The organism is Ornithinibacillus xuwenensis (genome assembly GCF_039614845.1).
GTDB classification, from domain to species: domain Bacteria; phylum Bacillota; class Bacilli; order Bacillales; family Amphibacillaceae; genus Ornithinibacillus; species Ornithinibacillus xuwenensis.
Map to the genome: position 1 here is coordinate 1 of NZ_JBDIML010000008.1, position 105,864 is coordinate 105,864.

At 37.5% G+C, this 105,864-nt stretch carries 108 protein-coding genes, 8 tRNA genes, 2 rRNA genes, 3 pseudogenes, 2 riboswitches and 1 other annotated feature; of the genes and pseudogenes, 84 read left to right on the forward strand and 37 right to left on the reverse strand.

What is annotated here, in order from left to right; all coding sequences use genetic code 11:
• The 4 genes from ABC228_RS16935 to ABC228_RS16950 form a co-directional block, all read left to right on the forward strand.
• Positions 1 to 119 (forward strand): 23S ribosomal RNA (locus ABC228_RS16935); the annotation flags it as partial.
• Positions 120 to 222: 103 nt separating this feature from the next.
• Positions 223 to 338, forward strand: a 5S ribosomal RNA gene (gene rrf / locus ABC228_RS16940).
• Between the two features lie 117 nt (positions 339 to 455).
• Positions 456 to 530: transfer RNA gene (locus ABC228_RS16945), tRNA-Asn, on the forward strand.
• 22 nt (positions 531 to 552) lie between these two features.
• A tRNA-Thr gene (locus tag ABC228_RS16950) sits at positions 553 to 625 on the forward strand.
• 249 nt (positions 626 to 874) lie between these two features.
• On the opposite strand, the gene ABC228_RS16955 is transcribed toward ABC228_RS16950, so the two are convergent.
• From ABC228_RS16955 to fabI, 3 genes are all read right to left on the reverse strand, one after another.
• On the reverse strand, positions 875 to 1,435 hold the full coding sequence (locus tag ABC228_RS16955; RefSeq protein WP_345826368.1) for a hypothetical protein: 561 nt from the start codon (positions 1,433 to 1,435) through the stop codon (positions 875 to 877).
• A 307-nt stretch (positions 1,436 to 1,742) separates the two neighbouring features.
• Entirely contained in the window at positions 1,743 to 2,474 is a 732-nt protein-coding gene (locus ABC228_RS16960; RefSeq protein WP_345826369.1) for a YwaF family protein, read from the reverse strand.
• A gap of 84 nt (positions 2,475 to 2,558) precedes the next feature.
• Positions 2,559 to 3,335, reverse strand: a complete 777-nt coding sequence (gene fabI, locus ABC228_RS16965; RefSeq protein ID WP_345826370.1) for an enoyl-ACP reductase FabI — start codon at positions 3,333 to 3,335, stop codon at positions 2,559 to 2,561.
• A 245-nt stretch (positions 3,336 to 3,580) separates the two neighbouring features.
• Between fabI and ABC228_RS16970 the strand changes: the two genes are divergently transcribed.
• The 11 genes from ABC228_RS16970 to rocF all read left to right on the forward strand — a co-directional run bounded on the left by ABC228_RS16970 (position 3,581) and on the right by rocF (position 9,964).
• Positions 3,581 to 3,655 (forward strand) — tRNA-Glu (locus ABC228_RS16970).
• A gap of 3 nt (positions 3,656 to 3,658) precedes the next feature.
• A tRNA-Val gene (locus tag ABC228_RS16975) sits at positions 3,659 to 3,734 on the forward strand.
• Between the two features lie 7 nt (positions 3,735 to 3,741).
• Positions 3,742 to 3,817 (forward strand) — tRNA-Thr (locus tag ABC228_RS16980).
• A 41-nt stretch (positions 3,818 to 3,858) separates the two neighbouring features.
• A tRNA-Tyr gene (locus ABC228_RS16985) sits at positions 3,859 to 3,942 on the forward strand.
• Between the two features lie 10 nt (positions 3,943 to 3,952).
• Positions 3,953 to 4,024, forward strand: a tRNA-Gln gene (locus ABC228_RS16990).
• Between the two features lie 268 nt (positions 4,025 to 4,292).
• A tRNA-Lys gene (locus tag ABC228_RS16995) sits at positions 4,293 to 4,365 on the forward strand.
• A gap of 180 nt (positions 4,366 to 4,545) precedes the next feature.
• Positions 4,546 to 5,835 carry a hydroxymethylglutaryl-CoA reductase, degradative gene (locus ABC228_RS17000; RefSeq protein WP_345826371.1) on the forward strand — a complete coding sequence of 430 codons (1,290 nt, stop codon included), beginning with the start codon at positions 4,546 to 4,548 and terminating at the stop codon, positions 5,833 to 5,835.
• Entirely contained in the window at positions 5,832 to 6,812 is a 981-nt protein-coding gene (mvk, locus tag ABC228_RS17005; protein WP_345826372.1) for a mevalonate kinase, read from the forward strand. The genes ABC228_RS17000 and mvk overlap by 4 nt, the downstream gene beginning before the upstream one ends.
• Positions 6,813 to 6,840: 28 nt before the next feature.
• Positions 6,841 to 7,833: a diphosphomevalonate decarboxylase gene (gene mvaD, locus ABC228_RS17010; RefSeq protein ID WP_345826373.1), complete on the forward strand. Its 993-nt coding sequence runs from the start codon at positions 6,841 to 6,843 to the stop codon at positions 7,831 to 7,833.
• Positions 7,817 to 8,926 carry a phosphomevalonate kinase gene (locus ABC228_RS17015; protein ID WP_345826374.1) on the forward strand — a complete coding sequence of 370 codons (1,110 nt, stop codon included), beginning with the start codon at positions 7,817 to 7,819 and terminating at the stop codon, positions 8,924 to 8,926. The genes mvaD and ABC228_RS17015 overlap by 17 nt, the downstream gene beginning before the upstream one ends.
• 138 nt (positions 8,927 to 9,064) lie before the next feature.
• Positions 9,065 to 9,964 (forward strand): arginase, encoded by a 900-nt coding sequence (gene rocF, locus ABC228_RS17020; protein WP_345826375.1) that lies wholly within the window; start codon positions 9,065 to 9,067, stop codon positions 9,962 to 9,964.
• 48 nt (positions 9,965 to 10,012) lie between these two features.
• Here rocF and ABC228_RS17025 read toward each other — a convergent pair whose 3' ends face one another.
• Positions 10,013 to 10,168 carry an aspartyl-phosphate phosphatase Spo0E family protein gene (locus tag ABC228_RS17025; protein ID WP_345826376.1) on the reverse strand — a complete coding sequence of 52 codons (156 nt, stop codon included), beginning with the start codon at positions 10,166 to 10,168 and terminating at the stop codon, positions 10,013 to 10,015.
• Positions 10,169 to 10,400: 232 nt separating this feature from the next.
• Between ABC228_RS17025 and sigW the strand changes: the two genes are divergently transcribed.
• The 14 genes and pseudogenes from sigW to ABC228_RS17095 all read left to right on the forward strand — a co-directional run bounded on the left by sigW (position 10,401) and on the right by ABC228_RS17095 (position 27,903).
• Entirely contained in the window at positions 10,401 to 10,964 is a 564-nt protein-coding gene (sigW, locus tag ABC228_RS17030; protein WP_345826377.1) for an RNA polymerase sigma factor SigW, read from the forward strand.
• A 15-nt stretch (positions 10,965 to 10,979) separates the two neighbouring features.
• Positions 10,980 to 11,621 carry a zf-HC2 domain-containing protein gene (locus tag ABC228_RS17035; RefSeq protein WP_345826378.1) on the forward strand — a complete coding sequence of 214 codons (642 nt, stop codon included), beginning with the start codon at positions 10,980 to 10,982 and terminating at the stop codon, positions 11,619 to 11,621.
• Positions 11,622 to 11,800: 179 nt separating this feature from the next.
• Positions 11,801 to 12,622 (forward strand): diadenylate cyclase CdaA, encoded by an 822-nt coding sequence (gene cdaA / locus ABC228_RS17040; RefSeq protein ID WP_345826379.1) that lies wholly within the window; start codon positions 11,801 to 11,803, stop codon positions 12,620 to 12,622.
• Complete coding sequence (locus ABC228_RS17045) at positions 12,615 to 13,859, forward strand: CdaR family protein (RefSeq protein WP_345826380.1); 1,245 nt, start codon at positions 12,615 to 12,617, stop codon at positions 13,857 to 13,859. Before cdaA ends, ABC228_RS17045 begins: the two co-directional genes overlap by 8 nt.
• A gap of 69 nt (positions 13,860 to 13,928) precedes the next feature.
• On the forward strand, positions 13,929 to 15,275 hold the full coding sequence (gene glmM, locus ABC228_RS17050; protein WP_345826381.1) for a phosphoglucosamine mutase: 1,347 nt from the start codon (positions 13,929 to 13,931) through the stop codon (positions 15,273 to 15,275).
• Positions 15,276 to 15,536: 261 nt separating this feature from the next.
• The gene (locus ABC228_RS17055) at positions 15,537 to 17,327 is read left to right on the forward strand and encodes a S9 family peptidase (protein WP_345826382.1); all 1,791 of its coding nucleotides are present in this window, start codon (positions 15,537 to 15,539) and stop codon (positions 17,325 to 17,327) included.
• 629 nt (positions 17,328 to 17,956) lie between these two features.
• Complete coding sequence (glmS, locus tag ABC228_RS17060; RefSeq protein WP_345826383.1) at positions 17,957 to 19,759, forward strand: glutamine--fructose-6-phosphate transaminase (isomerizing); 1,803 nt, start codon at positions 17,957 to 17,959, stop codon at positions 19,757 to 19,759.
• Positions 19,760 to 20,170: 411 nt separating this feature from the next.
• On the forward strand, positions 20,171 to 20,818 hold the full coding sequence (gene catA, locus ABC228_RS17065; protein WP_345826384.1) for a type A chloramphenicol O-acetyltransferase: 648 nt from the start codon (positions 20,171 to 20,173) through the stop codon (positions 20,816 to 20,818).
• Between the two features lie 194 nt (positions 20,819 to 21,012).
• Positions 21,013 to 21,480 (forward strand): GNAT family N-acetyltransferase, encoded by a 468-nt coding sequence (locus ABC228_RS17070; protein ID WP_345826385.1) that lies wholly within the window; start codon positions 21,013 to 21,015, stop codon positions 21,478 to 21,480.
• A 141-nt stretch (positions 21,481 to 21,621) separates the two neighbouring features.
• A pseudogene (locus tag ABC228_RS17075) lies at positions 21,622 to 21,693 on the forward strand (helix-turn-helix domain-containing protein); the annotation flags it as partial.
• A 75-nt stretch (positions 21,694 to 21,768) separates the two neighbouring features.
• Positions 21,769 to 22,731, forward strand: coding sequence for a helix-turn-helix transcriptional regulator (locus ABC228_RS17080; RefSeq protein ID WP_345826386.1), 963 nt, complete (start codon positions 21,769 to 21,771; stop codon positions 22,729 to 22,731).
• A 75-nt stretch (positions 22,732 to 22,806) separates the two neighbouring features.
• Positions 22,807 to 23,439, forward strand: a complete 633-nt coding sequence (locus ABC228_RS17085) for a type 1 glutamine amidotransferase family protein (RefSeq protein WP_345826387.1) — start codon at positions 22,807 to 22,809, stop codon at positions 23,437 to 23,439.
• Positions 23,440 to 23,941: 502 nt separating this feature from the next.
• Positions 23,942 to 24,634 carry an ABC transporter ATP-binding protein gene (locus ABC228_RS17090; protein WP_345826388.1) on the forward strand — a complete coding sequence of 231 codons (693 nt, stop codon included), beginning with the start codon at positions 23,942 to 23,944 and terminating at the stop codon, positions 24,632 to 24,634.
• A complete protein-coding gene (locus ABC228_RS17095) occupies positions 24,631 to 27,903 on the forward strand; it encodes an ABC transporter permease (protein WP_345826389.1) in 3,273 nt (1,090 codons plus the stop codon). The genes ABC228_RS17090 and ABC228_RS17095 overlap by 4 nt, the downstream gene beginning before the upstream one ends.
• Positions 27,904 to 28,022: 119 nt before the next feature.
• Here ABC228_RS17095 and ABC228_RS17100 read toward each other — a convergent pair whose 3' ends face one another.
• A complete protein-coding gene (locus ABC228_RS17100; RefSeq protein WP_345826390.1) occupies positions 28,023 to 28,751 on the reverse strand; it encodes a D-Ala-D-Ala carboxypeptidase family metallohydrolase in 729 nt (242 codons plus the stop codon).
• Positions 28,752 to 29,462: 711 nt separating this feature from the next.
• On the opposite strand from ABC228_RS17100, the gene ABC228_RS17105 reads away from it, so the two are divergent.
• Positions 29,463 to 30,377 carry a phosphotransferase gene (locus ABC228_RS17105; RefSeq protein ID WP_345826471.1) on the forward strand — a complete coding sequence of 305 codons (915 nt, stop codon included), beginning with the start codon at positions 29,463 to 29,465 and terminating at the stop codon, positions 30,375 to 30,377.
• A gap of 85 nt (positions 30,378 to 30,462) precedes the next feature.
• Positions 30,463 to 30,678, forward strand: a binding site (T-box leader).
• A 78-nt stretch (positions 30,679 to 30,756) separates the two neighbouring features.
• Positions 30,757 to 33,834, forward strand: a complete 3,078-nt coding sequence (gene ileS / locus ABC228_RS17110) for an isoleucine--tRNA ligase (RefSeq protein WP_345826391.1) — start codon at positions 30,757 to 30,759, stop codon at positions 33,832 to 33,834.
• An 82-nt stretch (positions 33,835 to 33,916) separates the two neighbouring features.
• Here the strand turns inward: ileS and ABC228_RS17115 are convergent, their stop codons facing one another.
• The 3 genes from ABC228_RS17115 to ABC228_RS17125 form a co-directional block, all read right to left on the reverse strand.
• A complete protein-coding gene (locus ABC228_RS17115; RefSeq protein ID WP_345826392.1) occupies positions 33,917 to 34,942 on the reverse strand; it encodes a serine hydrolase domain-containing protein in 1,026 nt (341 codons plus the stop codon).
• Positions 34,943 to 34,978: 36 nt separating this feature from the next.
• Positions 34,979 to 35,806: a MerR family transcriptional regulator gene (locus tag ABC228_RS17120; RefSeq protein WP_345826393.1), complete on the reverse strand. Its 828-nt coding sequence runs from the start codon at positions 35,804 to 35,806 to the stop codon at positions 34,979 to 34,981.
• Between the two features lie 308 nt (positions 35,807 to 36,114).
• Complete coding sequence (locus ABC228_RS17125; RefSeq protein ID WP_345826394.1) at positions 36,115 to 37,020, reverse strand: DMT family transporter; 906 nt, start codon at positions 37,018 to 37,020, stop codon at positions 36,115 to 36,117.
• A gap of 118 nt (positions 37,021 to 37,138) precedes the next feature.
• Between ABC228_RS17125 and ABC228_RS17130 the strand changes: the two genes are divergently transcribed.
• The 3 genes from ABC228_RS17130 (at position 37,139) to ABC228_RS17140 (ending at position 40,629) form a co-directional block, all read left to right on the forward strand.
• Positions 37,139 to 38,134, forward strand: a complete 996-nt coding sequence (locus tag ABC228_RS17130) for an ABC transporter substrate-binding protein (protein WP_345826395.1) — start codon at positions 37,139 to 37,141, stop codon at positions 38,132 to 38,134.
• A gap of 186 nt (positions 38,135 to 38,320) precedes the next feature.
• Complete coding sequence (locus ABC228_RS17135; protein ID WP_345826396.1) at positions 38,321 to 38,908, forward strand: periplasmic substrate-binding domain-containing protein; 588 nt, start codon at positions 38,321 to 38,323, stop codon at positions 38,906 to 38,908.
• A gap of 120 nt (positions 38,909 to 39,028) precedes the next feature.
• Positions 39,029 to 39,175, forward strand: a riboswitch (cyclic di-AMP (ydaO/yuaA leader).
• Between the two features lie 125 nt (positions 39,176 to 39,300).
• The gene (locus ABC228_RS17140) at positions 39,301 to 40,629 is read left to right on the forward strand and encodes a TrkH family potassium uptake protein (protein WP_345826472.1); all 1,329 of its coding nucleotides are present in this window, start codon (positions 39,301 to 39,303) and stop codon (positions 40,627 to 40,629) included.
• Between the two features lie 122 nt (positions 40,630 to 40,751).
• Here ABC228_RS17140 and ABC228_RS17145 read toward each other — a convergent pair whose 3' ends face one another.
• The 3 genes from ABC228_RS17145 to ABC228_RS17155 all read right to left on the reverse strand — a co-directional run bounded on the left by ABC228_RS17145 (position 40,752) and on the right by ABC228_RS17155 (position 41,719).
• Positions 40,752 to 41,150 carry a type II toxin-antitoxin system death-on-curing family toxin gene (locus ABC228_RS17145; protein ID WP_345826397.1) on the reverse strand — a complete coding sequence of 133 codons (399 nt, stop codon included), beginning with the start codon at positions 41,148 to 41,150 and terminating at the stop codon, positions 40,752 to 40,754.
• A complete protein-coding gene (locus ABC228_RS17150) occupies positions 41,151 to 41,396 on the reverse strand; it encodes an AbrB/MazE/SpoVT family DNA-binding domain-containing protein (protein ID WP_345826398.1) in 246 nt (81 codons plus the stop codon).
• Positions 41,397 to 41,506: 110 nt separating this feature from the next.
• Positions 41,507 to 41,719, reverse strand: coding sequence for a hypothetical protein (locus tag ABC228_RS17155; protein WP_345826399.1), 213 nt, complete (start codon positions 41,717 to 41,719; stop codon positions 41,507 to 41,509).
• A 136-nt stretch (positions 41,720 to 41,855) separates the two neighbouring features.
• On the opposite strand from ABC228_RS17155, the gene ABC228_RS17160 reads away from it, so the two are divergent.
• Positions 41,856 to 42,926 carry a C45 family autoproteolytic acyltransferase/hydrolase gene (locus ABC228_RS17160; RefSeq protein WP_345826400.1) on the forward strand — a complete coding sequence of 357 codons (1,071 nt, stop codon included), beginning with the start codon at positions 41,856 to 41,858 and terminating at the stop codon, positions 42,924 to 42,926.
• 38 nt (positions 42,927 to 42,964) lie between these two features.
• Here the strand turns inward: ABC228_RS17160 and ABC228_RS17165 are convergent, their stop codons facing one another.
• Positions 42,965 to 43,399: a YugN family protein gene (locus ABC228_RS17165; protein WP_345826401.1), complete on the reverse strand. Its 435-nt coding sequence runs from the start codon at positions 43,397 to 43,399 to the stop codon at positions 42,965 to 42,967.
• A gap of 141 nt (positions 43,400 to 43,540) precedes the next feature.
• Here ABC228_RS17165 and ABC228_RS17170 point away from each other — a divergent pair, with 141 nt between their 5' ends.
• The 5 genes from ABC228_RS17170 to copZ all read left to right on the forward strand — a co-directional run bounded on the left by ABC228_RS17170 (position 43,541) and on the right by copZ (position 48,006).
• A complete protein-coding gene (locus tag ABC228_RS17170) occupies positions 43,541 to 44,158 on the forward strand; it encodes a class I SAM-dependent methyltransferase (protein ID WP_345826402.1) in 618 nt (205 codons plus the stop codon).
• Positions 44,159 to 44,276: 118 nt separating this feature from the next.
• Positions 44,277 to 44,909, forward strand: a complete 633-nt coding sequence (locus ABC228_RS17175; protein WP_345826403.1) for a nitrite reductase — start codon at positions 44,277 to 44,279, stop codon at positions 44,907 to 44,909.
• Positions 44,910 to 45,008: 99 nt separating this feature from the next.
• Positions 45,009 to 45,311 (forward strand): metal-sensing transcriptional repressor, encoded by a 303-nt coding sequence (locus tag ABC228_RS17180; RefSeq protein WP_345826404.1) that lies wholly within the window; start codon positions 45,009 to 45,011, stop codon positions 45,309 to 45,311.
• Between the two features lie 14 nt (positions 45,312 to 45,325).
• A complete protein-coding gene (locus ABC228_RS17185) occupies positions 45,326 to 47,710 on the forward strand; it encodes a heavy metal translocating P-type ATPase (protein WP_345826405.1) in 2,385 nt (794 codons plus the stop codon).
• An 89-nt stretch (positions 47,711 to 47,799) separates the two neighbouring features.
• Positions 47,800 to 48,006: a copper chaperone CopZ gene (copZ, locus tag ABC228_RS17190; RefSeq protein ID WP_345826406.1), complete on the forward strand. Its 207-nt coding sequence runs from the start codon at positions 47,800 to 47,802 to the stop codon at positions 48,004 to 48,006.
• 33 nt (positions 48,007 to 48,039) lie between these two features.
• Here copZ and ABC228_RS17195 read toward each other — a convergent pair whose 3' ends face one another.
• Both ABC228_RS17195 and ABC228_RS17200 read right to left on the reverse strand, forming a co-directional pair.
• Complete coding sequence (locus ABC228_RS17195; RefSeq protein WP_345826407.1) at positions 48,040 to 48,564, reverse strand: hypothetical protein; 525 nt, start codon at positions 48,562 to 48,564, stop codon at positions 48,040 to 48,042.
• A 65-nt stretch (positions 48,565 to 48,629) separates the two neighbouring features.
• The gene (locus ABC228_RS17200; RefSeq protein ID WP_345826408.1) at positions 48,630 to 49,793 is read right to left on the reverse strand and encodes an MFS transporter; all 1,164 of its coding nucleotides are present in this window, start codon (positions 49,791 to 49,793) and stop codon (positions 48,630 to 48,632) included.
• 140 nt (positions 49,794 to 49,933) lie between these two features.
• Between ABC228_RS17200 and ABC228_RS17205 the strand changes: the two genes are divergently transcribed.
• Together ABC228_RS17205 and ABC228_RS17210 are read left to right on the forward strand one after the other, a co-directional pair.
• Positions 49,934 to 50,539: a class I SAM-dependent methyltransferase gene (locus ABC228_RS17205; RefSeq protein WP_345826409.1), complete on the forward strand. Its 606-nt coding sequence runs from the start codon at positions 49,934 to 49,936 to the stop codon at positions 50,537 to 50,539.
• Between the two features lie 85 nt (positions 50,540 to 50,624).
• Positions 50,625 to 50,996, forward strand: a complete 372-nt coding sequence (locus ABC228_RS17210) for a VOC family protein (RefSeq protein ID WP_345826410.1) — start codon at positions 50,625 to 50,627, stop codon at positions 50,994 to 50,996.
• A gap of 109 nt (positions 50,997 to 51,105) precedes the next feature.
• Here the strand turns inward: ABC228_RS17210 and ABC228_RS17215 are convergent, their stop codons facing one another.
• Entirely contained in the window at positions 51,106 to 52,584 is a 1,479-nt protein-coding gene (locus tag ABC228_RS17215) for a UDP-N-acetylmuramoyl-L-alanyl-D-glutamate--2,6-diaminopimelate ligase (RefSeq protein WP_345826411.1), read from the reverse strand.
• Between the two features lie 278 nt (positions 52,585 to 52,862).
• Here ABC228_RS17215 and ABC228_RS17220 point away from each other — a divergent pair, with 278 nt between their 5' ends.
• Positions 52,863 to 53,327 carry a MarR family winged helix-turn-helix transcriptional regulator gene (locus ABC228_RS17220; protein ID WP_345826473.1) on the forward strand — a complete coding sequence of 155 codons (465 nt, stop codon included), beginning with the start codon at positions 52,863 to 52,865 and terminating at the stop codon, positions 53,325 to 53,327.
• 93 nt (positions 53,328 to 53,420) lie between these two features.
• On the opposite strand, the gene ABC228_RS17225 is transcribed toward ABC228_RS17220, so the two are convergent.
• The 4 genes from ABC228_RS17225 to ABC228_RS17240 form a co-directional block, all read right to left on the reverse strand.
• Positions 53,421 to 53,987, reverse strand: a complete 567-nt coding sequence (locus ABC228_RS17225; protein WP_345826412.1) for a 5' nucleotidase, NT5C type — start codon at positions 53,985 to 53,987, stop codon at positions 53,421 to 53,423.
• Between the two features lie 14 nt (positions 53,988 to 54,001).
• Positions 54,002 to 55,093, reverse strand: coding sequence for a bifunctional diaminohydroxyphosphoribosylaminopyrimidine deaminase/5-amino-6-(5-phosphoribosylamino)uracil reductase RibD (gene ribD, locus ABC228_RS17230; RefSeq protein ID WP_345826413.1), 1,092 nt, complete (start codon positions 55,091 to 55,093; stop codon positions 54,002 to 54,004).
• Positions 55,086 to 55,841, reverse strand: coding sequence for a GTP cyclohydrolase II (locus ABC228_RS17235; protein WP_345826414.1), 756 nt, complete (start codon positions 55,839 to 55,841; stop codon positions 55,086 to 55,088). Before ABC228_RS17235 ends, ribD begins: the two co-directional genes overlap by 8 nt.
• A gap of 170 nt (positions 55,842 to 56,011) precedes the next feature.
• Positions 56,012 to 56,578 (reverse strand): DUF6434 domain-containing protein, encoded by a 567-nt coding sequence (locus tag ABC228_RS17240; RefSeq protein ID WP_345826415.1) that lies wholly within the window; start codon positions 56,576 to 56,578, stop codon positions 56,012 to 56,014.
• A 149-nt stretch (positions 56,579 to 56,727) separates the two neighbouring features.
• Here ABC228_RS17240 and ABC228_RS17245 point away from each other — a divergent pair, with 149 nt between their 5' ends.
• The 5 genes from ABC228_RS17245 to ABC228_RS17265 all read left to right on the forward strand — a co-directional run bounded on the left by ABC228_RS17245 (position 56,728) and on the right by ABC228_RS17265 (position 59,430).
• On the forward strand, positions 56,728 to 57,063 hold the full coding sequence (locus ABC228_RS17245) for a PadR family transcriptional regulator (RefSeq protein ID WP_345826416.1): 336 nt from the start codon (positions 56,728 to 56,730) through the stop codon (positions 57,061 to 57,063).
• A gap of 1 nt (position 57,064) precedes the next feature.
• Entirely contained in the window at positions 57,065 to 57,577 is a 513-nt protein-coding gene (locus ABC228_RS17250) for a DUF2812 domain-containing protein (protein WP_345826417.1), read from the forward strand.
• Between the two features lie 177 nt (positions 57,578 to 57,754).
• Positions 57,755 to 58,078, forward strand: coding sequence for a PadR family transcriptional regulator (locus tag ABC228_RS17255; protein ID WP_345826418.1), 324 nt, complete (start codon positions 57,755 to 57,757; stop codon positions 58,076 to 58,078).
• Positions 58,071 to 58,631, forward strand: a complete 561-nt coding sequence (locus ABC228_RS17260; RefSeq protein WP_345826419.1) for a DUF1700 domain-containing protein — start codon at positions 58,071 to 58,073, stop codon at positions 58,629 to 58,631. Before ABC228_RS17255 ends, ABC228_RS17260 begins: the two co-directional genes overlap by 8 nt.
• Positions 58,624 to 59,430: a DUF4097 family beta strand repeat-containing protein gene (locus tag ABC228_RS17265; protein WP_345826420.1), complete on the forward strand. Its 807-nt coding sequence runs from the start codon at positions 58,624 to 58,626 to the stop codon at positions 59,428 to 59,430. Before ABC228_RS17260 ends, ABC228_RS17265 begins: the two co-directional genes overlap by 8 nt.
• Positions 59,431 to 59,483: 53 nt before the next feature.
• Here ABC228_RS17265 and ABC228_RS17270 read toward each other — a convergent pair whose 3' ends face one another.
• Positions 59,484 to 60,071, reverse strand: coding sequence for a TetR/AcrR family transcriptional regulator (locus tag ABC228_RS17270; protein WP_345826421.1), 588 nt, complete (start codon positions 60,069 to 60,071; stop codon positions 59,484 to 59,486).
• Positions 60,072 to 60,324: 253 nt separating this feature from the next.
• Here ABC228_RS17270 and ABC228_RS17275 point away from each other — a divergent pair, with 253 nt between their 5' ends.
• From ABC228_RS17275 to brnQ, 7 genes are all read left to right on the forward strand, one after another.
• Positions 60,325 to 60,957 carry a TetR/AcrR family transcriptional regulator gene (locus ABC228_RS17275; RefSeq protein WP_345826422.1) on the forward strand — a complete coding sequence of 211 codons (633 nt, stop codon included), beginning with the start codon at positions 60,325 to 60,327 and terminating at the stop codon, positions 60,955 to 60,957.
• A gap of 14 nt (positions 60,958 to 60,971) precedes the next feature.
• Complete coding sequence (locus ABC228_RS17280; RefSeq protein WP_345826423.1) at positions 60,972 to 61,886, forward strand: ABC transporter ATP-binding protein; 915 nt, start codon at positions 60,972 to 60,974, stop codon at positions 61,884 to 61,886.
• Complete coding sequence (locus tag ABC228_RS17285; RefSeq protein ID WP_345826424.1) at positions 61,886 to 63,487, forward strand: ABC transporter permease; 1,602 nt, start codon at positions 61,886 to 61,888, stop codon at positions 63,485 to 63,487. The genes ABC228_RS17280 and ABC228_RS17285 overlap by 1 nt, the downstream gene beginning before the upstream one ends.
• 187 nt (positions 63,488 to 63,674) lie before the next feature.
• Positions 63,675 to 64,799 (forward strand): radical SAM/CxCxxxxC motif protein YfkAB, encoded by a 1,125-nt coding sequence (gene yfkAB, locus ABC228_RS17290; RefSeq protein ID WP_345826474.1) that lies wholly within the window; start codon positions 63,675 to 63,677, stop codon positions 64,797 to 64,799.
• 69 nt (positions 64,800 to 64,868) lie between these two features.
• Positions 64,869 to 66,599 carry an ABC transporter ATP-binding protein gene (locus ABC228_RS17295; RefSeq protein ID WP_345826425.1) on the forward strand — a complete coding sequence of 577 codons (1,731 nt, stop codon included), beginning with the start codon at positions 64,869 to 64,871 and terminating at the stop codon, positions 66,597 to 66,599.
• Positions 66,600 to 66,636: 37 nt separating this feature from the next.
• The gene (locus ABC228_RS17300; protein ID WP_345826426.1) at positions 66,637 to 67,362 is read left to right on the forward strand and encodes an EcsC family protein; all 726 of its coding nucleotides are present in this window, start codon (positions 66,637 to 66,639) and stop codon (positions 67,360 to 67,362) included.
• Positions 67,363 to 67,623: 261 nt separating this feature from the next.
• The gene (gene brnQ, locus ABC228_RS17305) at positions 67,624 to 68,976 is read left to right on the forward strand and encodes a branched-chain amino acid transport system II carrier protein (protein ID WP_345826427.1); all 1,353 of its coding nucleotides are present in this window, start codon (positions 67,624 to 67,626) and stop codon (positions 68,974 to 68,976) included.
• 53 nt (positions 68,977 to 69,029) lie between these two features.
• On the opposite strand, the gene ABC228_RS17310 is transcribed toward brnQ, so the two are convergent.
• The gene (locus ABC228_RS17310) at positions 69,030 to 69,698 is read right to left on the reverse strand and encodes a GntR family transcriptional regulator (protein WP_345826428.1); all 669 of its coding nucleotides are present in this window, start codon (positions 69,696 to 69,698) and stop codon (positions 69,030 to 69,032) included.
• A 173-nt stretch (positions 69,699 to 69,871) separates the two neighbouring features.
• On the opposite strand from ABC228_RS17310, the gene ABC228_RS17315 reads away from it, so the two are divergent.
• On the forward strand, positions 69,872 to 70,168 hold the full coding sequence (locus ABC228_RS17315) for an iron-sulfur cluster assembly accessory protein (protein WP_345826429.1): 297 nt from the start codon (positions 69,872 to 69,874) through the stop codon (positions 70,166 to 70,168).
• Between the two features lie 76 nt (positions 70,169 to 70,244).
• On the opposite strand, the gene ABC228_RS17320 is transcribed toward ABC228_RS17315, so the two are convergent.
• Positions 70,245 to 71,867 carry a catalase gene (locus ABC228_RS17320; RefSeq protein ID WP_345826430.1) on the reverse strand — a complete coding sequence of 541 codons (1,623 nt, stop codon included), beginning with the start codon at positions 71,865 to 71,867 and terminating at the stop codon, positions 70,245 to 70,247.
• A gap of 146 nt (positions 71,868 to 72,013) precedes the next feature.
• On the opposite strand from ABC228_RS17320, the gene aac(6') reads away from it, so the two are divergent.
• The 3 genes from aac(6') to ABC228_RS17335 all read left to right on the forward strand — a co-directional run bounded on the left by aac(6') (position 72,014) and on the right by ABC228_RS17335 (position 74,350).
• Positions 72,014 to 72,460, forward strand: coding sequence for an aminoglycoside 6'-N-acetyltransferase (gene aac(6'), locus ABC228_RS17325; RefSeq protein WP_345826431.1), 447 nt, complete (start codon positions 72,014 to 72,016; stop codon positions 72,458 to 72,460).
• A 72-nt stretch (positions 72,461 to 72,532) separates the two neighbouring features.
• Entirely contained in the window at positions 72,533 to 73,645 is a 1,113-nt protein-coding gene (locus ABC228_RS17330; protein WP_345826432.1) for a mechanosensitive ion channel family protein, read from the forward strand.
• A 117-nt stretch (positions 73,646 to 73,762) separates the two neighbouring features.
• Positions 73,763 to 74,350 carry a lysophospholipid acyltransferase family protein gene (locus ABC228_RS17335; RefSeq protein WP_345826433.1) on the forward strand — a complete coding sequence of 196 codons (588 nt, stop codon included), beginning with the start codon at positions 73,763 to 73,765 and terminating at the stop codon, positions 74,348 to 74,350.
• 42 nt (positions 74,351 to 74,392) lie between these two features.
• On the opposite strand, the gene ABC228_RS17340 is transcribed toward ABC228_RS17335, so the two are convergent.
• On the reverse strand, positions 74,393 to 74,878 hold the full coding sequence (locus ABC228_RS17340) for a QueT transporter family protein (protein ID WP_345826434.1): 486 nt from the start codon (positions 74,876 to 74,878) through the stop codon (positions 74,393 to 74,395).
• A 6-nt stretch (positions 74,879 to 74,884) separates the two neighbouring features.
• Positions 74,885 to 74,929, reverse strand: a riboswitch (PreQ1 riboswitch).
• A gap of 337 nt (positions 74,930 to 75,266) precedes the next feature.
• Here ABC228_RS17340 and ABC228_RS17345 point away from each other — a divergent pair.
• On the forward strand, positions 75,267 to 76,130 hold the full coding sequence (locus ABC228_RS17345; protein ID WP_345826435.1) for a VOC family protein: 864 nt from the start codon (positions 75,267 to 75,269) through the stop codon (positions 76,128 to 76,130).
• Positions 76,131 to 76,225: 95 nt separating this feature from the next.
• On the opposite strand, the gene ABC228_RS17350 is transcribed toward ABC228_RS17345, so the two are convergent.
• The 7 genes from ABC228_RS17350 to ABC228_RS17380 all read right to left on the reverse strand — a co-directional run bounded on the left by ABC228_RS17350 (position 76,226) and on the right by ABC228_RS17380 (position 81,606).
• Positions 76,226 to 76,828, reverse strand: a complete 603-nt coding sequence (locus ABC228_RS17350; RefSeq protein WP_345826436.1) for an alpha/beta hydrolase — start codon at positions 76,826 to 76,828, stop codon at positions 76,226 to 76,228.
• Positions 76,829 to 76,873: 45 nt separating this feature from the next.
• The gene (locus ABC228_RS17355) at positions 76,874 to 77,305 is read right to left on the reverse strand and encodes a MarR family winged helix-turn-helix transcriptional regulator (RefSeq protein ID WP_345826437.1); all 432 of its coding nucleotides are present in this window, start codon (positions 77,303 to 77,305) and stop codon (positions 76,874 to 76,876) included.
• A 166-nt stretch (positions 77,306 to 77,471) separates the two neighbouring features.
• Entirely contained in the window at positions 77,472 to 78,410 is a 939-nt protein-coding gene (locus tag ABC228_RS17360) for an aldo/keto reductase (protein WP_345826438.1), read from the reverse strand.
• A 93-nt stretch (positions 78,411 to 78,503) separates the two neighbouring features.
• Positions 78,504 to 79,268, reverse strand: a complete 765-nt coding sequence (locus ABC228_RS17365; RefSeq protein WP_345826439.1) for an ABC transporter permease — start codon at positions 79,266 to 79,268, stop codon at positions 78,504 to 78,506.
• The gene (locus tag ABC228_RS17370) at positions 79,265 to 79,996 is read right to left on the reverse strand and encodes an ABC transporter ATP-binding protein (RefSeq protein WP_345826440.1); all 732 of its coding nucleotides are present in this window, start codon (positions 79,994 to 79,996) and stop codon (positions 79,265 to 79,267) included. The genes ABC228_RS17365 and ABC228_RS17370 overlap by 4 nt, the downstream gene beginning before the upstream one ends.
• A 150-nt stretch (positions 79,997 to 80,146) precedes the next feature.
• Entirely contained in the window at positions 80,147 to 81,085 is a 939-nt protein-coding gene (locus ABC228_RS17375) for an ATP-grasp domain-containing protein (protein WP_345826441.1), read from the reverse strand.
• Positions 81,086 to 81,189: 104 nt separating this feature from the next.
• On the reverse strand, positions 81,190 to 81,606 hold the full coding sequence (locus tag ABC228_RS17380; protein WP_345826442.1) for a universal stress protein: 417 nt from the start codon (positions 81,604 to 81,606) through the stop codon (positions 81,190 to 81,192).
• A gap of 269 nt (positions 81,607 to 81,875) precedes the next feature.
• Between ABC228_RS17380 and ABC228_RS17385 the strand changes: the two genes are divergently transcribed.
• The 8 genes and pseudogenes from ABC228_RS17385 to uppS all read left to right on the forward strand — a co-directional run.
• A complete protein-coding gene (locus tag ABC228_RS17385) occupies positions 81,876 to 83,354 on the forward strand; it encodes a SulP family inorganic anion transporter (RefSeq protein ID WP_345826443.1) in 1,479 nt (492 codons plus the stop codon).
• A 244-nt stretch (positions 83,355 to 83,598) separates the two neighbouring features.
• Positions 83,599 to 84,000: a VOC family protein gene (locus tag ABC228_RS17390; RefSeq protein WP_345826444.1), complete on the forward strand. Its 402-nt coding sequence runs from the start codon at positions 83,599 to 83,601 to the stop codon at positions 83,998 to 84,000.
• A gap of 18 nt (positions 84,001 to 84,018) precedes the next feature.
• Positions 84,019 to 84,864 carry a DUF2785 domain-containing protein gene (locus tag ABC228_RS17395; protein ID WP_345826445.1) on the forward strand — a complete coding sequence of 282 codons (846 nt, stop codon included), beginning with the start codon at positions 84,019 to 84,021 and terminating at the stop codon, positions 84,862 to 84,864.
• A gap of 16 nt (positions 84,865 to 84,880) precedes the next feature.
• Entirely contained in the window at positions 84,881 to 85,441 is a 561-nt protein-coding gene (locus ABC228_RS17400; protein WP_345826446.1) for a GNAT family N-acetyltransferase, read from the forward strand.
• 92 nt (positions 85,442 to 85,533) lie between these two features.
• The gene (locus ABC228_RS17405; protein WP_345826447.1) at positions 85,534 to 85,866 is read left to right on the forward strand and encodes a PadR family transcriptional regulator; all 333 of its coding nucleotides are present in this window, start codon (positions 85,534 to 85,536) and stop codon (positions 85,864 to 85,866) included.
• Positions 85,863 to 86,495 carry an HAAS signaling domain-containing protein gene (locus ABC228_RS17410; RefSeq protein WP_345826448.1) on the forward strand — a complete coding sequence of 211 codons (633 nt, stop codon included), beginning with the start codon at positions 85,863 to 85,865 and terminating at the stop codon, positions 86,493 to 86,495. Before ABC228_RS17405 ends, ABC228_RS17410 begins: the two co-directional genes overlap by 4 nt.
• Positions 86,496 to 86,596: 101 nt before the next feature.
• Positions 86,597 to 88,057 carry a DUF4153 domain-containing protein gene (locus tag ABC228_RS17415; protein ID WP_345826449.1) on the forward strand — a complete coding sequence of 487 codons (1,461 nt, stop codon included), beginning with the start codon at positions 86,597 to 86,599 and terminating at the stop codon, positions 88,055 to 88,057.
• An 11-nt stretch (positions 88,058 to 88,068) separates the two neighbouring features.
• Positions 88,069 to 88,788, forward strand: a pseudogene (gene uppS, locus ABC228_RS17420) (undecaprenyl pyrophosphate synthase); the annotation flags it as partial.
• Positions 88,789 to 88,874: 86 nt separating this feature from the next.
• Here the strand turns inward: uppS and ABC228_RS17425 are convergent.
• On the reverse strand, positions 88,875 to 89,213 hold the full coding sequence (locus ABC228_RS17425) for a DUF3889 domain-containing protein (RefSeq protein WP_345826451.1): 339 nt from the start codon (positions 89,211 to 89,213) through the stop codon (positions 88,875 to 88,877).
• Positions 89,214 to 89,279: 66 nt separating this feature from the next.
• On the opposite strand from ABC228_RS17425, the gene ABC228_RS17430 reads away from it, so the two are divergent.
• Complete coding sequence (locus ABC228_RS17430) at positions 89,280 to 89,669, forward strand: VOC family protein (RefSeq protein ID WP_345826452.1); 390 nt, start codon at positions 89,280 to 89,282, stop codon at positions 89,667 to 89,669.
• Positions 89,670 to 89,705: 36 nt separating this feature from the next.
• On the opposite strand, the gene ABC228_RS17435 is transcribed toward ABC228_RS17430, so the two are convergent.
• The 3 genes from ABC228_RS17435 to ABC228_RS17445 form a co-directional block, all read right to left on the reverse strand.
• Positions 89,706 to 90,836, reverse strand: coding sequence for a conserved virulence factor C family protein (locus ABC228_RS17435; RefSeq protein WP_345826453.1), 1,131 nt, complete (start codon positions 90,834 to 90,836; stop codon positions 89,706 to 89,708).
• A gap of 122 nt (positions 90,837 to 90,958) precedes the next feature.
• Positions 90,959 to 93,076, reverse strand: coding sequence for an MMPL family transporter (locus tag ABC228_RS17440; RefSeq protein WP_345826454.1), 2,118 nt, complete (start codon positions 93,074 to 93,076; stop codon positions 90,959 to 90,961).
• 114 nt (positions 93,077 to 93,190) lie between these two features.
• The gene (locus ABC228_RS17445; RefSeq protein ID WP_345826455.1) at positions 93,191 to 93,766 is read right to left on the reverse strand and encodes a TetR/AcrR family transcriptional regulator; all 576 of its coding nucleotides are present in this window, start codon (positions 93,764 to 93,766) and stop codon (positions 93,191 to 93,193) included.
• Between the two features lie 126 nt (positions 93,767 to 93,892).
• On the opposite strand from ABC228_RS17445, the gene cypC reads away from it, so the two are divergent.
• Positions 93,893 to 95,152 (forward strand): CYP152 family fatty-acid peroxygenase CypC, encoded by a 1,260-nt coding sequence (gene cypC / locus ABC228_RS17450; protein WP_345826456.1) that lies wholly within the window; start codon positions 93,893 to 93,895, stop codon positions 95,150 to 95,152.
• A gap of 72 nt (positions 95,153 to 95,224) precedes the next feature.
• Here the strand turns inward: cypC and ABC228_RS17455 are convergent, their stop codons facing one another.
• Together ABC228_RS17455 and ABC228_RS17460 are read right to left on the reverse strand one after the other, a co-directional pair.
• Positions 95,225 to 95,671, reverse strand: a complete 447-nt coding sequence (locus ABC228_RS17455; protein ID WP_345826457.1) for a YaiI/YqxD family protein — start codon at positions 95,669 to 95,671, stop codon at positions 95,225 to 95,227.
• Positions 95,672 to 95,758: 87 nt separating this feature from the next.
• Positions 95,759 to 96,277, reverse strand: a complete 519-nt coding sequence (locus tag ABC228_RS17460) for a hypothetical protein (protein ID WP_345826458.1) — start codon at positions 96,275 to 96,277, stop codon at positions 95,759 to 95,761.
• Positions 96,278 to 96,459: 182 nt separating this feature from the next.
• Here ABC228_RS17460 and ABC228_RS17465 point away from each other — a divergent pair, with 182 nt between their 5' ends.
• From ABC228_RS17465 to ABC228_RS17530, 14 genes and pseudogenes are all read left to right on the forward strand, one after another.
• The gene (locus ABC228_RS17465) at positions 96,460 to 96,819 is read left to right on the forward strand and encodes a PadR family transcriptional regulator (RefSeq protein ID WP_345826475.1); all 360 of its coding nucleotides are present in this window, start codon (positions 96,460 to 96,462) and stop codon (positions 96,817 to 96,819) included.
• Positions 96,806 to 97,810, forward strand: a complete 1,005-nt coding sequence (locus tag ABC228_RS17470) for an HAAS signaling domain-containing protein (RefSeq protein ID WP_345826459.1) — start codon at positions 96,806 to 96,808, stop codon at positions 97,808 to 97,810. Before ABC228_RS17465 ends, ABC228_RS17470 begins: the two co-directional genes overlap by 14 nt.
• A gap of 81 nt (positions 97,811 to 97,891) precedes the next feature.
• Entirely contained in the window at positions 97,892 to 98,398 is a 507-nt protein-coding gene (locus tag ABC228_RS17475; protein WP_345826460.1) for a GNAT family N-acetyltransferase, read from the forward strand.
• A gap of 10 nt (positions 98,399 to 98,408) precedes the next feature.
• A complete protein-coding gene (locus ABC228_RS17480) occupies positions 98,409 to 98,915 on the forward strand; it encodes a GNAT family N-acetyltransferase (protein ID WP_345826461.1) in 507 nt (168 codons plus the stop codon).
• 21 nt (positions 98,916 to 98,936) lie between these two features.
• Positions 98,937 to 99,743, forward strand: a complete 807-nt coding sequence (locus tag ABC228_RS17485; RefSeq protein WP_345826462.1) for a GNAT family N-acetyltransferase — start codon at positions 98,937 to 98,939, stop codon at positions 99,741 to 99,743.
• A gap of 163 nt (positions 99,744 to 99,906) precedes the next feature.
• A complete protein-coding gene (locus ABC228_RS17490; protein ID WP_345826463.1) occupies positions 99,907 to 100,287 on the forward strand; it encodes a GntR family transcriptional regulator in 381 nt (126 codons plus the stop codon).
• 2 nt (positions 100,288 to 100,289) lie between these two features.
• A complete protein-coding gene (locus ABC228_RS17495) occupies positions 100,290 to 101,189 on the forward strand; it encodes an ATP-binding cassette domain-containing protein (protein WP_345826464.1) in 900 nt (299 codons plus the stop codon).
• Complete coding sequence (locus ABC228_RS17500; RefSeq protein ID WP_345826465.1) at positions 101,161 to 101,907, forward strand: hypothetical protein; 747 nt, start codon at positions 101,161 to 101,163, stop codon at positions 101,905 to 101,907. Before ABC228_RS17495 ends, ABC228_RS17500 begins: the two co-directional genes overlap by 29 nt.
• Complete coding sequence (locus ABC228_RS17505; protein WP_345826466.1) at positions 101,907 to 102,611, forward strand: hypothetical protein; 705 nt, start codon at positions 101,907 to 101,909, stop codon at positions 102,609 to 102,611. The genes ABC228_RS17500 and ABC228_RS17505 overlap by 1 nt, the downstream gene beginning before the upstream one ends.
• Positions 102,612 to 102,710: 99 nt before the next feature.
• On the forward strand, positions 102,711 to 102,860 hold the full coding sequence (locus ABC228_RS17510; RefSeq protein WP_345826467.1) for a hypothetical protein: 150 nt from the start codon (positions 102,711 to 102,713) through the stop codon (positions 102,858 to 102,860).
• A gap of 553 nt (positions 102,861 to 103,413) precedes the next feature.
• The gene (locus ABC228_RS17515; protein ID WP_345826468.1) at positions 103,414 to 103,839 is read left to right on the forward strand and encodes a hypothetical protein; all 426 of its coding nucleotides are present in this window, start codon (positions 103,414 to 103,416) and stop codon (positions 103,837 to 103,839) included.
• Positions 103,840 to 104,148: 309 nt separating this feature from the next.
• A pseudogene (locus ABC228_RS17520) lies at positions 104,149 to 104,621 on the forward strand (DinB family protein).
• A gap of 250 nt (positions 104,622 to 104,871) precedes the next feature.
• Positions 104,872 to 105,210, forward strand: a complete 339-nt coding sequence (locus tag ABC228_RS17525) for an ArsR/SmtB family transcription factor (RefSeq protein WP_345826469.1) — start codon at positions 104,872 to 104,874, stop codon at positions 105,208 to 105,210.
• Positions 105,211 to 105,212: 2 nt separating this feature from the next.
• A complete protein-coding gene (locus ABC228_RS17530) occupies positions 105,213 to 105,677 on the forward strand; it encodes an SRPBCC family protein (protein ID WP_345826470.1) in 465 nt (154 codons plus the stop codon).
• 90 nt (positions 105,678 to 105,767) lie between these two features.
• On the opposite strand, the gene ABC228_RS19120 is transcribed toward ABC228_RS17530, so the two are convergent.
• Positions 105,768 to 105,860, reverse strand: a complete 93-nt coding sequence (locus tag ABC228_RS19120; RefSeq protein WP_427902220.1) for an IS3 family transposase — start codon at positions 105,858 to 105,860, stop codon at positions 105,768 to 105,770.
• Between the last annotated feature and the right edge of the window lie 4 nt (positions 105,861 to 105,864).

Consider the following 105,864-nt stretch of genomic DNA (forward strand, 5'->3'; position numbering starts at 1 on the left):
GACTTCCCATCACTTCGAGTGAGTAAGATCCCTCAGAGACGATGAGGTTGATAGGTCCGAGGTGGAAGCGTGGTGACACGTGGAGCTGACGGATACTAATCGATCGAGGACTTAACTAACACTTTTTTGAGTCGTTTGTGTTGCTTATTTAGTTTTCAGGGTATAAATCCAATTGAATATTGGAGGTTCTGTTCATTATTTGTTCAGAATAACATCCCTTTGTCTGGTGACGATGGCGAAGAGGCCACACCTGTTCCCATACCGAACACAGCAGTTAAGCTCTTCAGCGCCGATGGTAGTTGGGGCATTGCCCCTGCGAGAGTAGGACGTTGCCAGGCAAATTTTTTGTATAAAATTTCAATTACAACATAAACTAAAGTTGTAATTAGGAGTAACCCTAAAATATATGTAGTCTAGACAATGTAGGGTTCAGGTATATAAACAAATACTATTATTCCACAGTAGCTCAGTGGTAGAGCAATCGGCTGTTAACCGATCGGTCGTAGGTTCGAGTCCTACCTGTGGAGCCATTTTTGCGTTTTACTACAAAATGCTTCCATAGCTCAGTCGGTAGAGCACTACCATGGTAAGGTAGGGGTCAGCGGTTCAAGTCCGCTTGGAAGCTCTCTTTTAAAATTCGATATATAGGCTTTTACTCCTATTAGAGTGGAAGCCTATTTTTATGTTTCCTAATTTGCAGCGAACATTATTATTTTCGGAGTTTGACCAAGCTATCAAATGAGTGAATAGCTATTGTTATACCAAGAGTTTTTCTGAAACACTTCCATAATTTTTAACTACCTTCATTAGTTTAGTGTATTTTAGTATCATGTATAATACTAAGTTTAAAGCCCAGCTGTAGGAACAGTTGGGCTTATTTTGATACGCTCAGTTTTTTAATAAATTTAGTTAGCCAATAGGATAAAAATACAACCCCTAAATCGATGAGGAAAACGTATAATTCATTCATACCTCGATTAAAGTCAACTAATCCCATTATTAATTCAAGAGATGCAAATCCAAAGGAAAATAATGCACTAACAAGAATGGTGAACAGGTAAAAGTTTTTGTTGTGATTTAAACAATACTGGTATACAAGCATAAAGCCTACAGGAAGAACAGATGACGTTAAACTAAAAGCAAATGGCAACAAAGGAATTAAGAAATATGTATGTACGAATAATGTAGTTGAGCCTAATACCGTATCGATGTATGTCCACATCATATGAACAGAAAAACCAAAAAATAATATTTCGAAAACCCTAGTTCTATCGATAGTAACGTATAATATAATTAGTGGAACAATTAATAATGCCAATACAAACCAGAATTGCCATGAATCGATATTGGAGAATTCTTTCCAATAGGATATCAATGAAGCGTTTTGATCGATACTTTTTTCATAAATATCATTCAACATTAAGCTTCTATCCATTTATTTTCCTCCTATAGTTTTTTAGAATCAGTTCCTGTATAGTTTGTAACAAACTTAATACTCTATACTACTAGTGTGAATCTAATAATAATTTTTAGCTTGAAATGTAAGTTGTTTTTCCTCTTGGAATAGGTTAAAAAACTACATAAAAGCAAAAAAATCCCCACTCAGTAGAGTAGAGATTTGAATTTCTGCAAGGCGGCTTCACTTTTTCTTGATACTTGTTTTGTTAACAGAGTTAAATAGTACTAACAATAAGCATAAGAGTTACATACAAATGCAACTCAGCTTACGTGAAAAAAGTGATTTATTTAACTTTATGCCATATTCGGCTAAATAATCGAGTGATGCCGTATTGTAGTAAGAATACGAATAACCCAACTAGACATAGATTTACATAATACCATAGCCCATTACCCAGTAAGTTAAGTGGGGTATTTGCTGAAGGTGCTCTTGCTAAAAACAAGAAATTAGCATTTGCCAAAGGGTTCATGATAAAGCCTATGATACCGGCATAACATAATAAATAGAGATAAGATTCTAGAGTCTTTTTCAGTGTTAAGGCAAACGGATTTGCGATAACGAGATAAATGCTAGCCCAAGATAAGAGAACATGATGTAAAAAGAATTGCCAAAATCGAAAATGTGGATAACCGTGATGTAACTCCGGTGTAATGATTGCTAAGAAAGATGGTATGATTCCAATAAAAAAGATGATTTGAATTAATTTCTTGTTCCTTGTATAAAGTGTGAGTATGGCGATTATTCCAGCTATGCTACATAATTGAAAAGGCAGGAACTCAGCAGGGTTCCACGAACCATTCACAATTCCCCAAGTTTGGTAGCTTAGCTCAGAAAGAATGAGACTGCTAAATAATCCCCAGCGTAATATCGTGTTTAATAATGACTTATTTCTTAATTTAGTTGAATAGATTACTAGAAATAATAAACCAATTATGTAGATGAAGATAATAACAAGATGATACTTTCCGAACACGTTAAATGGTTCTACAATGTTACTTCCAAACCAATCATTCATGTGTATCCCCCCGCAGGAATTCAATAGAGTAAAAGGACGCTTACTATTACTAGCAAGCGCCTAAAATGACAATTATACTATTCATCAACCACCCATTATATGGTAGCCAGAATCAACATGTAAAACTTCTCCTGTTACACCTCTTGAAAGATCACTTAAAAAGAATAGTGTTGCATCTCCAACTTGATCTTGATCAACATTTCGACGTAATGGAGCTTTCTCTTCCACAATTCCCATTTTCTCATTAAAGCCAGATACACCTTTAGCCGCTAGCGTGCGAATAGGGCCTGCTGACACGGCATTTACGCGAATGCCATGCTTTCCTACATCTTCTGCTAAATACCTTACACTAGCTTCTAATGATGCTTTGGCAACACCCATTACATTGTAGTTTGGTATTACTCGTTCAGCTCCAAGATAAGTTTGGGTAACGATGCATCCGCCCTCCGTCATTAACGGTTTTGCGGCTTTCGTTACAGCAACTAGAGAAAATGCACTAATATTTTGCGCCAATAGAAAACCATCTCGGGATGTATCAGCAAACTCACCTTTTAGATCGTCACGATCTGCAAATGCAACAGCATGTACTAGTCCGTGAATTACACCGACTTTTTCTTTTATTTCATGAAAAGCTTTTGTAATACTTTCATCATCAGCAACATCGCAAGATACAATGAGTTTCGCTTCAATATTATTCTGATCTAATAATTTCACTAACTTGTTATAGGATCTTTCTTGTCTATTCGTAAAAATCATATTCGCGCCAGCATTGTGTAATGATTTTGTTATTCCCCAAGCAATACTTCGCTCATTTGCAACACCCATTACAACAATATTTTTATTTTTTAATAGTTCCGTCATTTTGAACCTCCATTTTATGATTAACTATTAGTACCTTATTCTAATTTATCATTTTTTAAACTAAAAACCAATTTTTTTCAATAAATTTATTAATCTTTGGGCATTGATAACCTTATGAGGACGGGATTTTATAGGCTGCAATAAAATTTTTAAAAAAAATATCGATTTTCTCTTTACAAAGGGTTTAAATCTGTATATAATAAAATTCGTTGACTGCAAGACAAGTTATTAATTCCTAGTTTATTGGCCCGTTGGTCAAGCGGTTAAGACACCGCCCTTTCACGGCGGTAACACGGGTTCGAATCCCGTACGGGTCACCATATGGAGGATTAGCTCAGCTGGGAGAGCACCTGCCTTACAAGCAGGGGGTCACAGGTTCGAGCCCTGTATCCTCCACCATTACCATGCCGGCCTAGCTCAATTGGTAGAGCAACTGACTTGTAATCAGTAGGTTGGGGGTTCAAGTCCTCTGGCCGGCACCATTTTTATGTATAAAATACAAGAAAATAACTACACTAAATACGGAGGGGTAGCGAAGTGGCTAAACGCGGCGGACTGTAAATCCGCTCCCTCGGGTTCGGCAGTTCGAATCTGCCCCCCTCCACCATTTAGATTATTGGGCTATAGCCAAGCGGTAAGGCAACGGGTTTTGGTCCCGTGATTCCCAGGTTCGAATCCTGGTAGCCCAGCTTTTTTTATTTTTACGAGATGTTTTATACATATTTTTTGAGCCATTAGCTCAGTCGGTAGAGCAAACCGCTAGCATCTTTGAATCTTCTACTATGTGCAGGTTTGCGAGGAGTGCTACTTCACTGAATGATCTTGCAACACGACGAGCATCTTTGGAGAATTACTTCTACCGAATACACCACGGGTAACCCCGAACCATTCAATTTTATGAATTTTCTGGAAGCTGCTGGTGTCATGTAAACAATATTGATTTTTGAATCATTTCACGAGCCATTAGCTCAGTCGGTAGAGCATCTGACTTTTAATCAGAGGGTCGAAGGTTCGAATCCTTCATGGCTCATCAATAAAATAGCGCAAATAAAAACAAGGTTGTTATGTGTAGCAACCTTGTTTTTATTTGCATTTTAAACGTTTTTTTAACATAATAGATAGAGTAATTCTTTTTATAATAGGAAGAATTTAGCGCTATAAATAATAATAACTTTTACTTATAAATAGATAATATAAAGGGATGGTTGGTATGAGATCTTCTAGGATTCCTGGTTTTTATAAGAAATCAGTTGAAGAAAGAAAAGCGTTATTAAGTCAGACACTTGATCTATCAGCAGAAGATATAAAAGCATTGGATTCAGATGGTGTATTACCAGTCGAAACCGCTGATAAAATGATTGAGAATGTTGTCGGGACTTTTCAACTTCCTTTAGGATTAGGATTGAACTTTTTAATTAACGGGAAAGAATATATCATACCTATGGCAATTGAAGAACCATCCGTTGTAGCTTCTGCTAGTCATATTGCAAAGATAGTACGTGATGCTGGGGGATTTACTACAGAAGCATCAGAAAGAATTATGATTGGCCAAATCCAAGTTGTCGGGTGTGCTGATTACGCAGTAGCTAAACAGGCATTATTAGAAGCGAAGCAGGATTTAATTGATGCAGCAAATGCAGCTTATCCAAGTATTGTGGCTAGAGGTGGCGGTTCACAGGACCTGGATGTTCGAATATTAAACGATTCCCCGAATTCTGATTACGGAAAGATGCTTGTATTACATTTATATATCGATACTTGTGATGCAATGGGGGCAAACATTGTTAATACAATGGTTGAATCCTTAGCACCAACGGTGGAAAAGTTGACCTCTGGAAAAGTTTACTTACGTATACTATCTAATCTCGCTGATCGTTGTGTCGCTCGGGCTAAATGTGTAATCCCCCCTAAATTATTGGTTACTGGCGAATATTCTGGTGAAGAGGTTAGAGATGGCGTGGTTCATGCCTTTGAATTCGCAGATTCTGATCCTTATCGTGCTGTTACCCATAATAAAGGAATCATGAATGGAATCGACCCTGTAGTAATTGCAACAGGAAATGATTGGCGAGCTGTGGAAGCTGGAGCACATGCATATGCAGCTCGTTATGGAAGCTATCGCTCCATGACAAAATGGTATGTAGATGCGGAAGGTAATCTCGTTGGAGAATTAGAGTTACCAATGTCAATTGGTACTGTAGGCGGAGCCATCCGAGTACATCCAGTTTCACAACTAGCGCATAAGATATTACATGTAGAATCAGCTTCAGAGCTTGCACAAGTAATTGTTTCTGTAGGTTTAGCACAAAACCTTGGTGCTTTAAAGGCACTCGTGACAGATGGCATTCAAAAAGGCCATATGGCATTGCATTCACGTTCTGTTGCTATAGCTGCAGGCGCAACTGGGGAGATGATTGATATTATAGCTGAACAATTAGTGAAAGAAAAAGAAATCCGTGTAGGTAAAGCTAAAGAATTGGTGGAACAATATACAAAATGAGTGCAGAAAAGGTAACCATAACAGATAATTATATAACGACTGAAAAAACCGGAATCGGAGTTGCGCATAGTAAACTAATATTGATTGGCGAGCATGCAGTTGTACACGGGCAACCTGCAATAGCAATTCCCTTTCCTTTGGTAGGTGTAGAATCGGTAATTGAGCATCGAACTGGACCTATTAAGTTTGATAGCACTTTTTACCAAGGTACGATGGATTCTGCCCCCTTGGCGTTAGAAGGAATCGTCAATAGTATTCATTCTACGCTAAGCTATCTAGGTCTTCCTAAAAGGGATATGATTATACGAGTTAAATCGTCCATACCTCCTGGAAAAGGACTGGGATCAAGTGCTTCGGTTGCGATTGCAATTATAAGGTCTCTCTTTGCATATGCAGAAGTGGAATATTCAGAGAAAGAATTATTAAAATTTGCCAATATAGCTGAAAAATTTGCTCATGGATCACCAAGTGGAATTGATACATTGACAATTACTTCCGAATCGCCAGTTTGGTTTGAGAAGGAACATCCAATAAGCTTTATAAGACCGAATGAAGACTTTCATTTCATTGTGGCTGATTCCGGTCGAATTGGTGATACTCGATCAGCGGTTGAATCTGTTGCTCATTTATTAAAGAAGGCTCCGAAAAAAATACAAGCAAAAATCGAAAGAATTGGTGAGCTTACACATCTTGTTAAACATGCATTGGAAAAAGCGGGAAAGAACTTATTGGGGCAAATGCTAAATGAGGCTCAAAAGGAATTAGCTGCTCTTGGTGTAAGTGATGACGGTTTAGATCGATTGATTAATTTTGCTCGAAAAGAAGGAGCACTCGGTGCGAAGTTAACAGGTGGCGGTAATGGTGGCTGTATTATTGCCTTAGCCAAAAATGAGATACACTCAAGACAACTCGCTGAGAAGTTAAAAGAGTTCGGTGCACATGCTGTTTGGCCATTTGTGCTAAGAAAGCAGGATTAATAAACAGTATGTGAAAAGGGGAACCATAATGAAAGCAATAGCAAAGGCACATACAAATATTGCATTAATAAAATATTGGGGAAAACGGAATGAAGCGTTGATTCTCCCAACCAATAACAGTCTATCGTTAACATTAGATGGATTTTACACCTCTACTCGAGTCGTGTTTAAAGAAGATTTACAAAAGGATACCTTCTTATTAAATGGCACGCGTATTGAAGGGGAACAATATAATCGAGTTACGCAATTTCTTGATTTAGTTCGTAATCTAGCACAGAAGAATATCTACGCAGAGGTTGAGTCTATCAATGCGGTCCCAACAGCTGCAGGATTTGCTTCCTCGGCCTCTGGTTTTGCTGCACTTGCTGCTGCTTCCAGCAAGGCAATTGGATTAGAGTTATCGGATTCAGAACTATCTCGCCTTACTCGCCAGGGCTCTGGGTCAGCATGTCGCTCGATATTCGGTGGGTTTGCAGAATGGCAGCAAGGGGAAAAAGCGGATGGTTCAGATTCATATGCTGTCCCGATTGCCCCGCAAAACCACTGGGATCTTCGCGTTGCTGCAGTTGTTCTCTCGGCAAAAATGAAAAAAGTATCCAGTAGGGCAGGGATGAAGAGAACGGTAGAGACTTCTCCCTTTTTTAAAGGCTGGATTGAAAGTATTCCTAGTGAGATTGACGCAATTAAACAAGGTATTTTAGATCGCGACTTTGAAAAGGTAGGAGAAATTGCCGAAGCAAACTGCCTAAAGATGCATGCAACAACCTTAGGTGCTAACCCTCCTTTTACGTATTGGTTAGATTCGACTATGTCGGTTATGCAATCTGTTCAGGCATTAAGAGCATCTGGTATTCCTGCCTACTTCACAATTGATGCTGGACCAAATGTGAAGGTTCTTTATCTTCCTGAACATGAAGAAGAAGTTCAACAAACACTTCGAAGTATACCGGGAGTGGATGATGTAAAATTGAGCTGTGCAGGGCAAGGTATAACCTATTTAGGGGATGACGAATTTGTCTAACTCTTCCTTAACGATACAAGTGCCTGGAAAATTAATGATGGCTGGTGAGTTTGCGGTCTTGGAACCGTATCAACAGCTAGCTGTTATGGCTGTTAATCGTTTTGTATATGTAGATATCCAAGAAAGTAAAACCAATCGTATATCATTAGAAAAATTTATGCTTCGTGATTTAAGCTGGGAATATCAACAAAATCAAGTTAGGATTGCAACAACAGATAGCAGGGTGAATTTTGTTGAAGAGGCGATGTCGGTCGCATGTATGTATTTGCAGGAAAATAAGTATCCTTTAAAACATCTTTCCCTCCGTATAAGAAGTGAATTAGATGATAAAGATTCAGGGAAAAAATATGGACTGGGCTCGAGTGCGGCAGTAGTTGTAGGTGTCATAACAGCAGTTTTACAAATGCATGTAAAAGAAAAACCGGATCCACAACTAGTGTTTAAGTTAGCGTCTATCTCGCATGTAAGAGCACAAGGAAATGGGTCTGGAGCAGATGTTGCTGCTTCAGCTTATGGTGGGATATTGCACTATTCCTCTTTTCAAGCTGAATGGCTAAGAGAACAGTATCATCATAATGAATTTATTTCCAATCTAGTCGATAGCAACTGGCAATTCCTTTCGGTTAGACCAATGAAACTTCCGAGTGATATTTATCTTTGCATCGGTTGGACAGGTAGTCCTGCATCAACAGGAAATCTTGTTAAACAAATAATAAGCTTGAAGGAAAGTAAGCCGTTAAAGTTCCAGGAATTTTTACATAGTAGTGAGGAAGCGGTTACGAACATTATGACTGGAATAGAAAATGAGAATAAATCCTTATTGTTTAAAGGTATTAAACAAAATAGAACGGCATTAGTAACAGTAGGAAAAGAGGCGCAAACGGAATTAGAAACCCCAATGATAAAAAAATTATGTGATTTAGCTGAACAACATGGAGGGGCAGCAAAGCAATCAGGAGCCGGAGGCGGTGACTGTGGAATCGCTTTTATGCCATCACCAGAAAGCGCTAAAGCGTTAGAGGAAGCTTGGCGTCAAGAAGGAATCATCCCGTTAGATCTTCTTCCGTACCCTAATGGAGCTAAGGCCATATAGAGTAGGTATCGTCTCGGATGACGGTGCCTATTTTAGATTTAACACAATCTGAATCGATGTATAAATATTCAAAAAGTTGTCGAGTTGAGTCGTTCAAATAAAGTAAGGTACAATAAATGTTGGAGGTGGCGGTAAATTATGAAAAATAAAATTTCTTTAATTGGTGTCCCAATGGATTTAGGTCAAAGTCGTCGTGGGGTAGATATGGGGCCAAGTGCACTCCGTTATGCTGGAGCAATTGAGAAGATAGAGAGCTTAGAATATGACATACATGATCTGGGGGACATAGCAATAAATCGTCCCGCAACTACTGTGGATAAAGAAAGTAATTTAAAAAACTTAGAGCAAGTTATAGAGGCAAATGAAACGCTAGCTAGAATGGTGGATGAAGAGATTCAAAAGGATCGATTTCCACTAATAGTAGGTGGGGATCATAGCATCGCAATCGGTAGCTTAGCTGGTATATCCAAGCATTATAAGAATCTTGGTGTCATCTGGTATGATGCGCATGGAGACTTGAATACGAGTGAAACATCACCATCTGGTAATATTCACGGAATGCCACTAGCGGTTAGTCTAGGTATAGGTGATGAGAGATTAACGAATCTATTTGGATATGCACCAAAGGTTAAACCAGAAAATATCGTAATTATTGGCGCTCGTTCATTAGATCCTGGTGAAAGAGAATTAATTCGAGAAAAAGGAATTAAGGTTTATACCATGCATGAGATTGACCGAATGGGAATGTCTGCAGTAATGGAAGAAGCGATTCATTATTTGAAGGAAAATACAGACGGAGTTCATCTCAGCCTTGATTTGGACGGGTTAGATCCTACAGAAGCTCCAGGTGTTGGAACACCGGTCTTAGGAGGCATGACATATCGCGAAAGTCATTTAGCGATGGAAATGTTATCTGACTCTGAACTAATTACGTCATTTGAAGTTGTAGAGGTAAATCCAATATTAGATGAAAAAAATAAAACAGCTACATTAGCTGTTGGATTAATGGGTTCTTTATTTGGCGAGAAGCTTAAATAAATCCAAAAAATAAAAAGGCATTAATGTTAAATTGATGTCTTTTTATTATTAATTATTCGTCATATTATTCATTCGATACTCATTTAATAGATGATCTAACTTTTTACTTTTTTCTACGATTACTTCCGAGTTTAATTTATGTGTATCACTAAGTGCAATCATCTCTTTGCGACATTGCTCTATCTTTTGCAAAAGCTTATCCATACGATATTCCCCCTATTACATTACATTAAACTATAATACCCGAATAAATTATTATTTTGCAACACTAAATTAAGAAAAATACATATTTTTTAGCTATAATGCGTTATAATGGAATGGAAAATGTTTACTATTTAATTTATTTATAAAAATTCGCCTAAATTTATAAAAAAAGTGAAACCTTTTTTGATGTAATTCGTAAGGTTTAATACCGCATTAAGCGGAGGTACAAGAGATGGAATTAATGATCAGAGAGAAAATCAAACAAGTAAAAAAAGGGAATCAAGCTGCATATGAAGATGTGGTGATGTTTTATCAAGATAAAATATATCAACATTGTCTAAGAATGCTCGGGAATACGCACGAAGCAGAGGATATTGCTCAGGAAGCCTTTATACGTGCGTATGTCAACATCCACTCCTACGATGATCGTAGAAAGTTTTCAACTTGGTTATATCGTATCGCGACGAATCTGACGATAGACCGGTTACGTAAACGAAAACCTGACTATTATCTTGATGCTGAAGTAAAAGGGACAGACGGCTTAGATATGTATTCGCAACTAGCTGCAGATGATAGACTTCCTGATGATGAACTAGAGGGAAGGGAACTTCAGTCATATATTCAAAAACAAATAGCAGAGCTTCCTCCTAAATACCGCGGTATCATTATGTTACGCTATTTAGAAGACTTTTCCCTTCAGGAGATTAGTGATATATTAGATATTCCAATAGGGACGGTTAAAACAAGAATTCATCGAGGTAGGGAAGCATTACGTAAAAAGCTTCGTCATGTTTAAAAGGAGTGAATCCAATTGGATTGTAATAAAGAAGCATTGAGTTTGATGCATAAACATTTAGATGGAGACATCACAAGAGAAGAAGAGTCCAGTCTAAAGACCCATCTTGAAGGGTGTTTGGAATGTCAAAAACATCTTCATGAATTAAAAAGAACCATCACATTAATTCAAAGTACAGAAAGTGTTAAGACACCTGATGATTTTACGCAGAAGGTAATGCAACAGTTACCAATCGAGAAAAAGCATGTGAAATATTTAAGATGGTTTAGAATGCATCCAGCCCTTACGGCGGCTGCGATATTTTTCATCTTTATGTTTACAGGACTGTTCTCGGCGTGGGAACAAGGTACAAAATTAACGGTTTCGAATCCAGATAATTTAATTATCAAAGGTGATACCGTTATTGTACCTGAGGGCGTAACAGTTAAAGGAGACTTAGTTGTTCACAATGGTAATTTGAAAATTGATGGTGTTGTTGATGGAAACGTAACATTAATTAATGGAACGTTAATTGATGAGGATGGCTTAGATAGTGATGGCTTAATGGCATCGGTCGGCGAGGTCAATGGTGAATTAAAGGAAGTAGATCGAATCTTTGAGTGGGTTTGGTACCATATTCAAAATCTGTTTAAAGGAATATTTTCTATCGGTGAGTAAAAAACCTGGTTTAGTGGCCAGGTTTTTGTTCATGTTAAATAATAAGTAAAATTTTAATCAATGAATGTTCGGTATAAATTCGGACGGGCTAAGTAACGAATAATCATGCAAATTATGATATAATAGATACGGTATTTTTTATTTGGAAGAGAAATTGATGTAAAGAAGGAAGTGCAGACATGCCGAATGGGGATTTTACTTTTGTGGACCTACTCAGAATAGGCGTTGATATAGGTCTCGTCTGGTATGTTTTATATAAATTAATCATGTTAATTCGAGGCACAAAGGCGATTCAGCTATTAAAAGGTATCGTCGTTGTTTTTGTGGTACGTCTATTAAGTATATTATTTGAACTGAAAACGTTAATGTGGGCGACTGATCAGATAATTAGATGGGGATTTCTTGTTATTTTCATCTTATTCCAACCAGAGCTCAGAAGAGCATTAGAGCAAATCGGTCGTGGAAACCTCTTCTCAAGAGGCTCCAGATCCGAAGAAGAAAAGTTTGAGAAAATGATTACAGACATTGTTCATTCCTGTAATTACATGGCGAAGCGTCGTATCGGTGCTTTGATTACAATCGAACGTGAAACAGGTATTGGAGAATACATAGAAACAGGGATACCTATTAACGGTAAACTAACACATCAGCTATTAACCAATATCTTTACACCGAATACGCCACTCCATGATGGTGCAGTTATTATTAAAGAAGATGAAATTGTTGCAGCTGCATGCTATCTACCTTTATCCGAAAGTCCTTTTATTTCCAAAGAACTTGGAACAAGACACCGAGCGGCAATGGGTATAAGTGAAGTAACTGATGCTTTAACCATTGTTGTTTCTGAGGAGACTGGTAGTGTCTCTGGAACCAAGAATGGTGAGCTCCGTAGGGATTTAAGTCAAGACGGATTACGAGACTTTTTGCTTGAAAACTTATCTCCAACTCATAGAACTTCCGAGAAAAAGACTTGGAAGCTAGGAGGGAAAAAGAATGGATAATTGGTTTAGAAGCAAATGGTTTATCCGGGGACTTTCTTTAGGGTTTGCAATTTTGTTATATGTATTTGTCTCCATTGAGGAAGCAGATACTGCCAATGACAGTTCCATACCTTTTTCTGTTTTGTTTGGTGGGTCCTCAGAGACAAAGGTAATTGAAGATGTTCCATTAGGAATTCGAATAGATAGTGAAAAATATGTCGTTAGTGGTGTGCCAGAAACAGTTAAAATCACCTTGGAAGGACCATCAAGTGAATTGACGCCAACGGTTGAACAGCAGAACTTTGAGATGTTTGTCGATTTACGAGATCTAAAAGAAGGCGAACACGAGGTGGAAATTCAGTATGAGGGTATTTCAGATAAGCTAGGTGTCTATGTAGAACCAAAAACGATTAATGTCATTATTGAAGAACGAGCTTCGAATGAATTTGATGTTAGTGTCGATTTCATTAATGAGGATAAACTTCCGGAAGGCTATGAGGTATCTGATTATGAGTTGAATACAGATACCGTCACGATTACCAGCTCGGAGGAAGTTATCGATCGAATTGCGATTGTAAAAGTATTTGTTGATTTAACAGGGGTAACCGAATCAATCAAGAATAGAGAGATTCCTGTCAATGTCTATGACAGTCAAGGTAATGAGCTAGGCGTAATCGTAGAACCAGCTACAATTGTTGTATCTGCTACCATTGATAATCCAAGTAAGAAGGTTCCGGTGAGTGTAGCCACAACGGGTGAGTTACCGGAAGGATATACGATTAAATCAATGGTACCATCTGTCGAGGAAGCTGAGGTATTTGCGATAACAGAGATTTTGGAGAGCTTAGAAGAGGTAAAAACAGAACCAATCGATCTGTCTGAGTTATCTGAATCAGGAACGATGAAAGTTGGCTTAGCTTTGCCAGAAAGAGTACAAGCCCCAGGTGTTGAGGAAATCGAAGTGGAAGTAGTACTGGAGCAAACAAAGTCTATTGATGATGTAACCATTGAGGTGGACAACCTAGGCAGTGGTCAATCCGTTAGTTTTATTGAACCGGATGACCCGCAAATAAGTATATCCGTCACGGGAAATGAACAAGATGTTAAGGAATTAAGTGCAGAGGACTTTCGGGTCTTTGTAGATGCTGACGGACTAGATACTGGTGAACATACCGTGCCGATAACAATTGAAGGTCCGGAAAATGTTACGTATAGCGCGAACATTAAGGAAGTAACGATTGAGATAGAAGAATCTTAATAGAACGAATATATGGTGAATCGTACTTAAATAACGTCCAGATACAGGATGTAAAGGAGAGGTACAAAAATGGGTAAATATTTTGGAACAGATGGTGTAAGAGGAGTAGCAAATAAGGAACTAACGCCTGAACTAGCATTTAAATTAGGGAGATTTGGCGGCTATGTTTTAACAAAGGAAACAACAAAACCTAGAGTGTTAATTGGCCGTGATACACGTATTTCCGGGAATATGCTAGAAGGAGCTTTAGTAGCCGGTCTCTTATCCATTGGTGCTGAAGTTATGCGACTTGGAGTTATTTCAACACCTGGTGTTGCTTATCTAACAAAAGCAACAAGTGCACAAGCTGGGGTTATGATTTCGGCATCTCACAATCCTGTTGCAGATAATGGAATTAAGTTTTTTGGACCAGATGGTTTTAAATTACTAGATGCCCAGGAAGAAGAAATAGAACGACTACTCGATCAAGAGGACAACCTACCAAGACCAGTAGGTGCTGACATCGGTGTAGTTGCAGATTATTTTGAAGCGGGTCATAAATACCTTTCTTTCCTAAAGGAATCAATCGATAATGATTTTGAAGGAATCAGTATTGCGCTTGATTGTGCACATGGAGCTACGTCTGGCCTAGCTACTCATTTGTTTGCAGATTTAGAAGCTGATTTATATACAATTGGTGCATCTCCAGATGGCCTCAATATTAATGATGGAGTAGGTTCTACTCATCCGGAAACACTACAGGCTTTCGTTGTGGAAAAGGGAGCAGACATTGGGCTAGCCTTTGATGGAGACGGCGATAGATTAATTGCTGTTGATGAAAAAGGAAACATTGTTGACGGCGATCAGATTATGTTTATATGTGCGAAATATATGAACGATAAAGGATTCCTACGTCATAACACGGTAGTTTCAACTGTAATGAGTAATATTGGATTCTATAAAGCGATAGAAGAAAATGGCATGCGTAGCGATAAAACAGCAGTTGGGGACCGGTATGTCATGGAAGAAATGCGAAGAGGTGGCTACAATCTAGGTGGGGAACAATCTGGTCATATTATCTTCTTAGATTATAGTACGACTGGAGATGGGATGCTCTCAGCTATTCAGTTAGTGAATGTCATGAAGGAGACTGGTAAACCTTTATCAGAGCTTGCTAGCGAAATGACAGTTTTTCCACAAGTGCTAAAGAACGTTCGCGTTACCGATAAAGAGAAAGCATTAAACGATCCTACCATTAACCAAGAAATTGAAAAGGTAGAAGAAGCTTTAGGAAGTAATGGACGTGTTCTAGTAAGACCATCTGGTACAGAACCACTTGTACGTGTAATGGTTGAAGCGCCATCAAAAGAAGAGTGCGTAAAGTACACCGATCAAATTGCAAATCTAATCGAAGATTTATTAGGTATAAAGGAATAAAGGAATAAAGGAACTGCTCTCAAAGGGAGCGGTTTTTTTTATGGAAATCTGCATACCAGCTTAATGCATACTTTCAAAAAAATCAGTCTGGAGTCGTAGTTAAAAACCAACCTCCGACTATTCTAATAAAACCTTGTACTTCGTATAATGGAAGAAAGGTTCTTAAGCTGTCAGAAAATAGTGAAATACGCTATACTTAACGTATAAGTATAATTTTTCTAACAGCTTAGATTATACAAAAAATTTAAGGGGGAAAATGTGATGCTAAATTTTTCAAAACCAACCGTTGAACAATTTTTGCGTACGTATGTGATATCTGATTTTGCTGTAAGCCGAGATGAGAAACGACTCATTTTTAACACGAATTTAAATGGCAAAATGAATTTATGGGCAATGGATTTGCCAGGTACGTTTCCTTACCTATTTGCGCAAAAGGATCAATCAACCAACTTTATTAAATTCGATCCAGAAAATCGCTATGTTTTAACGGGATATGATCATGATGGCGATGAAAATTATCAAATCTATGCCGTTCCGAGTGAGGGTGGTATACCACAAGCATTAATAACTGGAGACCCTTCTGAAAAATATTACTTTGCACACCTTAGTAAAGATGGGAATCGAGTCTATTATTTAACGTCTGAAGGGAATTCTAACTTTCTAAATACACGTGTTCGAAATCTTGAGGATAACTCCGATACACTTGTTAACGAAGGTGAGAAGGGTCCAACCTATCTTGCGGCAGTATCAGAAGGTGAAGATGTTTTCGTTTATATGCGACTGTTAGCAAATACATATATACAGTTGTTTGTAAAAGATGGCGAGGAGATGGTTAGCTTAACGCCAGATCCTGAGAAAGTACATGTTGCAAGTAGTCCTATTTTTGTTGGAGAAAATGACATTTATTTTACGACAAACTATGAAAGTGAATATACTTATGTTGCAAAATATAATTTGACATCAAAATCTTTTGAAGCGGTTGTGAGCATTGATAATGAAAGTGTCAATGATCTAAAATACGACAAAGAAAATAATGTCTTGTATTTGGTAACCGAAAAAGGTGTAACCGATGTGTTGTATCGCTATGACTTAGGAACTGAAAAGCTTGATAGGCTAACGGCACCGGTTGATGTAATTGAGAATTTGGTTGTTACAAAAGCAGGAAATCTTTATCTTTTAGGTAGAAGTGCTACTAAACCATTTAACATTTTCAAATCAACGGACGGTTCAGCTTGGGATAGTTTAACAAATAGTCGTGTTCTTGGTGTTAGTGAAGCGGAAATGGTAGAGCCTGAGGTTGTAACCTATCAATCATTTGATGATATGGAAATCGAGGCATTACTATTTAGAGCAAACCCTGATAATGATAATGGTCACACTATTTTCTGGCCACATGGTGGTCCACAGGCTTCTGAGCGTAAAATGTTCCGTGCCATGTTCCAAAGTGCATTAAATCGCGGATATACAATTTTTGCTCCTAACTTCCGTGGAAGTACAGGCTATGGTTCATCGTTTGTGAAGTTAGTGGAACAGGACTGGGGACATGGCCCGAGACTTGACTGTGTAGCAGGAATTGAATGGTTATTTGAAAATAATATTACCGACCGCGAGAAATTATTCTTAGTTGGTGGCAGCTATGGTGGATATATGTCACTATTATTACATGGTCGTCATCCAGAGTATTTCAAAGCTGTTGTGGATATCTTTGGTCCTTCCGACTTATTCACATTCGTAAATTCTGTACCACCACATTGGAAGCCAATGATGGAACGATGGGTTGGTGATCCTGAACGTGATAAAGAGCGCTTTATCAAGGATTCTCCAATTACGTATCTGGATACAATGGTGAAACCAATGCTAGTAATTCAAGGTGCAAAAGATCCACGTGTTGTAAAAGAAGAATCTGACCAAATCGTTGCAAAGCTAAAAGAAAAAGGCCGCAATGTTGAATACCTTGTTTTAGAGGATGAAGGTCACGGGTTTTCTAAGAAAGAAAACGAAATAAAAGTATATAATATGATGCTTGATTTCTTAGAAAAGCATCAAGGATAAGGCGTTAAGGCACATGGAATTATATTTCCATGTGCTTTTCATATTAATGAGACTTAAGAAACAGCGTAACTTCGAATGGATGTAACACGTAATGAAATAGAGGATGGATGGGAAAGCAGTGTTTATTTAGGATATATTTCAGAAAAAAATTGCAGACAAAATATTGTCAGAAAGGCTTTCATAGTGGAAAAATGAACGATTGAAGTGTTTTTCCATATACTAATAACATCCCAGAAGCTATTTAATAATTGCCAGAATGAGTATTATCGAGTAAAATGAGTTGGTACCATTTAGAAGGCCTTAATTTGGCAAAAATAGGGTACAGATTATAAACATTAGAAAGGAGGATAGCGGTAAATACTAATAAAGCGCCAGGACTATTTTCTGAACGGGAAAAGGAAAGTAGTTGACGAGGTGAAGGTTATCGAATTTTTCGGCGGGTACCTTCCGATTGTACACTCCAATCGTATTGCTTTTTTCACAAAACAACAGGGTGACCTGTTGCACAAAGGATGAAGGCAGAGTGTGAACATAACACGAGAAAGGGGCATCAAAACGCCCCAAAGAAAGCAATATTCCTTTCGTTCGGTCGTTTGTTGCCCCTTAACCATGAGGAGGAACACAACGAAATGTGTGGAATTGTAGGATATATAGGACAACAGGATTCAAAAGAGGTTTTATTAAACGGATTAGAAAAATTAGAATATCGTGGCTATGACTCAGCTGGTATCGCATTATTAAATGAAAGTGGCGTCAATCTTTTCAAAGTAAAGGGCCGTATTGCAACCCTTAAAGAAACAGTCGATAACAATGTTCATGCAACAATGGGTATCGGTCATACACGCTGGGCAACACATGGTGAGCCAAGTGAAGAGAACGCACATCCTCACCAAAGTAATTCAGGAAGATTTACTCTTGTTCATAACGGGGTTATTGAGAACTATCAAGACCTTAAAAGGGAATATCTTCAAGGTGTTACGTTCCATAGTGAAACAGACACCGAAGTAGTTGTTCAGTTAATTGAAAAGCTTTATGAAAAAACGCAAAACACACTAGAAAGCTTCCGCCAAGCGATGGAGCTACTTAAAGGTTCTTATGCAATCGCGATGATTGATAATGAAGATCCAGATACATTATATGTATCTAAAAATAAGAGTCCATTATTAGTTGGTTTAGGTGAAGGGTTTAATGTTGTCGCTAGTGATGCGATGGCAACATTAAAGGTTACAGACCAATATCTTGAAATTCATGATAAAGAAATTGTAATTGTTAACCGTGAGTCTGTTTCCATTCAAAAGCTTGATGGGACAGTTTTAGAACGTAATCCTTACACTGCACAAATTGATGCAAGTGATATTGAAAAAGGTACGTACCCACACTTTATGCTTAAAGAAATTGATGAGCAACCGATCGTCATGCGTAAAATCATTAAAGAATATCAAAATGAGAACAATGAATTAAAGCTTGATGAGGAAATCCGTGCTGCAATGAAAGCTGCAGACCGCATTTACATCATTGCTGCCGGAACTAGCTATCATGCTGGTTTAGTTGGTAAAGAATTCATTGAGAAACTAGCTAAAATACCTGTTGAAGTTCATGTAGCAAGTGAATTTTCTTATAATATGCCGTTGCTATCAGAGAAACCATTATTTATCTTCATTTCACAAAGTGGTGAAACAGCTGATAGCCGTGCAGTACTAGTAAAAATAAAAGAAATGGGACATCCAGCACTTACCATTACAAATGTGCCAGGATCCACCCTTTCTCGTGAAGCGGATTACACCTTGCATTTATATGCTGGTCCTGAAATTGCTGTTGCATCAACAAAAGCATATACGGCACAAATTGCAGTATTAGCAATATTAGCAGTTGATACTGCCAGAGCAAAAGGATTAGAGTTAGACTTTGACCCAATGCAAGAGCTAGCAATTGTAGCCAATGCAATGGATGTTTTAACTGCTCAAAAGGAAGAAATCGAGCAATTAGCAAGAGATTATTTATCAACTACACGCAATGCATTCTTCATTGGTCGTAGTGCTGACTTTAATGTGTCCTTAGAGGGTTCATTAAAGCTTAAAGAAATCTCCTATATCCAAGCAGAAGGTTTTGCTGGTGGAGAATTAAAGCACGGAACCATTGCATTAATTGAAAAAGGAACACCTGTCATTGCTCTTGCAACACAGGAAAATGTGAACTATTCCATCCGTGGAAATGTTCAAGAAGTTGTAGCACGTGGAGCAAATGCTTTAATCGTCAGCATGAAAGGTCTCGAACAAGATGATGATGCGTTTGTATTACCGAAAGTGCATGAACTTTTAACACCTCTTGCAAGTGTGGTTCCATTACAATTACTTGCTTACTATGCAGCATTACACCGTGGCTGTGATGTGGATAAACCAAGAAACTTAGCGAAAAGCGTTACAGTAGAATAAGAAAAAAAGAAGTACATAGCATATGCTGTGTACTTCTTTTTATCCAGTAACATTAAAGTTGGTAAATTTCAATTAAGTAATTACAGAAAACCCTCTATCCTTAAATAGGAACAGAGGGTTTTTTATGGTTACATTAGAGTGTTTGGATAACGAACACTTTTTGAGTGTTAATTGTTGAGGAACTATTTGAACTAAGAATTGAATATGTATGTTAACATACATATAACATTTAGAATATTAAGTACTTCAACTAACGGTGCAGTTTAGTTGAAAAAGTGAATCTGTATGTGACTTTTAGATACACATTTATAATGTCATGGTATAAAATTTTTTACAAAAGGATGATTGTCATGAAAAAGGCAGAGAAAACAGCCTCCTAAAATCAAATGAAAATTTTAGGAGGCGTTGAAAATGAAATTCAATATAATTGAACGTGAAAATTGGTATCGAAAAGAGTATTTTGAACACTATTTACAACAACAAACAACATTCAGTATAACGAATGAAATAAATATTACTATTCTTATGAAAAACTTAAAGAGAAAGAATTATAAGTTATATCCTGCGTTTATTTTTATGATTACAAAAATAGTTAATTCCCATCGAGAATTTAGAACCAGTTTTAACTCAGAAGGAAATTTAGGTTATTGGACAGAGATTTTGCCTTCTTATATAATTTTTGACAAGAAGACATTCACATTTTCTAGCATCTGGTCACTAAATTTAACTAGGTTTTCTGAGTTTCATTCTCAATATGAAAAAGATGTCGAAAAATACATTGGTACCAGTAGTTTATTTCCAAAGACTCCAATACCAGAAAATAATATTCCTATATCTATGATTCCTTGGAGTTCTTTTACAGCATTTAATTTAAATATTAATAATGGTGGAGATTTTCTTTTACCAATTATAACTGGAGGTAAATATTTACAAGGAAAAGGGGAATTATTTTTACCTGTCTCGTTACAAATTCATCATGCTGTTTGTGATGGTTATCATGCTAGTGTTTTTATGAATGATTTTCAAAGACTTGCTGATGAAAGTGCAGACTGGCTCTAGTTGTTCATTGGAGAAAATATCTATAAGGGGAACTGTTAAATCAGTACCCTTATAGAAATACCAACAAAGTTTGTGAATAAATGTACTTAAATTTTAAGGTACGTTAATCCAAGAAGGATTAACACTATTTTATGAAGAAGTTATTGTGTTATAGGCAGGGCAAGAGAGTTAGATAATAAATGAAGGGGATAGGTATGATAACGTTTGTCAAAAGTGATATAAATCAAATATATGTTGAGCAGAAAATCTTCAATTCTAACACTGAATATAATTCGATAGCATTTAATAAAAAGCATTTAGAAAACAAGGACATATTAGATCAATATTCTGAATCGGAAAAGTTAAAAACAGAAAGATATTTAGTAAGTAAAGATGAAAGCATTATCGGGATATTAGAATACGGAATGTCAAGCCCGCGTGCAAAAAAACCTTGGTTAAGTTTGCTTATAATAGATAACCGGTATCAGGGGCAGGGATATGCAAAAGAAACGTATTACGCTTATGAAAATCTAATGAAGGATAAACAAGTTGAAAGTATCCAAATCGCAGTTCACGCTATTAACAAAAAAGCGTTAAATTTTTGGACTACTTTAGGTTTCGAAAAATATGATGAAAGATTATTTGAAGGTAATCATTATTACAGTCTTGAAAAACAATTATAATAAAAAAATTCTTCCACTAACGAGTGCAAAAGTTTAACAAGGCGATCATAATTGATCGTCTTTTTTCTATTGAAAATTCCTAATTTTATATTTGGTATATTGTGTTAGTATTTAGATAGAATTTATCAAGCTAACGGGGCAGATATGACTGTAAATCAAATTTGTGAAATTACAAATGTGTCTAGGGCCTCATTATACAGAAAGCTATCGTAAAGGAACAGTTGATGAGTTATACCAAAAATCGGAAATATATAATAGAATATATATTTCATATAGAGGTGGAATTATATGCCTAAAATTGACAATATGTTAGCAATTCTATGGATGCTTCGTTCAGGTGAAAAAATTACTGCAAAACAAATTTCAGAAAAGTTAGAGATGAATATAAGGACTGTGTATCGTTATATTGATACAATTTCAACAAGTGGCGTACCTATAATTTCAGAACCAGGACATAACGGTGGATATACTTTATTGAACAATTTTATTGATGCTCCTCTTTTTTTTGATTTTGAGGAGCAAACTTCACTATTTCACGCTGCTGTTTTTGCAGAAGAAGCCGGATATTATGGAGGTGAAGCACTTAATAGGGCCATTTCAAAACTAAGTAAATACTCAAATCAAGAGCAGCAAACAAAGATAAACCAACATTTAACTAGTCTTGAAGTAATAAGTCGATTAAGTTCACTCTCTATAGAACCTTTTTTGAAGGAGTTGGAGCAGGCCTTAGCTGACGGGTACGCAGTAAAAATTCTTTACCATAAAAGTGGCGAAAAGCAATTAAATTATAGATTGGTCGATCCGTACAGAATTATATATTGGAATAATAAGTGGTATGTGATTGGATTTTGTCATCTTAGGAATGATATCCGTAGTTTTAGAGTTGATCGAATTGAAAGTCTAATGCTAACGGAAAATAAATTTAACAGGCCAGAAAATTTTTCAGCACGTGACTATTTTATAAAAAATCTTCTTCCAACTATAGAAGATAAGGAAGAGATTATTTCTTTGGTTATTAGTGGGGATAAAAGTGTATTGGCTGATATTTGCCAACATTGGTTTTTAGGACATTATTTACAAGAACAGACTTCAAATCAAGCAGTTTTTCTTCTTGAAAAAGATATGATACATACATATGTACCTTATTTACTTCTACCGTACAATAAATCTCTTAAAGTTATTGAGCCAATAAGTCTTAAGGAAAGACTGGTTGAAGTTTTGTCGGAATTAATAAAATATCATCAAATTTAATAACTTCCCTGACGCTAGGTGTCAGGGAAGTTATGTTATATTTGGCTATATTAAATGTGATTGGAGTGTTATTGGATGCAAACAAAAAAAGTTTTTCTATATGTATTTAATACAATGTCGGACTGGGAATATGGATATTTAACTGCTGAACTAAACTCAGGAAGATATTTCAAAAAAGATTTAGCACCTTTAAAAGTAATTACAGTAGGAGCTAATAAAGAAATGATTACTACGATGGGAGGACTGAGCATAAAACCAGATATTTCCCTTGACGAATGTATTCTTGAGAGTAAAGATCTTTTAATTTTACCAGGAGGTACTACTTGGAGTGAAAAAATTCATCAACCTATCTTGGAGAGAGTTGGCCAAGCTTTAAAGATTGGTACTATTGTTGCTGCAATTTGTGGTGCAACTGATGCCCTCGCGAATATGGGATACTTGGATACTAGAAAGCATACAAGTAATAACTTAGAATATACCAAAATGGTATGTCCTAACTATAAAGGAGAAAAATTCTATGAGTTGGGATCTGCGGTATCTGATGCGAATTTAGTTACTGCACCAGGAATAGCTCCTCTGGAATTTGCAATGGAGGTACTGAAAAAAATAGATGTATTTACACCAGATGCATTACATTCATGGTATAACCTAAATAAGACTCATAAACCTGAATACTTCTTCCAGTTAATGAATTCAATAAATAAATGAAACAACTAAAAAGCTCAATTTCTCTATTTTGATTTGCAGAGAAGTTGGGCTTTTTAATTTGGAATTCCCTTATCGTTGTAAATCCGCATTTTCCTGACGCTACCCCTAATAATCGAATCAAGAATACAAAATAAATTAGAGTATTCTATGCTTTCCTTAAAAGTGGTGGAAATTTACCAACTTTAACGTAATTGGTCATGTACTTCATTTTTTCTTAAATTAATAAATCTGAAGCTTATAATATCATAATGTGTAAATCTTGATATGAAAGGAATCCTTAGTTACCAATAATGATGTCCGTGAACATGAAGGTTTATCCTCAACATATCAGGTTGGCTATTGTTTTTTTATAGCGATTCCTTAAACAGCTATTGTTAACTCCCGCGATTCAGCTAATCCCAAAATTATCTGAAAAGTTTTATAATTAATTGACATAATCTTGTAATAGAGTGTATGGTAATGACAAATAAAAAAAGATAAAGTTTATAAGAGGGGGAGCTAATTGATTAAACAAATAATTTGCCAACAAGTTGAAAAGTCTTTTAAAGGTGATGGGATGAAAACGGTAGCATTAAAAAAAGTAGATTTGACCTTTGAAATAGGGGAAATTACCGCCATTGTTGGCCCATCTGGTTCTGGGAAATCTACATTACTAAGCCTTCTTGGTACCCTTGACAAGCCTAGCGGAGGTTTAATAACTTATGATGGTGAAGAGGTTTTAAAAAAGAATAAAAGTAAAATAGCAGACTTTCGCTTCCAAGAGATAGGTTTCATCTTTCAACAATTTCATTTACTGCCCACTTTAACCGCCCTAGAAAATGTCCTTACCCCATTGTTTTCCAGAAAAGTCTCATACAACAAGTTGGAACGAGCAAAAGAAGTACTCGAACAAGTAGGTCTAAAAGATAAAACGAATTCACTACCATCTCAATTGTCAGGAGGGCAACAACAGCGTGTAGCCATTGCCCGTGCAATTGTACATAAACCAAGCTGGTTACTTGCCGATGAACCTACTGGAAATTTAGATACTGAAACTGGAGAACGGATTTATGATTTGTTAAAAGAATTAAATGAACAAGAAGGATGTGGAATCTTATTTGTAACTCATGATCCTGCTCTAGCTGCCAAAGCAAATCGTATTATTACCATGAAAGATGGGGTGGTGCTTTCAGATAAAGTAGGTGTCCCTTCATGATTCGTTTTATTTGGCAGAACTGGTGGAGGAGGAAGGAAAGGTTTATATTACTGATCATTGGGGCCTTTATTGTAAGTGCCGGATTAACTTATCTAATTGGGTTATCTGATACAAATAAAGGAACCGTTGTTAATACCTTACAGAAAAGGTGGTCTGCTTCGTATGATATTGTAGTTCGGCCAGAGGAAACTCGTAGCGTGACGGAGGAGAAAAAATTATTAGAACCGAACTATCTAAGTGGCTTAAGTGGGGGTATTAGTGTTGAACAGTATGAAGCTATAAAGGATATACCGGGCGTTGAAGTTGCAGCGCCAATTGCAATGATTGGCTACGCTGATTATGAGGTTAACTTTGGTTATGCGGAATTGCCAGAGGACGGCATTTATAGGAGGGTAATGAAAACAACGGTTGACAACGGGATAGGTAATGAAACTGACATAGCTAATTATTACTTTGTAAGTGATATTTGGGACAATATGAATAAGGGACCAGAATATGGAGTAGGTAGCCCTTATCCGGATTTAACTGTACACTCTTACTCACTGTTAGCTGGAATTGATCCAGAGCAAGAGGCAAAACTTGTAGGATTAGATGAGGCAATTATTCCCTTAGGAACAAGTAGGTATTTTAACGAATCTGATGAATATTACTTTAATGAAACTAACGGAGGGCATCATGAATTTCCAATCATTGTAAATCAACAAACATTCGTAGATAAAGTCGATAGTATCACATTTGAACGTTTGAACATTGCTATTAACGAAAAGAACGCAAATGATGTAATGGAAATGGTGAAAGAAAATGGAGGAAGAAATTATCTAGATTCTATTGAAGGAGAAGTTGTAGAGACATTTAATTATACGGGTGAAGAAGCCTTTCAAAAGTTTATTAATGAAAAGACGGGTGTGGACTGGAAAACTGGTAAAGTACTTCCGGTTGAGGATAAAGAAAAGTCAGAGGAGATTATTGGCAATTCCGGTGAGGATAACATAACGGGGATGGTCTATAAACCAAGTCCACTGAAGTTCGAGGAAATCGGAAGCCCCTATGCGGATAGGTGGCCATATACGTATCAAGTAGTACCATTTCAAAATGGGGAAGATACCGTACCGTTATATAGAAATCAAGAGTCCTATCGTGAACCTGTTTTAATCGAGGAGGAATTCATTAATTATCCTCGAATCAAACCAAGCTGGATTGGATTCTATGATGCTAGCAAACTAGCAATTTCAAAGGATCCAACTACTGAACTGCCCATGGAAACCTATCGACCAGCAACTGCCGAATATATAATGGATACGGATGGCAATCCAGTGAACCCGCCGAAACAGTTAAAGCCTATCGGAGATCCAAATAACTTTTTAACAGAACCACCAGGAATGCTTACCACAATTGAAGCAGCTGAAAAAATACTAGGTGATGAACCAATTTCGGCAATTCGTATTAAAGTAGCAGGTGTTACAGATTTAAGTGATGAGAGTCAAAAAATATTAGAACAAGTTGCCACAGAGATTGAAAATAAAACTGGTCTAATCACAGACATCACTCTAGGATCCTCACCACAGTTAGCCTTAACATTTGTTCCTGGATTAAATAGGGAAGACGATGTAGGTTGGTTACAACAACCATGGGTGAATATTGGTTCTTCTATATCTATTTTTAGAGAAACCAAAATTGGCTTTTCTGGTGTAGTTGCAAGTGTAATAGCTGTAGCAATTGTTTACGTCTGGGCATCTGGAATAGTTAACTTGCTGGCCAGGAGAAAAGAATTCGCTGTTTTGTTATCTGTTGGTTGGAGACCAAATCAATTAAGTCGACTATTATTCATAGAGTCTAGCATAATGGGTATTTTTGTTGCATTAATTTCTTGGATGATGCTTGGCTTTGTTTATATGTCAGGTGAAGCAACAATATCATTTAACCGTTTCTTATGGACTGGTTTGTTTGGGCTTATTGTTTATGTGCTAGGGTCAGTCATTCCGATGGTTTTGACCCGTAATATTTCACCTTATGAAGCAATGCGTACAGGAGAAATATCTGGCAAAAGTAAGCGGATACTCCATGCCAAAGGAATTTATCGTATGGCATTTAACCATTTTATTGGGAAGTGGAAGCGGAGTATACTTTCGGTTATATCCATAGCCTTACCAACTGCCCTCCTGGCTGTATTTTTGTACATTACTTTTCGCCTCAGAGGTATTATGTATACATCAGTACTAGGGGAATACGTGGCATTAGAAATAGGACCCGCTCATTATGTTGCAATCATAGTATCATTAATTATTGCTATCCTAACAACTGCTGAAATTATGTGGCAAAATATTTCAGAAAGGAGTGAAGAAGTTTCATTACTTCAGGCGATTGGATGGAAAAGATGGAGTATCCGTAGGTTAATCCTTGCCGAAGGTGTGTTTAGTGGTCTTTTTGCTGCAATAATTGGTCTGATACTAGCATTTTTTATGATGTGGGGTTTATACGGTGAATTTCCTACAGAGGAAATGACATTCATATTGGCAACTGGATTAATTCCATTGGTGATTGGACTAATAGGAACAATATTCCCAGCAGAGCGTGCAGTTCGTATTGTACCGAGTCAGGGAATTGGAGGAAACTTCTCCAATAAGAAAACTTCTGAGCGACGCTTGAGATGGGTTGTAATTACTACATTTATTTTATTGGTAGGCACCTTTTTGTTTACTATGGTAAAGGTTGCACCAAATATTGAACGGGATGTTACAAAAGAGGAGTTAGAACAAGCATTTAGCCCGACAGAAGGAGATATTGCAGATGGGGCGCCTAAGAATAAAGCTGAAAAAAATCCAGCCTCCAGTGATTCTAATAACGATGGTAACCAGGAAATACCTAGTGAGTATTTATTGGAGTTTAATTCAGATGAAACTAGTAAAGATGCGGGGTGGGGTGGTGTCCTACTCTATTCCGCTAAAGAAGTAAAGAGTAAATTACCGACACCTGAAACAGGGATGAAAAATATCGCAATAGAATATTCCTTTGAAATACTAGATTCTGCTACTTATGAAATGCGCCCAGAGAAAGACTTTTCTCTTATTGTTGATGAATCAACTTTTCTTCCAGCAGATATTGAGGTGCTTGATGCAATAGCATGGGAAGAAGAACAATGGCTAAAAGGGCACCATGGTGGAAGTATTCGTGCAGTATTAGAATTCACTGTTCCGGAATCTGTCGTAAGTTATGGCTTAGTGTTTAAAAACCGAACAATCGGAAAGGGTATAATGATTAGATTCAATTAGGCATAAAAATTGTTTAAAGAAAGAGACTGAAGCTATTATATGGTACCCCTGTACAAAAGAATACAGGGGTACTTGCTAATTACAAAAATTAAAGAAAGATGTATCTTTGATAAAAGATCTTATCTCCAATACCAATACTGTGCTCCGTAAGAATATTCCATTCTGCTATCGACATGCGTATAGGTACTTCCATTATAAATACCACTAAATCCTGAAGATCTGGCTGCATTTCGAAGCGTAGTTAAGGAAACTCCAGAAGCTCTAATATCTGCTGCAATTCCATACGTGTGTTGGCTGTTCGGTGAAGAACCAGGAGTATTATTGTTGTGAGAAATGCTTCTGAATCCAGAGTTGATTATGATCGGTCGATTGCCTATTTTAACGCGGACAGCTTCTAGTTTATACATTAATCTACGAACATTTTCTCTAACCGTAGACGATGAGACTCTTCCACCGCTAAAACCGCTGCCATCCTTTGAATAAAATTCACTATAATTAAAGTTCTTGGTTCCATTCGAATCTTCTAATGCATTTAATTTTGCTTGTGTAGCGGGTCCAACAATACCATCCACCGATAATCCATATGCTCTTTGGAAACGCATTACGGCAGCTTTAGTCGCAGGACCAAACTGACCATCGATAGCGACATATGTTTGTGTAGGGGAATCGGCAGCCCAGCCAGCTACTCTTATTTGTAATTCCCGCACATCCGAACCACTGGAACCTTCCTGTAACGTGCGAGTCCAATTATAGGCAGATGCTTCCTCTATATTGGTAACGGATAGGACAAGTGTTATCATTAACGTAAATCCAACGATAGCAATCAATTTTTTAAAAGTGTTCTTCAAATTACATACCTCCTAAGATTAAGATTTGTTTTGACATCCTCCAAAGGCTAATGAAAATAACGAAACTTTTAAATGATTGGCTTTTTCCTTTCGCAATGGTTAGGCTCTATAAGCTAATGCTTGTCCGGTCCGATAATGTATTAGTTGATACGTTTCCTACTGAGTATGCAGCTATTGGATAAAGGAGATTTATTTTGAAAAATAGTATTAGGGCTGTTGTTGATTTGAGAGCTTCCATTTCAATCGGAAATCAACAGATACAAAGGGATTTAATGTCGTCTTTGATTAAACACCACCTCGTCATTTAATTGAATAATTTGAATTGTATAAACTTTGGTGTCTGTGAATATATTAACATGGAAATGATCAGTAATATACTCGTCAATTGTTCTAATTATGGATAAGGACTTCTGTATGGTGGACAAGCTTGTTTGTAGACTAAGGAACTGTATTTGGGAGAGGACAAGGGATGAGGTGTTAATATATGACTATGTCTACACGCCTACTATTAGGTAGGTAGGCCTTGAAGGATGAACAGGGAAGCATTTTATACTGGAATAACTTGAAGACAACGATTATATTATACGAAGTGATGTAACAATAAATTATGAACTTCATTCTATCTAGAAGCTAAAAACTAATTTGGAGTATTATAGGTTAGGAAGCGTGAGTTTACGTTTTTATATGGTGGACAAGAAGGAGGTAATAGAAATAATGAGTTCGAATCAATGGGATGCAGAATGGGAAGTATCAGAGGAACTGGCTAAGAAGTTAATCAGCAGTCAGTTTCCACAGTTAGCGGAAGAACCTATCAAAAAATTAGGGTTTGGGTGGGATAATACCGTTTTTGTTGTTGGTGATGACTATGTATTTCGTTTTCCAAGAAGAGAAGTTGCTATAAAGGCTTTAAGGATGGAAGGAAAGATATTGCCAAAGCTACAGGATTATATTTCAATCCCGTATTCCATACCGCTATTTTTTGGTGAAGGGGATTTTGGGTATCCAGCACCCTTCCTAGGCTATCCTTATTTATCTGGGGGATATCCAATTGGGATATCGGACAAGCAACGTTCATTATCAGCAAAAAAGCTTGCGCAATTTTTAAGAGGTTTGCATGCATTTCCTGTTCATGTTGCAGAAGAATATGGTATTCAAGAGGACCATCGAAATCTTACAGATATTGCAATGCGGAAGAAAAAGATGCTTACATTCCTTTCTGATATTGCCGTACATTTTACTGCTGAAGAGAATCGAGCGATACTAGCTTATTTGGATCAACTACGTATTGAAAAAGTAAAACCAAAGCGTGTACTTCTGCATGGTGACCTTCATTTCAAAAATATGTTAGTAGATGAGGACGGAGGAATTACAGGAATTATCGACTGGGGAGATATCAATATTGGACATCCTGCCTGTGACCTGAGTGTTGTGTATAGCTTTTTACCTCCAAATGCACGTTCAGAATTTTTCAAGGAATATGGGACTGTAGATGAAGAAACAAAGCTATTAGCTCGTTTAATCGCTGTCTATATACCGCTTTTAATTTTCATGCAGGCAATTGATGAGAAGGATGTAAGGTTGGCTAATGAGGCAAAAGCAAACATCCAACGTGCTCTAGCTGATTAAGATATTTCCGTGTGCTAGCGTATGCGTTGTAAGAATCAAGTTGACTTTTAGAATTTTCTTCGTTATGATTATTAATAATTTTATAATGAATTCGATGACGAGAAAGAGTAGTTATGTACATCTTATCCACAGAGAGTTGACGGTTGCTGAAAGTCAACGTTAAGACCATAATGAAAATCCTCTCCGAGAAGCAAAGTTGAAGGAAACAATTAAACTTTGACGGCATTCTACCGATATCCAGGACGCGTATGATAGTACGTAGTGTCTTGCATGAATAAAAACCACTACTATGGTTTTTTTATTTTGTTCCATGATAACGTTCGTTAACTCGATCCTACGCATATAGGGTCGAGTTTTTTAATTTAAAGGAGTGATTTGCGTGAAGGAAACAAGTAAGCAAAGGGAATTAAGAGTTCGAAAAAAATGGGAAAAAGAAAATACGTTTGAGCGTTCAATCGCTAACCGAGAAGGAAAGGAGACATTTGTGTTTTATGAAGGACCTCCGACAGCAAATGGTTTACCGCATGCTGGCCATGCGCTGGGAAGAACAATAAAGGACTTTGTGGCACGATACAAAACAATGGCTGGTTATCAGGTTTTACGGAAAGCAGGCTGGGATACACATGGTCTACCTGTAGAACTAGAGGTTGAAAAGCAATTAAATATTCGTGGTAAGGACCAAATTGAAGAATATGGCGTGGAGAATTTTATTCAAAAATGTAAAGAAAGTGTTTTTGCTTATGAAAATGAGTGGAAGCAATTTACAGAGGCTCTAGGCTATTGGGTAGACATGGAGAATCCCTATATTACCCTAAATAACGATTATATTGAATCAGTCTGGAATATCCTAGCTACCATACATGAGAATGGTTATTTGTATAAAGGGCATCGTGTTGTTCCATACTGTCCTCATTGTGAGACATCCCTTAGCTCTCACGAGGTTGCCCAAGGCTATAAGGATATTACTGATTTATCTGTCACAGCGAAATTTCGCTTAAAAGGAAAAGAAAATGAATATCTCCTAGGGTGGACGACTACTCCATGGACATTACCAGGAAATGTTGCAGTTGCTGTAAATCCAACCATGAATTATGTAAAGGTAAAACAGGAATCAGAAGTATTCGTGGTTGCCCAAGCTTTGGTGCCAGCTGTTATGAAGGAAGGCTATGAACTCATAGAGGTAATGAAAGGAGAAGACTTAGTTGGTCTTGAATATGAGCCACCATTTCAGTATATAACCGTATCGAATGGCCATAAGGTTTTAGCTGCAGATTTCGTTACAGATAAGAGCGGTACGGGTATTGTGCATATAGCACCTGCACATGGAGAAGACGATTATAAGGCCGTTCAGGATAATCAATTTGATTATGTCAATGTAGTGGATTCAAAAGGGCGTTATAAGGAGTACGTCACACCACTTGCAGGACAATTTGTAAAGAATAGTGACGTTGAAATCATCAAGATGCTATCCAAGCAAGGCCTCTTATATGATAAGGAAAAATATGAACATAGTTATCCACATTGTTGGCGATGTGATAGTCCACTTCTTTATTATGCGATGGAGGGTTGGTTTATTAAGACAACTGCTGTAAAAGAAAACATGCAGTCTAATAATCAAGAAGTCGATTGGTTCCCTTCTCATATGAGAGACGGTAGATTTGGAAACTTTTTGGAAAATATGGTGGATTGGAATATTGGTCGTAACCGATACTGGGGAACGCCATTAAATGTATGGGTATGCAAAGATTGTGGAAAAGAAAAATCTCCAAAATCATTGAAAGAATTAAGCGAGTTATCCGTAGAAGCGGTATCGGAGAGTATAGAGCTGCATAAGCCATATGTGGATAACATAAAATTCGCTTGTTCCTGCGGGGGAACCATGGTTCGAACGAGTGAAGTTATTGATGTTTGGTTTGATAGTGGGTCAATGCCGTTTGCTCAATATCATTATCCGTTTGAAAATCATGCTACATTTGATAAGCAATTTCCAGCAGATGTTGTTATCGAAGGGGTTGATCAAACTAGAGGATGGTTTTATAGCTTGCTAGCAGTTTCAACCTTGTTTACCGGCAAGTCACCTTATAAGCGTGTCCTTTCCTTAGGTCATATACTAGATGAAAACGGACAAAAGATGTCAAAAAGTAAAGGGAATGCCTTAAATCCTACGGAACTCATTCAGGAGTTTGGTGCAGATTCACTAAGATGGGCATTATTAGCGGATAGTTCCCCGTGGAATAACAAGCGCTTTTCTAAGAAAACGGTCAGTCATGCAAAATCGAAAGTATTGGATACACTATTAAACGTTTATTCCTTTTATCAGATGTATGCAGAAATTGACCAATTTAACCCAGCGGATGACCTAGGTGGTACCCGTACAATGCTTGATAAATGGATTCTTTCTCGATTAAATACAGTAATCATGGATGTTAATCAAAGTTTAGAGGATTATGATTTTACAAAAGGTGCCAGGTCTATAGCGGTATTCATCGAGGAACTAAGTAACTGGTATGTAAGACGATCAAGGCAACGTTTTTGGAGTAGTGGAATGACAGATAATAAGCGGGCAGCATTTAGCACCCTATACGAGGTATTAACGAAGCTGTCCCAGCTTATGGCTCCGTATACACCTTTTGTTGCTGAGGATATCTACTCTAGCTTCGTAATGGAGAGCGTTCATTTATCCGACTATCCAAAACCAGATGAATCACTTATCAATAAAGACTTGGAACAAGATATGGATGCAGTCCTACAGATAATTGAACTAACAAGATCGGCAAGAAATACAGTCAGCATAAAAACCAAACAACCATTAGCGGAGCTAATCGTAATCTCACCAGAAGCCATGTCTACAAACCAATTACAACCGTATTCAGCCATCATAAAGGAAGAGATGAATGTAAAAGAAGTAGTCTTTACGAAAGAACACCACCATCTATTACAGCTTACAATCAAGTTGAACTTCTCAGTAGCTGGTCCAAAGCTCGGCAAAGCAGTAGGTGAGGTTAAAGCATGTATAGCTAACCTACAGGAAGATGAAAAGGTGTCACTAGTGGAAGGAGGTCAGTTAAATCTAGTGTTGCAATCTGGTGAAACGATCACCTTAACGACAGATGATATAGTAATAGAGAAAAAGGCAAAGCAAGGTTATGAGCTTGTAGAAGGTAATAAGTTCGTCGTCTTGTTAGATACGACCATAACAGAAGAATTAAAGGAAGAAGGTCTGGTAAGGGAATTTATACGCGCTGTTCAAACCTATCGCAAGGAATTAGATCTTCCGGTTGATTTACGAGTGGACCTTTTTGTTCAGACAGATTCATGGCTTGAGAAAGTGTTAATGGATTTTGATGAATTAATACAAAGAAACCTTATTCTAAAAGATATACACTTTGAAGCGCAAGGTGATATGAAAACTTTCCCTGTGGAAGGAAATGAGATAAAATTATTTATACAATCTTAATAGAAGAAATCCCTGTTCATGCAGGGATTTCTTTTTGGTTTTCATATCCTATTCACTAGTAATCTTAGATCGTCTTCATGATTTAAGCTTCATCGAATACAGCGGGAATAATATGTTCTTTAATTAGTTGCCATCGATCTGGTGGATTAATCATAAATTCAGATGCAATCGCAATAACGAAGTCTTTTTCTGGTATGCAACAAATCATATTACCGCCATCGCCAATGGCTGCATATGCAGAAATGAAAGCATCCTCATAGATCCACCATAGATAGCCGTAATGGTTTGGATTATTGGCTGTGGATTCTATTATCCATGACTTTGGAATGACTTGATTATGCTCCCATAACCCATTGTTTAAGTAAAGATGCCCAAAACGAGCCATATCACGCGTGGTTAGTGTGAGTCCCCATCCTCCTGTGTTGTGATTATGTGGGTCTTTTACCCAGCCTTTTATATTTTCCCCAAACAAATCTTCAAATCCATATGATTCCATCTCAAAATCTGGAATTTCATTCATTCCAATTGGTTTAAATAAGTATTCATTGGCAAATTCACGGGCGCTCTTTCCTGTGCTTCGAGTGATGATGGCTGAAAGTAAGTGTGCTCCAGCGGTAGAATACTTAAAATCTCCGATAGTACCATTTTCACCTAGCATATCAAGTGTATACGTTATCCAGTCAGGTTGCATACACAATTGATCCAGGGGTTCTTGCCAATCGTTAAATGGATAGGGAGCGGTCATGGTGAGAAGATGTCGTATGGTAATCGCTTCCTTCTGACGTTGATCGGAATCCGAAACATATTCAGGAAAAAACTCCAATACCTTTTGATTTACATGCTTTATAAAACCTTTATTAATGGCTATACCAATGAGTGCTGATAGGATACTTTTCGTTACAGATGCGACATGGTGCATACTAGCTGCACGATGACCGTTAAAGTATCTTTCGTATGCAATGAATCCATTCTTAACAAGCACAATACCGTTTATATTGCTGTAGTCAGATTGAATGACGGATTCAAGATCAGCTAGTTTCCGCGAATCCATTTTTAGGTTTGATGGGTCTTTTACTTGCCAATCGGTAGTAGGCCAGTGGCTTGGCATATTGTATTCCTCCTTCATTAATTGGTTTTCTGTTTGCTATTGTATTTTCTGAATAGGAAAATACACCTCAGTAACTAGATCTTCAGGAGAGTGAGCATGAGTTGGGTCAGTTCGATATACCTCATACGGTGAATTCATTAATTCGTATCCTTCCTTTTCAACCCATTCTCGAAGCTTCGCATATACTGCTGTTAACATAGAGTAAGAGCCTTTTAGAGTAGACTTTGCACATAGCTCCCCTGTTAATTCACGTGTTCCTTGGACAGGCTCCCCTACTGGAATGGCAAACTCAGTATCATTACCACTCGGATTGAATTCTGGGCTGTGATAAATCGTTATTGGAGTGCCGGAGAGGGTTAGCTTATTGGTAGCAATTTGCTCGTACAGACTACTAAAATATTTTTCATAACCTGCCGCATAGTCATCACTATTCAAAAGTTGACGCTGATAAAGAATAGTAATGGACTCTGTTTCAACGAGCTGCACATCAATCTCGTCGAAGAATGTTAGCATCGATTTACTCTGCTGTAGATTTACCATATCGGAACGTAGTTGCATGAGGGTATCTTCAAGAGCATATAGTTTTTCCTGAATCTGCTCTCTTTTGTGATGAAGGGTAGAATACAGCTGATCTTCTGCATGATTCTCCTCTAATTCTAAGATGGCTTTAATTTCATCTAGTGAAAAGTGATAGGATTTTAGACGATTTATGAAGAGCATTCTTTTTAATTGATTGATAGAGTAGTACCGATAACCGTTTTCAGCATTAATCTCATCAGGCGTAATTAACCCGATTTCATCATAATATCGAAGTGTCTTTGTCGATACTCTGCATATTTTTGAGAATTCCCCTATTGATAGCAAGTAATCACCTCCTAGTCTTTCTCAATTTTTTATAAAAGTTAACTAGTTTCTTTATTCATTACTACATATACACCTTACCCTAAGGGCAAAGTCAATGAAAAAATATAAATGAATAATGGTAGATGGAAAAATGCGAGCAGTTTTAAATTTCACTGTGCCTGAAGATGTGAAAGATTACGGGCTCTTATTAAGAACCACTGGGTTTGGAAAAGGATTATTAGTATGGTGTGAGCGGTAGGATCATTTTAAAAACTTAGGTATAAGAATTATTCAAAGCTATTAACTGAAATAAAACTGGTGACTATAGTTTAGTCACCAGTTTTATTTCTTGCTCTTCTTGTTCCACTTTCAGCTTTAGGCTTAACCGTTAAAAGTATAATCGATCCAACTAATACAACGGCTCCAATAGAATTTTTAATCGTAATCTTAATTGGAAAGAAAGGATAGGATAGGATTGCTAGTATTACCGGGCTAAAGGCTCTTGTTACGTTAGCGATGGAGAAACGCAAATATTTTAATGCTTGATACAGTAAGATAGTTCCTAAGAAGCCTGTAAGGAGAGAGGCTATCATGATATACCCTATTCCTTCCAATGATGTTAGTCCATTTGCTAATTCTCCGCTTAGAAAGGCATAGCCAACAACGAAACATAAGGTTATACAATTATTCGTGAAAAGAATTGAATTAGAGCTTTTGTGTTCAGATAATGTTTTCTTTATATAGATATTTGTTAATGCAAAAAAGAAGGTATATAACACAGCGAATAGTGCTCCAAAGCCATTTGCTGAATGCCCATTACCTTTTTCTACAAATAAAAATGCTCCTAAAATAGCGAGCGTGATAAAAAGCACCTCTAACTTTGAAAGCCGCTCCTTGAGTATGACTACAGACAATAAGACAGCAAATACGGTGTAAAACCTCCCCAAAAATCCTACTTCGACCGGTGAAAGCAAGTTCATACTAATAAACATAAAGATAACGCCAAGCGAATTAAATATAGCTAGCATAAGGATTTCCTTCTCGAAGTAAAACGTTATCCCTTTTCGAGAGAAAACACCAACTAAATAACTAGCCATTAGGATGGTTACTACATTAAGAATGGCTGCTATTGCAGGTGATACATGCAATAATCCAAATTTTGAAATCAATGGACCGATAGCCATTGCAAGAACGGATAGTAAATTATAGAAATGACCCTTTTGTTGGTCGCTCATATTCAATCCTCCTACTTTTTTTCAATACAAACGCTTCATACTCCTTATTGTAGATGGTAAAAGGAGAATAAAAAGTGTAAATTATAGGTAGCTATTTCACCTTTTAAGGAGTGGTTGAATGACGTTGATAGGTTATTACATACAGCTGTTTATGACATTCTCGAGAAATAGAACGAATGAACCAATTAAGCTATCTCGCAGTATGTTAAGTAACGAGCTAAATTGCTCCGAGCGAAACGTGATTCATATTTTAAATAAGATGGAAGAGAAGGAGTGGATTCTTAGAAAGAGCGGAAAAGGAAGGGGAAATCTATCTACTATTAGCTTTCAAAAAGGCATCGGTGAGATTATCGACTGTTTGCATGATTCCTCCTCCTATCATCAGGATTTGAATAAACTCTTGTCTTATTTAGACCATCATCAGCTATTTGAGAAAAATAAGCAGCTAGCCCAAAGCTTGTTTGAAAAATTATTTGGCGTAATACCACCCAACCAGTATGCTGGTGAAATCGATCAGTTGCGGATTCCGTATTTTCGTTCCATTCTTTCATTAGATCCATCAGATGTGGAACGGCAAACCGAAAGGCATATGGTCGAACAACTTTTTAATACGTTAGTAGTATTTGATACAGAAAGACAAGAAGTAAAGCCCTGTATCTCGCATTATTGGGAAAGTAGTCATGATGATAAAGTTTGGACCTTTTATATACGAAAAGGAATTTCTTTTCATCATGAAAAATATGTGGAAGCGGAAGATGTTAAATTCACCTTTGAACGATTGAAGGATACACCTGCAAAATGGATAACAAGATACATAGAGAAGATTATCTGTTTGGATAAACATATTATTCAATTCCAATTCGCTATCTCGAATCGCTGCTGGCCACTTTTGTTATGTTCACCGAAATGTGCTATCATTCCAGTGGATTATGGGAATAAGTCAAAGGAAGCATTCGCTAGAGAGCCAATTGGAACTGGTCCTTATAAAGTGATGACACATAATCGTGAATTACTACGATTGTCTGTACACCATGCCTATTTTAAGGGAAGAGCGCATATGGATGAAATTTCAATTCATATCATGCCATCAGTTGAAAACTATTTTACGCAATGAGAAATAGAGCACCAGCCTTTATTCTATATCCCTTTTACCACAAATTCTAATAGCGAGAGAAACTACCGGAATGTGGAAAGAAGGGACCTATCGGTGAAATATTTGATGTGGAATATGAAAAAGGAAACCATTCGCACAAACAGTTCTATCAGAAAAAAGATAGCATCCATAATAAATAGGGATAGGATGATTCATGATCTGGGTTATCCGAGGTACCAAGTAAAGCACAGTTTTATGAAACGCCATGATGATACGATTTATGACAGGAATCAGGAGATGTCAGGCCAGTTAGAAAGTGATGAAGCCTTTATCCTTCTAACCTATGAAAATACACCGAATGAAGCGGATATAACCTGGATACAGACTGAATGTCTCAAGCATAATATTAAAATGGAAATAAAGGTAGTACCGTATGAGGAATTTCATCAGGAAGCCAGTAATGCAGACTTAGTTCTCTCTGAATATGTTGCAGAAGACATTGAACTGGTAGCGCTCTATAACGTATTTTTAGCAGAAACAAGTGTCGTACAAATGCTTAGTAGACTGGAACAAAAGCAGTTACTTCAAACTCTCTATAGGAAGAGTTTGCAGCAGGATAAACAAGCGAAGCTCTTGGACGATATAGGTCAAATGGAAGATTTGTTATTACAAGAGGGAATTATCATGCCATTATATTCTACGTATCAAAAGGCATTATTTCATCGGAACTTAATGGGCATATCCATCAATAGCATTGGGTTAGTACCATTTAAAGACTTATTTTATAAAAGGTGATGTTGAGATAAAATCATTTGACGGATAGAATTCAAAGCAGCATTAATATTTTCAAAGCATGTTGACAATTTATGAAAACAAGAGTAGATTTTCATTATATTAACGAATTCCTATTCAGTTACCTTTTATTCGCTGAATCGTTTGAACGGGGGAACCATGAATCGATGGGCTACTAGCCATATCTTGGGGTGAGTCTTACGTTGTAAGAGGGGATACTCTCAATTCCTAACCCGACAGCTAACCTCGTAAGCGTTCCTGTTATTTTCGAGAGAGAGGTCAAAGGTTTTAGCCTAAGACCATTCTGATTTTAAGGTGGTCTTTTTTGCGTTGATGGAAGCAGTTTTGAATTGAAGTATTAGAGAATAAAGGAGAAACAAACCTTGTTTAAAAATATGAACCTGAAACCAGCACAAATTATTGTTTTATTCTATGTGTCAGCAGTTATCCTATCAGTTGGCTTACTTAGCTTGCCATTTGCGTTGAAGCCTGGTGTTAGTTGGTCATTTTTGGATGCTTTATTTACCGCTGTAAGTGCAATTAGTGTAACGGGTTTATCCGTTGTGTCTACAGTGGACACATTTAGTACGTCTGGAATCTTTATATTATTATTTATCCTTCAATTTGGCGGAATTGGTATTATGACGCTAGGTACGTTTTTCTGGCTGGTACTTGGGAAGAAGATTGGATTAAAGGAAAGAAGATTAATTAGTACGGATCAAAATCAATCTCACCTTTCAGGGCTGGTAAAGCTGATGAAACAAATCTTGATCATTATCCTATGTATCGAATTGGTTGGGACGATTATTCTAGGTACCTATTTCCTACAATATTTTCCGACTTGGCAGGAAGCTTATTTACAAGGATTATTTGCGTCAGTCAGTGCAACGACGAATGCTGGGTTTGATATCACGGGTAATTCATTAATCCCCTTTTCTCATGACTATTTTGTCCAAATCATCAATATTATCTTGTTAACGTTAGGGGCAATAGGATTCCCGGTATTAATTGAAGTGAAAGATTTTATAAAAAGTACCAAAAGCAAGTATCGATTCCGTTTTACATTATATACAAAGCTAACAACGGTTACATTTTTTGCGCTAATGATTTTTGGAACGATTATTATTTTGTTATTTGAAGCGAAATACTTTTTCGCAGACAAAAGCTGGCATGAATCATTTTTCTATGCGTTTTTCCAATCATCGACTACACGTAATGGTGGATTAGCAACGATGGATGTTAGTCAATTTACGAATCCAACCTTATTAGCAATCTGTTTTCTTATGTTTATAGGTGCTTCACCAAGCTCTGTTGGTGGTGGGATAAGAACGACGACATTTGCGGTGGTCTTATTATTAATATTCTCTTTTGGTAAAGGCAGAAAGAATATTAAAGTATTTGGGCGTGAAATACATGAGGATGATATTAGGAAATCTGTGGTTGTCAGTTTTCTTGCAATGCTAATTTGTTTTACAGCGGTCGTCATACTTTCAGAGACCGAGAGCTTTTCTCTCATGCAAATCATATTTGAGGTAAGCTCTGCGTTTGGAACAACGGGGCTTTCCATGGGGATTACACCTGAGCTTAGCTCTATAGGGAAAATTGTAATTATTGCGCTAATGTTCATCGGGAGAATAGGCATATTATCCTTTATATTTATCTTCCAACGACAAAATAAAGATGTGAGCTATCAATATCCAACCGAGAAAATTATAGTAGGATAAGAAAACTGGTAGGCGATTATGCTTACCAGTTTTTTATACATGGATAGCTTCGTATAATATAGTGTACTTAGTTTAGTATGGAGGCCAGATATTCGACTCATAATGAGTGTGAAAAAATATGGTTAGTAATCGAGTTCTGTGCTGTATTTCTCAATAATAGCTACTAAGGTTTCAAACGCATACTGCTTATTAACAACATTAACTGTAAAATCGGCTTGATCACGTTGATTACTCATTTCAAAATCAAATCCATTGTAGTATAAAAACTGTGTTAAGGCTAAAAAAGCTGTACGCTTATTTGCATTGTGAAATGCGTAATTTTGTGCTATTGATTCAAAAAGAGCACCGGCTTTCTCAAAGATAGTATGATAAGCATCATTACCAAATGCAGATTGTTGTGGACGGTGCACAGCAGAATCTAATAATTCAAATGATTTAATTCCTATTTGTTCTCCTGGGCTAAATCGTTGAATTACGTATTGATTAATTGCAGCAACTTCCTTAAGAGTTAAATAACGCATTTACCTATCCACCAGTTCACGAATTGTTTCCTCATGCTTATTTGTATTTCGTTCCAACACTTCAAAGAAGTCAGTGCTTATTCCATTAGGAAGTTTTATTTCTTCTTTTTTTCTTAGAATTATCTCACCGTTTTTTTGTTCTATTTGAATGTTATCACCATAAGAAATACCTGCTTCTTTTAACATTTCTTTAGGTATTGTAATGCCGTAGCTATTTCCGATTTTCGTTATTTTTCTTTCCGTCATTTCATCAGCCCTCCTAAAACAGATTGTTATAATAATTATAACATGTAAAACCGTTATAACAAAAAAAGTAAATTCCCCCCAATATATAATTAGAGAGAAATTTACTTTAGTTAAGAATTATTATAGGTCTGTCCAATCTCTTTTTCAGCAATCACTTCATTAGCAGCTTCTAGCTCCTTATGATCTTTTACCGAATCTCCTACCATTCGGTTCAGAGAATCAAATGGATAATTCTCTTTTAATCCATTTTGTACCTTGAATTGCCCATCTGTATTGGCTTGAGTCGGCATATTAAACTTGCTTTCTTCTTTGTTGTCTGACATCATCATCACCTCATTAGTAGACTGTCTTATCACGTGCTTTTTATACTGTAAGTATGAATATAGGAGGCATAAATTTTTCCTTCCACAAAAAAATAAAGTAAACTGTTCCTACGTTAAAACTTAAGGGGAAAAAAACATGAAACAAGTATACAGTGAAGTCATTCAGCTTCGGGGAAGTCACTATGATTTGGGATATAAGCAAGGAGCGTTATTAAGAACTTCCTCCATACTTGCTAATCGCGAAAAGCAATGGGGGCCAAAAAGAAGCTATCACTTCACGATTGACGAACAAGAAGTAAGAACCGCTATTAAACGGTTTGCTCCTGGTATATGGGACGAGATGGAAGGTTTAGCAGCGGCCTTACAGTGGAACATGCTTGATGCGATACGGGAGTTCGGTGGGTATTATTTAGAATATGGAAGAAGCGGCTGTTCTATTTTTTCTGGAAAAGATTATTTAATACGAAATTACGACAACCATCCGGCATCTTATGAGGGACGGTATATGCTATATCAGCCAACCGATCAAGGATATGCCATGATAGGTCCCACTATGCAAATTACCGGTAGAATAGATGGATTAAATGAAAAAGGGCTAGCGATGGGCTACAACTTTGTTAATCGCAAACAGTCTGGCAGTGGCTTCGTGTGTAACATGATTGGTCGGATTATTCTAGAATCCTGTGCAACAGTTGAAGAAGCAATCGCCTTATTAAAAGAAATACCGCATCGCCATTCCTTTAGCTATGTCTTAATGGACAAACAAGGAGAAGCCTTCGTTGTGGAAGCTTCCCCTAGAAAAGTAGATTTTCATCAATCGAATACATGTACAAACCATTTTGACCTATTAACCAATGAAAATCGTTATCGAATGGACGAATCGATAAAGCGGCAGCAAGCGATGCTTCACCAAGAAAAGGACTTAGTAAATGCTTATCAGGCATATCAAATGATGAATCATACCAATAAGGGAGTATTTTCGTCTAAATATGGGGCGTGGGCAGGGACATTACATACTTCTGCTTATTTTCCTAAGGAAATGAAGGCTTGGATTTCGATTGGAGGCGACCAGAAGCCTGTTATAGTCGATTTTCAAAAATGGCTTACTGGGGCAAATGTTATTGTAAAGCAAATAAAAGGGAAGCTTGATTCTGATTCCATTTTCGTTAATATGGGTATCTTCAACAAGGGTGAGTTCCTAATGTAAAAACCACCAATCTTCTTAGGAAAATTGGTGGTTTTGATTTACGATATCGATTCATTTCGAATTGCTACAATGGCTTGTGCATACTGGTTGGATACATCTTCTCCAACTTCTTCCCATTTCGATTTGTCACGAATTTGTCCATCTTTATCAAGTGGCTCCTGAAATTGATTGATACCTGTAGCTGCGAGTAAAGAATTTTCACCCTGATCCAAGCCAAAATGTACAATATGCTTGATGACAAATGGGGTGCTAAACTCTATGAAGGCATCATTTCGGTCTAGTTCTCCTTTTATGACGTGGAATGGCATCCGTAGATAGATTGTTTCACCACCATCACGGTTCAGTGTTGCATCAAAAAATGCACCATCATATTCCCAGCTACCACATAAACTAAGTCCATATTTTTTTGCAAGCTCGCGTGCTTCACCAAAGTATGCTTGTTTTCCTTCAATTTCAGATTCTAGCTTTAGCATATTATCGCTCCTCTGTTATGTAATTGTTATTAGCATTAGCAAATAATGGAATAAAATACCTATAAATTGTAGTCAGGTTTCGCAGAATGTTAGTCGACATGGTAGACTAAGTAATAACGAAGTAGAATGCGGTGAGGGATTATGTTAGAAGATACAGGGGAACGAATTATTCCTGAAAAAATGAAAATATTAAATGGCTTACTGCTGGAGCATATTGCTAGATATCACTTTGCTTCGGAGTATGTTTATGGAAGGGTATTAGACTTTGCAAGTGGCTCGGGCTATGGAACGCATATTATTGCGAAAACCTGTAAGAAAAAAGTAGAGGAAGTAGTTGGAGTAGATATTAATGAAGAAGCAGTAAAATATGCAAGAGCGACTTATTATCATCCACTATCTAAGTTTTATGTTGGTAATGTTGTCGATTCTACTCTGCCAGATAAGCTTGGACAATTTGACTGTATCCTAAGCTTTGAAACAATTGAGCATATACAGGAAGAAGAGCAATTTTTGCACAATATTTATCAGATGCTTAAGCCAGGTGGGACATTAATTCTATCCACTCCTTTTGGTGAAGGGAGAGGTATACCAAGTGGTCAAGAATTCCATGTCCATCAATTAACGGTGGGGCAATTTAAGGATTTATTTCATCACTATCAGTCTACCGAATATTACTACCAAAAAGGAGTATTAATTCAGCCTGAAATAGCTGCGGAGGAGAAGGAATTTCCACTCGGTATTGCCATCTGTAAGAAATAGTACATCGTATCATCGGTTCGTAAAATACAGGACCGGTGTTTTTATCACTTGAAATTTTACCCTGCGGGGGTATAGTATATAGTTATAATGAGATACTAAATATTGGGGAGAGAAAACGATGCAAATAAAGAGAAAATATATCCCGTTAGCAGTTAATGGCGGAATTGGGTTTGGTGCAAAGCTAAAACCAAAGCAATTAGCTGTGTTAAGCAATTATCTGGAAGAGGATACAGAAATCGAACTGACTACGTTACAGCAATTAATTGTTACTGTTCCAGAAGATGAATTAGATGAAGTAGTACAGAAATTGGAAGAAGTCGGCTTGCATACTTATCCTGTAGGAAAGTTTGTGAAGAATCTGCGAACATGTAATTTTTGTAAGGGAGAACTAGAAGAAGGTATGCCGGTTGCCAAGGAATTGAATCGAAGAATTGCTGGACAGGAGGTTCCGTTTACACTACGTCCCGCCTATACAGGCTGTCCTATTGGTTGTGGTGAACCACTCATGAATGATATAGGTGTGATGAAGGATCAGGAGACGTTCGAGTTATATATCGGTGGATATCCGAAAGGAAGAGATGCAAGACCGGGTAGGCTGCTAAGAAAGAACTTGAGTCCAGAGGAATTATTTAATCTTGTCGATCAAATAATAGAGATATATCGGGAACATGGTAAGAAAAGAGAAAAATTTAATCGATTTGTGGATCGGTTTGGTTATAAACAGATAGCTGATGCCATTAGCCATCAATAATACCCGTATAATTTAAAGAAAAAATGTAGAATAACAACTTGACAAATATACTATAGGGGGGTATAGTATATTCAAGGATAAAGAAAGAAGGTGTTTCCCATGGATCAATTTTTACATGATCAACCAATTACACCGAGAACGGATGTTGAAAAACAAGCGGTAGTTAACCGCCTAAAGCGGATTGAGGGTCAGGTTCGCGGTATTCAAAAAATGGTTGAAGATGATCGATATTGTGTCGATATTTTAGTGCAAATTAGTGCTATAAGTGCTGCATTAAAGAAAGTTGGTTTTCAAGTCGCAGAACGACATACGAAGCATTGTGTAAGCCATGCAATTAAGTCTGGTGAAGGCGACGCAGCAATTGATGAATTAATGGATGTTATCAAGCAATTCTCCAAGTGAGGGGGGTATCGTATATGGAAGAATCCAAGAATATTACGGTTGGGGTTACAGGGATGACATGTGCAGCCTGCTCAAACCGTATTGAAAAAGTCCTAAATAAAATGGAAAGTGTGGAAGCACAAGTTAATTTAACAACCGAAAAAGCGAGTGTGAGTTTTAATCCAGAGGCTGTTTCGGTTCATGATATAACATCAAAAATTGAAAAGCTAGGCTATGGCGTCCAAATGGATAAGGTGGAATTCGATGTTGTTGGCATGACATGTGCAGCCTGTTCAACCAGAATTGAAAAGGTACTTAATAAGCAAGCAGGCGTTAAGCAGGCAAATGTAAACTTAGCTACGGAAAGTGCTGCAATTGAATTTAATCCTAGTCTTTTAAGTGAAGCCGATTTAATCGATAAAATTCAAAAGCTCGGCTATGATGCAAAACGTAAAACGGATAAATCTGATAAGCAGACGGAAAAAGAGGAACAGCTTCAGAAAATGAAGCAAAAGCTGATGATCTCAGCAATATTAGCATTACCGCTTTTCGTTACCATGCTGGTTCATTTAGCGGGAGTAAAAATTCCCGAAATCTTCATGAATCCATGGTTCCAGCTAGTATTAGCCACGCCAGTACAATTTATAATTGGATGGCAATTTTACGTCGGGGCATATAAAAACCTACGTAATGGCGGGGCGAATATGGATGTGCTTGTAGCACTTGGTACAAGTGCAGCATATTTTTATAGTCTTTATGAATCATTTAAGACAATTGGTGACCCAGCCTATATGCCACATCTTTATTTTGAGACAAGTGCAATATTAATTACGCTTATCCTATTTGGTAAATACTTGGAAACAAGCGCAAAAAGTAGAACTACTGTCGCGATTTCAAAATTGCTGAATCTACAAGCCAAGCAGGCAAGGGTATTAAGAAATGGGAATGAAACGATGGTACCAATCGAGGAAGTAGTAGTTGGTGACCATTTAGTTGTTAAACCAGGTGAGAAGATTCCAGTTGATGGGTTCGTGGTCAAGGGGAGAACATCCGTTGATGAATCCATGATTACTGGAGAGTCCATTCCGATTGAGAAAGATATAAATGCTACTGTTATAGGTTCCACCATTAACAAAAACGGAACAATTGAAATGGAAGCTACTAAAGTAGGCAAAGATACTGCGCTTGCCTCCATTATTAAAGTGGTGGAAGATGCCCAAGGGTCAAAGGCTCCAATTCAACGTTTGGCAGATGTAATATCGGGATATTTTGTACCAATTGTTGTAGGGATTGCCGTATTAACGTTTGTCATTTGGATTATTTTTGTAACGCCTGGAGATTTTGAAGCGGCACTTGTAACCGCAATTGCAGTACTTGTTATTGCTTGTCCTTGTGCACTAGGTCTGGCGACACCGACATCGATTATGGTGGGCTCTGGAAGAGCTGCTGAAAATGGGATTTTGTTTAAGGGTGGCGAACATTTAGAGCGTACCCATCAGTTAAATGCCATCGTACTTGATAAAACTGGTACGATTACAAAAGGTAAACCAGAAGTTACCCACTTTACTGCAGATGATCAAGTACTTTCGCTTGTTGCGAGTGCCGAAAAGAGTTCTGAGCATCCGTTGGCTGAGGCAATTGTAGCGTATGCAACGGAAAAGGGCATTGCAATAGACGAAACAGATGAGTTTCAAGCAATACCCGGTCATGGTATTCTAGCTAATGTAGCGGGAATACATGTACTAGTTGGTACTAGAAAATTAATGAATGACCATAATATTACTGTTACAGATATAGAAGAAGAATTAATAGAATATGAGACAAATGGTAATACAGCGATGTTAATTGCAGTTGATGGAGAGTACAGGGGTATCGTCGCTGTAGCTGACACGGTAAAGGAAACTGCTGCTGAGGCGATTAAGGAAATGCAGAATCAAGGCTTGAAAGTTTATATGCTAACTGGTGATAATGAACGTACTGCAAAAGCAATTGCCAAGCAGGTAGGAATTGATCATGTGATAGCACAAGTATTACCTGAGCAAAAGGCAGATAAGATTAAAGAAATTCAACTTCTAGGTAAAAAGGTTGCCATGGTTGGTGATGGTGTCAATGATGCACCTGCACTAGCCGTAGCGGATATTGGAATTGCTATTGGGACTGGAACAGAAGTTGCAATTGAAGCGGCAGATGTGACGATTCTTGGTGGGGAATTATTACTTATCCCGAAAGCTATTACTATCAGTAAGGCAACCATTAAAAACATTCGTCAAAATCTGTTTTGGGCATTTGCGTATAATAGTGCAGGCATTCCAATAGCTGCTCTTGGACTATTAGCACCATGGATTGCAGGCGCTGCGATGGCATTTAGCTCTGTAAGTGTTGTTTCCAACTCACTTCGGTTGAAGCGGGTAAAATTATAAATGCTCCTGGTTGGGGACGGTGAAAAGCAAAATCCCCAACAAGGCATCATCATACTAGTATTATTCGATTCTGAAAGGAGAACGATATCATGCAAACTACTACGCTAGATGTGAGAGGTATGACTTGTGGACATTGCAAAATGTCTGTAGAAGGTGCACTTAATGAATTAGAGGGTGTATCGAACGTTGAAGTAGACTTAGCAACTGGAAAAGTAAATGTAACGTTCGACGATTCTAAAGTTACATTAGCACAATTACAGGAAGCGGTTGAAGATCAAGGCTATGATGTAGCTTAATAGAAAAGCAGGCACAGAAAAAGTGCCTGCTTTTTAGTATTGTTGAAGAAATTGTTGATAGGTTTTAAGCTGTTCTTCTTTGGTCGCTTTTGGAATGTAGCTCCATCCATTCACATTTATAATCCGTTCATATTCCTCTTGAAACTTTAATTGCTGTAGGGCCATCTCAAGATGAGCATTTCGCACTTGTTGATTTTTCATCATTAATGCCGATACATAATTTAAATTAGACATATTTTTGGCAGTGCTATGTGCTTCCAAAGTGATCCATTTATTATTATAGGAGCTTTCAGGAGAAACCTTCATTTGAAGAGCTTCCTGCTGCTGCTTTACTGATTCAATAGATGGAACTTCGATTTTGTTCGTTGTGTTTGGATTAATAAAGGCAAGCATTACCTTTACGTGCTCCAGCATAACGTTTTTTTGCAAGTGAATGATTTCTCGTAGTTTAGGGTCAGAAACATTATGTTCATAAACACGAAATTTTTGAATGGCACCTTGGTGAGCGGCTAAATGCTCTGCCATTAGTCCAAGATCAATTGCAGGTAAGATAGCCATTGTACATATACCTCCTAACTTTTCAGACACATGATAGTCTATGTTAGAACGTATCGGAATGGTGACTATTGCCTAACTTCTGCTTCTTGTATTAAAGTGCTTTTCATGGAAATATACATGGTTCCGAGCGAAGCGACAATCAATATTCCACCGATTACAGCATTGTATTCAACAGACATTTGTCCAATGATTAGCCCTCCTATAAAGGAACCAAATGCAATACCAAAATGTAACGATGAATTGCTTAGGCTCTGTTGAATATCCGAAGTATCAGGTGATGCATCGATTAAATAACTTTGCATTGCCGGTGAGATAGCCCAGCTCATGATTCCCCATAAAACTAGCAAAATGAGGAATAACGGTAAAATCGCTGTTGTAAGTGGAATTATCCAGATGACAGCACTGAATATAATAATCGCAGTGATAATGGTACGTTTTGTCCCTAGTATATCCGCAAAAGAGCCGCCAATTCCGCCTCCACTTACTGCTGCTACCCCAAAAATGAAGAATATGACGCTTATCCATGTCGCATTTAAATGCATTGTTTCCTGAACAAATGGTTTTAAATAGGTGTACAAAACGGAATGACCTGACATATATAAAAAGGTAGAAAAATGTGCAAAGAAAATCTTTTTACTTTTCAATGTGGCTAGTTGTACTCCTAATGGTACAGAGGGCTTTGGTGCAAGCCGATCCATAAAGAAAATAACACCAATTATTGATAGAAAAGTTAACCCGATAATTAAAAGGAACGGGGCTTTCCAACTAAATGCCTCTCCAAGCATTAATCCAATTGGTACACCAAGCACCAAAGAACCACTAACTCCCATAGAGACAATCCCTATTGCTCGTCCACGATACTTGGGCTCGACAAGTGTTGGTGCCATCACGAGGCATAAAATAATTAACAAAGCACCACTTAAAGCGGTGATAATACGTCCAAGCAATAGTAAACTATAGGTATTGCTAAGAACAGAGACTATATTACCGAATAAAAAGAACAGTAATGAAATTAAGGTTAATTTTTTTCGTTCAACCTTTGCTGTCATAAGCAATAATATTGGCGAGGCAAGTGCAAATATAAGAGAAAATATGGTGATTAAAAATCCAGCTTTTCCGATACTGACATGTAAATCTTCTGCTATTAAATCTAATAAACCACTTATGATTAATTCAACCATTCCAATAATAAACGATACGATCATTAAAAAATATACACGTTTGTCCATTCATGACGTCCTTTCTATGCTCCCTCACTATCGTAAACTTGTCGTCATCGGAAGACAAGCGTAAGATGATAATAAGGTGAAAACATCATTATGGAGAAATTGGTTGCATACGGATAAATGATTTATAAAGGGGTAACACAATGAAGGAACATTATTATGACAAGCTTCTTAATATCAACACGAGTGGAAAAGGATCCGCTAATCATATTGATCATTATTATCCTTACGAGCCAACACCCTACTATGCATTAGAGGTGTTATTTGAACATTATGATGTAAAAAGCACGGACCACTTTGTCGACTTTGGTTGTGGCTATGGTCGATTTAATTTCTTCATACATTACTTTTACCATGCTTCTGTATTGGGGATTGAAATGAACCCAGCATTTTATCAGAAGGCGATGGATAACCGGGATCAATATGCTAAAAAAACGAAGAACCGGATAGAGAGGATTCAATTTAATTGTTGCTTAGCGGAAGAATATACCATTCATGCGAAAGATAATCGTTTTTATTTTTTTAATCCATTTTCAGTCCATATTTTTCAACATGTTGTGAATCGAATTATCCGCTCTCTAGAAGAATCAGCTAGAGAGGTAGATATCATTTTATATTATGCATCAGAGGATTATGTTTTTTATTTGCAAAACCATACGGCATTTGAGCTCCATCAAGAAGTGGTGCTTCCAGGAATTTATGAAAAAAATCCGTATGAGCGTTTTTTGATTTATCGACTAAAGATGTAAAAAGCTAAAGATCCTAGCAAAAAAGCTATAGATTTTGCAACTTGAGCTAAAGAATATGTTAACAAGGGAAAAGGGGAGAGTTAGAATGAAAAGTCCAGTTCAAAACAAGGTAAACACCATCTTTATACATGTAACCGATTTAAAGGAATCCGTGAAGTGGTATTGTCAGTTATTAGGGCAGGACTACGATATTACTACGGTAGAGCGACCGGTCTACAATTTACTGGTAAACCAGGAAGTAGGTATCACATTAGATGCAGGTCCATCTGGTAAAAAGAGAATAAACACTTCAGAGCATCCATTGTTTAATTTCCACACAGATAATATTGACCAAGCATACACCTATTTAGAGCAGCTACATTATGATATTGCATCTGAAATTGTTCGTTTTGATGACTTCGCATTTTTTACAGTTCGAGATCTCGATCAGAATGTTATTATGATTTGTACAGGTTAATCGGGGTTACATCACAGCATTTTCTAGCTTTGCAGTAAGGCAGAAGATTTACTTGATTGCTAGAAAATCCTAAATTTAACACTAGCCATCCTCGCTGACGGCTAGTGTCTTAATTCGAATTAAATATTTCTTGTTTCGTAAATTCATGTAAAACAGCTTGAACAGTATCCTTGTCGGAAAAGGTGTTTAAATGAAAATCTTGTTGATAATTTTCATGTCCTTTCCCCGTTATCATCACCCAATCTTCATCATTGGCCATCTCAATTGCTTTTTGAATTGCGAGTGTCCGGTCGGGTATAATCATGCCTTTATGATTTCCATAAGAACGATTTAATTCCTCTAATGTTTCAATCATCTCCTCTTCTGAGACATTATTTAAATCATCCAATGTTAGGATATAACAATCACTTAAATCGGATGTGATTGCTAGCATTTCAGGACGTTTCGTCTTGTCACGATTACCTCTAAATCCAAAGACATGAATCACCCGTTTGGCACCGTAATTTTTTGCTGATGTTATACAATGAAAAACAGCATCCGGTGTATGGGCATAATCTATGATAACCGTAGGGGTATGTTCCTGTCTGATTGTTTCAAAGCGTCCGTTAACCCCTTGAAAAGACATCATGGATTGCTGAATTAAGTTTTGAGGAATGCCGATAGATCTAGCAGTTAAAAAGGCAAGCATTGTGTTGTATTTATTATGAGTTCCTGGCATTGGGCATACCATTTCAAAGGAATTACTTTCCGCTTTTGCAGAAATGGTAGAAGTATTTGTTGCTAAATCCAATAACTGAATGTCATTATCGCTTGATTGACCGATTGTATATGCTTTTATTCCACGCGGGTTTAGTATGCTAACGAGTTTTTCTCCCCAATAATTATCTTTGTTGATGATTGCCAGTCCATTTTCTTTAAGGTGGTCAAATAATAGCAATTTAGCTTGGAAGTATTCCTCCATTGTCGAATGATAATCAAGATGCTCATGGTAGAGGTTGGTGAAAATTCCAAAATCGAATTGTATTCCCTCTACACGAAACTGTGTTAATCCGTGAGAGGAAACCTCTACTATAACGATTTCATCTTTACATTCTGAAAGAAGCTTATTCAGCATTAAAACACTAGGAGTTGTATTAGAGCTTGATAAGGTTTCGCCATTAACAATATTTTGTATGGTTCCGATTATGGAACAGCTTTTTCCATTTTGCTCTAATAAATGCTTGAGAATATAACTTGTGGTTGTTTTTCCATTTGTTCCGGTAATGCCAATCATAATTTTATCCTTAGAAGGATTCTGGTAATAATTTTTGGAAATAATACCTAAAGCCTGCCGACTGTTATCGACCTTAATATAGGGAACTACATCAAGATTTAGGCTTTGATCTCCAATAATGATAGTGGCTCCATTTTGAATCGCGTCTGTTATATAGTCATGACCATCAGAGGTAAATCCCTTTATCGCAATAAATACGTATCCAGGCTTCACGTCTTTTGAATTATCCGCAATTCCTTTTACCTCTATTTTTGATAGCGTTTGGTCTATATTAGTATGTATTGAAAGCTCTCGTAATAAGTCTCGAAGTAGCATAGATGTAAGGACTCCCTCTAGAGTAGAATAAGCAATCGGTGTTCATCCAATCTGTAGAGACAGGAATTAGTATAAACATTTATAGGGTGTGAATTCTTCCATGTATCATGAATGGAAAAAATAGTTAATTCATAGGATTATAAAGTGTGAAATAATGTATAATGGAATTGATTCATCGTATTGATGCACCAGTAAAGATAGAAAATCTTAAAAATCTACGTTATACTAAATTCAACATAAATTCAACATAAATTCAATAAGCAAAAGGATTGATAATGATGGTCGAATCCAATAATCTTAATAAAGACCAAGAACTTTCCCTTAAACTATTTGTCGTATTAACCCGTGCTATTCAAGTCATTGAAAAACACGTGATTCAAAATATTAAAAGCTACGGATTAAATTTGACAGAATTTGGCGTTCTCGAGTTACTGTATCATAAAGGTGAACAGCCTATACAACGAATCGGTCAGAAGGTTCTATTAGCAAGTAGTAGTATTACATATGTGGTGGATAAGCTGGAAGAGAAAGAATACATAACCAGAAGGGCATGTCCGACCGATAGACGAGTAACATATGCTGTATTAACGGAATCCGGAAAGAAACTAATGGATGAGATATTCCCTCAGCATGCAGCTGCGATGCGTGAGATCATGGGTGGGGTTGAAGAACAAGATAAGGAAGTGCTAATTAATCAGCTAAAAGGGTTAGGACTTCATGCACAGAATCTATCCAATAAGTAAATGGAAAAGGTATTGCTAGCAAAGATAGCAATACCTTTTATACGTATAAGAAACTAATATCCTACAAAAGCATGATTCGTTTTTCTTGATAACCTATTTGAATGTAATCTTATCTAGAAAATCGGACCAATTCACAATTCGGTTAGCTTGATAGTCACGATTATAGGACTGATCCTTTAATAAGAGTGTGATTGGTTGTTCAGCGAGCGTTTCTAAAATTGCCGGCTTATCGTCGACATAGTAATCCAAGTGTAAATCTTTAATAATTGTTACTTTTTCGTGGTCTTGCATACCGTAGAAAAAGTAATCATCTACAATAGGAAAGCCTTGTTCCCTAAGCCATTCCTTTGTCCTTTCCCCGTGATCCTTTGGTCTTGCGGTAATGTAATAAATGTCATGCCCCTGTTCATAGAGCTTATTTAATACTTCAACCGCATTATCAAAGGAAGGGCAATCTGTATAATAGATTTCTTCAAGCGTACTATTCCACAGTGCACTGCCTTCATCATCGGTAAGTCCAAAGGGCTCGTGAATCTCGACTCGTTTTAAATTGTGAAATTCACGTTGGGGGACAGCTTTATTTAGTTTCTTTTTATAGATATTGAAAGCATGCTCTCGCAAGTTGATTAATGTGTCATCAATATCAAATCCAAATTTCATTCTAATCCCTCAATCTATTCATAAACTGGGTAACCAGTAAATTTAAAATCATTACCAATTTTAACAATATCCGTATTGATGAGCTCTACCGCATCCTCCATATTGGCAATTCCGTTTCCTTCTAAAAATGTCGGGGCAGCTTTTCCGCCAATTAACTTCGGTGCAAAGTATAGAACTACTTTATCAACTAGTTTATTTTCAAAAAATGAGGCGTGTATATTTCCTCCGCCTTCAATGATAAGGGAGGAGATTAAGTTTTCACCTAACAGTTCTACGACTTCCATTGGATTAACGGAAGTGGTGCTGTTTGTTTCGAACACCTTAATGCCTTTTTCTTCTAGAAGTTGCTTTTTCTGTATATCATAATGCTTACTCGTGAATATCCATGTTTCGGCATTATGATCTGCTACAACCTGGGCATCTAGTGGAATCTTTAAAGCTGTGTCCATAATGACACGAATTGGATTTCTGCCAATTGGAATGCGTGCTGTTAAGGAAGGATTGTCCTCTATAACTGTATTAATTCCAACTAATATTGCCATATGTTCACTTCTTAGTTGATGGACATCGAGTCTTGAATCCTCCGTTGTTATCCATTTACTGCTCAAGGTATGGGTTGCAACTTTGCCGTCTAAGGTAGCTGCTGCTTTAAGTGTTATGAATGGCTTTTTCTCAACAATAAACTTATTAAAGACCTCATTCATTTGAATTGCTTCGCGTTCACGAATTCCAGTAATGACCTCAATACCAGCATTCTTCAAAATGTTAACCCCATTCCCAGCAACAATTGGGTTCGGGTCTAAGGTAGCAATAACGACTCTTTTAATTCCTGCTTCAACAATTGCTTCTGCGCAAGGTCCAGTTCTACCATGATGAGAACAAGGCTCGAGGGTAACATAAATTGTTCCATTCTTTGCCTTATCTCCCGCCATTCGCAGCGCATGTATCTCCGCATGGGGTTCACCAGCTTTTAAATGGGTTCCAACCCCAACGATTCGGTTGTCATTCACAATGACAGAGCCCACTAGAGGATTGGGATCAGTTTGTCCCTTCATAGCCCTTGCATTTTGCAAGGCTAGGTCCATATAAAATTCATGGCTAGTCATTGGAACAGTTCCTTTCCTCCTGTATGTGCCCAGACTTTACGACCTTGGTCTGTAAGTAGCGTTCGTTATATTCAGATACGTCTCCCCATAAAGGAATTCGACCAGTTAATGTTAACCCAGCATTTTTCATTGCTTCTAGCTTTAATGGGTTATTGGTAATTAACGTGACTGGCTTTGAGCGTAGACGCTTCAGTACAAGAATTGCATCATCGTAGTTTCTGGAGTCATTGACAAATCCTAGTCCTTCATTCGCTTCTACGGTATCAAATCCATTTTCTTGAAGAACATATGCCATTGCTTTTGAAAAGAGCCCGATTCCTCGGCCTTCATGGTTTGCTAAATAAAATAATGCGCCAGCACCATGTTCCTTGATTTTTCTCATCGATTCTTTTAACTGGAATCCGCAGTCACATCGCTTACTTCCAAATATATCACCAGTATGACAGATGGAGTGCATGCGAATTAAAGCATCTTCACTGTTTTCAAAATCTCCGTATACCAATACACTAGATTGCTGATAATCAGCTAAGTTCTTGGAGGAAAGGTTGTCAATGATTTTTTGGTAATCATCAGTAACCTCCTCACAGTTTAACCATGAATACCATTTGAATTCTACGGTTTCTCCATATAAATTAACGGGTAATCGCACTGGTCCTACTAAATATATTGCACCTTCTGATGTGTTAATTGATTGTATTTTATCCTTTAGTACGGTTAGTACTTTTGATTCTAATTTCATTTGTCCCATTGTACAAACTCCTTTCACTGCCATAAGTATAAATAAAAAACATTTTCGCTTCAATTTATCTTTCTCGGGGGGGTTCCTTTTTATAAAAACGTACTTGTTTTAGAGTATGATACATTGTTCGTAATTGCCTGGGACGATAAAAAGGAAATGGGATAACCGATATCAGGTTATCAGGAATGGAAAGCTGAATATTTATTACTCCCAGGAATACTCCTGATTTTCTTCCACGCTGCTATGGCATCCCCTTTAGTTTTTCCTGTGTTCATCGGGTCAGCAAAGAAATCCCGAATAAATTGGTTGTATTCAAATTGTGGAGCAATTTCTGTTCTGTAATCTGGCTCCTTCTTTCTCTTTTCTTCTTCATACCACGCTTGTATCGCATCGCGGTATGTTTTCCCAATATTGTTTTTAAAGAATTTTTGTATGTATGTCGAGAAATGAAAATTCGGAATGACGGATTTGAAAAACGCTCGTACCTCTTGACTACACCGGTGGTTCTCATCAATAACCGTATCGAGACTTAATTTTTCATTTGGTTTTCCCTTATATAGACGCTTTCTGGCAGGCTTTTCGATTTCACCTGTTAACAAGTATTTTTCGATTCTGTTGTTCAATTCTGCTTTGGAGCCTGAAACCCCTAGATGGTTAATCCGACAGAATTGTTGGAGCTCTTCTTTTAACCAATAATAGTTTCGAAAATCTTGAATGGTTATATCCTTATTGAGCTTCGGTCGCATGCTAAACACCTCACTTTTATAAGTTAGATTATAGAACAAACGTTCCGTTCTGGCAATTTTTAAAATTTTCTATTGCAAAATAAAGTTAATTTATGCTATTATATCGACATACGATATATCGATAGTTGATACAATGGTGGTGAGTAGTAATGGCAAAGCAACCGGAGGATTTTTTACCCTTATCTCAGGCGACTTACTACATTCTTTTGTCTTTAAGAGAGATTCGTCATGGTTATGCAATCATGCAGGATGTAGAAGTAGTAAGCCAAGGAGAGGTGACGATGGGACCTGGAACATTGTATGGTGCACTAGGAAAGCTGGAGAAGCAAAATATCATTTCCAAGGCTGCTGTAGAGGACAAAGATCGTCGAAAGTATTATCAATTAACAGAACTTGGCAAGAAAGTTTTAAAGCTCGAGTATATAAGGCTAAAATCATTAGTTGAAAATGCAAGTGAGATTATTAGCGTGATGGAGGAGGAGTAACATGACAAAGAAAAAGTTTAAGCTATTTCTAGCTTACGATGTCGAGAAGGAAGAAAAATGGTTAACGGAAATGTCTACTAAAGGACTACATCTTAAAAAATATCGATTATTCACCTATACCTTTGAGGAGAATAAAGAGGAATCTTATATCTATCAGGTGGATTTTAGACCGGATGCGAAAGAAGATTATTTTCGGTTATATGAGGATGCTGGGTGGGAGCATGTAACAGGTGCTGTGAATCTTTTCCATTATTTTCGTGTCCCAACTAGCCAACAGGATATACAAAAGATTTATTCCGATAAAGAATCCATATTAGAATCATACAAGCGAATGATGAGCTATTACTTAATGATCTTTTTCTTATGCATGGCAGGGCAATTAGCATTAGTATTAAGCTGGAAGGGATATTTTGTACAATATCTTGCTGCTGGTTTAGTGTTAATCGTCATTGTGCTCTATATCAATTTGTTTATTTCCCTCAAGCTCAAAATAAATTATTACCGGAGAAATTGAATAAACCGTTGTGAAGACCTCGTCCTAGAGGTCTTTTTCATTATTTTGCTATTTTTTTATAACAGTACCTTGCAATAAACAGTAGTGTGTGTTAAATTGTTCTTAGCAACGTATAATCCATAAACAGGTACTATACATTATACAGTAGTGAAACTAATAAAAAGAGGTGTTAAGAATTTGAACGTACAATTTAAAAAAGGTGTGCTTGAGTTATGCGTCATGGTTTTATTAGAAAAGCAGGATCGTTATGGCTATGAGCTTGTTCAAAAGATTTCTGATCGTATTGCGATTTCTGAGGGGACTGTTTATCCGTTATTAAGAAGGTTAACAAAAGAGGGATACTTTACCACCTATTTAAAGGAATCGACAGAAGGTCCATCGCGAAAATACTATCAGCTAACAGAGGAAGGAAGATCCTACCTCCAGGAGTTATTAACAGATTGGAAGGAATTCACAAATGGTGTGAATCAATTAATCGAGGAAGGTGTTGGGAATGAATAAGGAACAGTTTTTTGCCAAATTAAATGATTTGTTGAAGCGGCTACCCGCAGCCGAAAAGAATGATATTTTGCAAGACTTTCAGGAGCATTTTGAAATAGGAAAAAGTGAAGGGAAGACAGAAGAAGAAATCGTTGCTTCGCTTGGTTCACCTCAGCAAATTTCAAAGGAATTAGTTGCAACATATCACTTAGAGCAGGCCGAGACTTCTGCTTCGACTGGTAATATTCTACGGGCGGTATGGGCAGTAATTGGTCTAGGATTTTTTAATCTTGTTATCGTATTAGGCCCTTTTATCGGTCTAGTAGGTGTTATGCTTGGTGGATGGGCAGTTGGTATATCCTTTATTCTTTCACCTGTGCTTGTATTAATAAATGTAGCAGTTTACCCAGAAGTGTTTTCATTCTATGATTTATTCTTTTCAATTGGGCTTACCGGGTTAGGAATTTTTATTACGATAGGAATGTATTATGTAACAAGATTTGTTATAAAAGGATTTGTGAAGTATTTGAACTATAATGTTCGACTTGTTAAAGGAGGAATGAAAGATGCCTAAGCAGCGATTATGGTTAATGTTAGCCTCCATTCTACTAATTGTAGGAATTATTGGGAGCGTGCTAACGTACAGAGCCTCTAATGCATCAGAGCGAATTATGGAAAAGAAAGCATTTGATGTAAATAATATTACAGAGTTTTATGTTGAAAGTGATAACGCTAGTGTCGAGATAATACCAACCGATGAAGAAGTTATGACTGTTGAATTCACTGCTAATGAATCACATACAAAGTATAAATTTGAAGCGAAGCAAGATGGAAATAAGCTATCGGTTATCGCGAAAGAGAAATTTCTAAAGTTCTTTAACGTTAGCTTTGATTTTGACTTTTCAAGTCCCAAGTTAGTTATACAGCTTCCAGAAAAGCAGTATGAGAATCTTCAAGTGGATGTTGATAACGGAAAAATAATTGCTGAAAATTTAACGATCGAAAACGTGGATTTGGAGTCGGAGAATGGTAGAATACGTGTTTCTAGCCTAGATGCTACCTCTACAAAGGTACAATCAGAAAATGGACGTATTGAACTACAAGACGTAACAGGTGCTATTACAGGGGATGTTACGAACGGTAGTACGACACTGATTACAGACAATTTGGATCGTCCAATTGATTTAGAATCTGTTAATGGCAGAATTGAAGTACAAACTGAAAATGAACCAACAAATGCTACGATTGACATAAGTGTAGTCAATGGTAAAGGTGAAATATTTGGTCGTGATTCGGAACATGAAATTTTCGGAGATGGCGAAAATAAAGTTAACTTAAAGACGGTGAACGGAAGCGTAACTGTAACAAAATAATGAATTAGGAAAAAGGTGGCACTATTGAATGTGCCACCTTTTCTTATGAATTCTTATTCTACTTTTTTACCTGTAATCCCATAGAAGAATAGCTTCGTGAGTTCCTCGCTTAAATGATGTGATTGCTGAGACACTTCTTCCTTTGAGATATATTCACTAAACATTTGAAGGTAAAACATGATTGCTTCATTCGATATAGTTGGATCAATATAGCCCTGTTCTTTTCCAATGGAAAAAAATTCAGCTAAGCGAGGTATCACCCTATCTGCATAGAACTTATTAATATCACTATTATTAGTCGTATATTCCTTCATTAGGTACTGATAAAAGTCTTCATGGATATTGTTTGCAACTTTCGTGTTGCGGTAGATCACCTGTTTTATTTTTTCTGGAAATGGAAGATCACTATCGATGAGCTCCTCGGCTTCTAGCCATGATTCTTCTATATAGTAACTAATTACCTCGTTTGTGAGCTTATGTTTATTTTCGAAATAATTGTAGATGGTTACTTGAGAAACATTTGCTTCCTTCGCAATTTCGGCTACGGACACCTTTTGTACACCATGCTTAAGAAACAGAGACAATGCTCCTTCTAAAATTTGCTTCATTTTTATTTCTCTTCTTCGCTGAAATCCGTCCATCTGGTTCACCTCTATCCCATTTTATATAAAGTTTTGAAATAAGACAATAAAGATATTTCAAAAATATGTTGTCAAAACAAAATCTATTGTATATTATGAACTATATAAGTAAAAATATTTCATAATTATTCATCGAGTAAGATTTGGTTATCCTTTAAAAAACCAGCATTGACCACACTGGTCTAAACTGGTACGCTTAAATCGACCAGCATGGTCTAAAAGCTCTTACGAACCAATAAACTAAGCATGAGAGGTGAGAAAAATTAACCAACCATTTTATAACCTCAAACCAGATAAACGAGAAAAAATTATTCATGCGGCGCTTCAGGAATTTGCTGAGAATGGCTATGAACAAGCTTCTACCAATAATATTGTGAAAAATGCTGGGATTGGTAAAGGCATGCTGTTTTATTACTTCAAAAATAAAAAAGAACTATACCTGTATTTAATTGACTATAGCTTAGCTATCATTACCAATGAATTTTTAGGGAAAATCGATACCAATGAACCGGATTTTATTGAACGGCTGAGACAGATAGCCAAAATTAAGATGGCGTACAATCAAGACTATCCAAACATACTTGGATTTCTTGCAAATGTTTATATACAAGAAGAAATTGAGCTGCCAGAAAATCTAACAAAACGATATGAGGAAATTATAAATCTACGCCATTCCGTGATGTATGAAAATATTGACACGTCATTATTTCGTGAGGATGTCGATCGGGAAAAAGCCTATCAGCTGATTGGATGGTCTATTGAGGGGTATCAAAATAATCTAATGAAACAATTTAAACATCAAAATGTGACTACTACGAATATGGATCCTTACTGGGATGAGTTTTATGACTATCTTAAGATTTTAAAAACCATTTTTTATAAATAAGAGGAGGGGAAGAAATGAGTGTTATTCAGATAAGTAATTTAACGAAAAGGTTTGGTAAGTTCAAAGCATTAGATGGTGTTAACCTGGAAGTGAATAAGGGAGAGGTGTTTGGATTTATTGGCCCGAACGGTGCTGGTAAGTCAACTACAATTCGAGTATTGCTGGGTATTTTAAAGGCGACTGAAGGAAGCGCGCAGATTTTTGGCAAGGATGTATGGGAAGATGCGGTAGAAATTCATAAGCACATCGCTTATGTCCCTGGAGATGTTAACCTATGGCCTAACTTAACTGGAGGAGAAGTAATCGATTTATTTGTGAAACTCCGTGGAGGAAATAATCGGAATAGACGTGAGGAGTTAATCAAACGCTTTAATCTGGATCCCTCCAAGAAATGCCGTACTTATTCAAAGGGTAATCGTCAAAAGGTTGCATTAGTGGCTGCCTTCTCCTCCGATGCGGATTTATATATATTAGATGAACCAACATCTGGATTAGATCCATTAATGGAGCAAGTCTTCCAAGAATGTGTATTGGAAGCAAAACAAGCTGGGAAAAGCGTCCTTTTGTCTAGTCATATTCTCTCTGAGGTAGAGAAGCTGTGTGATCGCGTTGGTATTATTCGTCAGGGACAAATTATTGAAACTGGTTCATTGAATGAACTGCGTCATTTAACCAGAACCAATCTCCTTGTTGAAACGAAGACACCTATTACAGGCTTACAAGAGTTAAATGGTATCCATAAAGTAGAAGAAAAAGAGCATGCTCTATCGTTTCAAGTGGATGGGGAGGAGCTTGATGCTGTTATTAAGCACATTAGTCAGTTTGGAATTGTGAAGCTAGAAAGTGCACCTCCAACTCTTGAAGACCTGTTTATGCGACACTATGAAGGAAAGGACCAAACGGAGGCTGGAGCAGGGGGGAAATCGTAATGGCGAATATGATTTACAGAAGAACTGGTAGGCTTTCCCGATTAATTATTAGACGGGATCGCTTACGCATTCCAATCTGGCTAATTGGAATATGCTTCTTTACGTTTATTGTTCCGGTTACATTTTTAGGGTTATATGGTTCACAGCAGGAACGTGATGCTATGGCAGAAACAATGGAAAATCCTGCAATGATTGCCATGGTTGGTCAGGCAGATTTGGATAACTATACGGTTGGTGTGATGACTGCTCACCAAATGCTATTAATGACAGCAGTCGTTGTAGGTTTGATGAGCATTCTACTAGTGGCAAGACACACTAGAGGGGATGAAGAGGATGGTCGAATTGAGCTGATTCGATCGTTACCTGTTGGTAGACTCTCAAGCTTAAATGCAACATTGGTCGTTTATACGATAACCAATATTTTGTTAGCGATTATTGTTGGGGTTGGTCTATACGCATTAAATATAGAATCAATGAATTTGGAAGGCTCCTTATTATATGGTGCTGCTTTAGGGGCAACCGGGATTATTTTTGCTGGAGTTACGGCATTATTTGCGCAACTGTCCGAAAGCTCTCGTGGTACAATAGGATACTCAATTGCAGTACTTCTTATTGCATATTTAGTTCGGGGTATAGGCGATGTCAGTAATGAAGCATTAAGTTGGATATCTCCTCTAGGATGGGTCACCAAAACCGCTGCATATGGAGAAAATAACTGGTGGCCGATTATTTTAACGCTGATTGTTTCGCTTGTTTTATTTAGTCTCGCAAACTATCTAAATGCCATTCGAGATCTGGAGGCAGGGTTTCTCCCATCAAAGCCTGGTAAGAAGCATGCCACTGCATTTTTACAATCGCCAATAGGGTTAGCATTAAGGCTTCAACGGACTGGAACCATTTCTTGGGCAATTGGGATGTTTGTCATGGGCGCATCATACGGTTCTGTACTAGGAGATTTGGATTCCTTTTTTGAAGGAAATGATCTGATGCAGCAAATGTTAGCGTCAGAAGAAGGATTTTCTGTTACGGAGCAATTTTTGCCAATGCTGATGATTGTTATGGGAATACTGGCAACCGTTCCACCTATTATGGCAATGAATAAATTATATGGGGAAGAGAAGAAAAACCGAGTGGAGCACATACTTGGAAGGGCTGTTTCTCGTACAAAGTTAATGGCAAGTTTTCTAATCATTTCGGTCGTAAATGCCTTCGTCATGATTTCGCTAGCTGGGATTGGACTTTGGGTAGCAGGTGCCTCGGTAATGGATGAACCGTTTGAATTTGGAACTATTTATGGTATGGCGTTAGCGTACTATCCTGCGATGCTTGTGATGATAAGTATGGCTGTGTTGTTAATTGGTTATCTCCCAAGACGTACTAGTTTAATATGGTTATATGTATTTTATTCTTTCATGGTCTTATACCTAGGAGGAATCTTCCAATTAGAAGAGTGGGTAGGTAAGCTTTCGCCGTTTGGCCATGTACCACAGCTTCCAGTAGAGGAAATGAGCTGGATGCCGATTGTTATCTTAACAGTTGTGGCCCTTGTTTTATCAATCCTTGGATTTATTGGATATAATAAACGTGATATAGAAGGATAGAAGTAAAGAGTTGCCATACGTTCCCAGTAACAATAGAGCGTATGGCTTTTTATATGGAATGAACAAAATTAAGTCTCATGGCTAGTTGAACATGATAGAATAAGAGAGGCTTAGTCACGATATAATGAACGAAACACTTCAATTATTTTGGAAGAAACTTAGAGTATGATTGAAAGGAATATTTATGATGAAAACGAAAGAAATGAAAGCCTTAACGCCACACTATGACCCTTGGGAAGCTTATATGGATGTGGAAGAATACGGGGCCATGGCGTTATCGAATGTTGAATTTACAACAACATATCTATGTAATATGCGTTGTGCTCACTGTGCAGTCGGTTATATGCTGCAGTCAAAGGATCCTGATGCCTTACCAGCTGAATTATTAATACAACGGCTAGAGGAGATTCCGCAGTTAAGAACCATGAGTATTACCGGCGGAGAACCGATGATGAATAAAAAATCGGTTCGTAATTATGTGGTTCCATTACTGAAATATGCACATGAACGTGGTGTTCGGACACAAATTAATTCCAATCTTACACTCCCCTTTGAGCGCTATGAGGAAATCATTCCATATTTAGATGTATTACATATTTCGCATAACTGGGGAACAGCAGAAGAATTTGCTGAAACAGGCTTTGCAAGAATGGAGCGAAAGCCAACTGAAGAAAACAGAAAAAAATATTTTGAGAGAATGGTTGAAAATGCTCAAGCACTTTCTAAAGAAGGGGTAATGGTGTCGGCAGAAACGATGTTAAATAAACGAACCTTCCCGTATTTAGAAACGATTCATGATCATATTATGGAAATGGGCTGTACGCGTCATGAGGTTCATCCGATGTACCCCGTTGACTTTGCTAGTAATCTCGAAACGTTAAGTCTAGACGAGATGCGAGAAGGTATTACTCGATTGCTTGATCATCGTAATCAAGATGTGTGGATGCTATTTGGGACCCTACCATTTTATGCATGTAGTTCCTCACAAGAGGAGTTAGCTTTATTGCAACGATTGTATAGAGAAAAGAATGTAACCGTCCGTAATGATCCGGACGGAAGATCCCGTTTAAATGTCAATATTTTTACTGGTGATATCATTGTTACTGACTTTGGTGATGAAGAGCCGTCACTAGGAAATATTCAGGATACTACTTTACCTGATGCATATGAGAGGTGGGTATCGTCTAACACTGCTAAAGGCTTAAATTGTCATTGTCCGGCAGTAAACTGTTTAGGCCCAAATCTCTTGGTGAAGAATGCTTATTATAAAGAGGTCGATTTCCAGAAAAGAATGGCCCGTATTAGTCGATAGTTAGTAAAGGGATAAGACATAAGAGCTTGTCCCTTATTCTAAATTAAGAATAGAATTGGAGAAAAAACAATGAAAGAACGTAAAGGTTTAGCCCCCTTCATTACCTTGCTATTATCTACAAAGATCCCAAAGCTTGCTCTAACAGTCGGATTAGTAGGTAGCATCATTACGACTATAATCGGGTTGACGATTCCGCTATTAACAAGAGAGTTAGTCGATGGATTTTCAGTAGAGTCATTGAGTATTGGTTTAATGATTACAATAGGTGTTGTCTTTATCTTACAAGCAGTTATTGATGGCGTATCGACTTATTTGTTAGCGGCAGTCGGGCAAAAAATTGTGGCACGATTGCGTGAAAAAATGTGGTTTAAGCTATTACGCCTCCCAGTAGGGTACTTTGATAGACAGGCAAGCGGAGAGTCGGTCAGTCGAGTTGTCAATGATACAGGAATTGTGAAGGATTTAATATCCCAGCATTTCCCACAATTTATTGGAGGACTAATATCCATTGTTGGGGCGGTGATTATTCTCTTCATAATGGATTGGAAAATGACATTGATGATGCTGCTTGCGGTGCCAATTACCATGATAATCATGATACCACTTGGTAGTAGAATGGCTAAGGTTTCCCGGAATTTACAGGATCAAACAGCTGCTTTTTCCGGAAGTATTCAACAAACGATTAGTGAAATTCGGTTAATGAAATCTTCGACGGCAGAAAAGGTTGAAGAAGCAAGTGGTATGACAGGAATAAGGCGTCTATTAACTTTTGGATTAAAGGAAGCTCGAATCTTTGCCCTGATTGGACCACTAATTTATACCGTTATGATGTTGGTGATAGTTGTCATTATTGGATACGGTGGGATTCGTGTTGCGGACGGTACGATGTCTACAGGTTCCCTAGTAGCGTTTTTACTTTACCTCTTCCAAATCATATTTCCAATTACATCATTTGCAATGTTTTTTACGCAATTACAAAAAGCAAAAGGTGCAACAGAACGTATCATTGATATTCTGGAAGTAGCGGAGGAAGATGGGCAAGATGGTATTGAACAGGATATTACGAATCAACCAGTCTATGTTTCGAATGTCTCATTTGCATATGATGATTCGGAACCTGTGCTACAAAATGTAACATTCCAAGCGAATCCAGGAGAGATGGTTGCCTTTGCTGGTCCAAGTGGTGGTGGGAAAACTACTATGTTTTCCTTGTTAGAGCAGTATTATGAACCGACTAGTGGTGAGATACGAATTGGCGATACTAATATTAAATCCCTCTCTCTGAAGTCATGGCGTGGCCAGATTGGTTATGTTTCGCAGGAAAGTGCGATGATGGCTGGAACCATTCGAGAAAATTTAACATATGGTTTAGAGAATGCAGAGGATATCCCAGATGAACAGCTTTGGGAGGTTGCTAAAATGGCCTATGCGAATGAGTTTATTCAGTCCTTCGAAAAGGGACTTGATACAGAGGTTGGAGAACGAGGGGTAAAGCTTTCAGGTGGACAAAGACAGCGTATTAGCATAGCACGTGCATTTTTACGAGATCCAAAAATTCTTATGATGGATGAAGCGACAGCAAGCTTAGACAGTCAGTCAGAAGGTATTGTTCAAGAGGCTTTGACAAGACTAATGGAAGGACGTACAACATTTGTCATTGCGCATCGATTATCTACCATTGTTGATGCGAATAAGATTATTTTTATTGAAAAAGGAAAAATAACAGGTAGTGGAACCCATCAGGAATTAATGGAGCAGCATGATTTATATCGAGAGTTTGCTGAACAGCAATTAACATAGTATATCTGAGAGCAATTAATTATTGAGGATGAGAATCATGAAGGAATATGAATTGAACGTATATGATGAACTTCAAGCATGGCGAACGAAGATTATGAAACGTTCAGGTCTCGTTAATCGTTGGGCAAAGAAGGCTCAGAATAAGGTCAATGGTTTCATCCCGGAAAAAGCACATCATATCATTACGGAAGCAATTAAAAATATGGTAAAAGCAACCTTAGTTGGATCTAATATAACAACAAAACGTCCGATACCTGGAAAAAGTCTACTGGAAAGAGATGAGCTTGCTAAGGAAAAACTGGTGACCTATCGTAAGACGGCTACTGTCGAGGGAGCAGGTACCGGAGCAGGCGGCATTTTTCTAGGGCTTGCAGATTTTCCTTTATTGTTATCGATAAAAATGAAATTTTTGTTTGAAGCAGCTGCTATCTACGGATATGATACGAAGGACTATGAGGAGCGGCTCTTTATTCTTCATATTTTTCAGTTGGCTTTTTCAAGTGATGATAAGCAAAAGGAAACGTTTTTCATTATTGATAATTGGGATGAGCGGAAGAAAGAGCTTGCAGATATGGACTGGCGAGTCTTCCAACAGGAGTATCGAGATTATATTGATTTTGTAAAGCTATTACAGCTTGTCCCAGGAATTGGGGCAATTGTTGGCGCATATGCGAATTACAATTTGTTAGATCATTTAGGAGAAACGGCTATGAATGCTTATCGACTTCGAATATTATCCGAAACTCCAAAGGATTATGAATGATGATGGATCGATTCACCTAATTATGATATTTGCTAAAATAGCCCATAAAAGAGCTAATCACTGGTGATTAAACCAAGGATTAGCTTTTTGTATGTAACTGAAAATTATAATAGAATACTATAGTTTTAAAAAGTCAAAAAATTTTGTCGGAACCTGTTGCATTTTGGAGTAAAGGGTAGTATGATGAATTCCATTACTACGCAATATATTGCATATTACAATATCTGATAATTTGGAAATTCACATCAAGGAGAGAGAGAATTGAAAGAAAAGCTATCGTTTTCATCATATTTTATCATAGGTGTCATGCTATTTGCATTATTCTTTGGAGCCGGGAATTTAATCTTTCCAGCACAGCTTGGACAAGCATCAGGTACAAGTCTATGGCCAGCAGTAATTGGATTTTTAATTACTGGCGTCGGATTACCTTTGCTCGGAATTTTAGCGATGGGTTTCTCGGGAAGCAAGGATTTACAGGATCTTGCTAGTAGAGTCAATCCGTCATATGCCGTTTTGTTTACCTCTTTATTATATTTAACAATTGGACCATTCTTTGCGGCTCCAAGAACTGGAGCAGTAGCTTTTGATATCGCAATTGCACCACATTTAGGAGAAGGATCTACACAATTAGCTCTATTCTTATTTACATTGGTGTTTTTCGCTATTTCATTATGGTTCTCGTTAAATCCAGCGAAAATTGTAGACAATGTTGGAAAATACCTCGCGCCAGGAATTGTAGTTCTACTCGCAATACTACTCGTTTTGGTTGTGTTTAAACCGATGGGGTCTTTACAAGCTCCGCTAGAAGCCTATCAAACTGGTGCTTTTACGAAAGGCTTTTTAGAAGGCTATAATACGATGGATGCTTTAGCGTCACTTGTGTTTGGAATTATTGTGATTAATGCAATCCGTTCGTTGGGGGTTACCTCAAAGAAGGGTATCTTACGAGCAACAGCTAAAACAGGAGTAATTGCTATTGCCTTACTAGGAATCATTTATGTGGGAATTGCTTATTTAGGGGCAGTAAGCACAGAAGCGTTTGGTGTATTTGATACAGGCGGCCCGGTATTAAGTAGTGCTGCTAACTATTATTTTGGAACATTAGGTTCTATTCTCTTAGGTATCGTTATCATCCTTGCTTGTTTAACAACAAACATTGGGCTAATGACAGCTTGTGGAGAGTATTTTCACCGCTTATTCCCTAAGTTTAGTTATAAAACACTGGTGGTTTTCTTTACCGTCTTAACATTTGTTATTGCAAATTTTGGTCTATCAAATATTATTTCTTACTCCATACCGGTATTAATGTTCCTTTATCCGTTGGCTATTGTATTAATGCTATTAACATTTTTATCACCATTATTCAGGCATGCACGACTTGTGTATGTATCCACTATAGTTGTAACTTTCTTTATAAGTATTGTGGATGGTCTGAAAACATTATATGGATCACTCGGGATTGAAGGGTATGGTTGGTTCCAACCGATTGTAACGTTTTATGAAAATGTACTTCCTTTATATAACGAAGGATTAGGATGGTTAGTACCTGCTTTAATTGTCATTATTCTTACAGGGATAGTTGCACACTTTGAAAAGGTATCGGAACCTGCCTAAGTGGTTAGAAAGAAAAGTTGGTTTCCTATTAAAATGTTAGGAAACCAACTTTTTTATTGAACTATTTTTTCAGGGACATCGAATTCTTGGAGGCTGCGAAGCCAATTCCTTTTCATTAGATTCGATGCTTCCGCTTTATTTCTTTCTTTTATCGCCGTAATGATATGTTGATGTTCTACTATAGAACTTTCTGTAAGTATAATGGAGTTGTGAAAAAATAATCTTCGAACATGTGCCTGAAGGTTTTCAACAATACCACTAATATAAGGATTGTCAGCAGTATCGACTATTAATTGGTGGAATTGCTCATCAATATTTAGCGCTAAATGAAAATTACCAGAATGGATTGCATCATGAAATTCCTGATTGATTGCTTGTAATGAGGCAATGCTTGCTTCTGTCATATTATCAGTAGCGAGCTCTGCTGATAAAGCCTGTAAAACTGCGAGTGGAGGCAGTAGCTCTTTGATGGATTCTTTTTCTACTTCTGTAACTTGTGTGGCCTTACCAGGATACATTTTGACGAACCCTTGTGACTCTAGTAATTGTAATGACTCTCTAATTGGCGTTCTGCTTACACCCAATGCCTCGGCTAGCTCGTTATCATTCAATTTTTCACCAGGTTGTAAGGTTCCATCAATAATCCAGTACAATATTTGGTTGTATGCGCTTTCCTTAGCCGTTTTTCGAACTGGTTTTGAAAGGTTGGTCGGTATTGGCATGGAAATCATCCTTTCAGCACTTTGTTATTACTAGTATACATGAAATCTACTATGATGAATATGTAAAAAAACAGTGATAGAATTGCAGTGATTTAGCCAAGATGTTTAATTTGTCTTTTTTGGAGAAAACTGAAACAATATAGGAGTAAACTAGTTGAATAGGAGATAGTAAAATGAAATGCAAAATAAATCGAAATGCAGCTAAGGTGCTGAAAAAAATGTTGGAAAGTGAAGACGCAAAAGGAAAGATGATTCGTGTTTTCGTGACCCATATCCATGGTGATCACGCACATTATGACATTGAATTAGATGTTCCGACAGAGAATGATGAAGTAGTTCAAACTGATAAAGAGATTGATATCATTCTTGAAAAAGGCAATGAGTACCTTGATGGGGTTTGGATTCAATATTTCTATGTCCCTCAAGAAGAAATGGTTATTACAAATCCAAAGATGGGTCACCATCATTAAAAGAATGTAGGGGTAGGGTGTGAGACGCTGCCTAAATAAGTAGAGGCACCTTCACATTTAGGTGCCTCTTCTCATTTTAATATGGGTCTGCCTCATGCCCTTTATCAACTGCATCTTTTACTGCTTGATGAGCATCCTTGGCTCCAAGTGGATGCATTTCTTCGCCTGCTTCCATTTTCATATTCTTCATTTCTTTTGCCTTCATTTCTAACCCTTCACGTAAGCGACTTCCGTATTCTGAATCTGCCTCTTCGGCAAGTGCAATCATCTTATCCTGTATACGCTTGTCACAAATAGCGAGGTCGTTTACAAGGTTAGTGATTAACTCATCCTTTTCCCACTTTTCAAAGCTACGGTAAGTTTCACCTGCTTGCTTTGTATTGTCATTCCGATCAATGGATTCTCGAACAAGATTTCCTTCAATCATTGGCGTATATTCCTTACCAACCTGTTCTGCTTCCTTTAAACCTCCTAGAATGGAAGGCTCATAATTAATATGTGGATTTTGTCCAGGTGCCTTGTCATTTGCATGTCGTAGTTGTCCACCTTCTTGATTGGTTGCAACGCGTTTCTTGGCTGCATTAATAGGGACCTGTAAATAGTTTGCGCCTACACGGTAACGCTGGGTATCGGAATACGAAAAGGTTCTACCCTGCAGCATTTTATCATCAGAGAAATCGAGACCATCCACAAGGACACCTGTTCCAAATGCTGCTTGCTCGACTTCTGTAAAAAAGTTCTCTGGATTTTTGTTCAGAACCATACGACCAACCGGAAGCCAAGGGAATTGGTCTTCGGGCCATAGCTTTGTATCATCTAATGGATCAAAATCAAGCTCTGGATGTGGACCGTCTTCCATAATTTGCACGAATAGCTCCCACTCCGGATAATCACCACGTTCAATTGCTTCATATAAATCCTGGGTGGCATGATTGAAGTTTTTTCCTTGAATTTCTTCTGCTTCTTTAACAGTTAGGTTTTTAATACCTTGTTTTGGTTCCCAGTGGTATTTTACTAAAACTGCCTCACCGTCTTTGTTTACCCATTTGTAGGTATTAACACCAGAGCCTTGCATCATGCGATAGTTCGCTGGAATTCCCCATGGAGAATAAACCAAAGTCACCATGTGAAATGACTCTGGAGAGCTTGCGCAAAAGTCGAAGAAGCGCTCTGGATTTTGAATGTTTGTCACTGGGTCTGGGCGAAATGCATGAATCATATCCGGAAACTTCATTGCATCACGGATAAAGAAAATTTTTAAATTGTTACCTACTAAGTCCCAGTTTCCATCCTCCGTGTAAAACTTTACCGCAAATCCACGCGGATCGCGTACAGTTTCCGGAGAATGTAGTCCATGTACAACGGTGGAGAAACGAACGAATACTGGTGTTTGCTTACCCTTCTCTTGGAACACCTTCGCTCTGGTGTATTTGGATACCGGCTCATCTCCTGCAGTTCCGTACGTTTCAAAATACCCATGTGCACCAGCACCGCGTGCGTGAACTATCCGTTCTGGAACCTTTTCGCGGTCAAAATGACTAATTTTCTCAATGAAATCATAGTTTTCAAGGGTTGCTGGACCACGATTTCCTACCGTGCGGATGTTTTGATTGTTCGTTACGGGATGTCCTTGTCTTGTTGTTAGGGTGTCATCATTTTCAATATTCGTTTCTGAGGTGTTCTTTGAATCTTTTTCCATCACTATCTCCTCTTTCATCAATACTTAATCACAATATCTATGCTTACCAGAACGAAGCGAAAATAATCGATTTTTGAAGATAATTTACAGATTGTGCGTGGAAAGCTATTCTAGTATTAATAAATAATAGAGAGCAAGGTGTCGAAATGGATCATATGATTATGGAAGCGGGAAAAGAACAGGTAGATAGTCTTACAAAATTAGGGATGGAATTATGGCCGGGCAATGAATATAGTGAACTGAAGAATGATTTCTTAGATAATATTGAATCAGACAACAACAAGCTATTTCTGTATCTGGATCGAGGAGTTCCGGTTGCGTTTTTACATGTTTCCATTCGGGTTGATTATGTAGAGGGTTCAGATTCAAGCCCAACCGGTTACTTAGAAGGGATTTATGTTCAACCTACACATCGTAGAAAAGGCATATCTACTTTACTGTTTAATGAAGGAAAGGCTTGGTTAAAGCGAAAAGGTTGTACACAAGTGGGTTCAGATATGGAAATTGATAATCAAGACAGCTATCCATTTCATATGAGTCTAGGATTCAAGGAAGCGGGTCGATTAATTACATTTATTCGTGATCTTGATTAACTCTTAATCCTTTTATACACCAAGTCATCATATGCTATGATAAGGATAGTGATTTAGGGGGTATTATGCTACATGAATTCGAAATGGAAAGAGATCTGGGATACCTTTATCTCAATTGAACATCTGAAGGATTTGGGAATAGCAATTGGTATCTTTTTGCTATTTCTTATATTTCGTAAACTGTTTACGAAATATATATTTGCCCTATTAAAGCGACTTGTAAAGCGAACAAGAATCAATTTGTTTTCCAATATACTAATATCGTTTGAAAAGCCAGTTCAGTGGTTGTTTATTGTGCTTGGGATACTTGCAGCAGTCACCTATTATCCATATTTAGATCCAGATAATGAACTTTTTAGGGATGTAATTAAAGCATTGATTATCATCCTATTAACTTGGGGACTTGTGCAATTATCATCCACTTCATCTGAGATATTTCGAAGTATTAATAATCGAACGAGTATAAAAATAGACGAGATCTTAATACCATTACTTTCAAGAGCATTGCAGTTTGTCATTATAGCAATCAGCATTAGTATTGTTTTAGGACTGTTCGGTTACCGTATTGATGGATTAGTGGCTGGATTTGGCTTAGGTGGACTAGCAATCTCACTAGCAGCTAAAGATGCACTCGCGAATATGTTTGGTGGCATTGTCATTATTTCCGAAAAACCATTCACAATTGGAGACTGGATTTTAACACCGAGTGTTGAGGGGACGGTAGAAGATATTACATTCCGAAGCACAAAGATAAGGACTTTTGCTCAAGCGGTGGTGACCTTACCAAATGCTACATTAGCAAATGAGCCAATAACGAATTGGAGTAAAATGGGCAAAAGACAAATCTCATTTTATCTGCGGTTAACCTATGATACACCTCGAGAAAAAATGGAAGTGGTGATTAGCAGAATTCGTGAGTTACTCCGTAATCATCCGGAAATACATCCTGAAACCATTATGGTTAATTTTGAGAAGTACATGGATAATGGGGTGGATATTTTCCTATATTTCTTTACGAAGACGACGAACTGGGAAAAGTATCTACATGTACGAGAGGATATTAATTTTAAAATACTAGAAATTCTAGAACAAGAACAGGTTTATATTGCAATACCTAGTCGGAAGCTGTATGTGAATTCTGAAGGAGATAACCAGTTTGGGATTATACAAGAGAAGGATAGGTAGTGTTTCATGAGGAAAATACAAGTATTTTCCTCGCGATGTATGAGTATAATTAGTATCAGGTATTATTAGTTTGTGATAAAATACTATAAAGTAGCAAGTAGAGTAGAGGGGACTGTCATGTATAAATTTGCAGCATATGTTTTAAAGTTTATATTAAGTTTATTTGGAAGAATTAAGGTTTATCAAAAGGATAAATTGCCAAGCGCTGGAAGCTATGTAATTGCCTGTACCCATACTGGATGGGTAGACATATTATGGTTAGGTGTTTCGGCATTGCCAACGAAAATCCATTACATGGCTAAAAAGGAATTATTCCAAAGTAAATTTTTGAAATGGTTAATGGAAAGCTTGCATGCATTTCCAGTAGACCGTGAAAATCCTGGACCAAGTACCATTAAAACCCCTAGAAAGCTTCTGAAGGAAGGGAAAGTTGTTGGGATTTTCCCTAGTGGAACCAGATCAAGTGAGGATGTACCATTAAAACGTGGTGCAGTTACAATTGCTGTGCATGCAGGTGTGCCTATTGTACCAGCAGCATATGTTGGTCCGAATAATTTCAAGGATTTATTTAAGCGTATGAAACCAAGGATTATATTTGGTGAGCCAATTCAGCTTGCAGAAGGTGTGTCTAAGAAAGAAGGCATGGAACTGTTAATGGTAGAGTTGGATAAAAGAATGAATGAATTGCAAAACCAAATTAAATAGCACGAAAAAAACCTTCATTTTAATATGAAGGTTTTTTATTCTTTAGATAAGCTTTTCGAAGCGTAAGCGTTTGTTTAATGCATAAACAATTGGTATACCAATTGCTAATACCGCAAATTCTCCTGCTGCAGTCGTTAACCAAGTAAATAAGAATGGCAACTCCAAAGCTAAGTTTAATTCAAAGGCAATAATAAACATATTGAACGTAAAGACTAGTGTATTTGCCACAAGTAATGCAACTGTATTTTTAACATACTTTGATAAAAGAATGATAATACCTAGTGAAATTGCAGAGTGTCCAACACCAAATACTAAATCATACCAACCAAGTGGTGAAAATAGTAAATTGTATAGGAATACGCCTATTACGATTCCAAAGAAGTATTTCTTATTGAAAACAATAAGATGATTGAATACCTCGGATATACGGAACTGGATATTTGTAAATCCGAATGGAACAATTAATGCCGATACAGCGATGTATAATGCAGCAATTAGTGCATTGACAACCAATGTTCTTGCTTTCATCTAATCTCTCCCTTAGTTTTTTTACGTGGGATGGTTTCGAACCACGTCTTTCAGATAACTTATCTAGTATAGTACAAACAAGCAAAAATAGAAAGAAGTTTTTGCTTACTAAATAGTATGGTTGAGAACGTGGAATTATTATTTAGAATAAGCAAAAACCCCGGTATAATACCGAGGTTCGTGAAACATTTTATTATTATTTTTCATCACGAAACACGCTACGTGGACGACGATTAGATTACTAGTAGTATATTGGAAATTGGAAACAATAGAACAGAAGTTATGGAAATAAATAGAGGATTGAATTCTTGACAGGTATTCGATATAAAACTATACTTACGATAAGTAATTAAATAATAATAAGTAATTATATAAGGGAGATAATAAGGTGGAAAAGAAATTCTTTCAGAAGCCGACAACCTATGTTGGAGAGGTTAATATTAACGTAAGTAACATCATTCATTCACTAGATTTTTACCAACGGGTATTTGGTTTTAAGATTTTGGAGCAAACAGAACGAAAGGTGATACTTTCTGCTGATGGTGAGCGACCATTATTAACACTAGAGCAACCAGAAGATGTAATGCCTAAAAAAGGTAGAACAACAGGCTTGTATCATTTTGCTATTTTGCTACCTACACGTGCTGATTTAGCAAGCTTTTTGAAGCATTTGATCCAAACAGAGGGTCATAGCTTACGTTTAGGAGCGTCAGATCATGATGTGAGTGAGGCACTTTATTTTGATGATCCGGATGGAAATGGGATTGAAGTGGCGTGTGACCGTAGTTCGTCGAAATGGGGCTGGAATGAAGGAATCGTTACAATGGGAACTACAGCCCTCGATGCAAATGATTTATTAGCAGAAACTGATCAAGCATGGGAAGGTATTCCCAACGATACCGTTATGGGCCATATCCATTTACATGTCGCTGATTTGGATGAGACGGAAACGTTTTATGTGAATGGTCTAGGATTTGATATTGTAACACGCTATCATGGTGCATTATTTGCCTCAACTGGAGGATATCATCACCATTTAGGCTTAAATGTTTGGAATGGTGTTGGGGCACCACCAGCAGCAGAAAATAGTGTTGGATTGAATTGGTTTACCTTAGTATTTGCAGATCATATGACGCGGGATAAACAGATGAAGCAATTAGGAGAGATTGGGGCAAACGTAATAGAGGAAGATGATTACTATGTTGTAAATGACCCTGCTGGAAATACGATTCGATTCGTTGTTGAGGAATAGAAAGGAATACTTGTCGCTTGTTTTCATTTCGATTAGCACTTGAAATTAGGAAGGAGGATGTTCAATGGCATACTATTGAACATCCTCTTTTTTGTTTAAAGCGCTTGATACCACTTTGTTGCTGCTTTTACTTCACTAATTGTCAGCTGGTGACCACTGTTTTCCCAATGTAGCTCAACTGCGGCACCGGCATTTTCTAAGATTTCCTTTAAATCCTCCGATTCCTGAGATGGACATATCGGGTCATTCATGCCAGCAGATATAAATACCTGTTTACCAGTTAGACCTGGTAATTCAATACCTCTTCTTGGCACCATTGGGTGGTGAAGACTTGCTCCTCTTAAACTATCCTGATAGTGAAACATTAGGCTTGCTGCAATATTGGCCCCATTGGAATAGCCTACTGCAATGATGTTATTGCGGTCGAATTCATATTTAGCTGCTGCCTCATTTAAGAACTCATGTAATTCGTTGGTACGATAGATTAAATCTTCTTCATCAAATACACCTTCCGCAAGTCGTTTGAAAAAGCGCGGCATGCCGTTTTCTAGGATATTACCTCGTACACTTAATATGTTCGCTTCGTTATCAATCATTTCTGCAAGTGGTAGGAGGTCTTGTTCAGTTCCCCCAGTACCATGAAGCAGTAATAATGTCGGCTTAGATGCATCAGTTCCCTTTTGAAAAATATGCTTCATCTAGAAACTTCCTCTCCTTTTATTGGTAAATCAAGAAAAAACAAATCATTCATTATCGGCTTTTAAACCAACGCGTTTTAAGACATCAATGACAACTCTTTTTTCTTCTGTAGTGATGTCGGAAAACATATCCTCGATAACCTGTTGATGTTTAGGGAATATTTCATCCATTAATTGTTTTCCCTGATTTGTTATTTGGATATAAACAACACGTCGGTCATCTTTACAATTACTTCTTTCCAGTAATCCTTTTGATTCTAGCTTATCGATTACGTACGTTATGGATCCAGTATTAATTAGTACTGCCTCGGAAACCTCACGAACCGTTAGTTTTCCTTTATGATAAAGAACCTCTAATATTTCAAAATCGGAAGTTCGCATTCCATAGCTGCTGATATCCGTTTTAATTTGTTCTTGAACAGATTTTGCTGATTTCATTAATACGACGAATGTCTTTAATGAAAGATTCTCACTCATGGTTACACCTTCTTAATCATCAATTAAGTATTATGAATTTAAATATCTTTAATTAAGTATATTCTAGGTAAATATTTGTAAACTGTCAAACAACATACTCATAGCGTTTACGTCATGGGGATAGGACTATACAAGCAAAAATAAAAAAACCTGCTCAATAAGCAGGTTAATCACTTGTAAAAATCTGATCGATTTCATTCATTTCTTGAGCGGTAAGGTTAATTTCCAAAGCGCTTAAATTGTTTAATACCTGTTCGGTTTTCTTAGCGCCAGGAATAACCGTATCAATAGCCTCCTGTGCAAGATACCATGCTAGAACGACTTGGGATACTTCGGCTTGTTTTCTGTTTGCGATTTGTCTTAACTGGTCTACCTTTTCTAAATTTTGTTCAAAAGCTTGCCCTTTTAAATGTGGCATATTTGCACGGAAGTCATTAAATTGCGTTTCCTTAGTATACTTTCCTGCTAGTAAGCCGGATGCAAACGGGAAGTACGGTACAAATGATATACCGTGCTGGATAGTATATGGAAAATAATCCTGCTCAGCATCACGATGAAATAAATTATAATGGCCTTGAATAACGTCAACATAGCCATCCTGATTTGCTTCCCGTAATTGTTCGGGGGAAAAATTAGATACACCAATTGCTCTAATCTTCCCTGCATCCTTTAGTTCTTTTAAGGTGCCGATAGCCTCGTATTTCGGTGTGTTTTCATCCGGATAATGTATGTAGAATAAATCAATGTAGTCCGTTTGGAGTCGCTTTAGACTGGCATCAACTGTCTCTCGTAAAAAATCTGGGGAATTATCGATATGCTTCTCTTCTCCAATAAACCTTTGTGCACCCTTTGTCGCGATGATGATTTCATGACGCTTACCAATTTCCCTAATTGCTTCCCCAACCAACTCTTCGGAACGCCCCATTCCATAACTGAATGCCGTGTCAACAAAGTCAAGACCTTCCTTAATTGCAGCCTTTATGAGTTCTTTATTGGCTTGTTCATTCAGTCCTGGATAAAGATTATGTCCACCTATAGCGTTTGCGCCAAGCCCAATAGGATTAACACGTAAGTCTGTATTTCCGATTTGTACCTGATTTGGCAAGATAGCTTCCTCCTTATTTGTAACTTTTGTATGATTATATGCGCTCCGTGATTTCAATAACAAGGAAATTGGCCCGTAGCGTTAACCTATTCCTTATTCAGTCTCTTGTTTTAATTTCATAAACTGCATTCGTTGATTAAATAGAGTTGGATAGGATAAATATCCAAGCATAATACTGGTGACAACGGCTGTTGTTAGAAGTAGGAATAAAATAAGTAATTGAAACTGAACTGCTTGGACTGGATCAGCACCTGCAATAATTTGCCCACTCATCATACCGGGCAGCTGGACAAGTCCAATAGTTTTTTGACTTTCAATAGTTGGTATGGTGCTTGCTTTAATTGCTGCTATTAACTGTCTGTGGATGGCTTGTTTTGGTGTTCCTCCTAGTGACAGAATAAGTTCTGTTTCATCCTGCTGATTTTCCACCTCTGCAATGAAACGATTTAAGAAAAGAATGCCTAACACCATTGAATTACCGATCACCATCCCACTAATTGGAATGATGTACTGTGGTGTAGGAGGAACTATTTGTAAACCAAGTAAAATACCTTGTGTCAAAATTTCAATAATAACAAACGTTACAAATAACTTCCATGTAATGCCTTTAATCGATGCACCTTTTTTACGAGCATTTTGCGTGGCAGCGCCAATCATTAAAAGAACCATAAGCACGATAAATAAAAAGTGCTCGGCATTAAAAACGTATTGAAGGATGTAGCCAACAGCAAGCAATTGAATAATAGAACGAACGGTTGCAATCAGTGAATCCTTTTCTAATCCTAGCTTTAACGTTTTAGAAAGGATTAATGGAATTAGAACAAAAATGAGGGTAAGTGATAGTGTCAAGAAGTTCATTCTAGTTCCCCCTTCACAAATTGTTGAACCCGCTCGTTCTTTGGATGATGGAGGATAGAGACTTCCCCAGTTTCTATAACTTCTCCCTCCATCATGACCCAAGTATAATGACCGATTTTAAGTGCTTGATCGAGATTATGTGTTATCCAAATAATTGTAGTAGCATATTTTTTATTTATTTTTACAATTAATTCTTCGATATCGTGTTGTGAAACGCGATCTAGCGAGGAGGTGACTTCATCTAATAGTAGAATCTTCGGTTTATTAACAAGGGTACGAGCGATGGAAAGCTTTTGTCGCTGTCCCCCTGATAAATCCTGGGCATTTCGGTATAGGAAGCTTTCATCCAAGCCAACATCCTGCAATAATTCCTCCGCTTTAGTTAAAGCAATTTTTTGACCTTGTAATGTAAGTGGAAGTTCCAAGTTATCTAATACAGTTCCTTTTATCATGGTCGCGCTTTGTAATGCTACCCCGACATTTTTCCTGAGAGAAATCGGATCATATTCATGGATTGATTTTCCTTTTAGTTGAAGTTCCCCTGAGCTTGGCGAACTTAAGCCGTTGCATAGTCTAAATAAGGTGGATTTTCCAGCGCCAGAAGGACCGACAAGCGTTGTGATTTTGCCTTCTGGAAAAGAGCCACTAATGTCTTTTAGGATATGTAATCCATCAGCTGAATAATTTACATTCATGAATTCAACAATGGGTTTTTCTATTGTATTCATTTCGTCACTTCCTATTGGTTTGATACTATATTCATAGTGTGCATAGCTTAAAAGCTAATAACTCTTTCCTGATTCTACCATACCTCTTTTTAAATGGTTGTAAACGAAAAAAGCAGCTAAATCCATAAAGGGGTTTCAGCTGCTCCATTATTAAATTAACGTTAATTGATGACCCAAATGCTTTGCTAGTTCAAGCATTCCATATTTACCTGCAATTGCTTCTGCATCCGAATTATAGTTTGTATTGGTGTTGACATCATACGTAAAAATCTTACCTGTTTGATCGCGAATAAATTCAATTCCTGCAATTTGAATGTGATTAGCTGCCAGGAATTTTTCATACTTCTCTAGTATAGGGTCGGTAAAGCCCTCTATAATCTCGAATTTTGGTTTATTGGCTACTTCTTCCCCTACTGGGCAGAATAAATCGTCAATGGTACAAGCGTCTGCAGGGCATAACTCAAAGCCTTCTGAGGTATCCACGCGTACTGCATAGATAAATTTGCCTCCGATAAATTCACACCGTGTAATGAATGGCTCGGGTGCTTGAATGTATTCCTGTATGAGCGTAATTCCATCAATAGAAGGCTCGAAGGTTGGTCCATTTACATAATCTTCAAGTGACTCAATGGAATGGAATAGCTGAACACCTAATCCCTTTCCTGCCCGATTATGCTTCGTAATAAAGGAAGACAAATTTAATTCTTTCGCAGCTTTTATAATTTGTTGCTTCCCCACAGCGGCAATCGTTTTAGGGGTGTGAACGTTCGCTGCGTTTAATGCCATATATTGATTTACTTTACTTACTTCAAGTCTAAGTGCACGATTTCCGTTAAATACTTTTCTTCCGTGGTGCTCTAACCATGATAGGACTGCCTCTGTTAATTCTGGTGCATAACGATGATTTCTTGTATGGGAGGATGCACTAATACGATTATAAAAGATTCCTTCTGGAGGACTAGAGGTTAGGTCTACTGTTCCTTCATCTAAAAACCATTCCTCATAGGGTAGATTAAGTTCATCCAAACGTTTTGTTAGATGGTCGGTCCATTCTGAATTCTCATGAATGATATAGATTTTTTTAGACATGACCTGATCAACACCTTTCTGCTTCTTTAATCATACCAAATAACTCGGATTTAAGATATCGGTATGCAAACAAAAAACTCCCCAGAGTAGGGAGTTAGACTTGGTTACTTTACAATTAATACGGGGCTAGTTGCTCTTTTCGCAACCTTATGGCTGACACTTCCCAATACCATTTCTTGAAAGGCATTAAGCCCTCGGCTTCCAATTACGATAACATCATAATCATTTTTATTGGCGTAATTTACAATGGTAGGACCAGGATCGCCATTTAGGAATATAACCTCAAAGTCCACATCTGATTGCTTTGCTTTTTGAACAATTAGTTCAAGCTTTTCTTTTCGTATATCAGCTGCATCCTTACCCCAGTTATTTAAGATTTCATCCTTTGAATGCTTGGGGTCAACCACATAGATGATATCGACCTTTGTATTCATGCTTAATCGAGCAAGCTCAAAAGCCTTCTCGCCTGCTCTAATGGAATGCTCTGAGCCGTCTGCTGCATAGAGAATCTTCTTGAACATGGGAATCCTCCTCTACCAAACTATTAGCGTGCCAACAATTGGTTGAATAGCTACAAATTACATAAGTACAATGAAATTATTTTTCATTATATCATATATGGGTTTAAGACAGAGGATATTTAAGAAATTGAAAGGAAATGAAAAATGATTGCGCTTTCTTTATCGTTTCACAAAAAGGTTAAATCCCTATATAATACAGTTTGTTCAAAACGGCCCCGGCTTTCGTGAGAGTCGAAAGTCAACAATGAAATAGGAAAAAGAGGTGCATCATGTATTTATCAAAATTAAAAACAGAATGGTTTGGAAATATCAGAGGTGATATTTTAGCTGGAATCGTTGTGGCAATTGCCTTAATTCCGGAAGCGATTGCGTTCTCTGTAATTGCTGGAGTCGATCCAATGGTTGGGCTATATGCTTCTTTTTGTATTGCAGTAGTTATTGCCTTTGTCGGTGGTCGACCGGGAATGATTTCAGCAGCAACCGGTGCAACGGCACTACTTATGGTTACGTTAGTTGCCGAGCATGGATTACAATATCTATTTGCGGCAACCATTCTTACTGGAATTCTGCAAATCATCATGGGGGCATTAAAGCTAGGGAGACTCATGAAATTTGTTCCTCGTTCTGTCATGATTGGCTTTGTAAATGCTTTAGCAATCATGATTTTCATGGCACAATTGGAACATTTTGAAGGTGCAAATTGGGAAATGTATGCCATGTTGGCTGGTGCGTTAGCCATTATCTACATCCTTCCAAGATTTATCAAAGTAATTCCAGCTCCGCTAGTGGCAATCATTGTGATTACAGCAGTAGCAATTTTTACAGGAAGTGGTGTGAAGACAGTTGGGGATATGGGCGAGTTAACCCAGTCACTGCCTTTCTTCTTAATTCCGGATATTCCACTTACGTTTGAAACGCTTCAAATTATTTTTCCATATGCGTTGTCGATTGCAATCGTTGGTCTTGTTGAGTCTCTTCTAACAGCATCCATTGTGGATGATATGACAGATACGAAAAGTGATAAGAATAAAGAAGCTAGAGGTCAAGGTATTGCGAATATTGTTTCTGGATTTTTCGGTGGTATGGCAGGCTGTGCGATGATTGGTCAATCCGTTATTAATGTGAAATCTGGTGGTAGAGGAAGGTTATCTGCATTAGTTGCCGGGGGATTCCTCATGACCCTTATTTTATTATTAAATGGATTATTAGTGCAAATCCCGATGGCGGTATTAGTTGGTGTTATGTTTATGGTATCCATCAGTACATTCGATTGGTCATCGATAAGAAATATTCGTAAAACACCAATAACCGATACCATCGTTATGTTTGCAACTGTCGTTACGGTGTTTTTCACACATGATTTATCAAAAGGTGTATTGGTAGGAATTATCTTAAGTGCTGTCTTCTTTGCTTCAAAGATTTCTAAGGTGAAGATTGTCTCATTAGCTGATAATGATGCGAAGAAGAAGGTATATCGAGTTTCTGGTCAGCTTTTCTTTGCTTCGGTAACTGATTTTGTGGAAAGCTTTGACTATAAAGAGAATGTAGAAGAAATTAAATTAGACCTAACGAATGCGCATATTTGGGATGATTCAGGTGTTGGGGCAATTGACAAGGTTGTTCAGAAGTATCATCAAAATGGTACAAAGGTAGAGGTTGTTGGTTTAAATGACGAGAGTACGAAGCTAGTAGACAAGCTAGCGAATTATAAGAAGCCTGGTGGATTAGACAAGGTTGCTGGGCATTAATGGATGAAGAGAGTTAACGGAGGTTAGCTCTCTTTTTGTGTTTGCTGATAAAATCAGGAAAAAAGTCGATAAATCAAATTTTGCCGAATTATTGACTAGTATCGCCGATAAATAGTTCCGTTTCGCCGATTTATCCTACAATTCGCCAATATCTATTGAAGCTAATTTATACTTTAGGAAGGTATTTCCATATGAAGAATAGAATAGTATAGGAATATTCAATTACAACGAGGAGTGTATGCCGATGTCTAAGGGATTACTGCATCATGTGGAGATTAATGTTTCGAGTCTAGCAGACTCGGTTGCGTTTTGGGGCTGGTTGTTAGAAGAACTAGGCTATCAGTCTTTTCAAAGATGGGAAAAGGGTAGAAGCTGGAGGTTAGGAGATACCTATCTTGTGTTGGTACAAACAGAGGAGCGTTTCTTAGCTATTCCTTATCATAGAAGTAGTGTTGGACTAAATCATCTCGCCTTTCACGCAGAATCGAAACAACAGGTTGATCGAGTAACCAACCAATTAAGGGAGAAAGGTGTTCGAATCTTATATGAAGATAGGCACCCATATGCAGGTGGAGAGAATCATTATGCCGTTTACTTTGAGGATCCAGATCGGATTAAAGTGGAAATTGTTGCACCAGAATACTAGATAGATGGGGTGATGAAAATGAATGCAAATGAACTGAAGTTATTATTAGAAGGCTTTAGAGCCAGCGATTTTCAACAACAAGGCAGCATGGATATTGGTATGTTAACGAATGCAATGCTCGAACATATCGGAAGTACAGATCCAGACCTACGAGATTTATTGATTTATCCTTGTTTTTCGACACTACTGATAAATGGGAATTATCCACCGCCGGAGCTAAATCGAATACTTACTATTTGTTTAGATGAAAAGCACCTATTTTATAGGATTGGAGAAGTACATGGTGATGGTGTATTTACTCGATCATTCTCCTCACTCATCATTGCAGTGTTGTTACATATTAATTTACGTCAATCCTTTTTAGCGGATGAGCAAGTGGAGGAAGCTGCCGTAAAGCTTCTTGACTACGTAGAAAAAGAAACAGATATTCGCGGATTCGTGGAAGGTAAAGGATGGGCACACAGTATTGCTCATATTGCAGATACATTAGATGAACTTGTGAAACAACCTCAACTAACGGAAGGAAAAAGAAGAGAAATAGCCGGAGCGATATTAAATAAGATGAGCTTTGATAAGGGGTACTACTTATTTGAAGAGGATGAAAGAATGGTTATTCCAATGGTTTCATTGCTCCAAACAGGAATAGACCAGGATTTTCTTTATGAAAGTATTAAACAGATTGCCGATGACTTGCAAGTAAAATTTGCCAAAGATGCAACGAATCTATTTATCTATCGCACCAATATGAAACAATTCTTCAAGAGCTTGCTCATACATTTAGAAGTTATCCATAAGCATGAGGAGCTTCAGAAACATATTAAGGATGCCCTAAAGATTATTAATCAGCCGTATTACAACGTATAATACTGGGGGAATAAGTATGAATCCAATATTAATAGACTTTCCAAGTGAATTTGAGACCCAAAGGCTATTCATCCGAATGCCTGTACCTGGTGATGGGAAAATGGTATATGAATCAAAGCAGGCTTCCCAAAATGAATTATTGCCTTGGATGCCCTTTGCCCATTCTGAACAAAACGAGGATGATACAGAAATTAATATACGAGAAGCACACGTGAAGTTTCTAACCAGAGAGGATTTACGATTACTTGTATTTCACAAAGAGACGGGTGTATTAATTGCGAACGCTGGATTACATCGGATTGATTGGGAGGTTCGAAGGTTTGAAATAGGCTATTGGATTGACAGTCGTTTTAGTGGAAAAGGTTACATGACGGAAGCTGCTGCGGCAATAGCTGATTTCGCATTTCAAGAATTAGCAGCAAATCGCGTAGAAATACGATGTGATGCTAAAAATGTAAAAAGTCGTGCCGTTGCGGAGCGAATTGGTTTTGAGTTAGAAGGAATCCTAAAGAAGGATAGTGTCGATGTATATGGAAAAGAATTACGCGATACGTGTGTATATGCAAAGGTAAGATAATTTCATGAAATTTTGTTTTCGTAAAAGTGGTTTACAAATACCTCGGAATTCTATATAGTATAGTTACCTAATAATTCTAGGTAGGTGAGAATATGTTTGATCGGGAGTTAGTAAAAGGAAGCACGTCATTATTAGTCCTACAGCTATTAAATGAGCGTGATATGTATGGCTATGAGCTTGTTAAGGAGATGGATCGACGTAGCGAACATCACCTTCAGATGAAGGAAGGAACGCTATATCCAGCACTGCATAAGCTTGAAAAACAAGAATATATTGCGTGTTATTGGCAGAACCAAGAAAAAGGTCCGGCTCGTAAATATTATCGGATTACGACACAAGGTAAGGAAATGCTTGAGACGAAAACAAGCGAGTGGCATAAATATGTTCAGGTAATGAATAACCTAATCGGGAGAAGCGAATTGTGAAATCCGGGGAGGAACGGTTTTTCCAAGAGCTAGAGCAAGTTCTTGGAAAACACCCTGAAAAAGAGCAGATAGTTGCGGAGTACCGATCACATATCTATGAGTTAATTCAAGAAGAGGGTCTTTCCGAAGAAACGATGTATGAAGAAATAACGAAGCGACTGGGCTCACCTGAAGAGATTGCTGCTATTTGGAAGCAAGAGTCTAAAGTAACAGCAAAGCGGATGCAGATTTTATTTGTTGTATTGAATATTCTATTGTTCATTGGTGGAATTACATTGACAGTAGCATACAATATTTATCAAATTGAATGGATAGAAGTTGTATGGGCCAGATTAACAGCAGTTCCATCGCTTGTTATTATCGTGTATATGTTGTTCTGGGGCTTACTAGGCTATGAGATTGGTAAGGAATTTGGTAGTGGGGGACTAAAGATAGTACGGAAGACATTTACATATGCGATTATCCCCAATTTAATTCTCATGTATTTAATTGTATTTAAGCTTATACCACGTGACTGGTTTCAACCATTATTGAATGGACCGTTTATCGTGGCTTGTATTGCTTTAACAATTGTATTATATCCGATAAGCTGGATTGGATATCGCTGGGGAAAGAAAGCATCCGTTTAAGCTACGCTCTCCCCCGGCATATGAAAGTTTTTTGTTATTTTTTTATCTATATACCTAGAATAATGATGTATATAGAATAACGATATGGGTGGTGAAATGAAGTGAAACAAAGTAAAGACGGTTTGCTATTTTTAGGAATATGTTTAGCACTTGGGATACTAGCTGAAATTAGTTTTTTTCATGGTGCAATAGGGATAGCATATCCGGTATTCATTGCAGTGTTTTACACCGTTGTATTTTATCGAATTGGTCTTTCCTTTACACATCGAAGAATTGGAATATTATTAATGGTTGTCATTTGGATATTATCGGCATCCTATTTATTTTTTGATAATATCTTTTTCTACCTGCTTAATAGTCTTATGATACCGGTGTTAGTATTTGCGCATATTGTGCTAATAACAGCTCCCAACCATATGAAATGGTCATCCATCCAATTTTTGAATTTGTTTATACAAAAGATCGCACGAGCATTCAGCTATAGCACACGGCTTGTGAAAGTATTGTTTCGTCGTCTGTTTAAACAAATGAAAGATGAAACGGCGCTGCTTGTAAAACGTATCATTATTGGATTGTTAATCGGTTTACCACTGCTTCTGTTTATTACGGTTTTATTAATGTCTGCCGACGCTGTATTTGGTGACATGATGATGGAAGTACCAGAATTTATCTTAGACCTGAATTTCCTTGAGGGATTTTTCCGTAGTCTTGTTGCACTGTTTTTAATGCTAGTATTTTTTGGGGTATTTCAAGTTCTTCATAAAAGGTATATTCCACCAGTGGTACATTCTTTTAAGGAAAAGAAGAAAGCGGTTCGGTGGGATCATGTTATTGCTGCAACCATTTTAATTTTATTAAACAGTATTTATCTATTATTTGTGGTAATTCAATTTAAGTACTTTTTCGGTGATGCCTTACAAGGGGACTACACTTATGCGGAGCATGCTAGAAGAGGATTCTTTGAATTAGTATTTGTTACGATGATGAACTGGTCGTTATTGATAATATGCTTAAAGTTTGTGAAGGCAACGAAGCGTTCCGCTGATTATTTTATGAAAGTCATGTATTCCCTTTTGATTATGGCAAGTGGTGTGATGTTAATATCGGCTTACCAACGCTTAAGTATGTATGAAGCAGCGTATGGGTTTACGATGGATCGTATTTTGGCACATACCTTTATGCTATTTCTAATTGTAATATTTGCCTATACATTTATTCGTGTTTGGCTTGAAGGGATATCGTTGTTGCATTTTTATGTGATCGCCGGGTTACTATTTTACACGGCTTTAAATGCAATTAATCTTGAAAAGATGATTGTGGACAACAATCTTGAACGTTTTGAGGAGAGTAATAAAATTGATATTTACTACTTAAATTCACTTTCGTATTCCGGTATTGAGGGTTTAATCACTTTATATGAAAAAGATCCTAATTATCCAGATTTACGGATGATTCTTCAGGACCGAAAGCAAATGATTGAAAATATTAACCTTGATACATGGCAATCATTTAACTTTAAGAAGCATAAGGTAGTTAAGAGGCTACAAGAACTCGAACTTTAACGAAGGAGGAAGACCGAATGGATTCCACTATCCCTAAACATATTGCAATTATAATGGACGGAAACGGAAGATGGGGGAAGAACAGAGGGCTAACTCGCAGTGAAGGACATTATGCGGGTTCGCAAACAATGGAAAAAATTATCGACGCAAGTGTTGATATAGGTATTGAGATACTAACGTTATATGCCTTCTCAACCGAGAACTGGACCCGCCCTCAAGATGAAGTTAATTATTTGATGAATTTACCGGTGAAATTTTTCAAGCAAAAGCTACCGGAATTTATGAGAAAAAATATAAAGGTTCATATATCAGGTGATGTTGAAAGTCTCCCGAAGAAGACTCGAGAAGCTGTTTTAAAAGCAATGGAGAAAACGAAGGATAATACCGGCTTAATTGTTAACTTTGCTTTGAATTACAGTAGCAGAAGGGAAATATTACAGGCAATTTGTCATGTGATACGAGAAGCGGAAGGTCAGCATTTGAGTATAGACCAGTTAGACGAGAGCGTCTTCCAAAATTATTTATATACGAAGAACCTTCCAGATCCGGATATTGTCATTCGAACTGGTGGGGAAAAGCGCGTAAGTAATTTTCTATTATGGCAATCATCGATGTCGGAGCTTTACTTTATTGATGTCTTATTCCCTGATTTTACTAGGGAGTTTCTTGAAAAAGCGATAAATGAAGTGAATCAACGAAGAGCAGCCAATTATGATGAGTGGGTAGGATGAGGACATACCTCATCCTATCTGTTTTTATGTGCTGGTTCATGATCTAGCAATGTAGAAGAAAACGTAGTGGTGTATTCATGCTAGGATTAGCTCTGAACCTCCCGAAATTTCACACGGATAATTTCTTCTGTATTATTATCAAAGGTAATGTCAATGAAAACGCCAAATTCTTTATCAGGTGCTTCAAGCCAAAGCTTGAAAGTTTCTGTTGAATTTGCAATACCTGCATCTCTTCCAACATGGAGATAGTCAACTATTTTCGCATGTGGGTACTTTTCCTTTGTTTTTTGCATCGCAAGTCGCCCCCATTTTGCATATGGTGGAACTTCTTTTTGGGCGTATAGCTGTTCATTTGTTGGAATTGATGTGGTAATACCGAAAAATAAGAAAGAACAGCAAAGTATTTTAAACAGGAATTTATTCATGTTCCTAACCTCGCTTGTGTTAGATTTTTTGGGAAGGAAAAGATCGTACTAGAAAGGGTGATATAAATGATATTTGAAATGACTATACAAATTCGTGTGCCGGATTTTATCAAAGGTCTAGAATGGTATCAATTATTATTGGGTAAAAGGCCAGACTTTATACCACATGAAGGATTCGTAGAGTGGGAGTTAATACCAGGGTGTTGGCTTCAGTTAGCAGAAGGAACACCTGCAAATGGTAGTGGTCCATTCAGGCTCGGAGTACCGGATATGGACTTGGTATTAGAAAGGCTAAACAATGAACTCTGCCTGACGAATATTGAAATCCATAAGAGGGATGAGGTTCCTGTAAAATGGTGTACGTTTTCTGATCCCTGGGGAAATCATGTTGGTTTGTTTGAATACTTAAATAAGAAGGAAGAGACCGAACGAATAGATGAAATCTTAGGCAAATAGAAAAGGGAGCTGCTTCTATCTAGGCAGCTCCCAATTTTACTTATCTTTATTAATTAGTTGTGTCATTTGATGCCATATAGAGCCTTTTGCTTCTTCTCCGCCTTGGATTCTTGCAAGTGCCATTTTTACTTGCATACGTACCTCAAATTCTGAATCATTTTCAGCTTCTTGAAGAGCTGGAATCGCTGATTCATCACCAAGCTCATATAAGAACATGGCAGCCCGCCAACGAACTAGTCTACTTGGGTCTTTTAACGTTGCGATCATTTCAGGCATTGCCTCCTTGAAGCTTAAGTCTGATAAGCAATCCCCTGCAGTTCTTCTAACATTTACGGCTTTATCCTTTAAGGCTTTATAGAGGTATGGTAGAACCTTTTGGTCATCAATCATACCTAAATAGGCGGTAACGAGCCTTCGTATCGACGCTTTTTCGTCATCCAGTGCTTTATCCAGTACTGGTAGATCCTCGACTGTAGGATCCATTCGGTCTAATGTAGCATACCGTTCTCTCCAGTCTGGATTATCAAGCATATCCATCGTTACCTTCTTCCAAGGGGTTGGTGCAGTTTTGTTATCCAATGCATACTGGACTAATTCTCTAATACGTGCTTCATCATATGCAGCAGAAAGTTCTTCTACAACTTCCTCTCCAATCTCTTCTAGATCGCCATAACGAGGGTTTTTCTCCACCCATTTTCTTTCCATCAACATGTTATCAGAAGCGGAGGATGCTTCTATCGCAGCATTCATGAAACGATCTGGAAGACCGAATCTTTTTTCTTCCTCACCTGCTTCTAGTTTAACCTGTGTAGGGATGTATCGGAACATTTGAATGAATACCTTGACCTCACCATAATGCTCATCAAGGGATGAATCATTTTTTAATGGTTCACTCTGACTTTCTTCTAAGGACCCAAGTGTGGTTCGAACCGCTGGTAAAATATCTTCCCACGGGGTGCGTGCATCTCTTTCTAACGCAATAAAATCGATTACGCGATAAATCCCTTTTACACCATTGATTGTAAATAAGTTCTGTATATACATAGGGGCATTTGTTAGGTCGTCACCAAGCTTATAGTTTTCCGTTTGACCATCGCTCATCACTTCATCTACATTAATTTTCATCGAATATGGACTTGGCGTTGGCTCAATGGATACGATTTTCATCTGTTAATCCCCCTTTTATGGTTTCTTGTTATAGATATTTTAACAAAGGCGGATATTTGTAGCCAATAGGAAGATTAATGTCAAAGAACTCATTTGGCATGGTATACCAAATGAGTTCTTCATTATTCTGGGTTTCTTGATTCCTCTTTTGGTTCCTTTTCCTTCTCAAATAACACAATTAAACTAGGCAGTAGTATACCACGAATTAAAAATGTATCGATTAATATTCCAACTGCAACGATAAAACCAAAGACAAAGAGTAGTTGAATTGGCTGTGTCATGAGTACGGCAAAGGTAGCAGCCAATATAATTCCTGCTGAGGAGATAACGCCACCTGTGTTGGCAACTGCTATTTCTGTCGCCTTTTGAATAGAATGTTTTTGGCGTTCCTCGATAAAACGTGATACGAGAATAATATTATAATCTATTCCAAGAGCCACTAAGAAGATGAATGCATACACAGGCACGCGGTTACTAATCGAATCGATGTCAAAGAATAAATTAGTTAAAAACATTCCCAATCCCAAGGCTGCAAAGAAAGAAACCAATATAGTGCCCATCATATATAGAGGCATCTTAAATGATTTCGTTAAGAAAATCAGCATAATAAATATTAAAATTGTCTCCAATAACACGATCACTACAAGGTCGCGATTATTCAAATTTCGGTCGTCTATAGATGCTGCAGTTTCACCAGCAAAATATAATTCCCCATTGATATTACTCGAATCGAGAATTTGGTTAGATTTCTCTTGAATAGCTTCTAGTGCATCCAATGATTCGATGGAGTATGGACTATCTTCAAAGGAGAGGCTGTACGTCATTACGGTTTTGTCCTCTGTTTGGTTATCCATTCTAACATTACTGACATGGTTTTGACTGGATAACTTCTCTAATAAAGCTTGTTGACTCTCCTCTGAAATAGAATTATCTGCTTCTACTAGAACAGTCGTAGGAGCAAGGTCACCGGCTTCAAAATTCTCCTCTAATAGTTCATATCCAACTCTGGATGGCATATCCTCTGGGAATGACTTTAGTAGATCAAATTCATATTTAAGGTTTACGTTATATGCGGAACTAATCAGTATAAATAAACCTACTACTAACACGGAAACAATAGGCTTTTTCGTTACAGATTTCCCTACCTTGCTCCAGAATGAGCTAGTTTTAACGGTGGTATCACCAACGCGCGGTATGATTGGCCAAAAGGATTTACGACCAAAAACGGTAAATAGAGCTGGTACAAGCGTAACGGATGCAATCATGATTACCGCCAAAGCAGTACCGAAGATAGGCGCGAAATTTTTGTAATCTCCTAATTCAGCAAAAATCAAGATAATCATAGCTAGGAAGACTGTTCCACCAGAGTAGAAGACAGGTAAACCAGTTCCTCGCATCGCAATTTTCATAGCTGTATGTTTATTCTCGTGTTGCTTCAGTTCTTCTCGGAAGCGAGAAAACACGAATAAAGAATAATCAATGACAGCCGCGAATAATAAAACGGACATAATGGATACGGATTGTGAGCTTAAAACAAGCCCTGATTTTCCAAATAAACCCAATACTTGTGTGACGACTTGATAAACAAACACAGCTGCTATTAGCGGAATTAACGCTATCAATGGTGAACGATAGATGATGATTAACAGAACAAGGATGATTGCAACAGTTGATAGGATTAAGACAAGATCAGCCCTGGAGAAAAGCTCTGTTGTGTCAACTGCTATCCCAGCTGGCCCGGTTACAGATACTGTCAGTTCTTTATTATCATCAATAATTCCTGTAATTTCATTTAAAATTTCTTTTACTTCTGGAGTATCAAGGTTTGAGTCAAGATTAATTGGAATAATAGCGGTTGTTCGATCTTCTGAGAAAAAGGAAGCTGTTGCAGGTTCTGGAAGCATTCCAAGTGGCACCACTTCCTTAACGCCTTCCATGTTTTTGTTCATAATATTGTCTGTTATTGCTGCCAGGTCTTCTAGAATAATTTCTTCATCTGATTGTAATACAAAGATGGCAGGCAGTAATTCGCTATCCCCAAAATAATCTGCTATTTTTTCATCAGCAATAACGGATTGGGTGTCATCTGGTAAGGACTGAATGCTATTAACCTGATACTCTCGCGCACTTGGTACTGCTATCGTCAGAATAATGGTGATAACAACCCATCCAAGTAAAGTAAACCACATCCCTTTTTTGGTAGACACTTGATCTGTGATTTTTTGTAAGATTTTCTGCATGATAAGGTTCCTTTCTTTACTATTATTTTATATAAGTAACACAAGTGTAACTTTTGTCGAAAAAAATAACGGGAATACCGTTATTTCTAATTATCTACCAAAGTTACACCTGTGTCAATTTTCCTTGTTGAACATTCCGTGACAAATGACTTCTTTCATGGTTTCTACCCAATCTTGATGAGATAACCCACTTGTGTTCGGGATGTTTACTGTTTGGAAAATAAAGCCTAAAAATAAATTATCAGGGATCGAATTCTTAATTATGTTTTCGCTTCTTCCTAATTCTATGAAGGTTTGAAGTGAACTATACAATTTAATGTGCAGTCTATCGAGTGCTTGCTTGTTTTTTTTAACTTTTTCATTAACTGAAGCAATCTGCATACCAATCTCCCGAATTTGATAAATACTCATATCGTTAAATATGACATCAAATAAAGCGTTGAACTGATTCTTAAAGCTTCTATGCTTACTGATTTTTTGTAGGTCATCTATAAAGGACCGTAATTCAAAAAGCATATATTCACTTAAAAGCTCTTCCTTATTTTCATAGTATTTATAAATTGCTGCTCGAGACACATCTAATTGATTCGCTAAATGTGTGAAGGTAAAGCCTTCATATCCGTGGTCGAGCAGAAGCTGCTTTGTTGTATGGTAAAGGTCTTCAGTAGAAAATTTGCGCTCACGTCCCATGTGCTCACCTCTACTCTATTATAGAGAAGTTGTATGCAGATGAAAATAATATTTGTAATGAATAAAGATGATACCGTATAACAGACTATCATAGAGAACTTACTACATCAGAAACGAGTGAATCAAATGCCATATCGTGAACAAATTCCAATTGACAGAGGAATCGATAATACTGCCAAATTATTATTAGAAGGCTACACCTATATAACGAATAGAAGAAAACGATACGGGAGGGATATTTTTGAAACTCGTCTGTTGGGAGGACAAAAAGCGATATGTATCGCAGGCGAGGAAGCGGTGAAAGTGTTTTATGATAAAGAGAAATTTATTCGCAACGGTGCCGCACCAAAAAGGGTCCGCCAAACATTATTTGGGGAAAATGCTATTCAAACGATGGATGGTGATACGCATCAGTATCGGAAAGAACTATTCATGTCATTAATGACCAAGGAACGACTAGCGGACATTAGCGAACTTGTCTTTCGCCATCTAGAGAAAAAGATTAATAGCTGGCAAGGCCAAAATCAGGTCGTTTTTTATTATGAAATAGTTCGCGTATTAACAAGTGTGGCATGTGAATGGGCAGGGGTCCCACTTAGGCATACGGAACTGAGGAAACGCGCTAATCAGCTAGAGGCTTTGTTTGATAGTGGTGGTGCTATTGGTCCGCGACATTGGAAGGGACGAATTGCTAGGAATAGCACAGAAATTTGGTTGAAAAAGATTGTGCAGCAAGTGAGGGCTGGCAATTTAGATGTCGCTCCCAAAACAGCTTTATATGAGATGTCCTGGTACCAGGATCCAAATGGGGAACTGTTACATGAACAAATTGTTGCAGTTGAGCTATTAAATATACTGAGACCTATTGTTGCGATTGCGGTTTATGCTACATTTGGTGCCTTAGCATTATACGAACATCCACTTGAAAAGGAAAGGCTTCAAACCAATCAAGATCATTATATCGAGCGATTTGTACAGGAAGTGCGACGATATTATCCATTTTTTCCTTTTTTAACAGCGAGGGTGCGTGCAGATTTTCTCTGGAAGGGGCATGACTTTAAAAAAGGAAATTTAGTATTGCTTGATATATATGGAACCAATCATCACCCTGAAATTTGGAACCAACCAAATCGATTTGATCCAGATAGATTTTTGGGAAGAGAGGATAATTTCTATGATTTCATTCCACAGGGTGGTGGTGATTATTATAGAGGTCACCGATGCCCAGGAGAGTGGTTAACAATAGAAGTGATGAAGGTCTGCATGGATTTTTTAGTTAATCATGTGGAATATACAGTTCCTAAACAAGATCTATATTATAGTAAGATACGAATACCAAGCTTGCCTAGTAGTAGATTTGTTATGTCGAACATCAAACAGCGATAAGTATTGAAGGTATCGATGATAAAGTCGATACCTTTTTAGTGCGGAATAGCTATATGAGTTTTATACCAGAAGTTACATGTTTGCTTGAAGGGTTCTAGTTAATAAATCTCTAAATTTCCTTCGATCCTCATCGGTAAAGGGCTTTGGTCCTTTTGTCTTCTGGCCACTTCTTCTTGCTTTTGCACTTAAGTGCCTCGTTTGAAGAAGTTGGTCAATGTTTTCATTTGTATACGTAAATCCTTTGTGATGTAGGACAAGACATCCTTTTCCTAAGCCAAGAGAGGCTAACCCATAGTCTTGGGTTATGATAATGTCTTGTTTATTAGCAAGCTTCATAATCCGATAATCAGCTGCGTCAGCGCCAGTGTCCACGTAAACTGTCTCGACGCCCTCTACTACCTCATCGTGAGAAAAATGACTAATGCTTTTTACTAACACCACATGAACGGCAAATTCCCTGGCTACGGAAATAACAATATCTTTTACTGGGCTTGCATCCGCATCTACATAAATCTTCATAAAAATTCTCCCATAACTATGTCTTACTCTCATGTAATCGAATTACTCCAGTTTTGTCAATAAGTCAAAGCCCTAAAGCTTGCTAACTTAATTTAGAGGCTTTCCTTGGTTATCTAAAAACTGGATTTCTGTTTCATTAGTGTCTTCTATGTTGGTTACGAACCAAATTTTTGCAGCGTCTTCATTTAGGGGAATAATCGTTGCTTTTTGCTGATTTACTATAACCGAAGAGACTTCTAATGTGGCGAGCCCAACTGAAAAATTATTCTGAGAGGCTAAATCTCCATTGATAATATTATCTGATAAGAAACCCGCTCCAAGCATGTCAACTTGCTTCCAGCCATATTTTCCCTTTTTTATTTTTGAAACACCAATATAATCCTTAGGAGAGTGGACCTGTGAGTAAAAGAAGATATAGGCGTAATCATCAACTTGAATGGTCTTAATTGGTTCTTGGACGGTTAGAATGGGATCCTCAACATTTTCTAGTGCTTCAAGAGGTGTGGAAAAAGAAGAACTTCGATTGGCAATGTCAAATGAAACAATCGCAATAGTAAGTAGAATAAAAATAATGGTGACGCGATAGAATTTTCTCTTATTATGCATTGCTGCCTCCTTCCAAAAAAGATTTTAATCAATATTGTAACATGATATGAATATATTTCAACACAATTTAGATAATTTAAATAATTTGAACGAATACTTTTATCATTGTATGCAAAATAATATTGTGCACTTTACAATAGTGTGTGTCATACACTATAATATCATTAGGAGCTGATAACTTGATGAACGAAAAAGAACATATTGATAAATTAATGCTTGAACTACGTCGTGGCACAATCACAATTGGTGTATTGAGTCAGTTGTCCAAACCACAGTATGGATATTCACTAGTAACATTGCTAGATGAGAAGGGGGTTCACGTGGAGCCGGGTACATTGTATCCACTGCTCAGAAGGCTAGAAAAACAAGGGTTACTTGATAGTAGTTGGGATACGAATGAAACACGGCCGAGAAAGTATTACGTTCTTAGTCAAACGGGGAAAAACGTATTTGATCAATTGTGTGTAGAGTGGGAAGGGATTGTTCAGAGTTTAAATGGTTTGATAAAACAGAAGGGAGATAATGGGAATGGAAATGATTGATCGGTATATATACGCGGTCATGCAAAAGCTACCCTCATCACAGCGAGAGGATATAGCGGTGGAATTAAGAGGGTTAATTGAAGATATGCTAGAGGAACGTTCTAATGGTGAAGCTTATACAGCTGAGGCAATAGAAGAAGTGCTAAAAGAGCTTGGGAGTCCAAGGGAGATGGCACAAAAATATCGTGGTACAAAACGCTATCTAATAAGTCCTGAGTTATTTGATTCGTACGTTATTGTATTAAAGATTGTATTAATATCGATGACGCTTTCCCTTATTGCTGTGTTTGCAATTGAGTCAATTATTAACCCGGTTGACATTTTAGATCGCTTTATTGAATTAATTGTGTCATTGGTTACTGCAACACCACAAGCATTCGGGTGGGTAACACTTGTATTTGCATTGGTTGATTATTCTGGTGGTTTTAAGACAGAAGATTTAAAGCTTGATAAAGGCTGGAGCCCTTCCAAGCTTCAACCAATCCCACATCCGAAAAAACAAATTAAACGTAGTGAACCAATAGTTGCTATTGTCTTTTATGTACTGTTGATGGTATTGTTTGCATTTTCTAGTAATTTCTTTGGGGTTTATCGCTTTGATGATGGAGAGTTAATACGTGTTGTTCCTTTTTTAAATGAGGTAAGCTTTCCACAATACTTGCCATTTGTATTGCTTCTTTTAGCAATCTTTATCGTAAAAGAATGTCTTAAGCTAATCTCGGCAAAGTGGACATTCAAGCTTGTGGCATACACTGCTATAATCAATCTTTTTGCTATGGTGGTCGTTTATTTTATGATTACTGGGCAAGCGTTTTGGAATCCAAACTTTATGGAGGAGCTAGTTCAATCCGGAATCGTTACAAGTGGCTCAGAAGGCTATAATATCGCAGCTGAGATTTGGGAAAACACCACAAGAGCTATCGTTATTCTCCTATTGATTGGATTAGTTTGGGATATAGTAGCTGGATTAATAAAGGCAAGAAAGGAATAAAAAATAGCTTTCCATGAAGCAACTATTTGATTATGATAAGAATAATCAAATAGTTGCTATTTTTGTAGAGGGGGATAAGGTATGCGCCTTGAGAGACCATCTATAGCGTGGGAGAAAGAACATCAAATGTACGTAGCCGAATGGGGACCATCTCGAATGACTCCTAGTAGTTTTAATCTAAATGGGTTTGATAACTATGAAGGCTTTTTAAAAGAACTAGCAAAACGAGAAAGTGGGCTAGGGAACTGGTTGCCTTCTACGAATTATTTTCTTGTAAATGAAGCAGATAGAGTATTAGGAATGGTCGATATTCGCCATGAGTTAAATGATTTCTTATATCGAATTGGTGGTCATATTGGCTATAGTGTACGTCCTTCTGAGCGAAGGAAGGGATATGCTACATTGATCTTAGCAAAAGCACTGGAAGAATGTAGGGAATTAGGAATGGATAAGGTGCTGGTTACATGTGATGAGGATAATATTGGTTCAGCAAAGGTTATTCTTCATAATGGTGGTATTGAAGATGTATCGGAACGTGATACGGATGGTACACGCAAACGTAGGTTTTGGATTACAATAAACAACTAGGGTGAGAAGAATGGTAACTGGACAAGTTGAAATAATGAAGATGACAGAGAATGATTGGGAGAAAGTCCGTGAAATTTATATAGAGGGTATTCATACGAAGAATGCTACGTTTGATACAGAGCCTCCAACCTGGGAAGAGTGGGATAAAGGACATCTCGCAGAATGTCGGTTTGTAGCAAGACTTCATGATCAAGTAGTAGGTTGGGCTGCATTAAGCCAATCCGCTCATAAGGAAGCATATCATGGGGTTGCTGAGGTGAGCATTTATGTAAGCAATTCAAGCTCGGGTAAAGGAATTGGCTCAGCCTTATTAAAAGAATTAATTCAGGCTAGTGAAGAAAAGGGATTTTGGACATTGCAGGCGCTAATTTTTCCGGAGAACAAAGGTAGCTTGGCATTGCATGAACGAAACGGATTTGAGGTAATTGGTACGAGAAAACGAGTTGGTAAACTTGATGGTAAGTGGAGAGATGTCGTGTTTTTAGAACGTCGAAGTACAATTGTTGGTATGGATTAAGAGGGGAGTAGATTTGTCAAAATGATTCCTGTGTTAACAAGTGGACTAGCAAGAAGGATTGAAGAGGCTGAGATTTCAGCATTGAAATCACGTCTCATGGCCATACGAGAAATACCAGGAAATCCGATGGGAGTAGACATTCAATCATTCGGACATGCGACAGCTTTTTCTGTTAAAGGAATTCCCGGGCCAGCATTTAATACGGTTAGAGGGCTTACATCGGAGGACCATTTAGAAATAGAGCCTATTGTAGATTTTTATAAAGCGAAGAATATTCCAGTACAAGTGGAAATAACACCTGTTTCTACTAGTCCTGAACTATTTCAGTCGTTAGCGCGCTCTGGACACTATCAACATAGTTTTCATAGTGTCTTTTATCGAACAGAACTCAAAGAAATTAGGAAAGCAGAACCATCGATTACTATTAGAAGGTTAAGAGAATCGGAATTTAATTTATTTGCAGAGATCTATGTAAAAGGATTTGGATTGCCTAATTCCATTAAACAAGGGATTGCGCAAAATAATCAGGTGCTCTATCCACTAGATTCATGGGAGTTCTATTTAGCAATGATAAACGGAGAAGCGGTAGGAATAGGGGTTATGTTTATTGACAATGGGATTGCTCTACTTGCTGCATCAGCTAGCCTTCCACAATATCGAAATATGGGCGTGCACCAAGCTTTAATGGTGGAAAGGATGAGGGAAGCAAGTAAGAAGGAAGTGGGATTATTAGTTGGACAAGCTAGTTATGCGAGTATTAGTGCCAACAATATGCAAAAACTAGGTTTACGCCTTGCTTATACGAAAGCAATTTGGAAGGAATCCTAGGATATAAATATCCTCTAGAACTATAAAAAGAAATATATTTAGGAATGCTCTCTAAAATTTAGAGGGTATTTTTTTATTTCTACTTGATTAATTGTCAGAAAAATTATATACTACATTACAACAGTAATGCACTATATTAGTTGGAGGGAGGAGTACTTCCAATATGTTGCTAAATTCAGATGGTTCAACACCGATTTATGTTCAGATTGCGGAATGGATTGAAAATGAGATATTGAATGGGAACTTAGAAACAGATGATAAAGTATTTTCGCAATACAAATTAGCAGATATGTTTACGATTAATCCAGCTACGGCAGCAAAGGGATTAAATTTACTTTATGAAGAAAACATCTTGTACAACAAAAGAGGGCTGGGAAAATTTGTTTCTTCAGAAGCCATGAAAATTATTTTGGAGAAACGAAAAAATCAAAAGTTGAAAGGACTTTTGGCCGAAGCGGCTATGGAGGCAGAGCGCTTACAAGTTTCAGATGAGGAGCTAGTTCGCATGCTGAAGGAGATTATGAATGAAAAGAAGGAGGAATAGTGGTGAAAATTATTGAATGCACAGGTCTAGTGAAGAAGCAAGGACGTATCCATGCACTAGATGAAATTTCTTTTTCAATTGAGGAAAACACGATAACTGGATTGATTGGTCGTAATGGGGCTGGAAAGACGACATTATTAAAAATACTTGCCGGCTATTGGGAAGAGACAGCAGGAGAAGTGAACGTCTTCTCTAAACGTCCATTTAACAATTTACATGTTTCCACGAATACGATTTTCGTTGATGATGCGATGAGTTTTACGAATACGCTAACCTTAAGTCAACTATTAAGTGAGGCTGGAAGGTTTTATCCGAATTGGGATATGAGCCTTGCGACAGGATTACTAGCGTATTTTGGTTTGCATCCTAATCAGGTACATCAGAGCCTTTCAAAAGGAAAGAGAAGCACATTTAATGCCATAGTAGGTCTTTCCTCCAAATGCGCATTAACCATCTTTGATGAGCCAACTACTGGGATGGATGCGGCAGTTCGTAAGGATTTTTACCGAGCCTTATTAAAGGATTATATCGCATATCCAAGAAGCATTATTATTTCTAGTCATCATCTAGATGAAATTGAAGATCTTCTTGAGGATGTTTTATTAATTGAACAAGGAAAGAAGCTTTTACAAATGCCTATTGATGAGCTGAAGGAATATGCGGTAGCGTTAAGCGGTAAAACAGCCATACTCATGCAATACCTGCACGGTAAAGAAGTTATCTATAAACAAGAAATAGACAATGACAATTTTTATGTAGTTGTACGTAATAATTTTCAACATGAGGATATGAAGCGACTCGGGATCACAGTCTCACCTGTCTCTCCAAATGATGTCTGTGTATATCTCACACGAACAAAAGGAGGAATTGATCATGTCTTTAAAAAGCGTGAGTCTATCTAACGCTGTTATAAACCAATACAAGTATAAATTAAAAGCGTATAGTGGGATTTTTACCTCGCTTGTTATCATTCAATTACTTGGAATGTTTTTTTCATTAAATGGAATGGGATCAAGTGGTTACTCTACTGAGTCATACTCCATGAACATTACGAGTTATTCTTCTAATCTAGTTATTGTTTTTACAATGGTGTGGGCATTTATGAATGCACTATTGGTAACAACACGGGCATATCGAGAAGATGATTTTACTTTTGTTACGAATCGTCTAACCTACAGCCTATCGAATTATGCTATTTTACTAACTGCAAGTATTATCGGTGGGGTGACAGCTTTTTTATCTAGTTCGCTAATAAATGTGATAGCGTATTTAACAAATAATATCGAAGTGTTTGTGACAATCAATCAGGAAATTGGTTTCATGGATTATGTTGTAGGTGTATTGGCCACCATCTTATTTATCCTCCTCTGTGGCGCTTTGGGGTATTTCATTGGGATGGTTGTCCAACTAAGTAAAATCTTTATGATGATTATTCCAGTTTGTTTTATCGCATTCAGTGTACCTATACAGCGAAACGGTGAGAACGTCTTTTTTAAGCTCTTTGAATTTTATTTTCAAGAGCACTCCTTTCCCTTGTTTTTGTTAAAAGTGCTTGTAACGATCTTTATTCTTAGTTTGACAGCAGTGATGATGTCTAACCGATTGGAGGTTAGAAAATAATGATTATTATGTCCATACTTCCTTTATTAGTACTGGCTGGAATTATAATTGGAATAGTTCTATTAAATAAGCGTTTGACTAGAAAGCCATTAACCTATCAAAAGTCAAAGTGGATCATAATTGGATATGTGACAGTTTTATTGGTAGCTGCAGGATTTTCATTTCTGCTTCCTACTTCAGAGGCAAAGCTTGTAAAAGAAGGCATTGATGAACACGCTTGGGAAAATGATTTATACTACCGAGCATTCACTGGCGATTTTTCCTCGCTGCCTGCTGAAACGATTACAAAAAGCTGGGAATTTCCTTTTTCGGAAGAAACACTGGATTTAGAAGGATTAAACTATGCAGATGCAGTTCTTATTGAAAAGAACAGCAATTCTAACGGGATAATTGAGGTATTTTATGTAAAGGGCAATCACGTCATGCAAGTTAATACAACAGCAATAGCGTTTACTGATTACCTTCCTGATGTAGATGTTGAGATTGAATCGAATATTCTGCGTATCATCTCTCCGGTTCAAAAGTCGGAGATAACACTTTCCTACTCAGACCCTGCATTTACGGCGAAACAGTTTATAATGGAAACAGGAGAAAATGATAATCAATTTAGCGCTACTAGCTCAAGATTTGTATATATCAGAATCCCTGCTGATGTAGAAGTAGAGGTCAGTGGAAATTTATATGTGGAATATGTAGGAAATTAACTTCGTAAAACCCTTAATTATATGATTAAGGGTTTTTGGTTAACCAAAGCAGGGCTTCCGAATATACTATTATGACATTAACTTTTGGGGGTCCATATTATGAACTATGTAAGAAGCGGGCTAGCATTTTTGGGATTTTTACTAACAGGTACAGGGATAGGACTGTTCTTTCATAATATAGAAGCAGGCGGAGCTGTAGGATTTGGATTAGGAATACTATCCATATTAATACTACGAAAAGAGGAGTAGTTTATAGGTGTTGATTTTGGCCAAATAAAAGCATAATGGATCCTAGCAATTCTAGGTAAATTAATCCTTCTTAAGGATAGCTTAAATTTTTGATTACAATGTAGCGGATTACAAGAGATTCATGTCATCAAATAAAAAGCTCGTAGGTTAATCCTAAGTAGTTCAGTTTTCGTGGAGAAAATTGAAAATAACAGTATAAATGTAGTGCTAAATCGCATAGGGTTTAGCACTACATTTTTTGTTATTAAATCAATGGTTGTATGGATTATTATCGATAATTAACATAGCAAATAACACTATATACAACAGAGTGATAATAGCTATTGTCACTGCGTTAATTACACTGGGAATTGATGTGCGATTTGGTAGGTTAGTTCTTGGATAGTTGTAAGGCAATTTAGAAATTATTAACAAATATGATATGATCAAATAAGAGTTTGTGAAGAAATGTTCTTAAACTAACGGCGCAGGTTACTTAAAGAAGGGAAGAGCCAAATTTTGTTGAAATAAAGGAGCAGGTTTCACAAAAAAGGGATAGATGGAGGGATTATGAATGGATATGCTAAAACAAAGGGTTTTACAAGCATTGAGTTTAACAAACGACTTTTATAATCATATTAATGATGGCTGTTTAAGACTAAAAATATCAGACGTACCTTCAAATACAATTGGAGAACAAGCATATTGTATTGTGGGAGCAAGAGAAAGTTACTTAAAGGCTTTAAAAATTGGTCAATGGGCTGGATTTGATTGTAGTTTAGTTGATAGCAATAATAAAACTTTAATTAATAGGAAATTAGAACAAACTCATACAAACATAGAGAGACTTTTACAAGAAATTAGCATAGATGAAAATATCAGTATTTTTCTATTTGATTTATTAGAACATGAGGTTCAGCACCATGGCCAGTTAATTCGCTATGCTTATGCTAATAAAATTACGTTTCCCAAAAGTTGGAGTATCCGTTATACTGTTTAGTTTTCTTGTTCAACTAAACCAGTTAATAGTTGTCAATATCTTTCTCTAAAAATCTAAAATAGCTTATTATATACTAAATTTGCGCATGCTAAATAAACCTCCTGTAATCTTAAGCTGAAAGGTTTTGGGGTATTTGGTTATCTTGTTTATTTAAGCAATATCTTGGAAGGTATTGTTGCTTTTCAATAATGCGTAAATCCAATGTAATAACTTGTTAGCGCATGCTAAGTAGGGGGCGAACAGTTTAGTTGACGGGATTGAGTTCCCACGGGTGCGAGAGTTAAAAAGGTGAAGGGAGATGGGGTTAAAATGATCCATGCTAAGACGGTATTGTTAGACCAGTTGTTAGCCAATGCAAATGATCGCAGCTGGTATGCTTCCTTTCAAGAATCGGTTGATGGAATCTCGGATAAAGAGGCAAATTGGAAGCCAGATGGGGCAAGTAATAGTATCGCAGAAATTGTTCAACATCTTATCTATTGAAATGAAGTATGGCAATTATGGTATGAAAAATCTAGTATTAATGTCGTTCAATCTTTAGAAGATAATGCAGACAGTTTTCTTACTTCGAAGAGTAGAAGTTTTACAGAGCTAAAAATGCAATTACTGCAGGTGCTGTTACGCTGGTAAGAATTGATTACAGAAGAGAAGCTAGAAAAAGTGTAAATGGTTTTCCAGTAGAAGCTGAGTGGTGGGCTATAATTGGAAATGCTAATACACATAATGCTTACCATATCGGTCAAATAGCTTATATTCGCAAAATGAAAAAGAACTTCTCCTAATATGGTTCAATCTATTTATGGTGAAGATAAGGAATTACACCAAGTACCATTATCACGAAGGACTGACTAAGTTTGTGAATAAATGTACTTAAACCATCGGGTGCATTAGTTAAAGATGATTAACTGCCTAATGTACTAAAGGGGCAGAATAATTTATTCATCCATGTGATGAAATATGGAAAAAAACAATTGACATAAATACACAATTTGGCATATATTTAACTAAACACTTAATTAAGGAGTTGCTTAATTGATTACGAAGGACACACTCAGCCTCATCTTCGCTGCGCTCGCCGATCCTACGCGCCGAAACATCCTGACTAGGCTGTCACAGAGGGCCGCGACAGTTGGGGAGGTCGCCGAGCTCTTCGAGATAAGCGCACCTGCGATCTCCCAGCACCTCAAAGTACTGGAGCGAGCAGGGCTGATTGAACGAACAACAAACGCCCAGTGGCGGACCCTGACTATGCGCACCGAGCCTCTCGATGAGGTATCAGCCTGGGTCGAGAAGCATCGCCGTGAGTGGAACCAGCGATTCGACGCACTGGAAGAACACCTCAAAACCATGATTACAAAGGAGGAACAATGAACATGTCAAATGATTACAAAGGAGGAACAACGAACATGCCCACATCTGAACCGGAGTTTACCATTACCCGCACCCTGAATGCCCGCCGCGAGCTCGTGTGGCGCGCTTGGACCGAGGAGAAGGAACTCGCCGACTGGTTGCCTTCAACACCTCTAGAGACCATCTCTTTCGACGTTCGTGAAGGAGGACGCTACCGTTACACAATGGTCAACATCGAGACCGGCGAGGAGTATCCAACCGGAGGTGTGTTTCTTGAGGTCGTACCATTCGAACGGCTTGTTTTCACCTGGGGCTACCCCGATGCTCCCATCGAGAATTCCCCTGTCGTGACCCTAACCCTTATCGAACACGGCGACCGCACCGAGATGATTTTCCACCTGAGCGGATTCGCAGGTCACCCCGGCGATCAGTACGTATACGACGGCTGGTCAGACACGCTTGACAATATTGTGAAAAAATATAATTAAACAAACGGGTGCTTTAGTTGAATAAGAAAAATAAAAAGAACTAAAAACGCTTGGAAAAAAGGTGGTTACCCCCAAAAGTTAGAGTTTCTATTATGCAGCTAATTGGCTGGAGTGAGTTCGGTATTCAACCGGACTCATCCCAGTCAATTTTTCTTTTGATCTTTCATGATTGTACCAATAGATATAT

What these genes read in the sequence shown, in the direction of transcription:
- ABC228_RS16955 (WP_345826368.1), bottom strand. Translation starts at nt 1,435, where the DNA reads ATGGATAGAAGCTTAATGTTGAATGATATTTATGAAAAAAGTATCGAT.
- ABC228_RS16960 (WP_345826369.1), bottom strand. Translation starts at nt 2,474, where the DNA reads ATGAATGATTGGTTTGGAAGTAACATTGTAGAACCATTTAACGTGTTC.
- fabI (WP_345826370.1), bottom strand. Translation starts at nt 3,335, where the DNA reads ATGACGGAACTATTAAAAAATAAAAATATTGTTGTAATGGGTGTTGCA.
- ABC228_RS17000 (WP_345826371.1), top strand. Translation starts at nt 4,546, where the DNA reads ATGAGATCTTCTAGGATTCCTGGTTTTTATAAGAAATCAGTTGAAGAA.
- mvk (WP_345826372.1), top strand. Translation starts at nt 5,832, where the DNA reads ATGAGTGCAGAAAAGGTAACCATAACAGATAATTATATAACGACTGAA.
- mvaD (WP_345826373.1), top strand. Translation starts at nt 6,841, where the DNA reads ATGAAAGCAATAGCAAAGGCACATACAAATATTGCATTAATAAAATAT.
- ABC228_RS17015 (WP_345826374.1), top strand. Translation starts at nt 7,817, where the DNA reads ATGACGAATTTGTCTAACTCTTCCTTAACGATACAAGTGCCTGGAAAA.
- rocF (WP_345826375.1), top strand. Translation starts at nt 9,065, where the DNA reads ATGAAAAATAAAATTTCTTTAATTGGTGTCCCAATGGATTTAGGTCAA.
- ABC228_RS17025 (WP_345826376.1), bottom strand. Translation starts at nt 10,168, where the DNA reads ATGGATAAGCTTTTGCAAAAGATAGAGCAATGTCGCAAAGAGATGATT.
- sigW (WP_345826377.1), top strand. Translation starts at nt 10,401, where the DNA reads ATGGAATTAATGATCAGAGAGAAAATCAAACAAGTAAAAAAAGGGAAT.
- cdaA (WP_345826379.1), top strand. Translation starts at nt 11,801, where the DNA reads ATGCCGAATGGGGATTTTACTTTTGTGGACCTACTCAGAATAGGCGTT.
- ABC228_RS17045 (WP_345826380.1), top strand. Translation starts at nt 12,615, where the DNA reads ATGGATAATTGGTTTAGAAGCAAATGGTTTATCCGGGGACTTTCTTTA.
- glmM (WP_345826381.1), top strand. Translation starts at nt 13,929, where the DNA reads ATGGGTAAATATTTTGGAACAGATGGTGTAAGAGGAGTAGCAAATAAG.
- ABC228_RS17055 (WP_345826382.1), top strand. Translation starts at nt 15,537, where the DNA reads ATGCTAAATTTTTCAAAACCAACCGTTGAACAATTTTTGCGTACGTAT.
- glmS (WP_345826383.1), top strand. Translation starts at nt 17,957, where the DNA reads ATGTGTGGAATTGTAGGATATATAGGACAACAGGATTCAAAAGAGGTT.
- catA (WP_345826384.1), top strand. Translation starts at nt 20,171, where the DNA reads ATGAAATTCAATATAATTGAACGTGAAAATTGGTATCGAAAAGAGTAT.
- ABC228_RS17070 (WP_345826385.1), top strand. Translation starts at nt 21,013, where the DNA reads ATGATAACGTTTGTCAAAAGTGATATAAATCAAATATATGTTGAGCAG.
- ABC228_RS17080 (WP_345826386.1), top strand. Translation starts at nt 21,769, where the DNA reads ATGCCTAAAATTGACAATATGTTAGCAATTCTATGGATGCTTCGTTCA.
- ABC228_RS17085 (WP_345826387.1), top strand. Translation starts at nt 22,807, where the DNA reads ATGCAAACAAAAAAAGTTTTTCTATATGTATTTAATACAATGTCGGAC.
- ABC228_RS17095 (WP_345826389.1), top strand. Translation starts at nt 24,631, where the DNA reads ATGATTCGTTTTATTTGGCAGAACTGGTGGAGGAGGAAGGAAAGGTTT.
- ABC228_RS17115 (WP_345826392.1), bottom strand. Translation starts at nt 34,942, where the DNA reads ATGCCAAGCCACTGGCCTACTACCGATTGGCAAGTAAAAGACCCATCA.
- ABC228_RS17125 (WP_345826394.1), bottom strand. Translation starts at nt 37,020, where the DNA reads ATGAGCGACCAACAAAAGGGTCATTTCTATAATTTACTATCCGTTCTT.
- ABC228_RS17130 (WP_345826395.1), top strand. Translation starts at nt 37,139, where the DNA reads ATGACGTTGATAGGTTATTACATACAGCTGTTTATGACATTCTCGAGA.
- ABC228_RS17135 (WP_345826396.1), top strand. Translation starts at nt 38,321, where the DNA reads ATGATTCATGATCTGGGTTATCCGAGGTACCAAGTAAAGCACAGTTTT.
- ABC228_RS17140 (WP_345826472.1), top strand. Translation starts at nt 39,301, where the DNA reads ATGAACCTGAAACCAGCACAAATTATTGTTTTATTCTATGTGTCAGCA.
- ABC228_RS17145 (WP_345826397.1), bottom strand. Translation starts at nt 41,150, where the DNA reads ATGCGTTATTTAACTCTTAAGGAAGTTGCTGCAATTAATCAATACGTA.
- ABC228_RS17150 (WP_345826398.1), bottom strand. Translation starts at nt 41,396, where the DNA reads ATGACGGAAAGAAAAATAACGAAAATCGGAAATAGCTACGGCATTACA.
- ABC228_RS17155 (WP_345826399.1), bottom strand. Translation starts at nt 41,719, where the DNA reads ATGTCAGACAACAAAGAAGAAAGCAAGTTTAATATGCCGACTCAAGCC.
- ABC228_RS17160 (WP_345826400.1), top strand. Translation starts at nt 41,856, where the DNA reads ATGAAACAAGTATACAGTGAAGTCATTCAGCTTCGGGGAAGTCACTAT.
- ABC228_RS17165 (WP_345826401.1), bottom strand. Translation starts at nt 43,399, where the DNA reads ATGCTAAAGCTAGAATCTGAAATTGAAGGAAAACAAGCATACTTTGGT.
- ABC228_RS17170 (WP_345826402.1), top strand. Translation starts at nt 43,541, where the DNA reads ATGTTAGAAGATACAGGGGAACGAATTATTCCTGAAAAAATGAAAATA.
- ABC228_RS17175 (WP_345826403.1), top strand. Translation starts at nt 44,277, where the DNA reads ATGCAAATAAAGAGAAAATATATCCCGTTAGCAGTTAATGGCGGAATT.
- ABC228_RS17180 (WP_345826404.1), top strand. Translation starts at nt 45,009, where the DNA reads ATGGATCAATTTTTACATGATCAACCAATTACACCGAGAACGGATGTT.
- ABC228_RS17185 (WP_345826405.1), top strand. Translation starts at nt 45,326, where the DNA reads ATGGAAGAATCCAAGAATATTACGGTTGGGGTTACAGGGATGACATGT.
- copZ (WP_345826406.1), top strand. Translation starts at nt 47,800, where the DNA reads ATGCAAACTACTACGCTAGATGTGAGAGGTATGACTTGTGGACATTGC.
- ABC228_RS17195 (WP_345826407.1), bottom strand. Translation starts at nt 48,564, where the DNA reads ATGGCTATCTTACCTGCAATTGATCTTGGACTAATGGCAGAGCATTTA.
- ABC228_RS17200 (WP_345826408.1), bottom strand. Translation starts at nt 49,793, where the DNA reads ATGGACAAACGTGTATATTTTTTAATGATCGTATCGTTTATTATTGGA.
- ABC228_RS17205 (WP_345826409.1), top strand. Translation starts at nt 49,934, where the DNA reads ATGAAGGAACATTATTATGACAAGCTTCTTAATATCAACACGAGTGGA.
- ABC228_RS17210 (WP_345826410.1), top strand. Translation starts at nt 50,625, where the DNA reads ATGAAAAGTCCAGTTCAAAACAAGGTAAACACCATCTTTATACATGTA.
- ABC228_RS17215 (WP_345826411.1), bottom strand. Translation starts at nt 52,584, where the DNA reads ATGCTACTTCGAGACTTATTACGAGAGCTTTCAATACATACTAATATA.
- ABC228_RS17220 (WP_345826473.1), top strand. Translation starts at nt 52,863, where the DNA reads ATGGTCGAATCCAATAATCTTAATAAAGACCAAGAACTTTCCCTTAAA.
- ABC228_RS17225 (WP_345826412.1), bottom strand. Translation starts at nt 53,987, where the DNA reads ATGAAATTTGGATTTGATATTGATGACACATTAATCAACTTGCGAGAG.
- ribD (WP_345826413.1), bottom strand. Translation starts at nt 55,093, where the DNA reads ATGACTAGCCATGAATTTTATATGGACCTAGCCTTGCAAAATGCAAGG.
- ABC228_RS17235 (WP_345826414.1), bottom strand. Translation starts at nt 55,841, where the DNA reads ATGGGACAAATGAAATTAGAATCAAAAGTACTAACCGTACTAAAGGAT.
- ABC228_RS17240 (WP_345826415.1), bottom strand. Translation starts at nt 56,578, where the DNA reads ATGCGACCGAAGCTCAATAAGGATATAACCATTCAAGATTTTCGAAAC.
- ABC228_RS17245 (WP_345826416.1), top strand. Translation starts at nt 56,728, where the DNA reads ATGGCAAAGCAACCGGAGGATTTTTTACCCTTATCTCAGGCGACTTAC.
- ABC228_RS17250 (WP_345826417.1), top strand. Translation starts at nt 57,065, where the DNA reads ATGACAAAGAAAAAGTTTAAGCTATTTCTAGCTTACGATGTCGAGAAG.
- ABC228_RS17260 (WP_345826419.1), top strand. Translation starts at nt 58,071, where the DNA reads ATGAATAAGGAACAGTTTTTTGCCAAATTAAATGATTTGTTGAAGCGG.
- ABC228_RS17265 (WP_345826420.1), top strand. Translation starts at nt 58,624, where the DNA reads ATGCCTAAGCAGCGATTATGGTTAATGTTAGCCTCCATTCTACTAATT.
- ABC228_RS17270 (WP_345826421.1), bottom strand. Translation starts at nt 60,071, where the DNA reads ATGGACGGATTTCAGCGAAGAAGAGAAATAAAAATGAAGCAAATTTTA.
- ABC228_RS17280 (WP_345826423.1), top strand. Translation starts at nt 60,972, where the DNA reads ATGAGTGTTATTCAGATAAGTAATTTAACGAAAAGGTTTGGTAAGTTC.
- ABC228_RS17285 (WP_345826424.1), top strand. Translation starts at nt 61,886, where the DNA reads ATGGCGAATATGATTTACAGAAGAACTGGTAGGCTTTCCCGATTAATT.
- yfkAB (WP_345826474.1), top strand. Translation starts at nt 63,675, where the DNA reads ATGAAAACGAAAGAAATGAAAGCCTTAACGCCACACTATGACCCTTGG.
- ABC228_RS17295 (WP_345826425.1), top strand. Translation starts at nt 64,869, where the DNA reads ATGAAAGAACGTAAAGGTTTAGCCCCCTTCATTACCTTGCTATTATCT.
- ABC228_RS17300 (WP_345826426.1), top strand. Translation starts at nt 66,637, where the DNA reads ATGAAGGAATATGAATTGAACGTATATGATGAACTTCAAGCATGGCGA.
- ABC228_RS17310 (WP_345826428.1), bottom strand. Translation starts at nt 69,698, where the DNA reads ATGCCAATACCGACCAACCTTTCAAAACCAGTTCGAAAAACGGCTAAG.
- ABC228_RS17315 (WP_345826429.1), top strand. Translation starts at nt 69,872, where the DNA reads ATGAAATGCAAAATAAATCGAAATGCAGCTAAGGTGCTGAAAAAAATG.
- ABC228_RS17320 (WP_345826430.1), bottom strand. Translation starts at nt 71,867, where the DNA reads ATGGAAAAAGATTCAAAGAACACCTCAGAAACGAATATTGAAAATGAT.
- ABC228_RS17330 (WP_345826432.1), top strand. Translation starts at nt 72,533, where the DNA reads ATGAATTCGAAATGGAAAGAGATCTGGGATACCTTTATCTCAATTGAA.
- ABC228_RS17335 (WP_345826433.1), top strand. Translation starts at nt 73,763, where the DNA reads ATGTATAAATTTGCAGCATATGTTTTAAAGTTTATATTAAGTTTATTT.
- ABC228_RS17340 (WP_345826434.1), bottom strand. Translation starts at nt 74,878, where the DNA reads ATGAAAGCAAGAACATTGGTTGTCAATGCACTAATTGCTGCATTATAC.
- ABC228_RS17350 (WP_345826436.1), bottom strand. Translation starts at nt 76,828, where the DNA reads ATGAAGCATATTTTTCAAAAGGGAACTGATGCATCTAAGCCGACATTA.
- ABC228_RS17355 (WP_345826437.1), bottom strand. Translation starts at nt 77,305, where the DNA reads ATGAGTGAGAATCTTTCATTAAAGACATTCGTCGTATTAATGAAATCA.
- ABC228_RS17365 (WP_345826439.1), bottom strand. Translation starts at nt 79,268, where the DNA reads ATGAACTTCTTGACACTATCACTTACCCTCATTTTTGTTCTAATTCCA.
- ABC228_RS17370 (WP_345826440.1), bottom strand. Translation starts at nt 79,996, where the DNA reads ATGAATACAATAGAAAAACCCATTGTTGAATTCATGAATGTAAATTAT.
- ABC228_RS17375 (WP_345826441.1), bottom strand. Translation starts at nt 81,085, where the DNA reads ATGTCTAAAAAAATCTATATCATTCATGAGAATTCAGAATGGACCGAC.
- ABC228_RS17380 (WP_345826442.1), bottom strand. Translation starts at nt 81,606, where the DNA reads ATGTTCAAGAAGATTCTCTATGCAGCAGACGGCTCAGAGCATTCCATT.
- ABC228_RS17385 (WP_345826443.1), top strand. Translation starts at nt 81,876, where the DNA reads ATGTATTTATCAAAATTAAAAACAGAATGGTTTGGAAATATCAGAGGT.
- ABC228_RS17390 (WP_345826444.1), top strand. Translation starts at nt 83,599, where the DNA reads ATGTCTAAGGGATTACTGCATCATGTGGAGATTAATGTTTCGAGTCTA.
- ABC228_RS17395 (WP_345826445.1), top strand. Translation starts at nt 84,019, where the DNA reads ATGAATGCAAATGAACTGAAGTTATTATTAGAAGGCTTTAGAGCCAGC.
- ABC228_RS17400 (WP_345826446.1), top strand. Translation starts at nt 84,881, where the DNA reads ATGAATCCAATATTAATAGACTTTCCAAGTGAATTTGAGACCCAAAGG.
- ABC228_RS17405 (WP_345826447.1), top strand. Translation starts at nt 85,534, where the DNA reads ATGTTTGATCGGGAGTTAGTAAAAGGAAGCACGTCATTATTAGTCCTA.
- ABC228_RS17425 (WP_345826451.1), bottom strand. Translation starts at nt 89,213, where the DNA reads ATGAATAAATTCCTGTTTAAAATACTTTGCTGTTCTTTCTTATTTTTC.
- ABC228_RS17430 (WP_345826452.1), top strand. Translation starts at nt 89,280, where the DNA reads ATGATATTTGAAATGACTATACAAATTCGTGTGCCGGATTTTATCAAA.
- ABC228_RS17435 (WP_345826453.1), bottom strand. Translation starts at nt 90,836, where the DNA reads ATGAAAATCGTATCCATTGAGCCAACGCCAAGTCCATATTCGATGAAA.
- ABC228_RS17440 (WP_345826454.1), bottom strand. Translation starts at nt 93,076, where the DNA reads ATGCAGAAAATCTTACAAAAAATCACAGATCAAGTGTCTACCAAAAAA.
- ABC228_RS17445 (WP_345826455.1), bottom strand. Translation starts at nt 93,766, where the DNA reads ATGGGACGTGAGCGCAAATTTTCTACTGAAGACCTTTACCATACAACA.
- cypC (WP_345826456.1), top strand. Translation starts at nt 93,893, where the DNA reads ATGCCATATCGTGAACAAATTCCAATTGACAGAGGAATCGATAATACT.
- ABC228_RS17455 (WP_345826457.1), bottom strand. Translation starts at nt 95,671, where the DNA reads ATGAAGATTTATGTAGATGCGGATGCAAGCCCAGTAAAAGATATTGTT.
- ABC228_RS17460 (WP_345826458.1), bottom strand. Translation starts at nt 96,277, where the DNA reads ATGCATAATAAGAGAAAATTCTATCGCGTCACCATTATTTTTATTCTA.
- ABC228_RS17465 (WP_345826475.1), top strand. Translation starts at nt 96,460, where the DNA reads ATGAACGAAAAAGAACATATTGATAAATTAATGCTTGAACTACGTCGT.
- ABC228_RS17470 (WP_345826459.1), top strand. Translation starts at nt 96,806, where the DNA reads ATGGAAATGATTGATCGGTATATATACGCGGTCATGCAAAAGCTACCC.
- ABC228_RS17475 (WP_345826460.1), top strand. Translation starts at nt 97,892, where the DNA reads ATGCGCCTTGAGAGACCATCTATAGCGTGGGAGAAAGAACATCAAATG.
- ABC228_RS17480 (WP_345826461.1), top strand. Translation starts at nt 98,409, where the DNA reads ATGGTAACTGGACAAGTTGAAATAATGAAGATGACAGAGAATGATTGG.
- ABC228_RS17485 (WP_345826462.1), top strand. Translation starts at nt 98,937, where the DNA reads ATGATTCCTGTGTTAACAAGTGGACTAGCAAGAAGGATTGAAGAGGCT.
- ABC228_RS17490 (WP_345826463.1), top strand. Translation starts at nt 99,907, where the DNA reads ATGTTGCTAAATTCAGATGGTTCAACACCGATTTATGTTCAGATTGCG.
- ABC228_RS17500 (WP_345826465.1), top strand. Translation starts at nt 101,161, where the DNA reads ATGTCTTTAAAAAGCGTGAGTCTATCTAACGCTGTTATAAACCAATAC.
- ABC228_RS17505 (WP_345826466.1), top strand. Translation starts at nt 101,907, where the DNA reads ATGATTATTATGTCCATACTTCCTTTATTAGTACTGGCTGGAATTATA.
- ABC228_RS17510 (WP_345826467.1), top strand. Translation starts at nt 102,711, where the DNA reads ATGAACTATGTAAGAAGCGGGCTAGCATTTTTGGGATTTTTACTAACA.
- ABC228_RS17515 (WP_345826468.1), top strand. Translation starts at nt 103,414, where the DNA reads ATGGATATGCTAAAACAAAGGGTTTTACAAGCATTGAGTTTAACAAAC.
- ABC228_RS17530 (WP_345826470.1), top strand. Translation starts at nt 105,213, where the DNA reads ATGTCAAATGATTACAAAGGAGGAACAACGAACATGCCCACATCTGAA.